Consider the following 111,187-nt stretch of genomic DNA (forward strand, 5'->3'; position numbering starts at 1 on the left):
CACGCTCCGCTCGTTCTGTTCGTCCAACCCGTGAAGATGTGAGTGCGCGCGAACCACAAAAAAAGCGGTGCCAAAAGCACCGCTTCAGAGAATGTTGGATTACTCCGCCGCCTGGAGATAAACTACTTTCGACTGCTCCCTCTGGACCTCGCGCAGAGTGCGGGCCATGTAGGTCAGCTGCTCGACGGCTTTGTCGAGATCGAGCTTTGTGCCGTCCTCGAGATCGTACGCCTCGCGCCCGCGATAGAGCCGGTTGACCTGGCTCTCCATCTCGGCGGCAGCCTCGCGGATGCGGTGAACGAGGTTGTCGGCGATGACATTGGCGTTGTCGTCGACAACGCAGAAACCGACGTCGCTTGCGCGGACCTTGGCCATGGGGTGATTCCTCTTCTTGTTCTTCGCTTTAGGCAACGGCCCGCTGCCCATGCTCCGCGTAGATGCCGAGCCGGCGAGCCAGGGAATGTTTCGTCACGGGTCCCACCCAGGGCAATGTCGCGAGAAAGCGCAGCCTGTCGGGACTTGCGTTGTACTCTTCGAACAGGCGCTCACGCTCGCGCCAGATCATGTCGATCGCCTCGGCCTTGGCCGGGTGGCGGAAGCCGACGCGAACCGTCGACCCGAAGTCAAGTGCGCGCATGCAGCGCTCGAACGTGCGACGGCCGATGCCGGGCGTCACGCTCGCATGGCAGATCGCTTCGATCACATGCTGGGCGAACTCGTCCGCCGTCTCGGGAGTCGTGGCCTCTGTGCCCGAGGCGTCTCCCTGAAAAGTATGGGCGCCGTAGCGCATGGTTTCTTCGAGGCCGAAGCTCGGCATGGTTCTCACCGTAGGGTCCAGGCGGCCTGAAGCAGCCGGACGAGCTTTGTCCCGGTCTTTCGGATCCGGCGCTGCGCCCGCCAGGGAAGGTCGGATTCTCGCGACGGATTCGGGCGTTCGGAACGGATACGCGGGTTCTTCAGAAACGGGCGCGCGCCCGATTGCGGACGGATGCGCCAAGAATCGTCCGGGCTCGGAAAACCTTGACCATTCAAAGGCTTGTCCGAGGAGCGCGGTTCGATAAAGATGGGGTTTTGATCTCGCGAATGCAAGGTTCGCGGGATCAGCGGGACTGGATTCGACATACGGCTGGTCTCTCTGGCGACCTTCGGCCAGGGCGAGATCTCGCAACGGGCCATCTTGAAGGTTCGCGCCAGTTCCGCGCCAGCCGCGACCCCATAGACCGAAGCCGCGCAGGAGAACGCCTCGGAGAACGGCTCGATAGCGCACCAGGTCTTTTCGGCCATGTGCAGCGGCCATGTCCACAGGCCGTCCTCGCGGCGCTGGCCTACGCTCTCGCGGTCGATGAAATAACCGGTTCGTTTGTGCTCCAGACCGCTCTCGACCACGAGCCATTCCTCGTTCTCGAAAATCGGTCTTTCCTCCGTCATGACGGTCATCGCAGGATCCTTTGCGGCGGTGAGGCGCGGCTGCCCTAATGGCGTCACATCCACGACGCATACACAGGATGCGAACAAACCAAGAACATACTCCCGATGGCCGCCATGTCAAGCAAAGTCGACATCGTGGGACTGTAATCTCGGAGTAACGGATACTATGTGGAGGGTCAGATGGCAGGATTGAAGAGATTGCTCTCGATCACGATCAAAAAGAGGCAAAGTCGTTGCGGCGAAATATCGCTGGCGATAACTGAAGCTCGACCATTCCAACGCAGCGGATTCGCCACCTCATGACCAGCCCGACACGTCTCGAAACAGACCAGCTCCGACGCCTGGAGGATATGCGCAAGACCTTCGACAAGCTGCGGGCGGAAAGGATCCGGGCCGAGGGCGAGGTGGAGCGTCTCACGCGCGAACTCGAGCAGGCGCGGGCCTTGGCCTTGTCGGAATTCGGCACCGACGACGAGGGGCAGCTCCAGGGACTGATCGAGGATGCGCAGGCGCGCAACGCCAAGCTCGCCGACGAGTTCGGCGCCGCCCTGCGCGAGGTCGAAGCGCGTCTCAAGCAGCTTGGAGACGAGCGTTGATCGGACCCGATATCGATCACGACGTCGCGCGGGCGCAAGCCTCCCTCGCGCGCCTGGAAGGGCGGCGCGATGCCCTGCGCGGTCGCCGCGAGGAGCTGACGCGGGAGATCGAGCTCGCCAAGGGGCGTCTTGCCGTTAAGGACGAGGTGGAGGCCTTCATCGAGGCCGTGCACGGCTCTGCAAGCCGCCGCAGCCTGTCCGCGTTCGAGACGCTGCTCACTGCCCTGGTCCAGGAGGTTCTGCCGGGCGAGAAGCCCGTGGCGCTCGATCTCTCGACCGAGCGCGGTCTCGCTTCGCTCGACATCTGCGTGCGCCGCGCCGACGGCACGCTCGAGGACGTGCTGGAGGACAATGGCGGCGCATTGACGAACGTGATCAGCATGGCGCTGCGGCTGATCGCGGTGGTCAAGGCGGATGTCGCCCGCTTCCTCGCTCTCGACGAAGCTGATTGCTGGATCGCGCCCGACCGCGTCTCGTCCTTCTACAGGGTGCTGGAGGACGGCGCCGCGCGTCTCGGCGTGCAGTGCCTCGCCGTTTCGCATCACGACCTGTCGCAGTTCTCAGGCTCGTTCCACATCGCCCGCATCGTCGGCGAGCCCGTTTCCGGAGTCGAGGTGCAGTCCACCGACACCCATGCTGCATGGAACGAAGCTCAGCCCGGGCTGCGGTTCATCCGGCTCGTCAACGTGCAGGCCTACGAGGACGCCACGCTTCATCTAGCCCCCGGCGTGAACGCGCTCATCGGCCCGAACAACCGCGGCAAGTCCACCTTCATCCGCGCCCTGCGCGCGGTGTTCTACGGTGAGGCCCGCGACAGTCTCGTGCGCGCGGGCACGAGGGCGGCGAGCGTCGAGATTGGCGTGGCGGGGCGCCGGATTCTGCGCTTCACGCGCCAGCCGCGCCGTTCGCCCGTCAACATCTGGTCCCTGCACGAGGCGGACGGTTCCCTCGTCGAGGAGCAGGGCATGCGCTACGAGACCGGCGGTCGCAATGTGCCGGACTGGGTTGCCGATCTCATCCGTATCCGCAAGGTGGAGGATCTCGACGTTCAGATCGCGCATCAGAAATTCCCCGTCTTTCTTCTTGGAGAGACGCCGTCCCGCCGCTCGGCCGTTCTCTCGATCGGCCAGGAGGCTGGCTATATCCGCGATATGCTCGTCATTCATCGCGAGCGTTGCCGGCGGGACACCGATCTCGTGCGCAATGGGGAGCGGGAGCTGATCGCGCTGGGCGAAACGCTCGATGGGATGAACGATCTCGATGCGCTCAAGGACAAGCTGTCGGCTGTCCGAAACCAGGCCGAGGACCTGAAGGTGGTCTCATTGCAGCTGCAGGGGCTGCGGCAGCGCGCGACGCAGCTCGCTGATCTCCATGGTCGTCTGGAGAAAGCGCGAGCGCGCGCCGACATCACGGCGACACTGCCTGAGGCTGAGCAGTTGATGAACCTTACGCGATCGGTGGAGCGCTCGCGCGAGCGTCGGCGGATCGCGGAGCGGGTCGTCGGGCTCAGTCATGATCTTGCTTTGAGCGAAGCCCGGATTGCGGCGCTGCGGGACTTGCCGGAGGATCTTCCAAGCCTTGAAAACACGGGCCCGGCGCAAAATATGCTGACGCGCATGGCGGATCTTCGGAACGCGTCCCGGATCGCGCAGAGCCGCATTGCGCAGGTCAGCGAGGGGCTCGCATCCCTGCAGACGGAAATGGCGCAGCTCATGGAGGAGACCGGCGGGCTCTGCCCCACTTGCGGTTCGCCGGTGAAGCCCGAGAACCTGCTGGACCATCACGCCCATTCCTCCCACTCTTCCACGCCGTCGGAGCGGCTGATCGCATGATCCTGTCCGGAGATCGTCTTCCCACCGTCACGTGCAACGGCGTCCTCGTGATCGGGGATCCGCATGTGGGCTCAAGGCGTCCAGGCCGGCGCAAGGATACCGTGTGGCCCCAGGCCGTGCTCGGCAAGCTGGAGCGCTGCGCGGCCATCGCCAACGAGCGGGGGCTCGCCGTCGTGATCCTGGGCGATCTGTTCGACCGGCCGGTCGAGACTGACGTGGCGCTCAAGAACCAGCTCATCCGCGTTCTGAAAGGCTTTGCTCATCGGCCCATCGTCAATGTGGGCAATCATGACATCCAGCATACGACGCTGACGGACAGCGACTCGCTCGCCTTGCTGGGACTGTGCGACGTGGTTGATGTGGTGGCCGCATCGGCGCCCGTGACCGAGTTCCAGGTCGATGCGCGCCGGATCGGTATCGGCATGACACCCTACGGCCAGCCGATCCCGACCGATGCGCGCGGTTCCTTCGCCGGCGTCGATCTTCGCGCATGGTTCACACATCACGACATCGCCTTCGACGGCGGCTATCCCGGAGCAGTGCCGCCCTTCGCGGTCGAGGGCTGCGACGTCCTGATCAACGGGCACATCCATAAGACGCAGAAATCCATCCTGGCCGGACGCACCCGCTGGATGAATCCCGGCACCATCACGCGCCAATCCGTCGATCTCGTGGATCACGTGCCGCGCGCCTGGATCCTGGACGGCAGCGGCGCCCTGGAGCCGCATGCCCTGCCGTATGAGAGCAATGTGTTCGACCTGACCGGGCGCGTCGTCAATGCGGCGGATGGAGCCGTCGTGGCGCGGGAGGTGGAAAGCGCCTTCGTGACGCTGCTGCAGGCGGAATCGGCCACGGAGCTGAAGCGAAGCGGCGACGGCGCGATCGTCCGCGACGAGATCGAGGCGAAGTTCTCCGCCGACGACACACCGGATGCCGTGCGGGCCATCGTGCGCTCGCTTCTCGGCGAAGCGGTGGAACGCCACGCGGCGCAATCTTAGAGCACTCCTCGGTGAAGTGGATCCGGTTCACCGTCAAAGATGCGGTCGAACGAAGAAGAGAGGTGGTTCCACGTCAGTGGAAACAGCTTCTAAAAGGCGAACGGGTCCGTGTAAGGCAGGCGACGCCTACGCACCTGCGTTTCCGGCAGGATCGGGCGGCTGATATCGACCGCGATCAGTCCCTCGCAGGCGAGTGCCAGGACGGCCGCGACACCGTCCTGCGTGTTCATGACGGCGCTGGCGCAATCCACCAGCCGCATCGCCCCGACCTCGTCGAGTTGATGCAGGACCCGCACCCGGTCGCCTGCCGTGACGGGCGTGCGTCTACAGGCCATGATGAGGCGCATGGTCGTGAAGCGCGGCTCGGCCCGGATGCTGGCAGCCGTTTCGATCACGAAAAGGCGGCCGTCCGACGAGGCGATGCCATGGATCGCGGCAGCCCGCAGCGGATGCTTCAGAAGGTCGTCATCGGTCACCACATCGACCAGATAGGCGGTGCCGTCCCGGACGATTTCGAAATCAGCCACGTGTTCGATGGTCTCGTCCCCGATGGCGAATTCCGCCGGATCTGCAGGCGCACGCAGGGATTCGACCTCGGCATCGAGCTCGCAGAGCGCCAGGTAATCGGCGATCAGGGCGTTGCGCGTGAGCGGCGTAGACGGGCGCTTCTGGGCTCGGCGGGTTCCCGAGCGGCGGGCAGGGCGCCTGTCCGAAAGGTCGAGGAGCGCTTGCGCGGACATCGGGGCCTCCAGCTTGGCTTTACATACGGATGGGCGATCCTGCCCATTGCTAAGATGAGAACATATACAGAACAATGTGGTGCGGGTCAAACTTCGCACGGTTCGCGAGGGCAGACGTTCTCCCAAGTTCCGACAAGCACCTTTTTGCGCGGGTTGGGACAAAATGGCACATGGATCAAGTGACTGTTAAATAAGGCATTATCGTTTGGCGGCGGGAGCGCGGAATTGGACCGAACAGCATAAATTTGCTATAGAACAAATACCGAACGCGCCTGCCGAACATGGCTGCGACAAGAGCGCGTCAGCGATTTGCGGGCTCCTGAGAACGTTAGGATCGAGGATGAATACGACAGACAAGAAAATTTCAGAGGTGCTTGCGAAATTCGGCGAGCCGATGGCCGGGAGCGTCTGGCGCGTCCAGGGAACCGCGGTCATCTATCACAAGACTCTGGAGCGCATTGCCGCCCAGGCGAGGATCGTCTTCGACGAGCCCAAGATCATTCGCGCCGAACGCGACGAGGCCGTCATCCAGGTGACAGGCCGCATGGGCGAGCGCGTCGAGTGGTCAATCGGCGAAGCGCTCATCGGGGTCAATTACCGGGTATCGGGCAAGCAGGCGGCGTATGTCTACGCCATGGCGGAGAAGCGCGCGAAGGATCGCGTGATCCTCAAGCTCATTGAGCTGCACGGCTATGTCTATTCCGAGGAAGAGGCCGACGAGTTCAAACAGGGCCGTCCGGGCTACGCCGATCCGCATGTGGAGATCGAGAAGACCGAGCCGCAGAAGGGCAAGGTCGAAGCGGCCGTTGCCGATGGCAAAATCGAGGACGATCTGAAGGCGAAGATCAAGAAGGCCAAGACCATCAATGCGGTCACGGACCTGATGCTCCACGCCGACACGCAGAAGACACTCGCCGATCTTCCCGAAGGCATCCGAGACGAGATCCGTGACTTCGCCAAGGCGCGCCTCGTCGAACTCGGCTGGCCGACCAAGAAGGCAGCCTAACTTTCGCTGCGATCATGGACGAGACAGTCGCAAGCTGCCTCGCCCATCTTAGTCTCATGGCGTCCCGGCGCTCGTGGTCCCGCTGATCGATGCCGAAATCATCCGCCCTTCCTGCTCCTGGGCAGGACGCCTTGTCCCTCTCCGAACATCTCGTCGGCTCCATCGAACGCGTGACGTTCCACAACGACGAGACCGGTTTCTGCGTGTTGCGCGTCAAGGCGCGCGGCCACCGGAAGCCTGTTGCCGTCGTCGGCCATGCGCCGTCGGTCGCCATCGGCGAAGTGGTCGAGGCCAGCGGCGAGTGGCTGCACGATCGCAACCACGGGGTTCAGTTCCGCGCCGCCGAACTGAAGACCACGGCTCCGACGACGGCGGAAGACCTGCAGCGGTTTCTGGGATCAGGCCTCCTGAAAGGCGTCGGCCCTGCCGTTGCGCAGCGGCTCATCGCCTCCTTCGGATCGCGCATCCTCGACGTCATCGAGAAGAAGCCGCACGAGCTGACGCGCGTGCACGGCATCGGCATGGCGAAAGCGCTCGGCATCGGCGAGGCCTGGGCGGAGCACCGTGCGTTGAAGGACATCGCGGCCTTCCTCAACGCCCATGGCATCGGCGGCTTCCTGCTCACGCGCATCTACCGCGCCTATGGCGTCGGGGCGATCGATATCATCTCGGCCAATCCGTATCGGCTGACCCTCGACATTCCCGGTTTCGAATTCGCCCTGGCCGACCAGGTTGCCATGCAGCTTGCCGTCGAGCCGACGGCTGGGATCCGGCTCCAGGCCGGTCTCGCCAACGTCCTGTCGGAAGCCGTGAAGGACGGACATTCCGGCCTGTCGGCCGACGACCTCCTGCGGCAGGGAGGCGCGTTGCTCGACGTGCCGTCGACTGAGCTTGAGCCGGTGCTCGATGCGCAATGTTCAGCGGGGGGGCTCATAGCCGATGAACTCGATGGCGATCGCCGCATCTTCCTCAAAAGCCTTTACGGCGCCGAGATTTTCATTGCTCAACGACTGAAGGAGATCGCGCAAGGCGTCCATCCCTGGCGCGGGCTCGACACCGCGCAGGTGATCGCCGAGGCGGAACTGGCTGCTGGCGTCTCCTACTCGGCGAGCCAGCGCGACGCGCTCATTGCCTCATGCCAAGCGAAGGTGCTTGTCGTCACCGGTGGTCCCGGCGTCGGCAAGACCACGCTCATTCGCAGCCTCACGCATCTCTGCGCGAAGCACGAGTTGCAGGTTGCCCTCTGCGCGCCGACCGGGCGCGCGGCGAAGCGGCTCGCCGAGAGCACGGGCTTCCCCGCCAAGACCGTGCACCGGCTTCTCGAAGCGTCCGAGGGTGGGTTCCGGCGTAACGCCAAAATGCCGCTAGATTGCAATCTCCTCGTCGTGGACGAGGCTTCCATGCTCGACATCCGGCTCATGGCGGCTCTCTTGCGCGCGTTGCCGGACGAGGCCTGCCTGCTCCTTGTCGGCGATGTGGACCAGCTTCCCTCCATCGGGCCCGGACAGGTCCTGTCCGACATTATCGCATCCGGCGCCGTTCCGGTCGTGCATCTGAAAGAGGTGTTCCGGCAGGAGCGGGAAAGCCGCATCATCACCGTGGCGCATGCCATCAATCGCGGCCTCTTGCCGGATCTCTCGCACCGGCCGGATTCGGATTTCTATTTCATCGAGGCCGACACGCCGACTGATGCCATGGCCAAAATGACGATCCTCATGCGTGACCGCATTCCAAGGAAGTTCGGCCTCGATCCCGTGCGCGACGTCCAAGTGCTGTGCCCGATGAATCGCGGGCGGCTCGGCACGCATATGCTGAACGGCGAGTTGCAGCAGATCTTCAATCCGCCGGGGCCCGACAGTGTGCATCGCGCCGGATGGGTCTACGGCCCCGGCGACAAGGTCATGCAGGTCAGGAACGACTACGAGCGCGACGTCTATAACGGAGAGGTCGGGATCGTGCGTGAGGTGAACCGGGAGCACGGCGAACTCTCGGTCGCGTTCGACGACAGACGCGTGGTCTATACGCTGAAGGAGCTCGACGAGCTGGCGCTCGCCTATGCGGTGACGATCCACAAGGCCCAAGGATCGGAATATCCGGCGGTGATCGTTCCCGTGGCATTGCAGCAGGCCTCCATGCTGCGGCGCAAGCTCCTCTATACCGGCGTGACGCGCGCCAGCCGCCTCGTCATCCTGGTGGGAAGCCGTGCGGCGCTCGCCCAGGCCGTCGCCCAGGAGGAGGAGCCACGCCTCTCCCGTCTGCGGAACTGGCTTAGTCTCTGATCTCTTTCCCTTGCAATGGCAGCCCTCTATAGTGACTGCCCGACATCTTTGTGGGATCGCGGACATGCATGTCGAGACCGGACAGATCAACCAGCAGGAACGGCGGGTCCGCACGGGCCTGCTCGCCGGGACTGTCCTGTGTCTGGTGGCATCCGGCGGGATCCTCTGGTGGCGCTATGGGGGCGCCGTCTTCAACGATCTGGTGCTGTCCACGCTCGCCTGGTGCTTCTGAGCCAATCCGGCGCGCGATGTCCGGGCGTGGCCATGGCTCGTCTTGTTCCAACGGAACGTTGCCGTCGCCAGCTCCCACAATCCCCTCCAGGCGGCAATGCTCACGAGGCCGTAGTAGAACGGGAGCAGCGGCAGCCACGGCCAAAGCCGCCAGAGCCCGCGCCGGTGCAGGGCGACCAAGGCTGGGATCATGATCGCCGCCGTGCCGGATAAGAAAAGCGTCAGGCTATAGAACCAGGCGACGTTGTCCCAGCGAGAGGTGTAAAGCCCGGTCGTTCCGAAGAACCATGAGGTCAGGAACAGCGCGGAAAAGAGCGGGTAAACCAAGGCTCTGAGCACGATGCCCCAAGTCAGGACGAGAGCGCCGCAAAACCGCCAGAAACCCAATTGCCGCAGCAGAACCCACGGCCTGCGCGAATGGGTTGTCGCTGTCTGGACAAAACCTTTCATCCACCGAGTCCGCTGCCGCATCCAGACACCCAGGGTGCCCGGCGCCTCTTCCAGGGTCGAGGAGGGAAGATCCCTGACGTCGTAGCCCAGACGCGCCAGACGAAGGCCGAGATCGGCATCCTCGGTGACGTTCCAGGCATCCCAGCCGTGAACCGCCTTCAGAACCGAGGTGCGGAAGTGGTTAGAGGTGCCGCCCAGAGGAATGGGACTTCCGATTTCAGCCAGTCCGGGATTGAACACGTCGAACAGGGCCGCGTACTCGATGGTGAAAAGCCGCGTGAGCCAGGAATCGTCCGTGTTATCGATGCTTAGCCGTGCCTGGAGGCAGGCGACTTGGGGCGGCAGGCTGGCGAACCGGGCCACGGCGAGTCGTAATTGGCTGGGATCCGGCACGTCCTCGGCGTCGTAGATGACCGTGAAACGGCCCCGCGCCAGGGGCAGGGCGACGTTGAGCGCTCTCGGCTTCGTGCGCGGTTGGCCCTCAGGTGCGACGACGATCTCCATGTTGCCCGGCAGGTCAATGTCCTGAAGGGCATCGAGCGTTTCCCGGTCGTCGGCTTCGAGCACGAGCTTGATGTCGAGCTTTGCCGCGGGATAGTCGAGGCGTGACAGGGCTCGGATGAGCGTGGCGGCCACCCGTTTCTCCCGGTAGAGCGCTGCGATGATCGTATAGACCGGCAGGGCGGCATCCTCAGCGCGGGGAGCCTCCGTGCTGGGCGCGACCGGATGGTCGAGCACCGAAGCCACGAGTCTCAGGACGGTCATGCCTAGAAACAGCGGCCCCAGGACAGCCCCCATGATCGCCAGGGTCGTCCCGGGAGCGTGGCCGATGCCGAACGCGGTGAGCGCCAGGACGATGAAGAGGGCAGCGATCTGCCCATAGCTGAGGCCGGTCGCCAGCTCGGGAGCCTGCCGGGCCAGATCCGAGGCGGCGCGATCGGCGATCTGCCGACCTTGTGCACGAAAGACCGCTTCCCTCAGGCGTGATGGCGAGGTGACGGCAAGCTCCCCGCTGCGGAGCCGGGTTCCCAGGAGACGAACGAGCCCTGTGCCGCGAGGGGCCGTTACGAAACCCGCCTGCAGGCCGGCCAACGGAGCGATGCCCGCCAGAAGGCTGTCGGGATAACGAGCCGATTGCGACAGGCGGGGGGAGACCAGAAAGGGCAGCCTAAGCTCGGCCGCGAGGGCGCGATAGAATTCGTCCTCGTCGACAAGGTCGTGCTTCAGCAGAAATTCATCCGCCGGGACCCCGGCGAAACGGGCGAGGATCGCGGCTTGGCGCAGGGTTTCCGGGGCGTGGCCATAATGGGCCAGGAAACCAATCTCGACCGGCAGCGCTGTTGACTGTGGGCTCGGCTCCGCTAGACCCTGCCTCATGAGCAGACGCTTTCACGGAGCGCTGTTGGTGGGTGCCGGGTTGCGTGCAAGAGATGATCGATTGATGCTTCGGGATATTGTTACATTGGTTGCGCGCTTCCTTGCCAAGATCAACCCCCTAAGGCTTTTCCAGGCTTTGGCGGTGCTCCTGCTGATGGCAGGCCAAGCCCAGGCCGAGGGCGTGACGATCCCGAACTTCTGGGATCCCAAGGCTTTGCTCGAGCGCCCCGACCTGCCGGCCACTCGCACGATCCGCTTCCTCGTGGACGACGATTTCCCGCCGCTGCACTTTCCGGGGCTCGACGGCAATCCGACCGGATTATCGGTCGAACTCGCCCGAGCCGCCTGCGAGCGGCTGAGCCTGACCTGCACCGTCCAGGTCCGCCGCTTCGACACCCTGCTCGACGCTTTGCGGGAGCGCCAGGGCGATGTGGTGGCCGCGGCCATTCCGATCACAACGGATCTGCGGAGCCGGTTTGCCGTCACGGCTCCCTACTTCAAGATCCCGGCGCGCTTCGCCGTGCGCAAGGACCGCAATCAGCCGGTGCCCGAAGCCAGGACGCTGCAGGGCAAAGCCATCGGGGTCGTCGGCGGCACGGCCCATGAAGCTTTCGCCAAGGCTTTTATGGCGGGCGGCAATCTCAAGCCGTTTCCAGACCAAGCCGCCGCGCAAGTTGCCCTCAAGGCCGGTGAAATCGATTACCTGTTCGCCGACGGGCTCGGCCTCGCCCTGTGGATCGGGGGAGAGGAGGCGGGCGGCTGCTGCGACTTTTCCGGCGGGCCTTACCTGGAGAGCCGCTTCTTCGGCGAGGGCATCGGCTTCATCACGCGGACCGAGGATGAATCCTTGCGCCGCGCCCTGGATTTCGCACTGCAGCAGCTCTGGAAGGAAGGAAAATACGCCGAGCTCTATCTGCGGTTCTTCCCCATCAGCCCGTTTTGACACCGGATCTGTTGAGACGGCGACGGGTTTACCGCATTGACCCTCGCTGCTCTCGTCCCTAGTGTGCCGCGCTTCTGGAAGCATTTCCTGCAAGCACTAGGCCCATGTCTCACCCTCTGACCCTTGACCCTGCCCTGATTGAAGCCGCCCAGACCGCCAATGCCTGGCCTTTCGAGGAGGCGCGCAAGCTCGTCGAGCGGCTCAAACGGACAGGGAAGAAGGAGGCTCTGTTCGAGACGGGCTACGGTCCCTCGGGACTGCCGCATATCGGCACCTTCGGTGAGGTGGCGCGCACCAGCATGGTGCGTCATGCCTTCCGGGTGCTGACCGGGGACAGCATCCCCACGCGCCTCGTCGCCTTCTCGGACGACATGGATGGTCTGCGCAAGGTGCCGGACAACGTCCCGAACAAGGAACTCGTCGCCTCTGCGCTGGGCAAGCCGCTGACCCAGGTGCCGGATCCGTTCGGCACCCATGAGAGCTTCGCGCATCACAACAACGCGCGCCTGCGCGAATTCCTCGATGCCTTCGGGTTCGATTACGAGTTCATGTCCGCGACCGAGTGCTACAAGGCCGGTCGCTTCGACAAGACCCTGCTCACGGTGCTCGAGCGCTACGATGCCGTGATGGCGATCATGCTCCCCTCGCTGCGCGAGGAGCGCCAGCAATCCTACTCGCCCTTCCTGCCCGTCCACCCCAAGACCGGCATCGTCATGCAGGTGCCGATCGACGAGCGCAAGCTGGATGCCGGCACTATCGTTTGGCGCGATCCCGATACGGGCGAGCGTTTCGAGACGCCGGTCACGGGCGGCCACGCCAAGCTGCAATGGAAGCCCGACTGGGCCATGCGCTGGGTGGCGCTCGGGGTCGATTACGAGATGGCCGGCAAGGACCTGATCGACAGCGTGAAGCTCTCGGGCGAGATCGCCAAAGCGCTCGGCGGCCTGCCGCCGGACGGGTTCAACTACGAACTCTTCCTGGACGAGAAGGGCCAGAAGATCTCCAAGTCGAAGGGCAACGGGCTCACCATCGACGAATGGCTGACCTATGGCACGCCGGACAGCCTGCGGCTGTTCATGTTCAACAAGCCGCGTGAGGCGAAGAAGCTCTATTTCGACGTGATTCCGCGGCAGGTGGACGATTACCTGACCTTCCTGGAGAAGTATCCGGCGCAGGATGCCAAGGCACGCCTGATGAACCCGGTCTGGCATCTCCATTCCGGCGAGCCGCCGGCTCCCGAGCTGGTCTCGTCGGGCGGCGGCAACCAGCCGGGCACGACGATTTCCTTCTCCATGCTGCTCAATCTGGTGGCCGTGGCGAACTCCGAGGATCCCAACGTCCTTTGGGGCTTCATCCGCCGCTATGCGCCGGGCGTGTCGCCCGAAACGCATCCGCGCCTCGACAGCCTCGTGAAGCGCGCCGTGCGCTACTTCGAGGATTTCGTGAAGCCGCAGAAGGCCTATCGCCTCGCCGATGAAGTCGAAGCCGCGTCGCTGAAGCGCCTGGAAGAGGTGCTCGGCTCCTTCGAGTCGGGCGAGCGGCCCGCGACGGCGGAAGCGATCCAGGAAGAGATCTACAATGTGGGTCGGGCCGAGCCGCGCTATCAGGACCTCAAGGCCAAGGGCGCCACGCCCGAGCGGCCGGGCGTGTCCATCGAGTGGTTCAACACGATCTATCAGGTGCTGCTGGGCGAGCCACGCGGTCCGCGCTTCGGCTCGTTCATCGCCCTCTACGGGGTGAAGGAGACGCGGGCGCTGATCCGAAAGGCGCTGAACGGAGACCTCGTGCGCGAGCACGAGGCGTTCCTGAAGGAGCGCGCGGCTTAAAACGGCGCCTATTGCCGCGCCCACATGATCCGGGCCGACCAGGAAACCTCCTCGGCCGGGATCACCTGATCCTCCTGGTCCTTGCTCAGGGACGCCATCTCCAGGGTCTTGGCCGAGCGGCGCTTGAGCTCCTTGGCCAGGATCCCTCCGGTGGTCGTGCACACGACGATCCGGTCGCCCTTGCGGGTGCTGGCCGTCGGCGAGACGATGAGGATGTCGCCGTCGCGATAGAGGGGGGCGAGGGCGTCGCCCGTGACCTCGAGGGCAAAAACCTTCTCCTGCCCGAAGTCGGGGAACTCGATCTCGTCCCAGCCCGGGCCCTCGTTGGGCATGCCTTCTTCATTGAAGACCTTGCCGGCGGCCGCATCCTCCATGCCGATCAACGGGATCATGGAGCGGCGCAAGGAGCCGGTGGGCTCGACGAGGCGGAGGAAATCCTCCAGGGTCGCCCCGGTGGCCTTCAGGATTTTCGAGATGGATTCCGTGGAAGGCCATCGCTCCCGGCCTTCGGGGCTCACGCGCTTCGACTTGTTGAAGCTGGTCGCGTCGAGACCGGCCTTGCGCGCCAGTCCTGATGCGGTCATGCCATGACGTGATGCCAATGCATCGATAGCAGCCCACACGCGCTCGTGAGATAGCATTGTACGAACCTTCGCTAAGAGCGAAATCTAATGAAAGCGAACCTACAATTAGGAATTAAATGTGACCGAAAAGTTAGCCGATTGGCAACAGACTATTGAGACAATATGTCTAATTTGGGTTGCTCCTGATGTGACGCGCGGATACTCAAGTCTTCATGCACATTATTTATAAAATTTGCCCTGCTTTGCTTTGGCATGAGGCGGAACGCATCGGCTCATTCGAAGGAGCACCCATCGATATCCAGGATGGGTACATCCATTTTTCAACGGAAAAACAGGTCCGCGAAACGGCTGAAAAGCATTTTGCGGGTCGGAAAGATCTGCTGCTGATCGCCGTCGATGGCGATTCGCTCGGCGATGCTCTTCGTTATGAGCCGTCCCGAGGCGGAGATCTATTCCCGCATCTTTACGCGCCACTGCCCTTGTCCGCCGTCCGATGGGTAAAACCGATGCCGCTCGGCGCGGACGGCCAGCACATTCTTCCGGATCTTTCCCGATGATCGGTAAGCTCTTTTCCTTCGCCAAACCCGCTCTTCACGCGCTCGATGCGGAGACGGCCCACCAGCTGACGATCCGTGGATTGTCGCTGATGCCGATTGCGCCCGCGCCTGTGGACGATCCAAGGCTCTCCGTCGACGTCTTCGGTCGGCATTTCCCCAATCCGGTCGGGCTCGCTGCGGGTTTCGACAAGCAATGCGAGGTTCCCGACCAGCTCCTCGGACTGGGCTTCGGCTTCGTCGAACTCGGCGGCGTCGTGCCGAAGCCCCAGGCCGGCAATCCGCGCCCACGGGTCTTTCGCCTGGCGCGCGACGAGGCCGTCATCAACCGGTTCGGCCTCAACAGCGAAGGGCTCGATGCCGCGCGCCGGCGGCTTGCCAGCCGTCGCGGACGCCCGGGCATCGTCGGGGTCAATATCGGGGCGAACAAGGATTCGACGGATCGCATCGCCGATTATGTTCTCTGCATCGAGCGTCTGTGCGGGTTGGCGGACTTCCTGACGATCAACGTATCCTCTCCCAACACGCCGGGATTGCGCGACCTGCAGGGCGAGGCATTCCTCGACGATCTCCTCGCCCGCAGCATGGAAGCGCGTGACAAGGCGGACCTGGGCAGCGGCAAGACGATCATCCTGTTGAAGATCGCGCCCGATATTTCGCTCGACACGCTCGATGCGATCGTCGCCACGGCGCTCAAGCGCGGAATCGACGGGCTGACCGTTTCCAACACTACCATTGCCCGGCCCGACAGCCTGAAGGAAAAGGCGCTTGCATCCGAAACGGGCGGCCTGTCCGGCAAGCCTCTCTTCGTGCCGTCTACGAAGCTCCTCGCTGAGACGTTCCTGCGCGTGGAGCGCAAGGTCCCGCTCATCGGTGTCGGCGGCGTCGATTCCGCCGAGGCCGCCTGGGCCAAGATCCGCGCCGGCGCGAGCCTGGTGCAGCTCTATTCGGCCATGGTCTACAAGGGCCCCGGCCTCATCGGCGACATCAAGCGCGGGCTGTTGCGGACCCTCGCAAGCGAGCGGACGACCCTGGCGCAAGCCTTGGGACGCGACGCTTCGGCGATTGCCCAGGGACGATTCTAGCCGTTCATTTCCTCAAGACAGGCTGGCGAAGGTCTTCTTCGCCAGTCGCGGATAGAGCATGAACTGGCCGAGGCCGCGTGCGCTCAGGAACGTGAGGAGCGCAATCCACAAGGCCGTGTTGCCGAGATCGCGGGCCACCAGAAGAATGGCTCCGTAAACGATGAAGGCGATCACCATCAGGTCGCGCATGGACCTTGTCCAGGTCGCTCCCGTGTAGATGCCGTCGAACGCGAAGGCGGCTGCTCCGAGGAACGGGGTCAGGGCGGCGAAGACCAGGTAATCCCGCGCATAGGCACGCACCTCCGGGTTCGTCGACACGAAATCGATGAACACGCCGCCGCCGATCAGGAAAAGGCTCGAGACGGCGAAGCCGAAGCCGATGCACCAGCCCAGGTTCAGGCGAATGGCGCGTCGGAAGCCGCGTTCGTCCCGGGCGCCGATGCACTGGCCGCAGAGGGTTTCGGCCGCGGTGGCGAAGCCGTCGAGGAAATAGCCGCCGACCAGGAACATGTTGTAGAGTACCGCATTCGCCGCGAGCGTGACGTCGCCCGAGCGGGCCCCGAGCGCGCTGAAGATCGAGAAGGCGAGGATCAGCGCCACGTTGCGGATCATGATGTCCCGGTTCATTGCGAGCGTCTGCAGCATCGCCGCCCGGTTCAGGACTTCAGGCCATGTGACCGCCAGCGGATTCGAGCCGAGGCGGCGCAGGACCACGATGCCGATGCCGACGCCCAGTACTTCGGCCAGGGCCGTGCCGATGGCTGCGCCCGCAATGCCGAGGCCGAAGCCGAGGACCAGCGCCATCGTGAACACGATGTTCGCCACATTGATCGCCACCTGCAGCAGAAGCCCGAGATCCGTCCGCCCGCGCCCCAGGGGGGAGCCGAGGATCACGTAGTTTGCCAGAGTGAAGGGGGCAGCCCAGATGCGGATGAAGAAATAGATCGAGAGCGCGTCCGTCACGGCCGGGCTCGCGCCCGCCATGGAGAAGGCCAGCGAGGCGATGGGCCATTGCAGCAGGATCAGCAGGAGGCCGGTCACCCCTGCCACCAGGAACGCCCGGGCGAGCGTCAGGTCGACCTCATGACGGTTTCCGGCCCCGGTCGCCTGCGCGGTCAGGCCGGCGGTCGCCATGCGCAGGGAGCCGAAGCTCCAGAACACGAAGTCGAAGATCACGGCGCCCAGGGCCACCGCTCCGAGAAGATGCGCCTCGCCGAGCCGTCCGATCACCGTCGCGTCGACGAGCCCAAGAAGGGGCGTCGTCACGTGCGATAGGGTCATCGGCAGCGCGAGGAGCAGGATGCGCCGATGGGAGATGTCCAGGCGCCGAGTGCTCGTTGATCCGTCCATGATCCGTCTCGAACGCCTCAGCGGCGACTGCCGAACAGCCGGGAGATAAGCCAGAGCGGCACGACGATGATCGCGCCGTACAGGATCCAGCGTCCGACCTCGAGAACCGTCTCAAAGCTGAGATTGAAAACGGAGGCGATCCAGTTGAACAGGCGCTCGATCAGTTCGAACGGCGTGATCTCGTAAAAGGCCAGGAAGGCGCCGACGAGGAGGGACAGGAAGATCAGCTTCACCAGCACCGAGCCGGGGGAGCCGCCGAGAAAGCGGTTCAGGTTGGACATGTCCTCATCTCGTCAGAAAGCTTTACTGGAAGAAAGCGTAATGGACCTGGGGCGTCGTGTGTGCTTCATCGCAAGGGCCGGCGACGAACGCAACCTAAACCGAGCTTCGCATGATCGATCCAGCCCTTTTCGACCCCTCCGCCATCAGCGACGAGATCCGCGCCCAGAACGCCGAGATCGTGGCGAAGCTCGCGGCCCTGCCGGACCCCATGTCCGTGCCTCCGGCCCTGGTGCGGGAGCGGCGTCGCCAGGGGCTCGGGCCGTTTCCCCTGATGCCGTTGAGCGGCAAGGCGAAAACGATTTCCATCGATGGCCCCGCCGGTCCCATCCCCTTGCGGATCATCGCGCCCGAGAACCCCCGTGGGGTCTATCTGCATATCCACGGCGGCGGCTGGACCTGGGGCACAGCGGACGAGCAGGACCCCTGGCTCGACCGGCTGGCGGATCGCTGCGGCCTCGCGGTGGTCTCGGTGGAGTACCGGCTCGCCCCAGAAAATCCCTATCCGGCCCCGCTCGACGACTGCGAGGCGGCGGCCCTCTGGGTGATCGGGGAGATGGAAAGCCGCTTCGGCACCTCGCGCCTGTTCATCGGCGGCGAGTCGGCGGGCGCCCATCTCTCGGCCGTCACGATCCTGCGTCTTCGCGACAAGCACGGGCTGAACCCCTTCCGGGGTGCCAATCTCTTCGCCGGCTGCTACGACCTGAACCTGACGCCGAGCGTGAGGAGTTGGGGACCTGAGCGGTTGATCCTCAACACCGGCGATGTCACGGCGATGGCCAACAACCTGTGCGGCTCCCATGCGGACCGGCGCAGCCCCGATGTCTCGCCGCTTTATGCCGACCTCAAGGGCCTCCCGCCGGCGCTGTTCTCCGTCGGCACGAAGGACATGCTCCTCGACGACACGCTCTTCATGGCGTCGCGCTGGGCGGCGGCCGGCAACACGACCGACCTCGCCGTCTGGCCCGGCGGCTGCCACGTGTTCATCCGCTTCGACAGCGCCCTGTCGGAGCAGGCGCTGTCGCGGATCGACGGGTTCATCGAAGGGCTTTAGAGCCTCGGACCCAAAAGTGGAATCCACTTTTGGGATTCATCCGATGCTCCAACTCTTTGTTGGCGCATCGAATGGACCGGAAAACCGGGGCCACTTTTCCGTCCGATGCGCTAGTCGGCCCCGGCCGGGGAGGGGCGCTGGGTCACGCCGATCTTCGACGCGGCAATGACGGCCTGCGTGCGGCTGTCGACGCCGAGCTTGTCGAGGATGGCCGAGACATGGGCCTTCACGGTGGCTTCCGAGACGCCGAGTTCGTAGGCGATCTGCTTGTTGAGCAGGCCTTCGGACAGCATGGTCAGGACGCGGACCTGCTGCGGGGTCAGGGTGCCGAGGCGGCGGACGAGATCGGCGGTTTCGGCATCTTCCGATGCGGAAAGGTCTACATCGGGCGGGGTCCAGGTGTCGCCCGCGAGCACCGCCTGGATGGCGCCGCCGATGCTATCGGTGTCGATGGATTTCGGGATGAAGCCGGAGGCGCCGAAATCCATGGCGCGGCGGATCACCGTCGGCTCTTCCGTTGCGGAAACGATCACGACCGGCAGTTCCGGATACTGGGCCCGAAGCGACATCAGGCCGGAAAATCCCTGCACACCCGGCATCGTCAGGTCGAGCAGGATCAGGTCGACATCCCTCTCCTGGGTCAGGGTCGTGTTCAGGTCATCCATGCCGCTCGCCTCGACCACCCTGGCCTGGGGCATCGTAGAGGCGACCGCCTGCCTCAACGCCCCGCGAAACAACGGATGGTCATCGGCGATGATGATCGTGGTGGTTTGACTCTGCACGTTCCGTCTTCTCCCACGAGAGCTTTCCTGAGCCTTAGCCGCATCCTTTGCAGGATGGCAAGGCGGCAAACGTTGATCCCGGCTATTCTAAGGCAATCTGCCAGGGCGTCATATGCAATCATGTGGATTAAGCCCCGATCAGGTGAAGTATAACGTCGCGGCGATGCGCCCTGTCCCGGTGCTCGGCAAGATAGATCCCCTGCCAAGTTCCTAAATTCATCCGACCTTCCGTAACGGGAATGCTCAAGGACACGCCCGAGAGCATGGTCCGGATATGGGCCGGCATGTCGTCCGGCCCCTCTGCCGTGTGGACATAGCCGGCGGTCCGGGGCGCCAGCCGGTCGAAGGCGGTCATCAGGTCGCGGCGGACATCCGGGTCGGCGTTCTCCTGGATCAGGAGCGAGGCCGAGGTGTGGCGGCAGAAGGCGGTCAACAGACCGGTCCGGATGCCGGTTCCGGCCACCCACTCGGCCACCGCGTCGGTGAGCTCGGTCAAGCCCTGGCCCCGGGTGTCGAGGCTCAGCCTGCCGCTGCTCTGCCGCCCGATCGCGCCTTCGGATACGGTTTCGATCCTCATCCCTTCCGCCTCGTCGCTGCCTTGTCCTGCAGGGGATAGACCTCCTCCTCGCCGCGCTCCAGGATCTTTTCCAGGGTCTCGATCCGGTCCGCTTCCGCGGCGGGTTTGTCCCACCGGATCCGGTTGATGCGGGGAAACCGCATGGCGACGCCGGATTTGTGCCGGGTCGAGCGCTGCAGCCCTTCGAAGGCCACCTCCAGTACGAGGCCCCGGTCCTTGCCGTATTCCACCTCCCGCACGGGGCCGAAGCGCTTGACCGTGTGGTTGCGGACATAGCGGTCGAGCTTCACCAGCTCCTCGTCGGTGAAGCCGTGATAGGCCTTGCCGACCGGCACCAGCTCCTCGCCGCTAGGGCCGTCGCGCCAGACGCCGAAGGTGTAGTCAGAATAGAAGGACGAGCGCTTTCCGTGCCCCCGCTGGCCGTACATCATCACGGCGTCGACGAGGTAGGGATCGCGCTTCCACTTGTACCAGTAGCCCTTCGGTCGGCCAGGAAGGTAGGGGCTGTTCGCCCGCTTCACCATGCAGCCCTCGATGGCGTCTGCGTCGGGGCCGGCCCCCAGGGAGGCCGGGTCGGCACGGGCGGCCGCGAGATCGTCCCAGGTCGAGAAGGGCACCATGGGCGAGAGGTCGATGCGCGGATCGTCGAGGCGGGCGACGAGCGCTTCCAGGCGCTTGCGCCGCTCGGCGAAGGGGAGGGCGCGCAGGTCTTCCTCGCCCTCGAACAGGATGTCGTAGACGCGTAAGTGAGCCGGAAACTCCGCGATGAGCTTGGGCGTCACGGCCTTCCGGTTCAGGCGCTGCTGGAGCACGTTGAAGCTCTGGACGCGACCCTCGCGCACGATCAGCAATTCGCCGTCGATGGCACCCTCGAAATCGAGCGCCTCCACGAGATCCGGAAAGGCCCGGGAGACGTCCTCGCCCGTGCGGGAATAGATCCGCTTCACCGGCCGCCCGTCGCTGCCGTGCCCGGCGGCCGCCTGGAGGCGGATGCCGTCCCATTTCCACTCGGCCAGGAACTCGGAGGCTTCGAGCTTCTCGAAATCTTCATCCTCGAGGGGATGCGAGAGCATGGACGGGCGGAACGGCGCAGGATTGCCGGATTCGGGCTTGGGTCCGCGCCCCTCGACCCAGGCGAAGAGATCCTCGTAAGGCGCCTCGAGGCCGTGCCAGACCAGCTCGACCTCGTCGGGCCCGATCTCTCCGAGCTGGGCGACCGCCGTCTTGGCGAGCCGCGCCGAGACGCCGACGCGCAGCTCCCTGGTGATGAGCTTGATCAGCGCCCAGCGCCCCGTTTCGTCCAAGGCGTCCATCCACTCGGCCACTTTGCCGGGCAGGTCGCTCTTGCCGGTCGTCGCGAGCGTCTCGATCACCTCGGTGAGACTCGGGACATGGGGCGGCGGGTTGTTGTGGCCGATAGCCGGAGCGCCCGATGCGGGAGCCACGCTCTCATGTCCGGGCGAGGGCCAGATCAGGGCCACGGTCTCGGCCAGGTCGCCCACATAATGATAGGACATGCGGAACAGCTCCGGATCGGTCCGCTCCTCGACGAGACCGCGGATCAGGCCGGGTTTGGCCTCCTTGAACATGAGCGCTCCGGTCATGGCCGCGAGGGCATAGCCGCGTTCCGGATCCGGTGTGTGGTGGAAGTAATCGGTCAGGAGCCGGAGCTTCGCGTTGCGGCGGGGCTCGTAGCCGAGGCGGTCGAGAAGGGCGGCGAAGCGGTTCATGCGGCGTCTCCCGCTTCAGTGGCGGCGGGAGCCTCCTCCGCCTCGCCCTCGTCGCCATAGCCTAGCATATGCAGCGGGCGCGCCCGGATGCCGTGGGTGGTGCACCAATGGACCAGGGCGTCCTCCTGCCCGTGCGTAACCCAGACCTCTCCGGCCCCGGTCTCGCGGATCGTGCGGCACAGATCGTCCCAGTCGGAATGATCCGAGATCACCAGCGGCAGCTCGACGCCCTTCTGCCGGGCGCGGGCCCGCACCCGCATCCAGCCGGAGGCGAAACAGGTGACCGGGTCGGGAAAGCGCCGGGACCACAGGTCCTGGATCGACGAGGGCGGGCAGATCACGATGGCGCCGGCGAGCTTCGACCGCTCGGAGGCCACGACCTTCGGAGTCTCGCCCAACGGGACCCCCTCCGATTTGTAGAATTCGGTCAGGCGCTCCATGGCGCCGTGGAGATGGATCGGCCTGTCGTAGCCTTCCTCGCGCAGCAGGGCCATGACCCGCTGCGCCTTGCCGAGCGCATAGGCGCCGACGATATGGGCGCGCTCGGGGAACAGGGCGACGGAATCCAGGAGCTTGCGCACTTCGGCCCGCGTGTCGGGATGGCGGAAGACCGGCAGGCCGAAGGTCGCCTCGGTGATGAAGACGTCGCAGGGCACGACCTCGTAAGGCAGGCAGGTCGGGTCCTCCGCGCGCTTGTAGTCGCCCGAGACCACGATCCGGGTGCCTCCGGCCTCGATGGTAATCTGGGCCGAGCCCAGCACATGGCCGGCGGGCGTGAAGCGCACGGTCACGTCGCCGATCCGCAGGCTCTCGCCCAAGGGCGCCTCCTGGGTCGAGCCCGCGAAATCCTCGCCGTAGCGCACTGCCATGATGAGCAGGGTCTCCCGGGTCGCCAGGACGGAATGGTGGCCCGACCGGGCATGATCGGAATGCCCATGGGTGATCAGCGCCCGTTTGACGGGGCGGACCGGATCGATGTGGAAATCGCCAAGGGGGCAGTAGAGCCCTTGCGGGGTCTGGGTGAGGATGTCGGTGGAACGCAGCGCCATGGATGAGAATATAGGGTTCGGCCCGTCGATATCAGGTTGAGGGATAATGCCGTGCTCCACGATGGGCTCCATCGTCCTTGCTGGATCGCCGTGCCGATATGAGTGCGTCGACACGGCGCGGCGCCGGAACCCCGAAGCAGTCATTCCCGCATCGGCGGTTCTTGGTCCCGGGTTCCGCTGCGCGGCCCCGGGAAAAGCCGACCATGACGGGCGGGTGCTGACCCCCTCAAATTCAAAGAGCCAGCACCTTTGGGCCCGCAGCTTGCGCTGCGAGCCTTTCGGGTTCGAGGGTGGCGCGTCGGGCAGCCCGGCTCGCTCTCTAGGGGTGAATGTGAGAGCCGAACTGCTCGTCACGCACGGTTCTTTTCAGGTGGACCAGCTGGGGAGCCCCCAAGGTCGACCTCCCGCGACCACAGGCGTGCGAGACCTGCGGCGGGACCGTGCCTGCTCTCACTCTTGCGACGCCTCGCGAGCGCGCCCCTCGTCAGAGCAGATCTAGGGCAACGATATAGCCAAGGTTATCCGCCCTGTCAAGAACAAAGTGAGAACATAACATCGCCTCGCACCCGGAGCCCTCCTCAGGATGAGGCCGGAGGGGGTGTTGGCACGGCAGGACGGGGATGGCCGCAACACGTGCGGCCATGACGATGAAGGTGTCATCCTCACGTTGGTTGCCGCAGGGGAAGGGGATCCGCGCTCCAGCGCCGAGCGATGGATTGCCTCCCTCTCCGCTGTACGTCCATCCGGGAATGACACCGCGGGCGCGCCATTGACAGCTTTTCCGCTCTCCCGCATCCAAAGGCCATGTCACCGACCTCCACCGTCCGTTCCTCCGGCGATTTTCTGGCCGACCGCCGCTATGAATATGCCCGTGGGGCGTTCGACGAGCGCGACTTCGAGGCCGCTGCCGATCTCGCCCAGCAGGTGCTCGAACTGGCGCCGGGCTTCGCGGCCGCCCATGCGATGCTGGGGCGCTCGCTCGCCGAACTCGGCACGCGGGAGGAGGCGGTGGACGCCCTGCGGCGGGCCCTTTCCCTGGACCCTGAGGACGCGTTGGGCGTGCGGCTCGACCTCGCCAGGCTAGGCGCGCTGACGCCCGATGAGGCGATCACCGGGGGCTACGTGCGGGCCCTCTTCGACGATTACGCACCGAAATTCGACCGGCATCTGACCCGAAGCCTCGCCTATCGAGGCCCGGCACTGATCGCCGACGCCCTGCGCCGGGCCTGTTCCAGGCAGATCCGCGATTTCCGCTTCGGGCCGACGCTCGATCTCGGCTGCGGCACCGGGCTGATGGCGCAGGAGCTCGCCGGTCTTTGCAGCGGGATCGAGGGCGTCGATCTCTCGCCGCGCATGCTGGAGAAGGCTGAAAGGACGAAGCTCTACGTTGCCCTGCACGAAGGCGAGCTCGTCGCGTTCCTGAGCGGACGCGGGGTAGGCGAAGCGGACCTCGTCGTGGCGGCCGACGTGTTCGTCTACATGGCGTCGCTCGACGCGGTTTTTCGCGAGGCGCATCGTGTGTTGAAGCCCGAGGGCTTCTTCGCCTTCACCGTTCAGGCCCATGAGGGTGAGGGCTATATCCTGGGTGACGACGCGCGATACGCTCACGGCGAACCTTACCTGCGCCAGCTCGCCGACAGCGTAGGGTTCACGCCCGTCGTCTTCGAACGCGTCTCGACGCGGGAGGATCGCGGCGTGCCGGTTCCCGGGTTTCTCTTGGTGTTGCAGCGGTCGACCGCCGACCGTTTTTGACGTCATGCCGGGGCTGTCCCAGCCATGACGAGGAGGGTGTCCTCCCCGGCGCACGGAGTGTGGGAAGGGGATCCATGACGTTGCGCCTGATCGTGGATTCCCTTCCCCTCCGCTGCGCTTTGGCCGGGAATGACACCGAAGGCGCATTTCCAGTCGAGATTAACGGCACAAGGCCGGTGATGACGCTAGAAGGGGCATTTGCCCATCAGCCGGCATGCGGCCACGTTCGTTCGTAAGGGGCGCCTATTGCGCCGGTGTCGAGGGGTGCGGGGCGCTCTCGTAGCAGCCCATCACCGATTGGTCGAAATCGATCACCGAGCCGGTCATCATGCCGGATTCCGAACTGCACAGGAACGCCACGGCGCGGGCCACCTCCGTGGGTTCGAGCAGGCGCCCGAAGGGCTGTTCCTTCATGGCCTTCTCCAGCCATCCGTCCTGGGCGCCGTGATAAAGCCGAATGATCCTGTCCTCGCCCGGCGTGTTCATCCAGCCGATGTTCAGGGCGTTCACGCGGATGCGCCACGGCATGAGGCTGAAGGCGGCGTTCTTGGTGAGGGTGGCGAGCGCGCCCTTCGAGCCGCTATAGGCGGTGATGAAGGGCTGGCCTCCATGAGCCGACATGGACAGGATGTTGACCATGGCGCCCTCGATCTTCTCGCGGCGCATGATCTTGGCGGCCTCCTGCATCAGGAAGAAGGGCGCGCGCACATTGACCGCGAACATGCGGTCGAACAGCTCGGGGCTGGTGTCGAAGATCGTGCCGCGGTCGGTGATGCCGGCCGCGTTCACCAGCGCGTCGACGCGCCCGAACACGCTGTCCGCCCGTGCCGTGACCTGACGCGCCTCGTCGACGCTCTCAAGATCGGCCTGCACGAATTCCGTGTGGCACCCTTGCCCCGAGATCTCCCGCGCGACGGCGTGTCCGCGCTCCGCGTTGCGGCCGCAGATCACGAGCCCCTTGGCGCCGCGCTCGGCGAAGGTGCGGGCGATGGCCTCGCCGAGCCCTTGGGTTCCTCCCGTAACGACGGCGACGGCATTCTGGAATTGGAAATCGTCGGGCATGGCATTGACCTTTTCATCTCGTTGTTGGCGTTGAGCCGAGCTGAAATGATCTTACACAGGATGGCAAGCGGACATTGGCGGCGTTCACACCCGTTTGCACCATGATGAATGCGATTTCGTTTCTTCCGATAGGGAATTCTCTGGCGAAAGGCCCGATGGACCTTATGTTCAGGATCCATGTCTCAAGCGTCCCTTCTCCCGAAAACCTTCCGTGACTGGTTCAAGAGCCGAGGCTGGGCGCCGCGCGAGCACCAGCTCGACCTGCTCGCCAAGGCCCGGCAGGGGCGCTCCGTCCTGCTCGTGGCGCCGACGGGCGCCGGAAAGACCCTCGCCGGGTTCCTGCCGAGCCTGGTGGAGCTGGCCGAGCGAGGGCCGGGACGAGGCACGACCCAGGACAGGCGAGGGCTCCACACCCTCTACATCTCCCCCCTGAAGGCGCTTGCCACCGACATCGCCCGCAATCTCGAAACGCCCGTGCAGGAGATGGGGCTCCCCATCCGCATCGAGACGCGAACGGGCGACACCCCCTCCCACAAGCGCGCCCGGCAGATCGAGCGCCCGCCGGACATCCTGCTGACCACGCCCGAGCAGCTGGCGCTCCTGCTCGCCCATGCGGAGGCGCGGGAGTTCTTCCAAAATCTGCGCCGCGTGGTGCTGGACGAGCTGCATTCCCTCGTCACCTCGAAGCGCGGCGACCTGCTCTCGCTCGGGCTGGCGCGGCTCCTGGCCATCGCCCCGGAGGTGACGGCCGTGGGCTTGTCCGCGACGGTGCGCGAACCGGACGATCTGCGGCGCTATCTGGTGCCTCAGCATTCCACCTCCCCCTCGAGGGGGGAGGTCGCACCGCAGGTGCGGGAGGGGGTGGGAGGCGCGAGCTTTAAAAGCGAAGTGCTGCCACCCCACCCCAGCCTACAGGCTGACCCTCCCCCTCAAGGGAAGGGTGAAGAAGCGCTCGCCGATCTCGTCGTCGTCCAGGGCGGCGCGCAGCCGGACATCCGCATGCTCGAACTCGACGAGCGCCTGCCGCTCGCCGGCCACACGGCCTCGCTGTCGATGCCGGCGATCTACGATCTGATCCGCGCGCACAAGACCACGCTCGTCTTCGTCAACACGCGCCTGCAGGCGGAATACACGTTCCAGGAACTCTGGAAGCTCAACGACGACAACCTCGCCATCGCGCTCCATCACGGTTCGCTCGACGTGTCGCAGCGCCGGCGCGTGGAGGAGGCGATGGCGGCGGGAAAATTGAAGGCGGTCGTGTGCACCGCGACGCTCGATCTCGGCATCGACTGGGGCGACGTGGATCTCGTGGTGAATGTGGGCGCGCCGAAGGGCGCCTCGCGCATCATGCAGCGCATCGGCCGCTCGAACCACCGCATGGACGAGCCGTCGGAAGCCTATCTCGTACCGGCGAACCGCTTCGAGATCCTCGAATGCCGCGCGGCGCTCGACGCGGTGCACGAGGCGGCGCAGGATACGCCGGATGCGCGCACCGGCGCGCTCGACGTGCTCTGCCAGCACATCCTCGGCATGGCCTGCGCCGAGCCGTTCAGGCTCGACGAACTCTACGAGGAAGTGCGGTCCGCCGCACCCTACGCGGGTTTGACCTGGGAGGATTTCGAGGCCTGCGTGGCCTTCGTCGCGACGGGAGGTTACGCCCTTCGTGCATACGAACGCTTCGCCAAGATCGTGAAGGGCAAGGACGATCTCTGGCGCGTGCGCGACGCGAAGGTCGCGCAGCAATACCGGCTGAATGTCGGCACCATCGTCGAGTCCAGCATGATCAAGGTGCGGCTCGGCAGGAGCGCGCGCTCGCGTCCCGGCACGGTCCTGCCGCGCGGACGCATCCTTGGCGAGATCGAGGAGTATTTCGCCGAGACGCTCACGCCGGGCGACACGTTCCTGTTCGCCGGCGAGGTGCTGCGCTTCGAGGGCATCTCCGAGGACGAGGTGCTGGTGACGCGGGCGGGTTCGGGCACCGATCCGATGATCCCGTCCTACGAGGGCGGCAAGTTCCCGCTCTCGACCTTTCTCGCCGCGCGGGTGCGGGCGATCCTGGCCGATCCGTTCGAATGGGACCGCCTGCCGCCGCAGATGACCGAGTGGCTCCTGCAGCAGCGCCGCCGCTCCATCGTGCCCGGACCGCGCGACCTCCTGGTCGAGACCTTTCCGCGCGGCAACCGCTACTACATGACCTGCTTTCCCTTCGAGGGCCGGCTCGCGCACCAGACGCTCGGCATGCTGCTCACCCGTCGCCTGGAACGGGCGAAGCTCAAACCGCTCGGCTTCGTGGCCAATGATTACGGGATCGCGGTCTATGCCTCGGGCGACATCGCGGCCCGCGCCGGGCGCGACCCGGCCTTCATGGACGACCTCTTCTCCGAGGACATGCTCGGCGACGACCTGGAGGACTGGCTCGCCGAATCGGCCCTCATGAAGCGCACCTTCCGCCAATGCGCGGTGATCGCGGGCTTGATCGAGCGTCGCTTTCCGGGGGAGAAGAAGACCGGCCGGCAGGTCACCATCTCGACGGATCTCGTCTACGACGTGCTGCGCAAGCACGAGCCCGACCACGTGCTTCTGCGTGCCGCGCGGGCGGATGCGGCAACGGGACTCCTCGACGTGCGGCGCCTCGGCATGATGTTAGAGCGCATCCGGGGGCGAATCATCCACAAGCCGCTCGACCGGGTTTCTCCTTTGAGCGTGTCCGTCATGCTGGAGATCGGCCGCGAGCGCGTCTATAGCGACAACGCGGACGAAATTCTGGCCGAGGCGGAAGCGGCGCTTCTCGACGAGGCTTTGGCGTGACGGCATTGCTTAAGAACAAACAGACAACGCACGAGATCGAGCTGTCCGGGCAGCTGGCGCTCCTCGACCTGACCGGCGCGATGGCGCTGCCCGCGCACGATGCGCTGCTCGTGGCCGATCTCCATTTCGAGAAGGGCTCGTCCTTCGCCCGGCGCGGCATGATGCTGCCGCCCTACGACACCCGCGAGACGCTGGCCGCTCTCTCCGATGCGGTGTTCCGCTTCGATCCGAAGACCGTCATCGCCCTCGGCGACAGCTTCCACGACATCGGCGGACCGGATCGGCTCGGCGAGGAGGAGCGTTCCGCCTTGGCCGAGGCGCAGAAGGGGCGCGAGTGGATCTGGGTCACGGGCAATCACGACCGCATCCTGCCCGACAGCATCGGCGGGCAGGTGGTCGAGGAGATGGCGCTCGGCTCGCTCACCCTGCGCCACGAGCCGGCGGCGGGCGAGCAGGCGGAAATCGCCGGCCATCTGCATCCCGTCGGCAAGGTGGTGATGCGCGGCCGCGCCACCCGGCGGCGCTGCTTCCTCACGGACGGTCAGCGCTGCGTCATGCCGGCGCTCGGCGCCTATGCGGGCGGCTTGAACGCCTGCGACGCCGCCTTCAAGCCGCTCTTCCCGAAAGGCTTCACCGCGCATCTCATCGGCACCGAACGGATCTTCGCGATTGCCCGGGCGATGCTCTGCCGGGATTGAGCGACGCAAGCCCTCTTGCTGTTGCAGTGGTCACCCGGTCTTCTTCACCACGGGCGCCTCGGAGAAACGGGCCTGCCTCGGCGCGAGCTCGTGGCCCTGCGGCTCGGTGAGAAGGCTGTAAAGCTCCGGCCGTCGGCCGCGAATCCAGCGCCGGCCTGTGGCGAGCGGCAGGAGGCCGAGGTCGAGATCGGCCACGACAAGGGCATCCTGCGCTTTCCAGGTCTCGTTGATGATGCGGCCGTAGCAATCGATGATCATGGCGTTGCCGGTGCGCACCTCGCCGTCGTCCTCGCCGACGCCGTTGGCGAACAGCAGGAAATAGCCGTTGTCGTGGGCACGGGCGGGCAGCCAGCGCAGCAGCCATTCGCGCCCTTTTGGCCCACGGAACTCGGCTTCGATGGCTTCGGGATCGTTGTGGCGGTTCTCCCAGAGGGCAGGGTCGATGAGGCCCATCGCCTGGGGACTGCGGGAATGGCAGCCGCCGGTCTGGTGCGGCGCCATGACGATGTCGGCGCCGAGAAGGGCGGTGGCGCGGGCGTTCTCCACGAGGTTGTTGTCCCAGCAGATGAGCACGCCGACCTTCACGCCGAAAGGAGTGTCGAAGACCGTGTAGCTGTCGCCGCTGGCGATGTCGTCACTCTCGAAGGCGTGAAGCTTGCGGTGGCGGTGAACCTGTCCGTCGGGCAGGCAGACCACATAGGTGTTGAACAGGCGCCCGTCGTCTCCGCGCTCGATCAGTCCGACGCCGATGACCATGTCATGGCGCTTCGAGAGTTCGAGGATGGCCTGCGTGGATGGACCGGACGGCACGGGTTCCGCAAGCTGCTCCAGCCGCTCGCGTCCCAGATTGCGAACGTGCCAGTAGCCGGTGAGGCACATCTCCGGGAAAGCCAGGATCTTGACCTGCGCCTCGGCGGCTTCCCGGGCGAAGCGCTCCACCACCGACATGTTGTAGCCCTTGTCATCCGCCTTGTGATGGAACTGAACCGTTCCACACCGGAGCATCATGGTGCACCCCTTGTTCCTGCCGTCGACAGGATTGCCTGCCTGTCCTGCGTCGTAAAGGGGGATGCGCGCCTATTCAGTCCCGCCGGAAGATCGTGCTGGCGAGCCAGCCGAAGAAGAGCGCGATGGCGGCCGTGGTCAGGCCGTAGGCGAGCGACCAGTCGCGGGCGATGACGCCGACCTGCTCCTCGAAGCCGGTCTTGACCAATTCGAAATGGGTCTGCGTGCGGGCCAGGATCACGGTGTCGGCGAAGAGCGTCACGTCGACGTCGTAATTGCCGGGCGGCGCCGTCGCCGGCAGCGCGATGGCCGCGCGAAAGATCTCGGGCGTCAGGAACGTCACGCCGCGCTCGTCCTCCAGATAGAGGCCTTCCTCCGCCTTGAGCCGGTACAGCGCATCCCGGAACGGCTGGTCAGCGCCCCCCCGCGCGAGGGTGAAATCGCCGGAATTGATGACGGCGCCCAGGCCGATCTTCTGGCGCTGGCGCAACTGGTCGCTCGTGATCTCCGTGATAGGCCGGGAGCTGAGCACGTTCAGGTAGGACGGCGCCGTCGGGAATTTCTGCTGATCCTGGTTGATCCAGACGGGACCGAGCCGCTCCTTTTCGCGCACGGTGAGGAACTGGCGCGGGCCGCGCACGGTCACGACGATGTCGTAGCCCGTGGCGCGGGCGATGGTTTGCGCGTCCCGCTCGATGGCGCCGAACACGGCAATCTGCGTACCCGTATAATTCGAGTTGATCAGGACCCGATGGTTCGACAGCGAGGTGATCAGGGTTTCCGCGCGGGCGCAGGCCATCGTGGCGAGAAGGATCAGGAGGGCGCCGGCGAGCCTCACGTGCGCACCTCCTGCACCGTGATGGAGAACGGCTCCTCCGGCTTCATCACCAGTTCGAGGCCGAAGCGCAGGCCCACCGCCAGCAGCAGGATGGCGAGCAGGAAGCGGAACAGCTCCGCCCGCAGGTGGCGGCCCATGCGCGCGCCGAACTGCGCGCCGAACACGCCGCCGACGATGAGCAGGATCGCCAGGACCATGTCGACGGCCTGGTTCGTCACCGCATGGAGAATGAGGGCGACCAGGGTCGTGCAGACGATCTGGAACTGGGAGGTGCCCACGACCACGTTGGTCGGCACCCGGAAGACGTAGAGCAGGGCCGGCACCACGATGAAGCCGCCGCCGATGCCGAGCAGCGCGCCGGCAAAGCCGATGAACAGCGACAGCCCGACGATCGGGATGATGCTCACATAGAGCTTGGACCGGTAGAAGCGCATGCGCAGGGGCCAGCCGAGATAGGGTGCATGCTCGCCGGCCCTGCGCCGCGGGCGCACAGCGCCGCCCTTCCGGCGGCTCCAGAACTCCCGGATGCTCTCCTTGAGCATCAGGCTGCCCACGATGGTGAACAGCGTCACGTAGGAGACGACGATGACGAGGTCGAGCTGGCCGGCCCGCCGCGCCGCCGCGAAGAACCACACGCCCAGGGCCGAGCCGACGAAGCCGCCCGCGACCAGGATGGCGCCGAGCTTATGGTCGAGGGCGTTGCGGCGCAGCGCGCCGAGCACGCTCGTGGTGGAGGAGGCAACGATCTGGGCCGATTGCGTCGCCACCGCGACGGCCGGAGGGATGCCGAGGAAGATCAGGAGCGGCGTCATCAGAAAGCCGCCGCCGATGCCGAAAAGGCCCGAAATGAAACCGACCGCCGCACCCATCCCCAGAATGAGAAGAACGCTCACAGGCATCTCGGCGATCGGCAAATAGATTTGCACCCCGGTTCCCCCAATGGCCGGTGCAGCCATGTCGTTGTTACAGCATCATGCAGGCGATGTAACGGTCATGTTCTGAACGGAAGATGACAAAGCCCGCGTGCCGTCAACTCCGGTTGCCAGGAGTTCGATCCAGAACGGCGGTCTGGCCCTGGGCCGCGCCCGGCGGCTTGTTCGCGACAGGGTCGGCGGTCCGCGGGCGCCAGAGTTCGAGAGCGGCCTTGGCGGCCTTGATCTCGGCCTGGCTCATGAACACGGCGATCTCCTCGCGCTTCTGCCCGGCTTCCGGGTCGCCCTGGTCTGCGGCAAGGGAGAACCACCGATAGGCCTTGGAGCGATCGGGCCTTGCCCCGATGCCGCGGGCGAGCAGGACGCCCAGGTTGTACTGGCTGTCCCGCAGGCCGTATTCCGCAGCCTCCGCGTACCAGCGCAGAGCGGCGGCATAGTCCGGCTTGCCGTTCTTGCCCGAGGCGAGGACAGTGGCGAGGTTGTGCATGGCGCGGATGTTGCCGCCCAGGGCCGCACGCTCGTACCAGAAGGCGGCCTGCTTGAGATCGAGCGGAACGCCTTCGCCCTTTTCATGCATCATGGCGAGCCGTTCCTGGGCAGGGGGCAGGCCCGCTTGGGCAACGCGCTCGAAGAGACGGGCTGCGGCTTTCGCGTCCCTTGCCATGCCGCGGCCTTCCGCGGCCCGCGACGCGAGCTCATAAAGCGCCGCCGCATCGCCGGACAAGGCCGCGTGCTGCAGCGCTGCGGGCGTATCGGCGGGGATGCCGTCGATGGTCGCGGGATCGACCAGGAATTGCCCGGCCGGCACGGGGTCGGAGGGGATGGAGCCCGTGGCGAGGCTGGACGACTGGAAAAGATTCGTCTCTTCGGCTGCCGGGGGATTGCCCGCCTCGTCGGCTCGCATTGCCGGTGCTGGCTGCGCCGGCGCCTGCACGCTCGCCGGCACCAGCGACAGGTCCTGCAGGTTTTGGGTGACGGACAGGATCTGGTAGGTGCCTGCGGCCAGGATCAGGAAGGCGAGCCCGAAGAGAAGCGGACGTCGCCGGTTGTCGAGGCTCCGGCGCAGGCGCTCGAAGAAGGATCCGGGAGGAGGCAGGAAATCGTCGGATTCCGGCTCTTCCGTGTCGGCGAATTTCGCCTCCCAGGATGACGCCCTTGCGGCGGGCTGCAGTTCCGGTGCCGTGTTCTGCACGGCCCGTCGCGCCGCGGCGATGAAGTCGGCGCGCACGGTTCCGAGATCGGGTTCGGGAGCAACGTCCGGAGCCTGCGCCATGGACGGTTCCCGGGAGATTTTGTCCAGGGGCGCCGGAGCGGTTTCTTCGATCTGAGTCAGGGTGGCGGCATGGAGCCTGCGCACGGCCGCTTCCAGGCGGTCCGCGGGCTGCAACGGTTCGACACCCAGGCTCGGCGACGATCCGACCGCGCCGGCAATGGAGATCGCGGTCTCGTTCGGCAGGCGGGAGACGAGCGCCTCCAGCGCATCGTGAACGGCGCGCAGGGTTTCCTGCGTCTTCCTGTCGGAGCGGTTGTGCAGCGCCTTCAGCTCGACGAAGCCATGCTTGAGCACATCGAGATCGCCGGTCGCCGGCAGGGAAGGGCGGATGTCGTTCAGCACCGTCCGGGCGGCACGCTCGGCAATGCCGACCGCTTCGTCCTGAAGGCTCCTGAGATGCCCGGTCGCTTCGGTCAGGACCGTGTGCAGAGCCTCCCCGGGCACCTGCTCGAAGCGCTCGGTCAGGGTTCTGATCTGACGCTCGAGGTTATCGAGGCCCGCAGGGTGAGGCGGCGTCCGCTCGAGCTTCTCGTCGATGGAGCGGAGCATCTGCGCCATGCCGGTGGCATCAGGCTGCCGGGCGAGTTCGCGCAGTTCCTGCTCGATGCGGTCGAAGCGCCGCATCAGAGGCTCATGAGAGGCCGTCTCCCGTTCGGCAACGGCGTCGATCCGCGAGGTCAGCCGCTCGATGGTCCCGGTGAGTGTCTCGCTGCCGCCGACGCGGCTCTCCGACAGGTTCGCCATCCGCTCGGTCAGAAGCGCGAGTTGCGCGCTGATCGGGGCGAGATCGGTCGAGACGGGATCCGGTCGGCGCACGAGCGCGTCGATACGCCGGCTCAAGGTCTCCAGCTGCTCGGGAACCTTGCTCGTCTCCTGCGCGGTGGCGGTGACGTAGAGGGCCGAGCAGACATCGTCGAGGGACGTCTTGAGGGCGGTGAAATCGCTTTTGCTCACCTGGTGGAGGCGAAGTTCCGAAAGCTGGCGGCTGATCGTCCCGATGTCGTCCGAGAGCCGGGCGATCTGCTGCGGTTCGGCCCGATGCGCCAGATCCTGGCGCATGTCGACGATCTGGCCGCTCAGGAAATCGACGACGGAGCGGTCGACGCCCGTGGAAGCCAACGCGTCGATCTTGCCCTTGATTTGGTCGATCTCGCGGCCGATGCGCCGGTGCAGGCCGTCGCTGACGTCTTCCGAAAGGGACTGGACCTGCTCGTAGAGCACGGTGATCGAGCTGGCGAGGGTCCGCAGATCCTTCGTGGTCGGCCCTTGTTCGAGCTCCTTGCCGATGGAGCCGAGGGCTGCACCGAGAGCCGCGATCTCGTCGCGGGTCGCCAGGCTTTCGATGCCTGCGCGCAATCCGTCGATCTCGGTCCTGATGCCCTCGACGGCGGGGGCCCAGAAAGAATGGGGCTGCTCGAGATGTGCCGTGAGGCGGGACATGTCCGCCCGCAGGCCGGTCAGCGTCTCGGACACGGGAGCGAGCGCCTTGAGCGCTTCCTCCATGGGGAATTCGATGCGGGCCGGCGAGGCCCGTTCCGCGGTCACCTTGCGTTCGACCGAGTCGAGGCGGTTCTTCAACGAGGCCAGAGCCTGGGACAGCACGGCGGCGATCCGGTCCTGCTGGTCCGCAGAGCCGCGGGTCGCCTCATTCAGGCGGATCTCGGCCTGCTCGATCCAATGGGCCATGGACTCGAGAGCAATCGCGGTTTGCGCAGCCTGGTCCTTGGCCTGGCGCTCGCCCTCCTGGGCCACGGCAGCCATCAGGGATTCATAATCCTGCCTGGATGGGGATCGGGGCGAAGGAGACACCCGGGGGATCACGCTGTCGAGATCGCTCCCGGCTCTCCGAGGTGAGGAGACCGGCTTGCCCTGTGCCCCTTCGAGGACGGAGGCGGTCCATTCGTCAAGGCTCATGCCGGCCCGGCGGGCCGCGGCGGCAATCAGCTCGCGGGCGTTGAGGTCCAGGTCGCTCGGTCTCGAGAAGACGGGTCGTCTCATGATGGGACTCGCGGGGGGTACTCGTGAACTGGTGTGGCTGGCCTGGCCCCGTGCCGGTGCTCGCCTGGCGGGCCAAGCGCCCGAAAGAGGCGAATCACGCCGCTTCCAAACCCTTTGCCCGACGTCGCAACTTTTGTCCGTCGTAGTAAAAAACTCGTTAAGGATAGGGAGTTAGCGGCAACGATATCCGCTGCTGGGCGGGTGCCGTTAGGTCATGTGCGAGGAGGGGCGCCCTTTGCCTCTGCGGAACAGCCTTGATGCAATACTCTTGCAAGATAACGAAAATGTGTTCTATTATTTCGTTACGAAAGGATACGTGCTGGGCCACAGATCCTCTGACAATAACAATCGATGGGGCGTTCCATGAATCAGTTTCTAATCACTCCGAATGTCGACGAGACCGGAGAGGGTACGAAATCCTACACGATCGGCGATCTCGCGCGCGAGTTCGGAGTGACCCTCCGGACCCTGCGCTTCTATGAGGACCGCGGTCTCCTGTCCCCGCGCCGGGACGGGACGGCGCGCATCTACGACGCCCGCGATCGCGAGCGTCTTTCCGTTATCCTCAAGGGCAAGCAGCTCGGCTTCACGCTCACCGAGATCCGCGCCATGGTGGCCGAGGAGCGGTCGGGCGCCGGGGCGGCCATGAACCTCAAGCTCTCGCTCGATCAGATCGAAAGCCAGATTCAGCATCTCGAACAGCAGAAGAAGGAGATCGAGGAGGCCTTGGCCGAGCTCCAGGCGCGCCGCGCCGGCCTCGCCGCCGCCGCCTGAGCGGCCAGCGCTCTCTGCAAAACTCGAACCTTCTAGAACGCCCACTCGGGAGCATGGCCTTTGCCTGCTGACGGGTGGGCGTTGCCGTTTGTCAGGGGGAGCCTGCGCCGCCCTCGCCAGGGAGGATGATGCCCACCCCGTCCTCGCCAGCCATCCTGCTTCTGTGAGGCGCAGCGCTTTTCCGGTCGAGATCACCGGGATGGTGATGACCTGAAAGGGAGCGGGCAGGGCATTGCCAGCGTTCCACTGACGAGCGGCGCCTCTCGACTGACCGGAGCGGCGGCCTGGCGGAAAACCGCCTTTGTCGCTTCCACCAAAGATATTCGACCCTACCTCTTTCCAAAACGGCGATATAGTTTATATGTGAACTATATCTTTGGCCGGTGCGGATCCCTGCGGATTCTCGGCACCGGAATCCGATCTGGGAGAGTCCGAATGCCGGTCTACAAGGCCCCCGTCGAAGACGTCACATTCCTTCTGAACGACGTGTTCCCGATTGAGCGGTACAACAATCTGCCCGGTTTCGCCGATGCGACGCCCGACATGGTCGAGACGATCCTCTCTGAGGGTGCCAAGCTGTGCGAGGAGGAGTTCGCGCCCCTGAACCTGTCCGGCGACCAGGAGGGCTGCACCCGCAATCCGGATGGCTCGGTGACGACGCCGAAGGGCTTCAAGGCGGCCTACGATGCCTATGCGGCGGGCGGTTGGATGGGGCTCGCGGCGCCGGAGGAATACGGCGGGCAGGGACTTCCCTCCGTCCTGAACACCATCATGCAGGAATTCGTCTCCTCGGCGAACCTCGCGCTCGGCATGTATCCGGGCCTGACCCAGGGAGCCATCGCGGCGCTCCTCGTGCACGGGACCGAGGAGCAGAAGCAGACCTATCTGCCGAAGATGGTGGAAGGCGCCTGGACCGGCACCATGAACCTCACCGAGCCCCATTGCGGCACGGACCTCGGCCTTCTCAAGACGAAGGCGGTGCCGAACGGCGACGGCTCCTACGCGATCTCCGGCACCAAGATCTTCATCTCGGCCGGCGAGCACGACATGGCTGAGAACATCGTCCATCTGGTGCTCGCCCGCATCGAAGGGGCGCCGGCCGGCACCAAGGGCATCTCGCTCTTCGTCGTGCCGAAGGTCCTCGTGAATGAGGACGGATCCCTCGGCGATCGCAACGGCGTCTCCTGCGGCTCCCTCGAGCACAAGATGGGCATCCACGGCAACGCCACATGCGTGATGAACTACGACGGCGCGAAGGGCTGGCTCGTCGGCGAGGCGAACCGCGGTCTCAACGCGATGTTCGTCATGATGAACGAGGCGCGGCTCGCGGTCGGCGTCCAGGGATTGTCGCAGTCCGAGGTCGCGTATCAGAACGCCGTGACCTATGCGAAGGACCGCCTCCAGGGCCGTTCGCTCACGGGTGCGAAGTTCCCCGACAAGCCGGCCGATCCGATCATCGTGCATCCGGATGTGCGCCGCACGCTTCTCTCGATCAAGGCCTTCAACGAGGCGGCGCGCGCGCTCGTCGTCTGGACGGGCCTCAACAGCGATATCGCGCATCGCTCGTCCGACGATGCGCAGCGCCAGACCGCCGAAGACTACATGGGCCTGATGACGCCTGTGGTGAAAGGCGTTCTGACGGATCTCGGCTTCGACAATGCGGTCAAGGCGCAGCAGATGTTCGGCGGCCACGGCTATATCGAGGAATGGGGCATGTCGCAGTTCGTGCGCGATGCCCGCATCGCCATGATCTACGAGGGCGCCAACGGCATTCAGGCCATGGACCTCGTCGGCCGCAAGCTCGGCAAGGACGGCGGACGGGCCGTCATGAACTTCTTCAACGAGGTCGGCGCCTTCTGTCAGGAGAATGCCGGCGACGAGACCATGAAGGCCTACATCGCTCCCCTGCAGCAGGGTCTCGGCCACCTGCAGCAGGCGACCATGTGGTTCATGCAGAACGCCATGGCGAAGCCCGACAACGCGGGTGCTGGCGCCACAGACTACATGCACCTCTTCGGCCTCGTGGCCCTGGGCTACATGTGGGCCAGGATCGCGAAGGCCGCACAGACGAAGAAGGCTCAGGGCAACGGCGTCGCGGCCAAGATGGATGCGAAACTGCTTACGGGCCGCTTCTTCATGGAGCGCATGATGCCTGAGACCGGGATGCGCCTCGCGCGCATTTCCGCCGGTGCGGACACCACCATGGCGCTGCCGATGGAAGCCTTCTAACCGACAAGTGTCATCCCGGCCGGAGCGTGAGCGAAGAGCCGGGATCGCATGACGAGTATAGTGCCTCATTCTGATAACGATCCCGGGTCGCGCTTCGCTTGCCCGGGATGACGCTCAAATAAAGCTGGGAGACCGCCATGGCTGAAGCCTATATCTACGACGCTGTTCGCACGCCGCGCGGGCGCGGCAAGCCGGATGGGTCATTGCACGAGGTTCCGGCGGTCGATCTCGCCGTGACGGCGCTCGATGCGATCCGCAAGCGCAACGATCTCGATCCCATGCTGGTGGAGGACGTGGTGCTCGGCTGCGTCGACCCGGTCGGCGAGGCCGGCGGCGACATTGCGCGCGCGGCGGCCCTAAAGGCAGGTTTCGGCAAGGAAGTGCCGGGCGTGCAGATCAACCGCTTCTGCGCCTCGGGCCTGGATGCGGTGAATTTCGCCGCCGCGCAGATCATGTCCGGCATGAAGGACATCGCCATCGGCGGCGGCGTCGAATCCATGAGCCGCATCGGCATGGGAGCATCGGGCGGCGCATGGCCGGTCGATCCCGGCATCGCCATTCCCACCTATTTTCTTCCGCAGGGCATCTCGGCCGATCTGATCGCCACGAAATACGGTTTCTCGCGCGATGACGTGGATGCCTATGCGGTCGAGTCGCAGAAGCGCGCCGCGAAGGCCTGGGACGAGGGGCGCTTCACGAAATCCGTCGTGCCCGTGAAGGATGTCAACGGCATCACGATCCTGTCCAGGGACGAGCACATGCGGCCGCAGACCGACATGCAGTCGCTCGGGCAGCTGAAAGCCGCCTTCGTGCAGATGGGCGAGATGGGAGGTTTCGACGCGGTGGCCATCGCGGCCCATCCGGACGTGGAATTCGTCAACCACGTGCATCACGCCGGCAATTCGTCTGGCATCGTGGACGGCGCCGCTGCCGTTCTCGTCGGCAGCAAGGAGGGCGGCGCGAAGGCAGGCCTGAAGCCGCGCGCGCGCCTCAAAGGCTTCGCCTCCATCGGCTCGGACCTCGCGCTCATGCTCACCGGCCCCATCGACGTGTCGGAACTCGCTTTGCGCAAGGCCGGCATGACGAAGGACGATATCGACCTCTTCGAGATCAACGAGGCGTTCTCCTCCGTGGTGCTGCGCTACATGCAGGCCATGGATCTCGATCCGGCCAAGGTCAACGTGAACGGTGGCGCCATCGCGATGGGCCATCCGCTCGGCGCCACCGGCGCCATGATTCTCGGGACGGTACTCGACGAACTGGAACGCACGAACAAGCAGACGGCCCTGATCACGCTGTGCGTCGCCGCCGGCATGGGCACGGCTGCGATCATCGAGCGGGTTTGAGACAGCGGGAAGGGGAGAAGCATCATGACGAATTTCACCAATTTCCGCTTCGAGATCGATTCCGACGGCATCGCGCTTGCGACCTGGGACATGCCCGGTCGCTCCATGAACGTGATCACGCCCGAAGTGATGGGAGAGCTGGAGCGGATCATCGAGACGGTCGCCGGCGATGAGGCGATCAAGGGCTGCGTCATCACCTCCGGCAAGGAGGCATTCTCGGGCGGCGCCGATCTCACCATGCTCCAGGGACTCGGCGCCGAATACGGACGCCTCGCGAAGGAGAAGGGCGAAGAGACCGCCATGCAGTTCTTCTTCGAGGAATCGCGCAAGCTCTCGCTGCTTTATCGCCGTCTCGAAACGAGCGGCAAGCCTTTCGCCGCCGCCATCCACGGCGTGTGTCTCGGCGGTGCCTTCGAGCTGGCGCTTGCCTGTCACTTCCGTGTTCTGTCTGACGTGGATGCTACCCGGGTGGGCCTGCCCGAGGTGAAGGTCGGGCTATTCCCCGGCGCCGGGGGCACGCAGCGCGTGGCGCGCCTCATGCAGACGGGCGATGCCCTGCAGATGCTGTTCAAAGGCGAGCAGCTCCGCCCGCTCATGGCGCGCAACATGGGTCTCGTCCATGCGGTCGCCCCGCGCGACCAGATCGTGCAGGCGGCGAAGGACTGGATCAAGCAAGGCGGTTCCGCCGTCGCAGCCTGGGACCAGAAGGGCTACAAGCTGCCTTCCAACAAGGTCTATTCTGCGGCCGGCATGCAGATCTGGCCGCCGGCGAACGCCATCTACCGCCGCGAGACGCAGGACAATTACCCGGCAATCCGCGCAATCCTCGAATCCGTCTACCAGGGACTGCAGCTGCCGATGGATCTCGCCCTGAAGGTGGAATCGCGGTGGTTCGCCAAGATCCTGCGCTCGAAGGAGGCGGCGGCGATGATCCGCACGCTCTTCATCTCCATGCAGGATCTCAACAAGGGCGCCCGCCGTCCCAAGGACGTGCCGCCGACGAGCCTGAAGAAGGTGGGCGTGGTCGGCGCGGGCTTCATGGGCGCGAGCGTCGCCTATGTCACGGCCCATGCGGGTCTCGAGGTCGTGCTCATCGACCGCGACATGGAGGCCGCCGAGAAGGGCAAGGCCCATTCGCACAAGCTCATGTCGGACCAGATCATGAAGGGGCGCGCCAAGACGGCGGATCGCGATGCGCTGTTGTCCCGCATCACGCCATCGGCCGATTACGGCGATCTCGCCGATTGCGATCTCGTCATCGAGGCCGTGTTCGAGGACCCCAAGGTCAAGGCCGAGGTGATCGGGAAGGTGGAGGCCGCGATCCGGCCCGATTGCATCTTCGCGTCCAACACCTCGACCCTGCCGATCTCGGGTCTCGCCAGGCAATCGAAGAAGCCCGAGCAGTTCATCGGCATCCATTTCTTCTCGCCCGTCGAGAAGATGATGCTGGTCGAGATCATCATGGGCAAGGAAACCGGCGACACGGCACTTGCCACCGCGCTCGACTATGTGCGCCTGATCAAGAAGACGCCGATCGTCGTCAACGACTCGCGCGGCTTCTTCGCCAATCGCTGCGTGCTCGCCTATATCCTCGAGGGCCATCTCATGTTCACCGAGGGGCTGCCCGCGGCCATGATCGAGCAGGCTGGCAAGCAGGCCGGCATGCCGGTCGGCCCGCTCTCGCTCAACGACGAGGTCGGAGTCGATCTCGGCCTCAAGATCCTGCGCGCCACCAAGGCCCAGCTGGGCGAAGCGTCCATCGTGCCGCAGCAGGAGCAGCTGCTCGCGACCCTCGTGGAGAAGGAAGGACGCCTCGGCCGCAAGAACCGCAAAGGCTTCTACGATTATCCCGAGGGTGGGCAGAAGCGCCTCTGGCCTAACCTGAAGGACCTTCAGGCGAAACACGTGGAGGCTGAGCTGGTCGACATGCAGGAGCTGAAGCAGCGCCTGCTCGTCACGCAGGCCCTGGAGGCCGCGCGCACCTTCGAGGAGGGCGTGATCACCGATCCGCGCGAGGCGGATGTGGGCTCCATCCTCGGCTTCGGCTTCGCTCCCTATACGGGCGGCGCGCTCTCCTACATCGACTTCATGGGAGCAAAGGCCTTCGTTGAATTGTGCCGGAGCCTGCAGGCGAAGCACGGCGACCGTTTCGCGCCGCCGAAGATCCTGCTCGACATGGCAGCCTCCGGCGACACGTTCTACGGTCGCGCCGGGGCGAGGAAGGCGGCTTAAACGTCTCCTGCTCCACGTCATCACCGGCCTTGGCCGGTGATCCCGATTGATTGAGGCGGCAACGCTTCTCCAATCGGGATGGCCGGGACAAGCCCGGCCATGACGTGAAGCGTGCCATCGCGAAAGCTTGACCGATGCTTCGTCGCGTCACATGACTCGGAGGAAGCGACCGGGAGGAGCCTATCCATGAAATCGCACTTTGCCATGATGGCGGGCTACAATGCTTGGTGCAACGAGCGCGTCTATGACGTCGCTGCGCAGCTCTCGGACGCCGATTATCGCGCGGACCGTGGGGCCTTCTTCAAATCGGTCCACGGCACCCTGAACCATCTCCTCGCCACCGACCGGATCTGGATGAAGCGTTTCACCGGCCAGGGCGAGGCGCCGAACCGGCTCGATGCGATCCTGTTCGAGAATCTGGGAGACCTTCGGGACGCGCGCCGGAGGGAAGACGAGCGGATCGCCGCCTATATCGACGGCCTGTCCGACGACGATCTCGCAGGCCGCATCCGCTACAAGACGATCACGAACCCGGCGGAGATCGAACAGCCGCTCGCACCGGCCCTGATCCATCTTTTCAATCATCAGACGCACCATCGCGGGCAGGTGCATTGCCTGTTGACGGGCTTCGATCTTGATGCGCCCGCCCTCGATCTCATCCTGTTTCAGCGCCAGACCGGGATAGGCCTCGCATGAACCTGTGGCTGCGCGTCCTTCACCTGATCGTCACCTCGTTCTTCCGGCCGAGGCTCGATCCGGTGCGGGACGTGTCGCGCCTGACGTACCGGGTCTGGCCGCATGACCTCGACACCTCGCTCCACATGAACAATGGGCGCTACTGGTCGCTCATGGATCTCGGCCGCTCCGACATCATGATCCGGTCAGGCCTGTGGCGGCCCATCCTCAGGCACGGCTGGGTGCCGGTGGTGGGCGCGGGGCAGATCCGGTTCCGGCGGGAGCTCAGGCCCTTCCGGCCCTTCACCCTCGAAACCCGCATCCTCACCTGGTCCGACAGCCATGTGGTGATGGAGCATCGGCTGGTTTCGACCGCCCGGGACGGTAGCCCCATCCTCAACGCCATCGCCCTTGTCCGGGCCGGGATCTACGACCGCCGCGAGAGGAGCTTCGTCCCCATGAGCCGCCTGCTCGCAGAGGTCGGCATCCAGGAGAGGGCGCCCGCGGCGTCGCCCGAGGTCGAGGCTTTCCTCGTGGCCGAAGAAGCGTTGAAGAGCGCCGCCTGATGGTCCAAGGTGGGGCACCCGTTTCAGCTACCGGCGAACCGAACCCATGCCCCGCACCATCGATTACTACTTCTCCCTCGTGAGTCCCTGGGCCTATATCGGCCATGCGCCCTTCATGGAGGTCGCGCAGAAGCATGGGGTCGAGGTCAATTTCAAGCCCGTCTTCCTTGGGCGTGTCTTCTCGGAAACCGGCGGCCTGCCGCTCGCCCAGCGCCATCCGGCGCGGCAGCGCTACCGGATCGTGGAACTGCAGCGCTGGCGCGAGAAGCGCGGCCTGACCTTCAACATCAATCCGAAGCATTGGCCCTTCGACGTGAACCTCGCCGACCGCTTCGTCATCGCGATAACGGCCTCCGGCCGCAGCCCGGATGCTTTCCTGCGCCGGGCCTTCGCGGCCATTTGGGAGGAGGAGCGTGACCTGGGTGATCCGCTCGTCCTGTCCGAGCTGGCCGAGCAGGCGGGGCTCGACTCGTCGGCTCTCATGGACGTGGTGACCGGCAGCACCACGGAGGCGATCTATGCCCTCAACCTCGAGAACGCCGTCGCGGGCGACGTCTTCGGCTCCCCGGCCTATGTGCTCGACGGCGAGGTGTTCTGGGGGCAGGACCGGCTCGAACTGCTCGACGATGCGCTGAGCTCCGGACGCGCGCCCTATACGCCGAACGCCTGACGGCCCCATGCGGACCATCGGACTCATCGGCGGCATGAGCTGGGAAAGCTCGGCCGAATATTACCGCATCATCAATCAGGAGGTGAACCGGCGGCTCGGCGGCGTGCGCTCGGCGCAATGCCTGATGTATTCGGTCGATTTCGAGGACATCAAGCGCCTGCAGCACGAGGGCGATTGGGACAGCCTCGCAGAGGCGATGAGGAAGGCCGCCCTGCGCCTGGAGCGCGGCGGGGCGGACTTCATCGTCCTGTGCACCAACACCATGCACCGGGTCGCCGATGCGATTTCATCGGCCGTGAACCTTCCGCTGCTTCACATCGCGGATCCCACGGCCGACAGGATCAGGGCTGCCGGATTCCATCGGATCGGCCTTCTCGGCACGGCCTTCACCATGGAGCAGGATTTCTACAAGGGCCGCCTGCTCGAGCGCCACGGGCTCGACGTGATCGTGCCGGACGAAGCGGACCGGCGGATCGTGCACGAGATCATCTACAAGGAACTCGTGCTCGGGATCGTCAGTCCGGAATCGCGCCAAGCCTACCGGGAGATCATCGCGCGCCTGGTCGAACGCGGCGCGCAAGCGGTCATTCTCGGCTGCACAGAAATTATGCTGCTGGTCTCGCCCGAGGACAGCGCCGTGCCCCTGTTCGACACCACGACGATCCACGCGGTCGCGGCGGTAGATGAGGCGCTGAAGTCGGATTGAAGCGCTCCGCTGTCATCCCCGGCGGTCCGCAGGACCGGGAAGGGGATCCACGATCAAGCGCCGAGCGATGGATTCCCTTCCCCTCCGCTGCGCTCCGGCCGGGAATGACACCGTCCCACGTCACCACCTTGCCGGATCGAACCCGGGGAGGTGATGACATGCGGTGGTGACTTACTCCGCCGCCGCCCGCGTTGCGCGCCACTGCGTCAGCAAGGCCCGCAAGGCCGCCGGTTTCAGCGGCTTGTTGAGCACGTGGATGTTCATTGCCGCGGCGGCGTCGCGCACGACCGGCGTGCGGTCGGCGGTCACGAGAACGGCCGGGGTATCGACCTGGGTTTTCCAGCGCAGGGCCTTGATGAGTTCGAGCCCGTCCGTGTCGTCCAGATGATAATCGGCGATGATGACTTCGGGCAGGGCCCTATGCGTCCTCAGGGCCTGATGGGCGGTCTCGAGATCGGACGCCGTCCAGGTGTCGCAGCCCCAGCCTGAGAGAAGCAGGCGCATGCCTTCGAGGATGGCGGGCTCGTTGTCGATGACGAGCACACGCAGGCCCGACAACACCGTCGCGGCCGGCTTCGGCGCCTCCGGCGCAGCCACCGTGGCCGGGAGAGCCGCCACCACCGGCACCTCGACCCGGAACACGGAGCCGCGGCCCACGTCCGAGTTCAACGTGATCGGATGCTTGAGCACGCGACCGATGCGCTCGACGATCGAGAGACCGAGGCCCAGGCCCCGCGCGGCCTTCATGCCCTGGTCCAGGCGCTGGAACTCGCGGAACACGATGCGCTGCTTCGAGGGCGGAATGCCGAGGCCCGTATCCCATACCTCCAGCACGAGATGGCCGCCGCGCCGGCGGCCGCCGACGAGCACGCGGCCCGACGGTGTGTATTTGATCGCGTTGGAGATCAGGTTCTGCAGCAGGCGGCGCATGAGGCGGCGGTCGGAGCGCACGGTCAGCGACGACGGCACGAAGGCGAGCTTCAGGCCCTTGTTGCGGGCGACGGGCTCGAACTCGCGCTGCAGCTGACGGAACAGTTCGTCGATGCGGAAGCTCGACCATTGCGGCTTCATGGCGCCCGTATCGAGGCGCGAGATGTCGAGGATCGCGGTCAGGATTTCCTCGACCGCATCGAGCGAGGCGTCGATGTTCTCCGCCAGCGTTCCGTCGCCGGCTTCGCGATCCCGCTCCACGAGGGAAACCGCGTAGAGGCGCGCCGCATTGAGCGGCTGGAGGATGTCGTGCGAGGCGGCTGCGAGGAAGCGCGTCTTGGAAATGTTCGCCTCATCGGCCTCGGCCTTCGCGCTTCGCAGGGCTTCGTTGAGGCGCGTCAATTCCTCGGTTCGCTCGCGGACCCGCTGTTCCAGCGTCTCGTTCGCGCGGCGGCTCGCCTCTTCCGCCAGAACGGTTTCAGTCACGTCCGTGTAGGTGGTCACGTGCCCCCCGTCGGGCAGCAGGTTCGAGCGGATCTCGATGACCTTGCCGGAGGGATAGAGCTTGAGGCGCACCGGTTCCACGTCGTGGCGGAAGGAGTGCAGGCGAGCCTCGACGAGCTCGTCGATCCTGCCGGGCCCATACGAACCGCGCGAGGCGTTGTAGTGAACGATGCGCTCCATGCTGATGCCCACGTGAACGAAGTTGGGCGGCATGTCGTAGAGATCGATGAAGGCCTGGTTCCAGGCCAGCAGGCGCAGGTCGCTGTCGAGAACGGTGATGCCCTGCTTGGCATAGTTCAACGCATGCTGGAGAAGGTCGCGGCTGTGCTGGATGGCTGCGGAGGCGTCGTCGAGCAGCTTCAGCGCTGCTTCCGTGGACACGGTGCGGCGGCGCAGCAGCAGAGACAGCGCGAGCCGCGACGATGCCGTACCGATGGCGGAGGCCAACAGGTGTTCCGCATAGCGCAGAAGATGGACATCGGCTTCGGCGCGGGGTTCCAGGTTCTGTCCTCGGCTATGGGTGAAGCCTTCGAAGGAGCGGGTCGTGCGCTCCTCTCCGAGGTACCGGGCGACGGTGGTGCGCAGCTCGCCGACGGTCACGCTGGCACGGAACAGGCGGAAGCTCGGTGCCGCAGAGGCGGCGGCCTCGCCCAGGAAGACATTGGCCTGGATCTGCTCCATCGCAGTCACCGGCCGCCAGAGTGAGAAGCCGATATAGCAGAGGATGTTGAGCGTCAGGCTCCAGACGACGCCGTGGGTGAGCTGCGGCAGGTCGACACCGAACAGCGATGTCGGCTTGAGAGCCGTGATGCCGAAGGGACCCGTGACGACGACATCGGACCAGAACACGCCGTCCCAGACGAGGCTCGGGAGGAGGAGCGTATAGGCCCAGGTGAGGAAGCCGACCACAAGCCCGATGCTGGCGCCGAGCGCCGTGCCGCGGGACCAGATGAGCCCCCCGATGAAGGCAGGCGCGACCTGGGCGATGGCCGCGAAGGACAAGAGACCGATGGCGGCAAGCGCTGCCTCTCCGGAGGCCCGGTAATAGGCATAGCCGAGGAGGATGACCAGGACGATGGAGATGCGCCTGACGCCGATCACGAAATTGCCGGGATCGACGCCGGAGAAGGCGCGCCGCCGCAGCACGATCGGCATGACGAGATGGTTCGAGATCATCACCGCCACGGCGACGGAATCGACGATGACCATCGCGGTGGCCGCCGAGAAGCCGCCGAGAAAGGCGAGAACGGCGATGACGCCTGCCTTGTCCGAGAGCGGCAGGGCGAGCAGGGTCATGTCGCGATCGACCGCGCCTTCGGGAAACGACGCAAGGCCCGCAAGAGCGATCGGGAGCACAAATAGGTTGATGAGCACCAGATAGAGCGGAAACAGCCAGGCGGCACGCTTCAGGTCTGCGATATCGTGGTTCTCGACCACCGTCACATGGAACTGGCGTGGCAGCAGAAGCGCCGCGCATGTGGAGAGAAGGATGAGCGTGACGTAGCTGCCGAACCCCGAGGTCCGGCTCATCAGGTCCGCGGTGGTGCCCTGTTCATGGAGCCGCTGCACGATGGCATCGTAGCCGTCGAACATCACGAAGGTGATGTAGCCGCCGACCACCAGGAAGGCGACGAGCTTCACCACCGACTCGATGGAGATCGCCAGCAGGAGTCCGTTCTGGTGCTCGGTCGCATCCGTATGGCGGGTGCCGAACGCGACGGCGAAGCCGGCCAGGACGAGGGCGACCACGAGGGCGAGATCGCCGATGAAGGGGGGCTTCGTCAGGAAGGTTTCGTTGGCCGCCGTCAGGAAGACGTCGAGAGAGGACGAGACGGCTTTCAGCTGCAGGGCGATGTAGGGAATGGACCCGACAAGCGCGATCAGGCTGACGAGGGCCGCGACCCGCTCGCTCTTGCCGTAACGGGCCGCGACGAAATCGGCGATGGACGAGATGTTCTGCGTCTTCGCCACACGCACGACCCGGGCGACCAGGGGATAGCCCAGGCCGATCACGAGGATCGGACCGATATAGATCGCCAGGAAGTCGAAACCGGAATGGCTCGCAAGGCCCACCGATCCGAAGAAGGTCCAGGACGTGCAATAGACCGCGAGAGCAAGGGCCGCGATGGTGGAACGGGCAGGGCCCTGGATGACGCGCCTCCCGCCATTGTCGCCCCAATGGGCCACGGTGAACAGAAAGCAGAGATAAACCAGCGCGGACAGTACGACGGCCCAGGTGGCGACCATAGGCTCAACCCTCGAAAGCAAACACGCAACAGCTTTAGCGGGTTAAGAGGATGAAAGCCATGGCAGGGGCGTCACAGGTCCCGGTCCCATTCCGGCTTCTCTCCGAACCGCCTGGCCAGGAATGCCACGAAGGCACGGACCTTGGCCGGAGCCTGCCGGCCCGAGGGCAGGATGGCATGAATGGCGGGCTCGTAGGTCGGATAGGCGGTCAGGACGGGAATGAGGCTGCCGTCGCGCAGGCTGTCGCCGACGATGAAGGTGGGCTGGTAGATCAGCCCCTGGCCCGCAATGGCCGCGGCCAAGAGGGCATCGCCGTTATTGGCCCGCAGATTGCCCTGGATCGGCACCGCGATGTCGCCGTCGAGGCCGAAGGCCCAGCGGCTCGCCCCGATGGCGCTGGGCAGGGTATAGCCGAGGCAATTGTGCCGGGCGAGATCATCCAGGGTTTGCGGAACCCCGTGGTCCTTCAGATAGGCCGGAGAGGCGCACACGATGGTGCGGCAGGCGGCGAGGCGCCGTGCCACCAGGCTCGAATCCTTCAGGCGCCCGATCCGGATCGCAAGATCCCAACCTTCCTCGATGAGATCGACATAGCGGTCCGCGAGCCCCAGGTCGAATGAGACGGCGGGGTAAAGACGGCTGAACTCCGTAAGAGCCGGAACGACCTGCCGGAAGCCGAAGGTGAGGGGGACGTTGAGCCGCAGCGTCCCCCGCGGCTCGATGCGGTCGAGGCTGGCGGAGGCCTCCGCCTCCTCGATCTCGGCGAGGATGCGCTCGCAGGCGGCGAGGTAGGCGCGGCCCTCTTCGGTCAGCACCAGCTTTCGGGTGGACCGGTGCAGCAGCTTGACCCCGAGCCGGTCCTCAAGCGCCGCCACATGCTTGGTCACCATGGTCTGCGACAGGTGGAGCGCCCGAGCCGCCGCCGAGAAGCTGCCGAGCGTGGCGACACGGACGAAGACCTGCATGCCGGTGACGCGGTCGAGCATGGGATAGCCTCACTCTCCGGGTGTGAAGTGATATTCTAGAAGCAGAATTATCACATCGATAGTTTGAGATCATATGAAAAGCTCATTTCAGGAGATTCTTATGATCGATACCCGTACCGCTCCCTACGCCGCCCTGATCCTGCGCATCACGCTCGGCATCGTGTTCCTCGCCCATGCGGGCCTGAAGGTCTTCGTGTTCACGCCGGCCGGCGCGGCCCAGTTCTTCGGAAGCCTCGGCCTGCCTCCGGCCCTGGCCTATCTGACCATCGCGGCTGAAACGGTCGGCGGCATCGCTCTCATCCTCGGCTTCTACACCCGCTGGGTCTCGCTGGCCCTGATCCCGATCCTGCTCGGCGCCATCGCGTTCGTCCACGGCCCGGCAGGGTTCTTCTTCAACAACCCGAATGGCGGCTGGGAATATCTGGCGTTCTGGATCGCGGCCCTCGTGGCGCAGGCGCTCCTGGGCGACGGCGCTCTTGCGGCGCGGGCCGGATCGGCCAAGACTGCTCCCACGTTCTCCCCGCGCTCAGCCTGAGGCAGACCCATGGTCAAACCCATTCCCCAGGAATCCGCCGGAGTACCGGCGGCCCGTCCCATCGATCCCGGCGTCAGGATCGGGCATGTCCACCTGAAGGTGGCCGATCTCGACCGCGCGCTCGCCTTCTATTGCGGCGTGCTCGGCTTCGAGCTGATCCAGCGCTACGGGACCCAGGCCGCCTTCGTGTCGGCGGGCGGCTACCACCACCACATCGGCCTGAACACCTGGGAGAGCAAGGGCGGCTCCCCGCCGCCTCCCGGCACGACGGGTCTCTACCATGTGGCGATTCTCTACCCGACGCGGGCAGCGCTGGCGGATGCGCTCTACCGGCTGGCGGAGGCCGGCATCCCTCTCCAGGGCGCGAGCGACCATGGAGTGAGCGAGGCGCTTTACCTGAGCGATCCCGACGGCAACGGCATCGAGCTCTATGTCGACCGGCCGGAGGACCAGTGGCCCAGAACCGCCAATGGCGAACTCGCCATGGTCACGCAGCGCCTCGACCTGCAGGATCTGCTGGCGGCCCGCGAGGCTTGACGAAATTCCCAGTTCGGGCAGCTTTAGCTTAGGGTCAAGCAAAGGGGTCCGGTCATGTGGAATGAGTTCAAGCAATTCGCCCTGCGCGGCAACGTGGTCGATCTCGCCATCGGCATCATCATCGGTGCCGCCTTCGGCCGGATCGTGGATTCCCTCGTCGGGGACATCTTCATGCCCATCATCGGGGCCGTCACCGGCGGCCTCGATTTCTCGAACTACTTCACAGCCCTGTCCGGCAACGTCACGGCCGGATCCCTCGACGAAGCCAAGAAGCAGGGCGCCGTGCTCGGCTGGGGCAATTTCATCACGGTCGCCATCAACTTCGCCATCATCGCCTGGATCCTCTTCCTCCTGGTCAAGGGCATGAATCGCCTGCGCCGCACGGAGGATGCGAAGACCGGCACGGCCGAGAAGCCGGCGGAAATCCCGGCCGATGTGAAGCTGCTGACGGAGATCCGCGATCTTCTGAAGACGGGCCGCACGATCTGACATCCATCACGGGTTTCGATCGGACACTTCGTCTTTTGTCATGAGACCTATTCCGGACTTGCCTTGAGATTGCGAACGGGCCATGCCTGTTTGCGTCTTTCCGAGGAAGCCCCCATGAATGTGTCCGTGCCGGTTCCGTCCGTTCTCAACCTGCGCCCGGAGGCGGAGCAGGCGCCGACGAGCGGCATCGTCGACGTGTTCACCTACGGCCGACTGAAGCCGGGCATCATCCCGCTCTGGGTCGGGGAGGGCGATCTGCCGACGCCGTCCTTCATCTGCGAGGCCGCAGCCCAGTCGCTCCTGAAGGGTGAGACCTTCTATACCTATCAGCGCGGCATACCGGAGCTCCGTCAGGCCATCGCCGGCTACCACGAGAGGGTCTACGGCAAGGCCTTCGATCCGGAACGCTTCTTCGTGACCTCCGGCGGCATGCCCGCGATGCAGATCGCCTTCCGCATGCTGGCCGGGAACGGCGACGAGGTCCTGGTCCCCACGCCGGCCTGGCCGAACTTCGCCGGCGCCATCACCGTTGCCGGCGCGCGTCCCGTCGCCGTGCCGATGACGATCGATGCCAAGGGCTGGCATCTCGATTTCGAGCGGCTCGAGAAGGCGGTCACGCCGCGCACCCGCGTGCTCGTCATCAACTCGCCGTCCAATCCCACCGGATGGGTCGCGACCCACGCGGACCTGCGCGCCGTGCTGGACCTCGCCCGGCGGCACGGATTGTGGATCGTGGCCGACGAGATTTACGGGCGCTTCGTCCATGATCCGGCACTGACGGTCGATGGACGCACGCCGTCCTTCCGGGACGTGATGGAGCCGGAGGACAAGATCGTCTTCATCCAGACCTTCTCGAAGAACTGGGCCATGACCGGCTGGCGCCTCGGCTGGCTGGAGGCCCCGCCCTCTCTGGGGCAGGTGATCGAGAACCTCGTGCAGTACCAGAGTTCCGGCACGCCGGTCTTCATCCAACGCGCGGGCGTGGCGGCCATCGAGCAGGGCGAGGAATTCCTGGCCGACCAGATCGCCAAGGCCCGTCACGGCCGCGAGGTGGTCGGGCGTCTTGCGGAAACCGGCCTCGTGGAACTGCCGCCGCCGAGCGGCGCCTTCTACGCGTTCCTTAAGATCAAGGGCGCGACGAACTCGAAGGACATCGCCTTCCGGCTCATCGACGAGGCGAATGTCGGCCTCGCGCCGGGCTCCGCCTTCGGAGAGATCGGCGAGGGGTATCTGCGTCTTTGCTACCTGCGCAAGCCCGAGGACGTGGAGGAGGCGGTCCGCCGCATCAGCGAAGCCCTGCCCAGGCTCGTGGCCTGAGGCAAGGGCCTACGGAGGCGGGATCACGCCCTTCTTGAGGATGAAGCAGCCGTAGAAGCGGCGCTCGCCGGTCGCCACGATGGCATAGGCCTTCTTGGCGCGCTCGTAGAACGCGAAGCGTTCGACTGATCCCATCGGCCAGGTGTCGCGCCCGGCGTCGCGGCGCGCAACCGCATCGATCTCTGCTTGAACCTCCTGCTGAATGGCCGGGAGCTCGTCAGGATTGTCGACGACCTCCATGCGCTCCGCCGGATGCTCGACGAAGCTGTCGAGGGGCATCAGCGAGAGGACCGCCCGGATGGCGCGCGGCGAGCCGATATTGTCCATGCGGATCACCCGGCCATAGGCGGTCTGGCGCGCGATGGAATCGGCAGGGAAATTGGCATCGCAGATCACGATATCGTCGCCGTGCCCCATGGATTGGAGCACATACAAAAGATCCGCGTTGAGCGCCGGGTCGATTCCGTGCAGCACCGTTTCCTCCCTGATCCCGCTTGAATGCGCGCAATCTCAGCAGGCTTTCGCGAACTCCGCAACGCCTCACCGGGGCACGGGCAGACCTTGGCCGCATGGCATCCGCGCATCCTCGGCATTTGACCTTGAAAGCAAGGACGTCCATTCAGCGAAGTCGTGATGCGTCTGATCCTTGCCCATCTCATACAGATCCTGGTTGCCGGTCTCGGCGGGCTCGTCTTCTACTGGCTCGGCGTTCCGGCCGCATGGCTGTCCGGTTCCGCCATCGCGGCAACGCTCTGGGGCCTGACCGGCTGGGCTCTGCCCCTGCCGCGGGCGCTGGCCGATGCCGCCATGCTCACTTCGGGCGCCGCCATGGGCGCGGCGGTGACGCCCGCCGCCATCGAGGCGATGGGCCGGTATCCGGGCAGTCTCATCCTTCTGGTCTTCGGCGTCATGGCCATCTCGGCAGCATCGAGCGCCTGGCTCGTGCGCATCTCCGGCTGGCGCAAGGCCGATGCGGTGCTGGCCTCCGTCCCAGGCGCGCTGTCCACGGTTCTTGCCGTGGCGGCTGACCGGAAGGCCGAGGTCGCCGCCATCGCCATCGTGCAGAACTTCCGGCTTTTCGTGCTGATCGCCCTGCTGCCGAGCCTCGTCGTCATGACCGGCGGAGAGGGCAACGCGGGCGCATTGGTCGGAGCCGGACTTCCTGTCGAGAGCCCGGGAGGCATGGCCTTCATCCTGCTCGGTGGGCTTGTCCTGGGGACGGTGTTCAAGAAGCTGAAGGTGGCAGCGCCGATTCTGCTCGGCGCCACCATCGTCAGTTCCGTGAGCCACGGCACCGAGTTCGTGACCGGCGTCATCCCTCCGGCGATCGCCACGGGCGGCCTCGTGCTGATCGGGCTCTTCATCGCCGACCGGTTCCGCAATCTCCAGCGCTCGACTCTTCGAAGAGCGCTCGTCTCCGCGCTCGGCTCCTTCACGGTCGGCATGGTGGTGGCGGCGCTCTTCGCCAGCGTGGCCGCCTGGCTCGCCGGCGTCAGCTTCGCCAACGGCCTCGTGGCCTTCGCACCGGGCGGGCTTGAAGCCATGACCGTGCTGGCCCTGATCCTCGGCCTCGACCCGCTTTATGTGGGCATCCACCATCTCGTCCGATTCCTGGGGATCGGACTCGTCCTGCCATTCCTCATCGGCTGGCTACAGAGAAGCCGGCCGGAGGCGGCGGAATAAGCCTTAAGGCTTCTCGCTCCGCAGCCGCTCTACCGCCTCCATGCGCGGCTTGGCCGTGTCCCACAGGCGCTTGGTGACCGCCGCCACGAGTGCTTCGGTCAGCAGGAGAAGGCCGGCCGAGGAGTCCCAGTTCGACGGCGCCACGATATGGGCCGGCAGGACGTGGCGGGCGACGCGGGCGATGGGCGACAGCCAGGGGTCGGTCAGGAGCACGACCGTCGCGCCCTGTTTCGCCGCCGCCTCGCAGAGGGCCGTCACGTCCTCCTGGTAGCGACGGATGTCGAAGGCGACGATCACGTCCTTCCTGCCGATCTCGATCATCCGGTCGCGCCAAAGCACCGGCTGGCCTTCGATGAAGTCCACATGGCTGCGCACGATACGGAAATGGCTTTCGGCGTAGCGCGCGAGCGCTCCGGTAAAGCGTCCGCCCGTGAAATGGATCCGCCGGTGAGGATCGCCGAGCAGGGCAACGACCGCATCGAACTCCGTCGGGGCGATGTTCTCCACCGTCGCGCGCAGGTTCCCGATCACCGCTTCGGCAAAGGACGCCAGGGCAGGGGCGCCGTGGCTCTTGTCGGAGGGGCTCGCCTTGGCCAGCGGCGAGAGCAGCTGGGCTTCCAGTTCCTCGCGGAGATGCTTCTGGAAATCCGGGAAGCCGCTGAAGCCGAGGCGGCTTACGAAACGTAATACTGACGGAGCAGAAATCCCCGCCCGCGAGGCGAACTCGGCCACCGTGTCCAGGCCCGCGAAGGGATAATGGCTGAGCAGCAGATGGGCTGCCTTCTTCTCGCTGGGCGTGAAGCCGTCCATGTCGAGGCGGATGCGTTCGGCCAGGCTCGCCGGAGCCGCAGCCGGAAGGGCGTTGTCAGTTTTCATGTTGGAATGTTTCGTCTCCCCACCTTGACGGTTGTTTAAAGCTGTATCAAAAATTTCATAGAATAAAAATCGTCAAGAAACGTACTAGGCGTTCAAACGAGGGTGATCACCTGCATTCCGCAGGGACGGGAGGGCCGCATGGCGCATGCGAGTCGGACGGCATTCGGTCAGGAAACCGCCGCACAGGCGGTGGAACCGGTTGCCGCCGTCGAGAACCCGGATGGGCGCTCGCCGGTCCTGCTCATCTGCGAGCATGCCTCCAACCATCTGCCGGACCGCTATGGCACCCTGGGGCTGAGGCCCGCCGAACTGGATAGCCACATCGCCTGGGACCCGGGAGCGCTCGGTGTGGCGATGGAGCTCTCGCGTCTGCTCGACGCCCCGCTGATCCATGCCACCGTTTCGCGCCTCGTCCTCGACCTCAACCGCGCACCGTCCGCTCCGGACTCGATCTGTACGCTCAGTGAGCGGACCACGATCCCCGGCAATCTCGATCTCGACGAGACGGAGCGGGCGACCCGTGTGCGCGAGGTCTACGATGCGTTTCACGGTGCGGTCGATGTCCTCGCGGATGCCCGCAGGGTGGCAGGGCAACTGGCCGCCATCGTCTCCATCCACTCTTTCACGCCGGTCTACCGGGATGTTCCGCGTCCCTGGCATGTCGGCCTGATCTTCGATCGCGACGAGCGCTATGCGCGCAGCGTCGAGGCCGGATTGAGGCAGGATCCGGCGCTCGTCGTCGGCATGAACGAACCCTATTCACCGGCGGACCGGGTGTTCCACACTCTCGAGCGCCACGCCGAGAGGCGTGGCCTTCCTCCGCTGATGATCGAGATCCGCAACGACCTGATTCGCACACAAGACGAACAGGCGTCGTGGGCTCGCCGTCTCGCGCCGCTTTTGAGGGAGGGGGCACGGACGCTCTGATGACGGGCATGGCGCGTGACGTGCCGTGACCCGAAAGGCAGATCTTCTTGGAGGAAGAACGCGATGTCAGTCGGACAAGGAAGTACAGGAGTGCATGCCCCGCCGGCCGGAGCACAGGGCGCTGCCGGCATCACCTATACCACGGTGGATGAAAGCTACTTCGAGGCGCGGCGCCTGAAGCGCCATGCCCGTGTCTGGTCGCTCTGGGCGCTCGGCGTCGGGGCGGTGATCTCGGGCCATTATTCCGGATGGAACCTGGGCCTCACCAACGGCTTCGGCGCGATGTTCTTCGCAACCATCATCATCGCCGTCATGTATTTGGGCCTCACCTTTTCGCTCGCCGAGATGTCGCCGGCCCTTCCGCATACGGGCGGCGCCTACTCGTTCGCGCGCACCTCCATGGGGCCCTGGGCGGGCTACATCACGGGGATCGCGGAGAACATCGAGTTCGTGCTCACCCCGGCCGTGATCGTGTTCTTCATCAGCTCGTACCTGTCGGCGATCTTCGATACGTCACCTGCGTTCCAGCCGGTCTACTGGGTTCTGTGCTACGCCTTGTTCGTCGGCCTGAACATCATCGGCGTCGAGCTCTCGTTCAAGGTTACCGTCGGCGTGACTCTGGCGGCGCTCGCGGTGCTCGCCTTCTTCTACGCGGCGGTGCTGTTCTCCGGCCAGTTCGATTTCTCGCGCTGGGCGCTGAACATCGGGCCGGACGGAGCGGAACTGCCGAACGGCAACGGCCCGTTCCTGCCCATGGGCGTGGGCAGCATCCTGGCGTCGCTGCCCTTCGCCGTCTGGCTGTTTCTCGCCATCGAGCAGCTCCCGCTCGCGGCCGAGGAATCGCATGATCCACAGAACGATATGCCCAAGGGCATCATCGCCGGTATCCTGACCCTGATCGCCTCCGCGTTCCTTGTGCTCTTCCTGAACACGAGCATCGCTCCCGGCGCCGCAGGCCTGGGCAAGTCCGGCGAGCCGCTGCTCGACGGATTCCGCACCTTGTTCGGCACGGACATCGCCAAGATCCTGGCGGCGGTTGCCGTGATCGGACTGATCGCATCGTTCCACACCATCATCTTCGCCTTCGGGCGGCAGATCTACTCGCTGTCGCGGGCGGGATACTTCCCGAGCTTCCTGTCGGTCACGCACGGCGAACGAAAGACGCCGCACGTGGCGCTGATCGCGGGCGCGGTACTCGGCCTCCTGGTGATGCTGATCATCTGGTTCGCCCGTGGCGCCGAGGCGGGCGCGACCGTCATCGGCGGTACGCTGCTCAACATGGCGGTCGCCGGTGCGATGCTGGCCTACTTCATGCAGGGCATGTCCTACATCGTCCTGAAGACGAAGTTCCCGGGTCTGCACCGACCTTATCGGAGCCCCTTCGGCATCGCCGGGGCCGTAACCTGCATGGTCATCGCGGCGGTGACGCTCTACTTCCAGCTCATCGACTCGGTCTTCCAGACGGCCGTGATCGGCGTGGCCATCTACTATGCCGTGATGATGGCCTATTTCCTGATCATCGGGCGCCACAAACTCATTCTCTCCCCCGAGGAGGAGTTCGCCCTCACCAAGGGCGAGGCGGAATACAAGACGTACTAGCGCATCGTGCGGAAACCGGACCCGGTTTTCCGCAAGAACGATGCGCCGCTTAAGGGATTGAGCATCGGATCAATCCCAGAAGTGCAAGTCCACTTTTGGGTCCGATGCTCAAACGCTTCCAAGGGAGCGCGCCTGACGCGCTCCCTCCCATTCTGCTGAAGGTGTTTCGTATGGACGCTCCCAAGATCAAGAATGCCGCCGAGGCTGCCGAGTATGTGCGAAGCCGCGATCTCCCCTTCGTGAAGGTCGGTGTGGTCGATGTCGACGGTATCATGCGCGGCAAGTATATGGCCCGCGACAAGTTCGAATCCGCTCTCGAGAAGGGCTTCGGCTTCTGCGACGTGGTTCTGGGTTGGGATTCCAACGATCAGCTCTACGATAACACGAAGCTCACCGGCTGGCACACGGCCTATCCGGACGCATCCGTGCGGATCCTGCCGGAGACGATGAGGCTCATTCCCTTCGAGAACGACCTGCCGTTCTTCCTTGCCGAGTTCGACGGCTACGCCGAGGCTGCCTGTCCGCGCGGCGTGCTGCGCCGCGTGCTGAAGAAGGCGGAGGATATGGGTTTCGCTGTCTCCGCCGCCGCCGAGTTCGAGTTCTTCCTGTTCGAGGAAACCCCGCATTCCGTGCGCGAGAAGAACTATCGTGGTTTGAAGAACATCACGCCGGGCTTCTTCGGCTATTCGGTGCTGCGCTCAGGCGTTCACGCGGATTTCTATCACGAGCTTCTCGACCTCGCGAACAGGATGGATTTCGAGATCGAGGGGCTCCATACCGAGACCGGGCCCGGTGTTCTGGAAGCCGCAATCCGCGTGGATGACGCGTTGAAGGCCGCCGACAAGGCAGCCCTGTTCAAGACCTACACCAAGATCCTCGCGCAGCGGCGCGGATGGATGGCGACCTTTATGGCGAAATGGTCGCGCGATTGGCCCGGCCAGTCCGGTCATCTGCACGCCTCCCTGCGCGATCTTCGCACCGGCAAGGGCGCATTCTACGATGCGGTCGGCAAGCATTCGATGTCGGAGACCATGCGCTGGTTCGTGGGCGGTCAGCAGAAGCTGATGCCCGAGATCCTCGCCATGGTGGCCTGCACGGTGAACAGCTACACGCGGCTCATCCCCGGATTCTGGGCTCCGACCGACTCGGCCTGGGGCGTGGAGAATCGCACGACGGCCCTGCGGGTCATTCCCGGCTCCGAGAAGTCGCAGCGCGTGGAGTACCGGGTCGCCGCCGCCGACATCAATCCTTACATCGCTCTCGCGGCTGCCATCGGCTCCGGCCTGTGGGGAATCGAGAACCGGATCGATCCGGGCGATCCTGTCGAGGGCAATGCCTACGCGGTGGAGCATCCGAAGGAGCGGGCCCTGCCGCGCTCTCTGGGAGAGGCCGCCGAGCGCCTGAAGGGCTCCCAGGCCGCCCGCCAGCTCTTCGGCGATACCTTCGTGGATCATTACGCGGCAACGCGCGAATGGGAGGAGAGGGAGGCCCGCAAGGCCATCACGGATTGGCAGCTCGCCCGTTACTTCGAGATCATCTAAAAGATTCATCCAGAACAAGCACAGGAGAAGACCATAGTCCTCGCGGGCGATGGTCTTTCGGACATCACACCATGGCTGACACCGATATCGTCTGCGTTTCTCCCATCGACGGGCGCGAGCTCGTCCGCCGTCCCATCATGTCCGAGGCCGCCATCGACGCGGCGATCGCGGCCGCCCGCGATGCGCAGAAGGCATGGCGTCACGTGCCGCTGCCTGAGCGCGTCGCCATGGTCGGCGCCTTTCTTGATGCACTGCTCGCCATGAACCAGGAGGTGGTGCCCGAGATCGCCCAGATGATGGGCCGTCCCGTACGCTACGGCGGCGAGTTTCGCGGCGTGGAAGAGCGCGCGCGTCACATGATCTCGATCGCGGAGAAGAGTCTGCTGCCCATCCCGGCCGATGACGAGAAGCCGGGCTTCCGCCGCATGATCAAGCGCGAGCCCGTGGGGCTCGTTCTCGTCATCGCGCCCTGGAATTATCCCTATCTCACGGCGATCAACACCATCGTGCCGGCGCTCATGGCCGGCAATGCGGTCCTGCTGAAGCACGCATCCCAGACGGTGCTGGCTGGCGAGCGCTTCCAGATGGCGATGGACCGCGCCGGCATGCCGAAGGGCCTGTTCCAGAACCTGCACCTGAGCCACGACCAGACGAGTCGGATCCTGGGCGGCGGCCTCGTCGACCATTGCAACTTCACCGGTTCCGTCGGCGGCGGCCGCGCCATCGAGCGTGCGGCGGCCGGCACCTTCACGTCCCTCGGACTCGAACTCGGCGGCAAGGATCCGGCCTATGTGCGCGAGGATGCGAACATCGATCACGCCATCGAGAACCTCGTCGATGGCGCGTTCTTCAATTCCGGCCAGTGCTGCTGCGGCATCGAGCGCATCTATGTGCACGAGAAACACTATGACCGCTTCGTGGATGGCGCTGTCGATCTCGTGAACCGATATGTGCTCGGCAGCCCGCTGGAGGAGGCGACCACGCTCGGCCCGATGGCTCACAAGCGCTTCGCCGATCTCGTGCGCGGGCAGAATGCGGAGGCCGTGGCGAAAGGTGCGAAGGCGCATATCGACGCGAAGACGTTCCCGGCCGATATGGGCAACACCGCCTATCTCGCGCCCCAGGTGCTGACCGATGTCGATCATTCCATGAGCGTGATGCGCGATGAGAGCTTCGGCCCGACCGTCGGCATCATGAAGGTGAAGAGCGACGAGGAGGCGATCCGGCTCATGAACGATTCGCCCTACGGTCTCTCCGCAGCCATCTGGACCTCCGATGTCGATGCTGCCGAAGTGATCGGCGAGAAGCTCGAGACTGGCACCGTCTTCATGAACCGCTGCGACTACCTCGATCCCGCGCTCGCCTGGACCGGCGTGAAGGATACGGGCCGCGGTGCGAGCCTGTCGCGGCTGGCCTACGAGTCGCTCACCCGTCCGAAATCCTACCACCTCCGTCAGATCTGATTGAAAGCACCATGACCACGTCTCCCCGCTCCAACTGGAACTACCCGACAGCCGTGCGTTTCGGCGCAGGCCGCATCGCGGAACTGGCCGAGGCCTGCAAGGCCGTCGGCATGTCCGCGCCGCTCATCGTCACGGATCCCTTCCTGGCGGCGCAGCCCATGACGAAGGCCGCGCTCGATCAGCTGACGGGCGCCGGTCTCAGGGCCGCGATCTTCTCGGAGATCAAGCCGAACCCGGTCGAGACCAATGTCTACAAGGGCCTCGAGGTCCTGCGCTCCGGCCAGCATGACGGCGTCGTTGCCTTCGGCGGCGGCTCGGCGCTCGATGCGGGCAAGGTCATCGCCTTCATGGCGGGCCAGACGCAGCCCATGTGGGATTTCGAGGATATCGGCGATTGGTGGACCCGGGCGGACCCGAAGGGCATCCTGCCGATCGTTGCCGTTCCGACCACGGCGGGCACGGGCTCGGAAGTAGGACGCGCCGGCGTCATCACGCAGGAAGCGACGCACACCAAGAAGGTGATCTTCCATCCGCTGATGATGCCGAAGATCGTGATCTGCGATCCGGAGCTGACGGTGGGCATGCCGCCCCACATCACGGCCGGCACGGGCCTCGACGCGCTCGCGCATTGCATCGAGGCCTATTGCGCCCCGGGCTACCACCCGATGGCGGACGGCATCGCTGTCGAGGGCATCCGTCTCGTGAAGCAATACCTGCCGCGCGCCTATAAGGACGGCCGGGACATCGAGGCGCGCGCGCAGATGATGTCGGCCGCCGCCATGGGAGCGACCGCGTTCCAGAAGGGCCTGGGCGCGATCCATGCGCTCTCGCACCCGACCGGCGCCCTCTACGACACGCATCACGGCCTGACCAACGCGGTCTTCATGCCCTACGTGCTGGTCTACAACCGCAAGGCGATTGAGGAGAGGATCGAGCGGCTCGCCGCCTATATCGGCTTGCAACCGTCGTTCCAGGCGTTCCTCGATTGGGTGCTGCAGCTGCGCAAGGATCTCGGCGTGCCGCACACGCTCGAAGGCCTGAAGGTCGATGCGGCTCGCTTCGACGAGATGTCCGAGATGGCGCCGAACGATCCCACGGCCGGCGGCAATCCGGTTCCGATCACCAAGGAGAGTTCACGCAAGCTCTTCGAGGATGCGCTGGCCGGGCGTCTCTGAGCGTCGCGCTATGTAAAAAAGGCACCGCTGCTTGCCACAGCGATGCCTCCTGATTTGCTCGGACCGATCTTGGTTAGGCCGCAGCCTTCATGGGCGTCTTGCGCTCGGCGCGCAGCGATCTGAGAGTTTCCGTCCAGCGGAAGAGCTCGTCGAGCATTGCCGATGCCGAGGTCTTGTAGATCTCGGGCGCATTGAGAGTGCCGTTCTCGTCCAGATTCTGGAACACCATGGGCATGGGAACTCCTTCCGGAATCGGCATCATCTTCAAGGTCGTGACGATCTGCTTGGCGACCTGGACCGAGCGTAGGCCGCCCGAGATGCCGCCATAGCTGACAAATCCGGCCGGGGCATAGTTCCACTCGCGGGACAGATAATTGAGCGCGTTCACGAGAGCCGGAGGCGGAGCGTAGTTGTACTCCGGCGTCACGAACACGAAAGCGTCAGCGGAGCCGACGCTCGCGGCCCAGGCCTTGGTATGGGCATGATGATAGTTCTGCTTCATCGGGTGCTCAGGCTCATCGAAGACCGGCAGGTTGAACGACGCCAGGTCGACCAGAACCGGCTCGAACTTGCCATGCTCTGCGGTATAATCGCTGAACCACTGGGCGACGCTCGGACCGATCCGGCCGGGACGGGTGCTGCCGATGATGATGTGAAGCTTGGGCTTCATGACATGTCCTTGGTTTGCGTTCGGAAGTCGGGACCCTTAAGTTCCCTTTCGTAACCAAGGCTCATTAGGTAACTTCCCTAGCGTCATGCAAGGAGGCACTTTCATGTCACCCAGTCACATCCATGTGCCCGCAGATTGCAGGACCGTGACCGAGATCCTGTCGCGCGTCGGCGACAAGTGGAGTGTCCAGGTCGTTGTGCAGCTTGGTGGAGGTCCTAAGAGATTCAATGAGTTACGCCGGATCGTCGGCGGGATTTCGCAGCGGATGCTCACCCTGACCCTGCGCGGATTGGAGCGGGACGGGCTCGTGACGCGCACCGTTTACCCGACGATTCCGCCCCGGGTGGATTACCAGCTCACAGGGCTGGGTTGCTCCCTGCTCAAGACTGTCCGGGGCCTGGGCGATTGGGCGATCGCGAACCGGGACGAGATCCTAGCCGCCCGGCGCCGCTTCGATGCGGAGAGCGGTGACGATCATGGGGCCGGACAGAAACAGTCCAATGCCGCCTGAGCGGTCAGTCCCATTCTTTAGGATTTGGCATTCCGCTCCAACCACGTGACGGCAAAGGCGCAGATGGGAGCTGCTTCGACCAGGATCGAGGAGGCCTGACCGATGCGTCCTTGCGCGCCTCGGCCCGTGGCGAGGAAGTCCCGCACGATGGTGGCGAAGTAATCCTCGGCAAGGCCTTCCACGATGGGCACGGAAGTGTCGAACTCCTCCACCATGCGCCATGCGACGCCGTGAGGCGCGGCGAAGGGCACCTCATAGCGGCGGATGCGCTTGCCGGAGATGGAGGCCAGGTGTTCGGCGTGGTGGAGAAGGGTCATGGTATCGAGCGGCGCACCGACCATCAGGACCTTGCCGCCGGCTTCGATGAGCTTTGCCAAGGGCGAGCCTTCACCATAACCGTAATCGAGAGGGTGATCCGCCGTCAGCCATTCGGCACGGGCGCCGATGGCGGCCATAGAGGCTGCCGGGTTGCCGCTGCGCCGGGCACCGGGCGTGGTGCGGATGAACTCGGCCAGCACTCCGTTGTCGCGAATGGCCCGCGAGGCGGCGGGGTCATAGGGTGGGATGTGGTCGCGCCATTCCGGCGGAACCTGCCCGGATGAACCCAGCAGCTCGTCATAAACCGCATCCCAATCCGTATAGCTCATGATCGTGCCCGCAGGGCCGACCACGTCGAGGAGGGCGCCGATCAGGGCATCGGGACCGTTGAGCAGCCGTCCGACGCGCCTCATGGCGGCATGCACCATCACGGTGTCCCCCTGGGCGACGCCAAGACCGATGATGTCCTGCTTCAGGGAGGCACGGGTGTGAAACAAGGGAGACGGACCAGGCATGCCTTCAGGGTCGTAGGGTCCGGCAAAGGTGTCAACAGGCGGCCCTGTGCTCCAGGATCTCCCACAGGGCCCGGTCATGGAAGGTCACGATGGCCCCATCGGCGCCGATCTCCCGCATCTCGTCGGCGGACAGGCCTGTCAGAACGCCGAAGGAGAAGAGGCCAGCCGCCTTGGCGGCCCTCATGCCCGACGGGGAATCCTCGAAGGCGACGGCCTCCTCGGCCTGAATGCCGAGCCGCTCCAGGGCGGTGAGGTAGGGCAGGGGATCGGGTTTGCCGCGCTCGACCTGATCTATGGTGATCTTGATCTCGAAACGGTCGGTGATGCCCAGAATGTCCAGGACATGGGTTGCGTTCAGAAGCGGGGCATTCGTGACCAGGGCAATCTTGACGCCGTGGTTGTCTGCCCAGTCGAGCAGCTCGATCAAGCCTTCGAGCGGCTTGAGTTCGCGCGCGAGGCGACGGAAGGCAGCCTCCTTGCGGTCGGCATAGGTTTCGTGCTCTTCGACCGGTAGGTGAGGCAGAAGGGACGCGAAGATCGACTCGTTCGTGTGACCGATGATCGAGGTGCGATAGAGTTCGTCATCGATGACAACGCCCTCGGGGCCGAGGACTTCCGCGAAGGCCTTGAGATGGACGGGATCGCTATGCACCAATGTGCCGTCCATATCGAAGATCAGGGCTTTGAGCATGGGAACGTCTCTCAAGAATGTCTGGTCTCGTGATGCAGGAATAGAACGTTCGGCCCCGGAAGGCACCCCGTTGGAATTGCGGCCCAGCTCTATAGATATTCGAGGACCCGTGAAACCGTATAAAGCGTGATTCCACCGATGGTTCGCATCCTTTTCCGCTTCATCGACGAGATGGTCCGATGCGGGTGATCGACAGATTCCGGCTCCTCTATGAGGGCGACACGCCGGAGGCGCATCAGTTCCGCTACGGTCTACTAGTATTCGATGCGGCCACGATCCTCTTCATTATTCTGACGTCGTTCCTGCCCCGCTCTCCCGCCTTCGAGTGGATGGACGTGATCATTGGCCTGATCGTCCTGGCCGATTTCTCGGCCCGCCTCGCCATCAGCCGGACGCCCTGGCGGGACCTAGCCCATCCGACGACGTTGGCGGACGTTGCGGCAATCGTGTCCTTCCTCGCTCCGGTCGTCGGGGAGGGCATCGGGTTCCTGCGGATCCTGCGCACGCTCCGCCTGCTGAGAACCTATCAGCTGCTCGCCCGCCTGCGGTCCGACAGCATCTTCTTCCGGCGTAATGAGGACTTAATCATCGCGGCCGTCAATCTCGGCGTCTTCATCTTCATCATGACCGGCTTCGTCTACGAGACGCAGCGCTGGACGAACACGAAAATCGGCAACTACATCGATGCGCTGTATTTCACCATCGCGGCGCTGACCACCACCGGCTTCGGCGACATCACGCTGACGGGGACGCTGGGGCACCTGATCTCCGTGGTCATCATGATCTGCGGCGTCACGCTTTTCCTGCGCCTCGTGCAGGTCCTGCTGCGTCCCGACAAGGTGCGCTTTCCGTGTCCCGTCTGCGCCTTGCAGCGGCACGACAGGGATGCCGTTCACTGCAAGGCCTGCGGCACGATCCTCAACATTCCGGACGAAGGGGCCGTCTGAGCGCCTTATGCGTTCGGAACGATGGCGACGCCGCGCTGCTCGGCGAATGAAATAGATACCGGAGTGCCCGGAGCAATCGGTTCCTTGCGGCCGTATTGAACCACGAACAGCTCTCCGATGGCGCTATCCACCTCGTACTCCACCTGGGTGCCGAGATAGGAGGCTTTCCGTACCGTTCCGGCCAGCGCGCCGGGCGCGGCTGCATTCTCGTCGAGGAAAATGGCATCGGGCCGCACGGCGAGCTTGACGGTGCCGTGGCCGGCATTCCTGTGCGGGAGCAGGAGGCTCACATTGCCGATCTTCACCTGGGCCGTCGGCCCGGACACGCTCACGAGATCGCCGGAGATGATGTTGGCGTCGCCGATGAAATCGGCCACGAACAGGTCCGCCGGCTCCTCGTAGAGTTCGCGCGGTGTACCGGTCTGGGCAATGCGGGCATTCGACATCACGATGATGTGGTCGGAGACGGCGAGCGCCTCCTCCTGATCGTGCGTCACGTAGGCCACGGTGAGGTTGAGGCTCTGCTGGAGCTCGCGGATGTCCTCCCGCACGCGGCGGCGCAGCTTCGCGTCGAGATTCGACAGGGGCTCGTCGAACAGGAGAACCTGCGGTTCCAGCACGAGAGCGCGGGCCACGGCCACGCGCTGCTGCTGCCCGCCGGAAAGCTCGGACGGCGCGCGCTTCTCCAGTCCCTTGAGGCCGATCAGGGACAGCTTTTCCATGGCCATCTCGTAGGCGTCCTTCTTCGACGCGCCCTGCACGGATGGTCCATAGGCGACGTTCTCCAGCACCGACATGTGCGGGAAGAGGGCGTAGGACTGGAACACCATGCTCACATCGCGATCCGCGGCGGAGAGGTTCGTCACGTCGCGTCCGCCGATCAGGATCTGGCCCTCGCTCGCCATTTCGAGCCCTGCGATCATGCGCAAGGTCGTGGTCTTGCCGCAGCCGGACGGGCCGAGGAGGGTCACGAGCTGGCCGGGCTCGATGGTGAAGGAGACGTCGTCCACGGCCGTGACGTTGCCATAGCGCTTCGTCACGTTGCGGAACTGAACCGAAGCCGCCTGCTTCTTGGATGCCCCGGGCCGGGACAGGGAATGGACGGAGGACATCTTATTCATGGGACAGCCTGCACGGCAACGGGGGAGGGGGCGGCGCTCGCGCTGCGGCGCCCGAGGCGCCGCTCGCCGACGGCCAGCTGGATCACCGCGATGGCAACCAGCATGACGAGGATGAGCACGGTGGAATAGGCAATCGCAAGGCCGAACTCGCCCGCCTCGACGCGGCCGACGATGTAGGTCGTCGCCATGTTGTACTCGGCGGTGACCAGGAAGATCACGGCGCTCACGGCGGTCATGGCGCGGACGAAGGAATAGACCAGAGAGGCGACAATGGCCGGCCGCAGCAGCGGCAGCACCACGCGGCGCATGGTGGTCGACGAGCGGGCTCCCAGGGTCAACGAGGCCTCGTCGAGGCTCTTGTCGATCTGGCTTAAGGTGGCGATGCCTGAGCGCACGCCGACCGGCATGTTGCGGAACACGAAGCACATCACGAGGATGAAGCCCGTCCCGGTAATCTCGATGGGCGGCACGTTGAAGGCCAGGATATAGGACACGCCGACGACCGTCCCGGGAATCGCGAAGCTCAGGAGCGTGCCGAACTCGAAGGCACGCTGCCCGGAGAAACGCTGACGGGTGAGGAGATAAGCGGTGAGCAGGCCGATGGCGGCCGTCAGCGGTGCCGAGAGCGCGGCCACTTTCACGGTGGCGAAGAAGGAGTTCCAGGCGGAGCCCGAGAAGTAGAAGCCCCAATCGGCGCGCTCTACCCGGAAGGCGGTGAGGAAGTGCTCGAAAGTCGGCGTGTAGTCGCGGCCCATGGAGCGCACGAAGGCGCCGACCACGATGATCGCATAGACGGCGACGGTGAAGACCGCCCACGGGATGGCCGTGAGGTAGGAGGCGAGCGCCACGCGCCGCGGAAGCGGCAGAGGAATGCCGGCGTCGCCCTTGCCTGTCACGGTCGTGTAGACCTTCTTGCCGAGCCAAGCGTGCTGGAGCCAGAATGCGCCGAGCGTGAACGCGAGCAGGATGATGGACAGAACGGCCGCGCGGCCCTGGTCCTGTTGCGCGCCGACGACGGCGAAGAAGATCTTGGTGGAGAGCACTTCATAATTGCCGCCGAGCACCAGCGGGTTGCCGAAATCGGCGAGGCTTTCCACGAAACCGAGAAGGAAGGCGTTGGCGAGGCCCGGGCGCATGAGCGGCAGCGTCACGGTCCAGAAGGTCGTCCAGCTCTTTGCTCGCAAGGTCTGCGAGGCTTCCTCGAGCGTCGGGCTGATGCCCTGCACCACGCCGATGAGGACGAGGAACGCGATCGGCGTGAAGGCGAGGAGCTGTGCGATGAAAACGCCGGGGAGCCCATAGATCCAGCGCGAGCGCGGTACGCCGAACCATTCCCACAGCACGGCGGAGAGGGCCCCCGAACGGCCGAAGAGCAGGATCAGGGCCAGGCCGATCACGAAAGGCGGCGTGATGATGGGCAGAACGCTCATCAGGCGCAGGAGCTTCTTGAACCGAAAATCGGTGCGCGTTGCGATCAACGCGAAGGCAAGCCCGAGAGCCGTGGTGCCGACGCCTACGAGCAGCCCGAGAAACAGCGTGTTCCAGGCCACGCCGCAGCGCAGGTCGCTCGTCACGCAGTCCAGACCCCAGATCGAGCGATCCAGGAACTTCGCGACGAATTCGTAAGGGGCGAAATTGCCGTCGTTGTCGGCAAAGGCGCTCGCAAGAATGGTCGTCACCGGGAAGAAGACGAAGACGATGATCAGGGCGATGACGACGCCGATGGACGACGTGACGAACGCATCGCCCCGGCACCAGCCATGGGCCGCAAGTCCATGGCACAGGATGATGAGGAAGGCGGTCGCCGTCAGGGCGGCGCCGTAGCCCATGCCGGCCTGGCTGGGACCCGGTTCGCCGAAGAGATTCCTGAGGATGTCCACCGTCCATCCGTTGAGGCCGATAGAGAAGCCCTGGAGGACGATGAGGGCAAGGCCGAGAACCCCCGAGGCGATGAGCCAGTTGCCCTTGGCTTCCGCCGATGGACGGATCACCGGAATCAGGGCCAGGCACAAGGGTGCCAGAACCGGCAGGAGCCACCACGCACCCTTGAGACCATGGATCAGAGCCGAGCCGCTGACGAAATAATCGGCCAGATTGTGGACGGCATTACGGTCGAAGCCGTACCAGGGCAGGAGGGCAAAGCCGACCCAGCCCAGAACGATCCAGCCAAGGGTTGCCCGTGACATCTTCTGTTCTCGCTTCGAGGCCGGTGTGTTTGCCCGGCCCTCATATGATCAGGATATCGATGCGCGACGGCGAGGCGGAGAGCCTCCTCGCCGTCGGTTGTCTTGCGCCAGACTATTTCGGCAGGTTCTTCACCTCGTTGTCCCACTTGGACAGGAGGCGCTTGCGCTCGGCCGAGGAGCCGTACTTCGCGAAGTCGAAATTGATCAGCTTGATGTCGTTGAGCTTGGGAGCCTGCGGCGGAATCGGCGTGTTCTTGTTCGACGGCACCTGATAGGACTTGGCTTCCGCGCCGAGCTTCTGCGCATCGGCGGTGAGCGCCCAATCGTAGAATTTCTTGGCGTTGTCCAGGTTCTTGGCACCCTTGATGATCGACATGGAGCCGATCTCGTAGCCCGTGCCCTCGCAGGGAGCGACCACCTTCACGGGCGCCTTGTCGACGACCATCGTGACGATATCGTGCATGAAGGCGATGCCGGCGGTCGTCTCTCCGAGCGCCATGGCCTTGGCCGGGGCGGCGCCCGACTTGGTGTATTGGTTGACGTTCTTGTGCAGGGCCTTCAGGTACTCGAAACCTTTGTCCTCGCCCATGATCTGCACGATGGTGGCGAGAAGCGTGTAGGCGGTGCCGGAGGAGTTGGGGTCCGCGACCTGCACTTCGTCCTTCAGCTCGGGCTTCAGGAGATCCGCCCAGCATTTCGGCTCGCCGATCTTCTTCGATTGGGCGAGCTCGGTGTTGTAGCCGAAGCCGAGCGCTCCGGAATAGATGCCGACAGTACGGCCCTTGGACTGCTCCCACTGGCGCACGGCCCAGTCCTGAAGCTCACCCATCTTCGGCGACTTGTACTCGTCGGTGATGCCCTCTTCGGCCGCCTGCATGTGCGGGTCGCCCGTGCCGCCCCACCAGATGTCGGCGCGCGGGTTGGCGGCTTCCGCCTTGACCTGGGCATAGACTTCGCCCGCGCTCTTGCGGGTCATGGAAACCTTGATGCCCGTCTCGCGCTCGAAGGCGGTCGTCATGGCGCGGCACCATTCTTCCTGCACGCCGCAATACATGACCAGCGCACCCTGCGCCTGGGCCGCGCCTGCCGACATGAAGGACAGGGCCGTCATGGTGCCTGCCAGCATGGTTGCCGCAGCGAGATTTTTCTTCACAGTCATACTTTCCTCCCAAGATGTCATTCTTGTTATTGGTTGGTCGGCTAAGCTCTCCCCAATGGGACGGCGGGTCAAGTGCCTAGCCTGTGCACCAAATGTGAATCTTTAGAATAAGATGCCTCTCATGGCTCCTTGGCGATTCCCGTTGCCTGGATGAGTGAATCCGCCAGTTCCGGTGTGCAGGCCAGAACGGGGTTGCCCTTCCTGAGACCATCCTTGGCCAGGAAGTTGTTGGTCCAGCCGCCCGCTTCCTCGATGATCAGGAGCCCGGCCAGGGCATCCCAGGAATTGATGTGGAGCTCGCAATAGGCATCGATGCGACCGTCCGCGACATAAGCCAGGCCGAGCGTTCCCGATCCGGCCCGGCGAACGTTGGCGCCGGCCCTCTTCAGTTTGTCGACGACGGCCACATAAGGCTCCGGCGGCAGGCGGGACGACCAGCCTGCCTCAACGGTAGCCTGATTCATCTGGGCCAGCCCGCTCACCCGGATCGCCTCCCCATTGAGAATGGCGCCGCGCCCGCGTTGGGCCGTGTAAAGCTCCGCATGCATCACGTCATAAATGACGCCGATCTCGACCCGGCCTTCCCGCGCGAAGGCGATGGAAATGGCGAAGTGCGGGATCCCGCGGGCGAAATTCGCCGTGCCGTCGATGGGGTCCACCACCCAGACGTCGCGCTCGAAGGAGCCGCCGCCTTCCTCGCCGAAGAAGGAATCGCCGGGAAACAACTCGCTCAGGCGATTGCGGATCAACTCCTCGACCTCCGCATCGGTCGCCGTCAGGAAGTCCTGCGGACCCTTGAAATCGGGTCGCTGCGAGCGCGGCCGTTCCAGGAAGCGCTTGCGCGCGAGCACGCCCGCCTCGCGGGCAATGGCGCAGGCTGCGGCAAACCTCATGTCCAGGCTGTCTGTCGTCATCGCGTGGGGGCGTCCTTCTGGATCAAATGCGGGATGTCCATTGTTATGAAGCGGTCATGGATCCTTGAGAGAATGGAGAATCGTTCGGGCCAAAGGCCGATGGCGGTCCCGACTCTTTCAAATTGATCCTTTCTTAGCCGGCTCAAATCATCTACGTTACAAACTATCTCGTTAGGAATTCTACTCTCGTCGAATGTCTCAGATACCAAAAGAAGAACTCAGCCAGGTTGCGGCACTCCCTTTCCGGATCAAGGACGGCAAGGTCGAGGTGCTTCTCGTCACGTCACGCGAGACCAAGCGCTGGCTCATTCCGAAGGGTTGGCCGATGAAGGGGAAGAAGCCTCACAAGGCGGCCGCGCAGGAGGCCGAGGAGGAAGCCGGCGTCAAGGGCGAGATCCGGAACAAGCCTCTTGGCTCCTACGATTACTGGAAGCGCCGCGCCGCCCATTTCGATCTGTGCCGTGTCAACGTCTATCCGCTCGAGGTCTCGAAGCAGCTCAAGACGTGGCGCGAGAAGGGACAGCGCCAGGCGCGATGGTTTGAAGTCGAGGAGGCCGCCCATCAGGTCCTGGAGCCCGCCCTGGCCGAACTCATCCGGAGTTTGCCGGAACATGTGCAGCCCCTCGCAGCGGAGTAGCGGCAGATTTTGCCGCCCGGCAGGGAACGCAAAGCCCTCCAAGAAGTCTTTCCACTGACGAATGCGGTCAAGCGGCGGAGCTTGGCCATCTGCGGCATGTGAGGAGATTTCAATGAAGGCGCTTGTTTGGCACGGCACCACCGATATCCGTTGCGATTCTGTCCCCGACCCGCAGATCGAGCATCCCCGCGACGCGATCATCAAGGTGACGAGCTGCGCCATTTGCGGCTCCGATCTCCATCTCTACGACCATTTCATGCCGGGCATGAAGTCCGGAGACATCATGGGCCACGAGACCATGGGCGAGGTCGTCGAGGTCGGCTCCGAGACCAAAGGCAAGCTGAAGGTCGGCGACCGGGTGGTGATCCCCTTCACGATCATCTGCGGCGCGTGCGACCAGTGCAAGCGCGGCAATTTCTCGGTCTGCGAGCGGACCAACCGCAACGGCCACATCGCCGCCAAGGCCTTCGGCCACACGACGGCGGGTCTCTTCGGCTACACGCACCTGACTGGCGGCTATCCCGGCGGGCAGGCCGAGTACCTGCGGGTGCCCTTCGCCGACACCACCCACATCAAGGTGCCGAACGGCATTCCGGACGAGAAGCTCCTCTTCCTCAGCGATATCTTCCCCACGGGATGGCAGGCGGCCGTCCAGTGCGACATCCAGCCGACCGACACGGTCGCGATCTGGGGCGCGGGGCCGGTGGGCCAGATGGCGATCCGCAGCGCCATTCTCCTCGGCGCCAAGCAGGTGATCGTCATCGACCGGGTTCCCGAGCGTCTCGCCATGGCGGAGGCAGGCGGCGCCACCACGATCAATTTCGACGAGGAGAGCGTGATCGAGCGCCTCAACGAACTCACCAACGGCAAGGGGCCCGAGAAATGCATCGATGCGGTCGGCATGGAGGCGCATGCCGCCGGCACCGTGGATGCCATGTATGACCGGGTGAAGCAGGCAACCATGATGGAGACGGATCGTCCGCACGTGCTGCGCGAGATGGCCTATGTCTGCCGTCCCGCCGGCACGCTGTCGGTCCCGGGCGTCTATGGCGGCTTGCTCGATAAGATTCCCTTCGGAGCCATCATGAACAAGGGCCTGACCATCCGCACGGGCCAGACCCATGTAAACCGCTGGACCGACGATCTCCTGCGCCGCATCGAAGAAGGCCAGATCGATCCCTCCTTCGTCATCACCCATACCGTGTCCCTCGACGAGGGCCCGGACATGTACAAGGTCTTCCGCGACAAGCAGGACGGCTGCATCAAGGTCGTCATCAAGCCCTGATAGGTGAGATCATGCGCTACGAAACCGAAAGAACGCGCCGCCGTGGTCACGCCGACACGGCAACCGACACCCTGGCCCGCGGGCTCGGGCTGTTCTCGATCGCACTCGGCATTGCCGAGATCGCCGCGCCTCGCGCTTTGGCGCGCGCGCTCGGCATGAAAGGCCAGGAGGGGCTGATTGCCGGCTATGGCGTCCGCGAGATCGCCACCGGCATCGGCATTCTCGCCTCGAAGGATCCGACGCCATGGATCTGGGGTCGCGTCGCAGGCGACGGGCTCGACCTCGCGACGCTGGCGACGGCCCTCGAAGGCAACAACCCGAAGAAGGGCAATGTCGGCATCGCCATGGCGGCCGTGGCCGGCGTGACGGCGCTCGATGTCTATTGCGCCCAGACCCTGAGCCGCGAAACTCCGCATCCGCTGCCGCCGCTGCAGGATTACTCGGACCGCACCGGCTATCCGCGCGGTCTCGAACGGAGCCACGGCGCTGCCAGCGATTTCGAGGTGCCGCGGGACTTCCGCACGCCCGAGGCGCTGCGGCCCTACACGCAACCGGAAACACCTCGACATCCACAGCCGTCCATGTAACTTCGCGGCATGGCAAAGCCGCAGGTTTTTACGATCGGATACGAGGGAGCGGACGTGGACCGCTTCCTCACCACCTTGAAGGATGCGGGCATAGGCACCCTCGCGGATGTGCGGGCCGTCGCACTCTCGCGCAAGCGGGGCTTCTCCAAGTCCGCCCTGCGCGATGCCTTGGAAAACCAGGGCATCGGCTATCAGCATTTCATCAAACTCGGTACGCCGAAGGAAGGGCGCCAGGCGGCTCGCGCCGGGGACGGTGACCTGATGCGCCGGATCTACTGCAATGAGGTTCTGGCGACCGAGCCTGCCCAGGAAGCTTTTCGGGAGTTGGAGGCGCTGGCCCAGGCCCAGCCGATCTGCCTCCTCTGCTTCGAGCGCGACCCTGCCAATTGCCATCGCCGGGTTCTGGCGCAGCGTCTCGCCGAGAAAGGCTTCGAAACGGTGGATCTGACCGTTCTCTGAGGCTACACAAGATAGGGCAGGGGGCAGTCATGCAGGCAATCGTCACGGCCGTGAGCCGCAGCTCCAGTCACAGCTTCAGCAAACCCAACCGGGACGTCATCCGGCTTCTCGCCGGTCTCGGCGTCGAAGGCGATGCGCATCTCGGTACGACCGTCAAGCATCGCTCGCGGGTGGCCAAGGACCCGGGCCAGCCGAACCTGCGGCAGGTTCACGTGATCCATGCCGAGCTCCACGATGAGCTGCGCGAGGCCGGTTTCGACGTTTCCGCCGGCGACATGGGTGAGAACGTCACCACGCGCGGCATCGACCTGCTGGGCCTGCCGACGGGCACGCGAATCCGCATCGGCCCAAGCGCCGTGATCGAGGTGACGGGGCTGCGCAATCCTTGCGTCCAGATCGATCGTTTCCAGAAGGGCCTCATGAAGGCCGTGCTCGGCAAGGACGAGCACGGAAACCTCATCCGCAAGTCCGGCATCATGGCGATTGTCCTGGAAGGCGGAGAGGTGAGGCCGGGCGACGCCGTTCAGGTCGAATTGCCGCCCACACCGCATCGGCCGCTCGAGGTCGTCTGAAGGCTTCGATTGCGCTGAAACAAAACCGCGGTTGCCAAGTTGAACGAACTGCACTACGTTTGTGCATAGGTTTAATTTCTAGAGAGGGAGGACTGCATGGCTTCTATCCGCTTGCTGAACGCTCCTCCCGCGTCCAAACTTTAGGTTGGACCGTGCGGGGCTCCAAGGCCCGGCAAACCTTATCAAGCCTTCACAATTTATGATCTTCGAGCGATCTCGGGCGCCATAAGCGGGCGTTCCGTCTGTCGCTCCTTGAAAATACGGGGAGAGGTGCGCGCTCGGAGCGCCGCCTGTTCGCTTCCATGAAACAGCAGAAGAAGAGCGGGGACGCCACCCGCGATGTCCTGAGATTCACGTTCCGGCACTGGCGCGAAGAACCGCGCTATGTGGCGCTGATCGTCGTAACCATGATGGTTTCGACCCTGGCCGATGTGTTCATGCCCGTCTTCGCAGGACGGCTTGTCGATGCCATCTCCATGGGCGGCAACGACCGTGACGCCGCCCTTCATGCGGCGCTGGTCGCGTTCGCCTTTATGACGGGCCTCGGCCTGCTCATGATCGTCATGCGGCATCTGGCGTTCTACGGCATCGTGGAGCTGACGCTGCGCGTGATGGGACGCGTGGCGCAGGATGCGTTCGCACGCGTGCAGCGTTTCTCGACCGACTGGCACGCCAATTCCTTCGCCGGTTCCACGGTGCGCAAGATCACGCGCGGCATGTGGGCGCTCGACCTGATGCACGACACGCTTCTCCTGGCGCTGCTGCCCTCGCTCACGGTGCTCGCCGGCTCGATGATCGTGCTGGGCCTGCGCTGGCCGGTGATGGGCGTCGTCATCGGGGTAAGCGCTCTTTCCTACATCGTCATGACGGGCTTCCTGGCGACGCGCTACGTCGCGCCCGCCGCGCGGCTGGCGAATGCCTGGGATACGCGCGTCGGCGGCACCCTGGCCGATGCCTTGAGCTGCAATCCCGTCGTGAAGGCCTTCGGGGCCGAAATCCGCGAGGACCAGCGCCTCACCTGGGTTCTGCGCAAGTGGCAGAGCCGCACGAGCCGTCTCTGGCAGCGCGGCACCAACAGCGGCACGGTGCAGTTCATCGCGCTGCTCGGCATCCGCGCGGCCATCATCGGCACGGCGATCTGGCTGTGGTGGAACAACCGTGCGACGCCGGGCGATCTTGCCTATGTGCTCACGACCTATTTCGTGATCCATGGCTACCTGCGCGACGTGGGCATGCACATCAACAACTTACGCCGTTCCGTGAACGACATGGAGGAACTCGTCGAGATCCACCGGGAGCGTGTCGGCGTTCCGGACCGCCCCGATGCGAAGCCCATCCGCATCTCGCGCGGCGAGGTCGCGTTCGATCGCGTCACGTTCCACTATGCGGGACACGATACGCCGCTCTACCGGGACCTGTCGGTGACGATCCGGGCGGGCGAGCGCGTCGGCCTTGTCGGCCCGTCGGGTTCGGGCAAGACGACCCTCGTCAAGCTCATCCAGCGCCTCTACGACGTGACGGGCGGAAAGATCCTGATCGACGGTCAGAACATCGCGCAAAGCGAGCAGGCGTCCCTGCGCGCACAGATCGCCATCGTGCAGCAGGAGCCGATCCTGTTCCATCGCACGCTGGCCGAGAACATCGCCTATGGGCGGCCCGGTGCCTCCATGGCGGAGATCGAGCGCGCGGCGCGGCTCGCCAACGCGCACGACTTCATCGTGAACCTGCCCAAGGGGTATTCGACCCTCGTGGGTGAGCGCGGCGTGAAGCTTTCGGGTGGCGAGCGTCAGCGGGTTGCCATCGCGCGCGCCTTCCTGGCCGACGCTCCGATCCTGATCCTGGACGAGGCGACCTCCGCGCTCGACTCGGAATCGGAGGTTCTGATCCAGCAGGCGATGGAGCGGCTCATGGTGGGGCGTACCTCCATCGTGATCGCGCACCGTCTGTCCACCGTGCGCGCCCTCGATCGCATCCTCGTCTTCGACAGGGGACGGATGGTGGAGGAGGGCGATCATCTCACGCTCTATCGCAAGGGAGGCCTCTACCGCCGCCTTTGCGACCATCAGGGGCTGGATCTCGCCAAGGCGCCCCGGTCCGACATGGCCGCCGAGTAGGGCATCTGGACAAGACCCTTTGGGAAACTTAAGGAAAATCCCATGTTCGAAGTCAAAGACATCCCTCTCTCCGCCAACAAGCGGGACTTCTACGCCTCGCTTGCCCAGCAGCTCACCGGACTTCTGGAGGGCGAGCCGGATGCGATCGCGAATGCGGCCAACATGTCGGCCCTGATCTACCAGTTCCTGCCGGATCTGAACTGGGCCGGGTTCTATTTCATGCGTGGACCAGAACTCGTTCTCGGTCCCTTCCAGGGCAAGACGGCCTGCGTGCGCATCGCGGTCGGGCGCGGCGTGTGCGGCACGGCCGTGGAGCGCAAGGAATCCATCGTGGTGCCGGACGTCCATGCATTCCCTGGCCACATCGCCTGCGACAGCGCCTCCCGGTCCGAACTTGTCGTGCCTCTCGTCAAGGATGGCCGCGTCCTCGGCGTGCTTGATCTCGACAGCCCCAGCCCGAACAGGTTCGACGAGGAGGATCGCGAAGGCTGCGAGACGCTCGTGCAGATCTATCTCGCGGCTTCCGAACTGTCGCATTAACGGACAGCCATGCAGCCCGCCTATATCGAAACCTATTACAGCCGCAACGCCACGACGGAACGCTATGCGCCGGCGGTGGGACACACCGAGGCGGATGTCTGTATCGTCGGCGGCGGACTCGCAGGTCTGACGGCGGCATTGAAGTTGGCGCGCATCGGGCGCAAGGTCGTGCTGCTCGAAGCGCAGCGCGTGGCCTGGGGAGCATCGGGCCGCAACGGCGGCTTTGTCTCCGCCGGCTATGCCACGGGCGTCGTCGCCATCGAACGCCGGGTTGGGCCCGATCAGGCGCGGGAGCTGTTCCGCCTCTCCATGGAGGGGGTGGAGATCGTCCGCAACACGATCGATGGGCTCGGAATTCGCGATGCTCATCCGGTCCCCGGCATTGCGAAGGCGCTGCGCTACGATTCTCGCGGAGCTCTCAAACTGGCAAGCGAACGTCAGCAGCGCGAATTCGGACTGCGACTTCGCTACTTGCCCCGGGATGAGGTGAGGGAGCTTTTCGTCTCTCCCAAGTATCACGAGGCGGTCCTCGACGAAGGTGCCTTCCACTTCCATCCATTGAATTACGCACGTGCGCTGGCCCGCGAGGCGTCACGGCTGGGCGCCGCGATTCATGAGCACTCGCCGGTGGTGACCGCAGATCTCGACGGCGCTCGCAAGATCGTCCGCACGAACAGTGCCGAGATCACGGCCGAGCACGTCGTGTTCACAACGGGCGGCTATACCGGCGGCGTGCTGCCTGCGCTGAAGCGCGCCTTCCTGCCGATTGCCACCTACGTTCTGCTGACCGAACAGGCACCGGACTTGGTGCAGGGCGCCATCCGGACCCGGGCGGCCATTCTCGATGATCGCCGGGCAGGAGATTATTACCGGCTCGTCGATGGCGGAAGCCGCATCCTCTGGGGCGGGCGCATCACGACGCGCACGACCGATCCGCGCGACATTGCGGCTCTCCTCCGGCGCGAGATGGTGACGACCTATCCGCAGCTGTCGGATTTGCAGGTGGAGATCGCCTGGTCGGGCCTCATGGCTTACGCCAGGCACCTGATGCCGCAGATCGGCCAGTGGAAGCCGGGTGTCTGGTACTGCACGGCCTTCGGCGGCCACGGCATGAACACCACCGCGATCGGCGGTACGGTCATTGCGGAAGGCATTACGGGCGAAAGCGACCGCTATCGTCTCTTTGCGCCCTTCGATTTGGCATGGAATGGCGGCATCTTCGGTCGCGCCGCGGTTCAGCTTACCTACTGGAGTTATCAGGCCGCTGATGCGGTCAAGGAATTTCGCGCTCGCTGAAAAAACCTGAAATCGATACTCAATTACATTTTCGCGGCGGATGCGACGACCCAAAGACAGCTGACGCTGAACGCGAGGGCGATCACGTTCATGAGATAGGCCAAGGCATCATTGGCCGGGTGGCGTTTTTCCGTTTCTTCCATCGCGCTTCCTTTCAAGTCGGAAGGTCTTGCGCTTTGGATAATGCCTAAGCTCGCGTGCTGTCCAGATGGTTAACACATAATTTTCGGTCAGCCGCCGATCAGGCCGTGGATGGTGCCGAGGCGCCGGCTCTCACAGGAGCAGTCGTTGCCATTGGAAAGAGGCTCCGCGATCCAGCACACGCCCTTCGGCGTCACGCAGGTGGCGCCCTGGCTGGTTCCCGCCCGGGTGCGCTCGTAGGCGCGCAGCCGATGCTCACGGAAATAGGTGCGCTCGTTCGTGTGAAAGGGGGCCGCGAGATCCGTCTCGGGCAGAGGCCTCTCGCTGTCGGCCGCGATGGCAACAGCCGGAACGACCGATCCGACAAACAGGGCGAGGCAGGCGGCGACGGATGCTTTCACTCACGGCTCCCAAAGTCTAATCTGTTCAGCGGGCGATGCGGTCTCTCCTCGCATCTTTGCGTATCGGAACGCAACCCGGCTCCACGGCGGGGCCGGTCACAAAAACCTGATTACAGATAGAAGTCACCCTTCGACAGGGAAGAGAGGCCCGCGATCTTGACTTTGAAGTCGACGATCGTGTCGCCGTTCACGTCGGCCGATAGGATTCCATCGGCAAAGCGCAGCTCCCCGGCCTTGCCGTGGAATGCCGACTTTCCGATGAAGGTGAAGGCCTGATTGCCCGCGACCTTCGTGTTGGCATCGATGCTGCGCAGATCGATGTGATCCGATCCGCGCCGGAAATCCTGAATCGTATCGAACGACGATCCGCGGGAATCGCTCAGGGCCTGAAAGACGAACGCATCCGCCCCGCCGCCACCGATGAGCACATCCTTGCCGCCCTGGCCATAAAGCTTGTCGCTCCCTGCGCCACCCTCAAGCCTGTCATTGCCGCTTCCACCGAACAGCGCGTCGTTGCCATTCAAGCCGTAAAGCTTGTCATTGCCGCCATTGCCCCGAAGCGCGTTGCCGGCCGCATTGCCTTTGATCACATCGGCCGCGGTGCCGCCGGATGCGTTTTCGATAAGGGAAGCCGTGTTGCCTTGATAGAGAAGGGCGTTGGCGATGCTGCCGACGGCGAGCTTGGAGCCGTCCCAGTTCAACTTGGCTCGCTGCTCCTGAGACGTGATCGTCCAGGCCCCCGGTTGCAGGTCGATCGTGAGAGATGTGGTGTAGGCGGTGAAGCTGTAGGTATCGACGCCGCCGCCATCCCAGACGGTCAGCAGGATCTGATTGCCGCCGGGAGCGCCCTGGCCGACACCGTTGATGAACATCTCGCCGGTCGTCGGACTCCAGGTATAGGTCGTGTTGCCGCTGTTGGTCGTGTAGTTCGCGCCGTAGATGTGCTGGATGGCCGCGATGTCGTACATCATGAGCGACTGGGCGTAACCCCAGGTCTCGTTGGCATAGCCCGTACTGACTGAGGCGCCCTCATAGGAGCGGTAGCTCATCACGGTATATTCCATGCTGTCCCGATCGACCGGCATGCCGTTCTCATGGGAGTGCTCAAGCCCAAGGGCATGGCCGATCTCATGCACGATGGTGAAATAGGCGTAGTTGCCCTTCATCGGGCGCGCATAGCTGAGGCTTGAATTGTTGACCCAGACGTCGCCGCCGGTCGCGTTCGTGCTCGGAAAGTAGGCCCATGCCGTATTGGGCAGATCCGATTGCGCAAAACGGAGATCGGCCGACGGGCCGCTCGTTCCGCCCAATTCCAGGAATGTCAGGTTGCTGACGGCGGAGTAGAGGTTCAGCGCCGTGCGTGCGATGGCCTGCTGCGTCCCGTTGAACGCGCCGAATCCCTTCGCCGCCTCACCGTCTCCGTAGGATGAGCCATACGAAGCGGCTGCAGTAGGAAAGCTGTAGGTCAGATTGCTCGGCACCCATCTGACGTTGCCTAGAACGGCGTCGATATAGGCGTTTCCCGTGGAGGAGTATGTCTCGACAGCAGGCATGGTTCTTCAATCGAATAGAGATGTTGATACGGCGAAGGTTCGTGCGAGCTGTCGCCTGCAAACGGCAGGCAGCTTTGCGATCAGAGAGTAAAATTCACCGCTTTCGAAAAGCTTAAGCTTACGAATTTATCGAGCTATCCATTTTAGTGTTATAATAGAACGATAAACTTTAATGGATCCGGTGTTCGGTAGGCGCTTTTACTTGAATTGAACTCGTGAGCTCTCGCGCCGGAGCCTCTAAACGATTTGTGATAGGACTAAAAGGGGATCTATCGGGGAATTCAGCCTGCCCGACAACATGCCGCATGAGGGCGTCCCGTGTGCTCCGCGCGTGAGCATTGGATCGCGTCGCGGCTTTGCGCTCCAGCATCGAACGCTAAATCAATGTCGAATTTCGTGCTCTAGCGGAACGTGAGGAAAAGCGGATTCGGTTTTCGCCGGCGTGACCCTCTGGGTCCGCACCGAACGATGCACCAGCCAAAAGAAGGAGCATCGGATTCGATCCCGAAAAGGGTCCGACGCGTATTAGGACGGGTGGCGCTCGCCTCGCTTCGGAGGCGAGAGCGGGAGGTCCTGCTTGAAATGAAGCTGCGGCTTGAGAGCCGGGGTTGCACCTGCGGCCCCTTTCCCATTCGCCCTTTTTCCGCGTGATACGATCTTTCCGCGGGATGCGATGGCTTCCTGGGCCAGAAGGCGAATGTCTTCGAGGCGCCATTCCTCGCTCAGCCACGTTCTGCCGATTACCTTCAGGATTTTCTCGAGCGTCGCATACGGATCCGCGATCTCGGGCGCGCTGGCCATGTTCTTCATGAGGTCCCCCATATGCCGGAGGTTTTCCCCCGGTCATTTTGACCGGAATGCCTGCCCCGAGAGGCAGATGTTCCATAGGCACAAGTATTGCAAAGCTGCAGCCTGAAGGAAACTGCACTTTCGGACAGGTTTTGGATGCAAAGAAGGTTGCGTCCGAGCATTGCCGGGACGCTGCCCGAAGCGGGATTCGAACCGCTATGTGTCGGGCGTTTGGCTGGTGCTGCCAGAGAGGATCGAACTCTCGACCTCTCCCTTACCAAGGGAGTGCTCTACCACTGAGCTACGGCAGCGCGCCAACGGGGAGGGCCGCTTACTGCCACAGGGCAGCCCTCCTTGCAAGCTTGAAAATGATCTTTATTCGGCGGCCTGGATTTTTGGCTCGAGCGGGAGCCGAAGCGCCGTCCAGACTTCCACGAGAGCGGCCGCCAGGGCGTCGATATGGGCGTTCGAGTGGAACGGCCCCGGCGTGATGCGCAGCCGCTCGGTGCCGCGCGGCACGGTCGGGTAGTTGATCGGCTGGATGTAGATGCCGTGCTTGTCCAGAAGCCGGTCGGAGGCCGCCTTGCAGGCCTCCGCGTCGCCCACCATCACCGGCACGATATGCGTGACGGTGTCGAGGACGGGCAGGCCGACGCCGCTCAGGACCGCCTTCGTGCGGGCCACTTGGCGCTGCTGCTGCTGGCGTTCGGCGGACGATGCCTTGAGGTGCCGGATCGAGGCCGTGGCCGCCGCGGCGACCGCCGGGGGCAGGGCGGTGGTGAAGATGAAGCCCGGTGCGAAGCTGCGGATCGCATCCATCACGGCCTTCGTGCCGGTCAGATACCCGCCCATGACGCCGAAAGCCTTGCCCAAGGTACCCTCGATCACGTCGATCCGGTGCATGGCGCCTTCGCGCTCGGCGATGCCGGCGCCGCGCGGGCCGTACATGCCGACCGCATGGACCTCGTCGATATAGGTCATGGCACCGTAGCGCTCGGCGAGGTCGCAGATGGCATGGATCGGGGAGATGTCGCCGTCCATGGAATAGACGCTCTCGAACACGATCAGCTTGGGCCGGTCGCCCGCCGCCCGGAGCAGCTCTTCCAGGTGGTCGAGGTCGTTGTGGCGGAAGATCGCCTTGTCGCAGCCCGACTGGCGCACGCCCTCGATCATCGAATTGTGGTTGAGCGCGTCCGAAAGGATCAGGCAGTTCGGGATCAGCTTGGCGAGCGTGGAGATGCCGGTCTGGTTCGAGACATAGCCCGAGGTGAAGACGAGGGCCGCCTCCTTGCCGTGCAGGTCGGCGAGTTCGGCCTCGAGCGCCACGATGGGGTTGCTGTTGCCGGAGATGTTGCGGGTGCCGCCGGCGCCGGTTCCCAACCGCCAGGCAGCCTCGACCATGGCGCGGGTCACGTCCCGGTTCTGGCCCATGCCGAGATAGTCGTTTGAGCACCAGACGGTGATGGGGCGGGGGCCTTCCGGCGCGTGCCAGATCGCCTGGGGATAACGGCCGGCCAGCCGCTCGATATCGGCAAAAACGCGATAGCGCCGCTCGGCCTGAAGGCGATCGAGGGCTGACGTGAAGAAGTTCTGATAATCCATCATCTCACCGGGTGGGCAATGCAATGCCCGGGGATCCTGGACCCATTATGCCAGATCGCATTGATCCGGGTCAAAGTCCTGAACCGTGATATTGCGGTTGAGAGCCGCTTGCGAAGTCTCTATTTGATAAAGGCGACGATGGGTCGCGTGAACCATGACTGACGTGAAATCGCAAGAGAAAGCTGACCGGCTGAAGGCGGCCTTGAAAGAGAATCTTAAGCGTCGCAAGGCTCAAGCTCGGGGGCGACAGGCCGTGAAGGCGCCCGGAAACGAAACCGGGAGCTTGAGCGTTACGAACGAGCGCGACAAGCCGTCCGACTAGCCGGATAGGCTCAAGGCGCGCATAGCGCATGGTTCGCTAAAAATATTGCAAGGGGAATTCGATGGATCGCATTCGCATCCGGGGCGGCGCGCCTCTCAACGGCTTGATTCCGATTTCAGGTGCCAAGAATGCGGCCCTGCCTCTCATGATCGCCAGCCTCCTGACGGAGGAGACCCTGGAGCTCGGCAACGTGCCGCGCCTCGCGGACATCTCCTCCCTCCTGCGGATCATGAGCAATTTCGGCGTCGATCACTCGATCGCCGGCCGCCGGCCCGGCCAGTCCTCGGAGACGGGGCAGACCATCCGCCTGACGGGAAAGAACATTATCGACACCACGGCCCCGTACGAGCTTGTCTCGACCATGCGGGCGAGCTTCTGGGTCATCGCTCCCCTGGTGGCCCGGTTCGGCCATGCCAAGGTGTCCATGCCCGGCGGCTGCGCCATCGGCACCCGGCCGGTCGACCTGCTCATCATGGCGCTCGCCAAGCTCGGCGCCGCCATCGAGATCGAGGCCGGTTATGTGGTGGCGACGGCCCCGAAGGGCCTGATCGGTTCCGAGATCGATTTCCCGAAAGTGACGGTGGGCGGCACCCACGTAGCCCTGATGGCCGCGACGCTGGCCCAGGGAACCACCGTGATTCGCAACGCCGCCCGCGAGCCCGAGGTGGTGGATCTGGCCGAATGCCTTATCAAGATGGGCGCCAGGATTCAGGGAGCCGGCACCTCGGAGATCGTGGTGGAAGGCGTGACCAGCCTCGGCGGGGCCTCACATGACGTCATGCCGGACCGGATCGAGACCGGCACCTATGCCATGGCGGTCGCCATGACGGGCGGCGATATCGTTCTGGACAATACCCGGCCCGATTATCTCCAGGCTGCTCTGGACGTTCTTGGACAGGCGGGGGCCGAAGTGTCCTCGACCCATGGGGGCATCCGGATCCGGCGCAACGGCAATGGCATCCAGCCGGTCGACGTGACCACCGATCCGTTCCCGGGCTTCCCGACCGACCTGCAGGCCCAGTTCATGGCTCTCATGACCCGGGCGAACGGGACCTCCCGCATCCGCGAGACGATCTTCGAGAACCGCTTCATGCACGTGCAGGAGCTCGCCCGCCTCGGCGCGCAGATCCGCCTCGATGGGGACAGCGCCTATGTGGATGGCGTGGCCGGGCTCAAGGGAGCGCCCGTCATGGCGACCGATCTGCGGGCCTCCGTGTCCCTGGTCATCGCGGGCCTCGTGGCCGAAGGTGAAACCACCATCAACCGGGTCTATCACCTGGATCGCGGCTTCGAGGCCCTCGAAGCCAAGCTCGCCCGTTGCGGCGCTCAGATCGAGCGCCTGAGGGGCTAGGACGATCGGGCCGGCATCAATGCCGGCCCTTTTCTTTTCGGGGCCATGAAGAAGAAGCCGCCGGGACAGGTTGCGCCGGGGCAGGGGGCTCTCTACCTAAACCTTAAAGTTCAACAATAGGTTGGTGGCCCATGGACCTCCTGAGACTTGTCGCTTTCGATCCGGAAGATCTTGCCGTCATCTCCGCTCATCTGCAGGATTCCCTGCTGCGGGTGGGTGACATTGCCTATCTGCCGAAGGAACGGCGTTTCGCCATTCAGACGCGCCGCTACGACTGGGAGGCGGATACGCCCCGGCGCCGGTTGACCTGCATGCATTTCGAGAACGTCACGGGCGTGCGTGTCCGCGGCATCGACCAAGCCAACAAGGATGCGGTTCTTAACCTTCTCGCCATTGCCTTCGAGGAGACCAATGCCCCATCGGGCACTGCCACCTTGATCTTTGCCGACGGGGGAGCCATCCAGGTGGACCTGGAGTGCATCGAAATGCAGATGAAAGACACCGGCCCGGTCTGGGCCGCCGAAAGCCGCCCCTCGCACGAGGAACAGCTTCAGCCGGCGGGGCGCCCGTAATGGCGCAGAGGCTCGATGCGCGGGAGCCGTCCTTCCCGCTGGCTTTCGCCGCTCTCCTCTCGGCCAAGCGAGAGGTGTCGGAGGATGTGGATCAGGCCGTCCGGGCGATCATCGAGGATGTGGTGGCGCGGGGCGACGAGGCCCTGATCGACTTCACCTATCGCTTCGATGGGCTGGCGCTCCAGCCCGAGACCCTGCGCATCTCGGATGCCGAGATCGACGCGGCCGAGGCCCAATGCCCCAAGGAGGCGCTGGAAGCCCTGGCTCTGGCCAAGGAGCGCATCGAGACTTATCACCGGGCCCAGCGCCCGCAGGATTCCATGTCCACGGACCCGCTCGGCGTCACGCTGGGCTGGCGCTGGACCGCGATCGAATCCGTCGGCCTCTATGTGCCCGGAGGTCGTGCCAGTTACCCGTCCTCCGTCCTGATGAACGCCGTGCCGGCGAAGGTGGCGGGTGTTCCGCGCATCGCCATGGTGGTGCCGACTCCCAAGGGCGAGACGAACCCGCTCGTCCTGGCGGCCGCGCGCCTGGCCGGCGTCGACGAGGTCTTCCGCATCGGCGGCGCACAGGCGGTGGCGGCGCTCGCATACGGAACCGGGTCGGTGCGGCCGGTCGCCAAGATCGTCGGGCCCGGCAACGCCTATGTGGCTGCCGCCAAGCGCCGTGTCTTCGGACAGGTCGGCATCGACATGATCGCCGGTCCCTCCGAGGTGCTGATCCTGGCGGACCAGCATGGCAATCCCGATTGGATCGCCGCGGATCTTCTGGCCCAGGCCGAGCACGATCCGGCCTCGCAGTCGATCCTTGTAACGGACTCCCCCGCTCTCGCAGATGCGGTGGAGAAGGCCGTCGAGCGCCAACTCGAAACCTTGCCCAAGGCGGAGATCGCCCGTGCGAGCTGGCGCGATTACGGAGCCATCATCCTGATCGACCGGCTCGAGAACGCCATCCCCCTCGTGGACCGGCTTGCCCCCGAGCATCTCGAAATCGAGACGGAGAATGCCGAGGAACTCGCGGCCAAAGTCCGCAATGCGGGCTCGATCTTCCTCGGCAGCCACACGCCGGAAGCCATCGGCGACTATGTCGGCGGGCCGAACCACGTGCTGCCCACCGCCCGGTCCGCCCGCTTCTCCTCGGGCCTCGGCGTACTTGACTTCATGAAGCGAACCTCGATCCTGAAATGCGACGCGGACGCGCTGCGTGCGCTCGGCCCCGCGGCGATCACGCTCGGGCGTTCGGAGGGGCTGGAGGGGCATGCGCGGTCGGTCGCGATCCGCCTGAACCTTTAACGGTAGGGAAGGGCGGATGGTGAGCGAAGCGAAGGCGCGGAGCCGGCTGGTCGCCGTCACGCTCGACGAGGCCTCCATCGGTCGCGGCAATCCCGATCAGGAGCACGAACGGGCCATCGCCATCTACGACATCCTCGAGGCAAACCATTTCGGTCTGCCGAATTACGAAGGCGGTCCCTACGCCCTGCGCATCTCGCTGATCGAGAAGAAGCTATGCTTCGAGGTCACGGCACAGGATGGCGCGCATCTCGTCTCGCATCACTTGTCTTTGACGCCGTTCCGCAAAGCGATCCGCGACTACGAGCTGATCTGCGACAGCTATTATCAGGCCATCCGTTCCGCCTCGCCGGCGCAGATCGAAGCCATCGACATGGGACGGCGCGGATTGCACAACGAGGCGGCCGAACTCCTGATGAAGCGCCTGGACGGCAAGCTGATCCTCGACTTCGATACAGCGCGCCGCATTTTCACATTGATCTTCGCGCTTCACTGGAAGGGCTGACGCTTGGACGAGCCCCGCTCGAAACGGATCCATTCGGTTCTGTTCGTCTGCGCCATGAATGCGGTGCGTTCCGTCATGGCCGAAGCCATCGCGCGGCATTACTTCGGCCAGTCGATCTATGTGCAGTCCGCCGGTGTTCGCAAAAGCGACGCGGACGGTTTCACCGCGTCGATCCTGTCCGAGATCGGCATCGACGCCTCCAAGCACAAGCCGCGCACGCTGCAGGAACTGGAGGAATGGGAGGGGCTGAATTTCGACCTCATCATCTCCCTCTCGCCGGAGGCCCATCACGCGGCGCTCGAACTGACGCGGACCATCGCGGCCGAAGTGGAATACTGGCCGACGCCCGATCCGACCATCACGCAGGGTTCGCGCGAGCAGGTGCTCGACGCCTATCGCAACATTCGCGACGGATTGATGTACCGCATCCGCCTGCGGCTCAAGCAGGGCTCAGCCAAAAGCCCTGATGACCGCGAGGGTGCCTAGGCCCGCGAGAAGGCCGACGATGTCGATCCGCGTCACGACCATCGCCACGATAGCCGCCGCAAGGGCCATCATCGCAGGCGGGCCGTTGTCGATCACCACCGGCAGGATCGTCGCCAGGATGATGGAGCCTGGCAGGGCGCGCAGCCCCCGCTCGATGCGCGGCGTGAGCCGCACCCGGCTCATCACGACGACGCCAGCGATGCGGCACAGGAACGTCACCAGGGCCATGGCGCCGATGGCGAGTATGGAGCCCCATGGGCCCGCGATGATCGTCTCGGCGGAGTTCATTCGATCAGCATTCCGGCCACGACGCCGGCCAGGGCTCCGGCGATGATGAAGACATAGCCGGGCAAGAGGGCGTGGACCACGAGAGAGACGAGACCCGCCACGAGCCAGGGCAGGGCGGGCTTCGCGCCTTTCCACAAGGGCACCAGCATGACGCCGAAGAAGATCGGCATCACGAGATCGAGGCCGAAGCGCCTCGGCTCCGGCACCAGGGCCCCCGCGTAGAATCCGCTGAGCGTTGCGAGCAGCCAGACCAGCCAGAGGATGATCCCGCATCCCAGAAGCACGCCGACGTCGCGGCCGCCTTCGCTGTGGTAGCGGGTGCCGACCAGCCAGCCGGCCTCCGTGATGAGAAACAGGTTGAGAGCCGTGCGGGCGAGCGGCTCATCCTTAAGCCAGGGCTGAAGGGTCGCCCCTAAGAGGATCATGCGCGCGTTCACGACGGCCGTGACGGTCATGATCGTAAGGATGGTCGAAGGCGTCCAGGCCTGCTGCCAGATTTCGAGCCCGACCATCTGGGAGGCTCCGGCATAGACGAAGGCGGAAAGGCCCAGCGTCTCGCCGAGCGACAATCCCTTCTGGGCCGCCGCCGTGCCGAAGGCCACGGCGAACATGATGAAGCCGGGAAAGGCGGGCAGCGCCGCACGGGCGCCGTAACGCAGGCCTGCAGTGGAAAAATGAGGGCGGAGACCGAAAGACATGAGCGTCACGCTCTCTGCCTTTCCGCATCCCCGCCGTCAATTGGAGATTGAACGAAGATCTATCGGGATCAGCCGACGGCGCCGTTCACCAGCGGATAGACCTCGAGGAACCCTTCATAGATCATCTTGAGCGACACATAGAGGATGATCGCCAAGCCGACATAGGCGATCCAGCGGTAGCGCTGGAGCAGGCGGGCGATATACGAGGCTGCGATGCCCATGAGGGCAATCGAGAGGAGCAGGCCGAAAGCGAGGATGTAGGGATGCTCGCGCGCCGCACCGGCCACGGCAAGGACGTTGTCGAGGGACATGGACACGTCGGCGATGACGATCTGCCAGGCTGCCTGAGCGAAGGTCTTGCGGGGTGCCTTGCCGGCGATAGTGCCGTCCTTGTCGAGATCCGCGTCCTCAAGGGCTTCCTCGGCGGCCTGTTCTTCCTCATGGCTCGTGCGCAGCTCGCGCCACATCTTCCAGCAGACCCAGAGCAGCAGGATGCCGCCGGCGAGGAGCAGGCCTACGATCTGTAGAAGCTGGGTCGTGACCAGCGCGAATGCGATGCGCAGGACGGTGGCGGCGAGGACGCCGAGGAGAATTGCCTTGTTGCGCTGTTCCTTGGGAAGACCAGCGGCCGCCAGGCCGATGACGATGGCGTTATCGCCGGCGAGCGCCAGGTCGATGCCGATCACCATCAGGAAGGCGACGACCTCGGGTCCGAAAAACTGCGAGAGATCAAACATGCAGTGCCTCATATGTCGGTTGAGGGGCAGCGCATGCGAAACGCTCAAAAAGACGCATCTGTCGCCGGCCTGGTCCGAAATCCCTCGGACCGGAAGCCGAAATGCAGGCAAAACCGTCTTTTTGAACGAACCCAGGCCGCCCTGGTTTTCATCCAGTCCGACATCGCCGCTCCTTTTGTAAGGAGCGACCAGAGGGGCCCGGCCTGGCTACAAGGTTCCATCTAGACAAGACGGGGCTCGGGATCAAGTCACCTGCCGCAGGGATCAGGTGACTGTCCTATAGTTTAATAGACGTTTTCCCTAAGGATTGTTCATTCAAGCAGGTCTTGTTGAGAAGCATTCTCTGCGGGACAACGTAAGCTTGATCCAGAGTGCGGCCTCAGGCCATATCGGTCGCAATAACCTTGGGCGCGAGAGCGCCTGCCGGGAGGTCGTCCATGTCTGTTCTTCACGAAGGCTCCGAGCCTCCACGCCATCGCGGGCCGGTGCGCGCGCCGCAAAGCCTCGCGGGTGGCCTTCTCCTGGTCGCCCTTGCGGCGCTCGCGCTTTTCCTGACGCGGGATCTCGACCAGGGAACGCTCAATTCCATGGGGCCGGCGATGCTGCCGCGCTGGCTCGCCGTCGGCGTCGGCCTCTCGGGCCTGGCCCTGCTCGCGGCGGCCTTCCTCAAGGACGGCGATCTCCTGGAGCGCTGGAGCCTGCGCGGGCCGGTCTTCGTCATCGGCGCCATCGTGGCCTTCGCCCTGACCATCCGCGGCTATTCCTTCGGAGCGTTTGCCATTCCCGGCCTCGGCCTGCTGGTCGCCGGCCCGCTCGCCATCATCCTGGGCGGGTTCGCCACGCCCGAGGCTCGGCTACGGGAACTCGTCATCCTGGGCTTGAGCCTCACCCCCTTCTGCATGGTGCTGTTCGGCGACCTGCTCAACCTGCCGATTCCGGTCTTCCCGCAGGCCCTGACGAGCCTCTTTCCTGCCGACTGGTCGCAGAAGGCGGTGCTGCGCGCCTGCGCGGCCCTCATGACGGCGGGCGCCATCGTGGTCTACCTCGCCACGCGCAACCGACATTCGGGCCCCGTGGACGTGGCCGACCACAGCGGGAGGATCTGATGGGTGATTTCTTTTCCAACCTGAGCCTCGGCTTCGGCGTCGCGCTCAGCCTCCAGAATCTGGGCCTTGCCTTCCTCGGCTGCCTTGTGGGCACCCTCATCGGCGTGCTGCCGGGCGTCGGACCCATCGCCACCATCGCCATGCTGCTGCCGATCACCTTCGGGCTCGATCCCACCGGCGCGCTCATCATGCTGGCCGGCATCTATTACGGCGCCCAGTACGGCGGCTCGACCACGGCCATCCTCGTCAATATCCCCGGCGAGGCCACCTCCGTGGTGACCGCCCTCGACGGCCACGAGATGGCCAAGCAGGGCCGCGCCGGCGTGGCGCTCGGCATCGCGGCCATCGGGTCGTTCTTCGCCGGCACGGTGGCGACGCTGGTCATCGCGGCACTCGGCGCGCCGCTCACGGGCCTCGCCCTGGTCTTCGGCCCGACCGAGTACTTCTCGCTCATGGTCATGGGCCTGGTCTTCGCCGTCGTGCTGGCGCGCGGCTCGATTCTGAAGGCCATCGCCATGATCCTGGTCGGCGTGCTGCTGTCCACGGTCGGCACGGACCTGGAGACCGGCGAGGAGCGCATGACTTTCGGACTGCCGTTCCTGTCCGACGGCATCGACTTCGCGGTGCTCGCCATGGGCATCTTCGGCATCGCCGAGATCATGCGCAATCTCGATCACACCGAGCATCGCGACGTGGTGCGCCAGGCCATCGGCCGGCTGCTGCCGAACCGGGACGACTTCCGGCAATCTTACAAGCCGGTGCTGCGTGGTACCATTCTCGGCGCCATTCTCGGCATCCTGCCCGGCAACGGCGCGGTGCTGGGACCCTTCGCCTCCTATACGCTGGAGAAGAAGATCGCCAAGGATCCACGCCGCTTCGGACGCGGCGCCATCGAGGGCGTGGCGGGTCCGGAGAGGGCCCACAAAGCCGGCGCGCAGACCTCGTTCATACCGCTTTTGACGCTCGGCATCCCGCCGAACGCCGTGATGGCCCTGATGGTCGGCGCCATGACGATCCACGGCATCATCCCCGGTCCGCAGGTGATGACCAAGAACCCGACCCTGTTCTGGGGCATGATCGCCTCCATGTGGGTGGGCAACCTGATGCTGCTCGTCATCAACCTACCGATGGTGGGGATGTGGGTGCGGCTTCTGAAGGTGCCCTACCGGCTGATGTTCCCGGCGATCCTGATGTTCTGCGCCATCGGCATCTACTCGATCAACTCGCTGCCGACCGACGTGATGTTCATCGGACTGTTCGGGTTCGTGGGCTACGTGCTGATCAAGTTCGGGTTCGAGCCGGCCCCGATGCTGCTCGGCTTCGTGCTCGGCAAGCTGATGGAGGAGAACTTAAGGCGTGCGCTCATCATCTCGCGCGGGTCGCTGGAAACCTTCATCAATCATCCGATCAGCGCGGGCCTGCTCGCCGTCGCGGCCGTCCTGCTCGTGATCGCCCTCCTGCCGTCCATCCGGAAGGGACGGGACGAGGTGTTCACGGAATAACTTGCCTTCGACCCCGCCTTGTCCATGTAAGGCCATAACCTAAACCAGGGAGGAAGAACGATGAAGAAAGTTGCACTGGCCCTTGCCGCCGTCGCCGGCTTGGCCGCAACGGGCGCCCAGGCCCAAGGCTATCCCACCCGGCCGATCACCATGATCGTGCCCTTCGCGGCCGGCGGCCCGACGGACGTGATCGCCCGCATCGTGGGCGACCACATGAGCCGCACCCTCGGCCAGCAGATCGTGATCGAGAACGTGGCGGGCGCCGGCGGCACGACGGGCATCACCCGCGCGGCCCAGTCCCAACCGGACGGCTACACCATCATGATGGGTCATATGGGCACCCACGGCGCTGCCCCGGCCCTGTACCCGAACCTGAAATACGACCCGACCAAGGACTTCGCCCCTATCGGCGTGGCGGCCGGCACCCCGATCGTCATCGTGGCCAAGAAGGACTTCCCGGCCAACGACCTGAAGGGCTTCCTCGAATACCTGAAGACCAACAGCGACAAGGTGAACATGGCCCATGCGGGCGTGGGCTCCGTCTCGCATTCGACGGGCATCTTCTTCAACTCCGTGGTCAAGGTGAAGCCGACTATGGTCGCCTATCGCGGCACGGGCCCGGCCCTGAACGACCTGATGGCCAACACGGTCGACTTCATGACCGACCAGATCGTCAACGTGGCCCCGCAGATCCAGGGCAACAACATCAAGGCTTTCGCCATCGCGACGCCCGAGCGTTCCCCTGTGCTGCCGAGCGTGCCGACGACCAAGGAAGCCGGCCTCGAAGGCTACGAGGTCAGCGCCTGGAACGCGGTCTTCGCTCCCAAGGGCACCCCGCCGGACGTGGTCAAGAAGCTCAACGATGCGCTCGTGAAGTCTCTGGACGACGAGAACACCAAGAAGCGCCTTCTCGACCTCGGCGGCGTGCTGCCGAGCGCCACGGAGCGGACCCCCGAGGGCCTGCAGAAGCTCGTCGAGAGCGAAGTGGCCCGCTGGACCCCGGTCCTCAAAGCCGCCGGCGCCACGGCCGAGTAAGCTTTTCCAAGCTTGAGCATTGGAGACGGCGGGCTCAGGAGCCCGCCGTTCTCATTTCGGGTTTTGAAATCTCGAACAGGACTTGAAATTGCCCGCCCGGGCGATTACACCCTGCCTCACGTGCAGCCGTAGCTCAGTTGGTTAGAGCACCAGATTGTGGATCTGGGGGTCCCCCGTTCGAGCCGGGGCGGCTGTACCACTTCAAAATCAAGGCTTAGGCTTCGAAGGTTCGAAGGTCTGCTTGTCGGACGTTCGGTCTTGTCGGTGCATAACGGCACCGGGCGCTCGTCTCTCGGAAAACCGGCTCAATTGCAAGCGTGAGGGTCCATGCCTTGGATCCGCTGTTTTCCATCGCGACCGCAATCCAAAGCTTGGCACAAGGTACCTTCGCATCCCTGAAGGCATGCTGTCGTCTCACCAAAAGTCGGGGCTATCCCCTTCACGCGAATTGACTTAGGACCGTGGCGAGCGGGAGACCTCGCAAGGCCTGCCCTCCATGGAACGGGCGAGGCCAGAGGGTGAGATGGGAACAGGACCAGTGTCTTCCGAGGCACAACGGGCGCGGATCGGGGTTTTTTATGCCCTGGCGGCTTTCTTCATGTGGGGCTTGGCCGTTCCGCTTCACTTCAAGCTGGTTTCGGCGGTGCCGGCTCTTCAGATCCTCGCGCACCGGATCGTCTGGGCCAGCGTGTTCGCCCTTGGCCTGATCCTTGCGGGCCGGCAATGGCGCAAGCTCGTCGAGGCGCTGACCTCCGGCCGTAGGCTACTGCTACTTTGCCTCTCGGCCGGCCTCATCGCCATCAACTGGCTCATCTACATCTGGGCTGTCAACTCGGGGCACCTCGTCCAGACGAGCCTCGGCTATTTCATCAACCCGCTGCTGAACGTCGTGCTCGGCGTCCTCTTCCTGCGGGAGCGGCTGAACCCGGCGCAGGTCGCCGCCTGCGTGATTGCCGCACTCGGCGTGCTGGTGCTCGCCATCTCATCGGGCGAGATGCCCTGGGTCGCCCTGGCGCTCGCCTCCAGCTTCGGCTTTTACGGCCTCGTCCGGAAGATCGTGCCGGTCGCTCCGCTCATCGGCTTCTGCGTCGAGTCGCTTCTGCTCACTCCGCTGGCCCTAGGCTATCTCGCGTTCGTGGTCGCGAATGGCCAGTCCGTGGCCTTCCGGGGCGACCTACGCCTGGATGCGCTTCTCGTCCTGACCGGGCTCAGCACCGCGCTGCCGCTCATCTGGTTCGCGGCCGCCGCTCAGCGACTGAAGCTCTCCACCATCGGTCTCCTGCAATATCTCGCCCCGTCCGGCCAGCTCGCCCTCGGCGTCCTCGTCTACGAGGAAGCCTTCGGATGGATCGACGGCCTGGCGTTCAGCCTGATCTGGATCGCCCTGGGGGTTTATACCGCCAGCGCCCTGCGGTCGCCGTCCCCGGCTCGAAAGCCCGTGGAGGCCGGTTAGAAAGCCCGCAGAAGGGCCACTTCTTCACACAGACGCCCTGGAGAGAGGTTTCTCCAGGGCGCGGGTCCGCCAGTGATGAGGCGTCAGCTCATTTGAGCATGGACGCGACATTGTCCTTCGTCACGCGGTCGATGCCCGCATAAACGATGTCCTGGACCTTCTCGCCCTTCTTGAGCTGGAGAAGGATGTCCATGGCCTTCTCGCCCATCTCGTAAGGCCGCTGGCCGACGAGGGCATTGGCATAGCCGTCACGCAGCAATTCAAGCTGCACCTTCAAGGTATCGGCCACCACAAGGCTGAACTTGCCCTGGTCCATGGCTTCCTTGTTCTTGTTCACGAAGCTCTTGTAGGCCTCGGGAACGAACATCGGCCAGCCGCCGACCGGCACGATGGCGGCGAGATCCGGGTTGGCCGTCTTGAGGTCCTGCATCTGCTGGACGGCGAGCGCGAGGTCGTCGTTGCAATAGGTGGGCGAGCCGGAGACTTCCGTCCACTTGGAGCCTTTCAGCGCATCGCGAACGCCCTCGACACGCTCTTTCAGGTTGGCCGCGGCCGGGCCGCCGGACACCATGGCGTATTTTCCGCCGTCCGGACGCAGCTTCAGGAGCTCCTCGCCGAGGGCGCGGCCCATGGCGCGGTTGTCGGTGCCCACATGCGCTTGCCGGGCGGAGTTCGGAGCATCGGCATCGAACGTGATCACCGGGATGCCCGCATCGCGCGCGGCCTTGATCACGCGCACGGCCGCCGCAGCATCGGAGACCGAGATGGCGATGCCGTCGACCTTCTGGCTGATCAGATCCTGAATGATCTGGACCTGGCTCGCCGGTTCATGCTCGACCGGGCCCTTGTAGATGCATTCGACATTCCCGAGTTCTTTCGCGCGCTTCATGCATCCGTCGCGGGAGAGGTCGAAATAGGGATTGTTCATCGCCTTCGGCACGATGGCGAACTTGTAGGTCTGCTGCGCCATGGCCGGAGCGGTGAGCGCCGCGGCAGCGACCGCGGCAAGGATAAGGCGTTTCATCATGTCTTCCTCCTGGTTGGTTCTCAGCCCCTTTGATGGGATCTCATGACCGGCGTCTGCCGTCCGGCTTCTTGTGTCCGCATTGGAGGCAGGCGGTGCTGGCCTCCGACAACGGTGTTCAGGACGTCATGCGCAGGGTCCGCAGGCGATCGACGAGGACAGCCAGGATGATGATCCCGCCCACGAGGACGATCTGCCAATAGGCGTTGATGCCCGCGAGAACGAGGCCGTTGCGGATGACTTCGATGAGCAGGGCGCCGATGACCGCGCCTGCCGGCCCGCCGATGCCGCCGCTGAGGTTCGCGCCGCCGATCACCGCCGCGGCGATGATCGTCAGCTCGTAGCCCGTCGCGAGATTGGCCGGTGCGGATCCGAGCCATCCCACCATCAGGATGCCGGCGAAGCCGGCCGACAGAGAGGACAGCACGTAGACGGCGATCTTGACCCGCTCGACCGCCACGCCCGTCAGCGCCGCGGCCTTCTCGTTGCCGCCGAGCGCGAAGACGTGCCGCCCGAAAGCCGTGTGGTGAAGCACGATGCCGATGATCACTGCGAGAACGAGCAGGTAAATGACGGCCACCGGCACGCCGGCGATGTTGCCGTCGGTGATGTCGTAGAAGAGGTTCACGTCCGGTCCGGTCGGCGCCTGTCCACGTCCTTCTGTGACCGCATAGGCAAGGCCGCGGACGATCGACAGCATGCCGAGCGTCGTCACGAAGGGCGAGAGGCCGATACGGGCGATGAGCAGGCCGTTCGCCAGTCCGATCAGGAGCGCGACGCCGAGGCCCGCGCCGAGCGAGACGATCATGCCCGCGAGTGGAATGTTGTCGAGTGCCGTGCCGCTCAACGCCTGCATGACAATGGCGCAGGTGATGGCCGACAGGGCCATGGTCGAGCCGACGGAGAGATCGATGCCGCCGGTGACGATCACGAGCGTGACGCCCAAGGTCACGATCCCGACGAAGGAGAAGTTCTTCGCCACGTTGGCGAGGTTTCCCGGGCTCAGGAAAGCTGAACTCAGGAACGACATCACGACCATGATGACGATCAGCGCGGCCGCCACATAAGCCGTCTGGCTCGCGAAGAAGCCGCGTCGCCACCACCGGGCTCGGCCCACATTCGAGAAATCGGTCGTGTCGGAACTGGTTGCCGGAGATAGCTCGCTCATCACGCCGCTTCCTTGGCGCCCGTAATCAGCGCGGTGACTTCCTCGGGGCTCGACTGATCGATGGGCTTATCCGCGACCTTGGTCCCGCGTCGCATCACGACCACCCGCTCGCAGACGGAGAAGACGTCCGGCATGCGGTGCGAGATCAGGATCACGGCGATGCCCGCATCCTTCAGGCGACGGATGAGATCGAGGACCTCGGCGACCTGTCGGACGGAGATGGCGGCCGTCGGCTCGTCCATGAGAATGAGCTTGGCCTTGGCGAGCCGCGTGCGGGCAATCGCGACCGCCTGCCGCTGGCCGCCCGACATGGCGCGGACGACATCGTCGGGGCGTGTCTCGGATTTGAGTTCGCGGAAGAGGGCCGCGGTCCGCTGGTTCATGGCGGCATGATCGAGGAACGAGAAAGGTCCGACCTTGCGCCGTAATTCTCGCCCGAGAAACACGTTGGCGGCAGCCGTCAGGTTGTCGGCGAGGGCGAGGTCCTGGTAGACGACCTCGATGCCGACGGAGCGCGCATCGACCGGTCGCGTGAAATGGACCTCTTGATCCTCGAACAGCACTTTGCCGTGCGAGGGCGGAAAGTTGCCGGCGATGATCTTCACCAGGGTCGACTTGCCGGCGCCGTTGTCGCCCATCAGGCCGACGACCTCGCCGGGTTTGATCGTGAGGTTGACGTGAGACAGGGCCCGGATGGCACCGAATTCCTTCCCGACGTCTTGCAGGACGAGGAGTGACAAGACCGTTCCTCCCTTTATGCCAGGCTCTCGCCTGTGCGGCGTCTTTGCGCCATGGTTGATCTAAGCACGGGACCGCAGGCAATGTCATCTGCACCTTCGGGGGAAGAGACGTGCGCAGAACGGACACTCTTCATCCTCTGCGTCATGCGGATTCCTTGCTTCCGTCGAGCTTGTAGAAGCGTGCGGCATTCCGGCCGAAGACCGCATCGTGATGATCGGGTGGAACGAACGCCCGACACATGGCGAGCCAGTCCTCGTAGCTGCCGCCAAGCCTCAGGACTGGCCAGTCGCTGCCCCAGATCAGGCGCTCGGGGCCGAACAATTCGAGCAGAGCATTGGCATAGGGTCTGATCGCCTCCGCATCGCGGCGTTCGCCTGCCTCTGTCAGAAGGCCCGACAGTTTGCAGGATACGTTCGCAAGAGCGGCCAACTCCGCCAAGGCTTCGCGCCATGTAGCGATCTCACCCGCCGCAATGCGTGGCTTCGCGCCATGATCGATAACGATGGGCAGATCAGGGTAGCGCCCGGCGAAGGCCGTCAGGGCTCTCAGGTGCTGCGGCATCACGAGAGCGTCGAAGCGCAGATCCGCTTCCTTCATGGCCGTGACGGAGGCATCGAGACGCGGGTCGTCGATCCAGTCGACATCCGGAATGTCCTGCAGCATGGGCCGCAGGCTCTTCAGCTTCGGATGTGCCGCGAGCCGGGCAACATGGCTCGCCGCATCGGGCGCCTTGAGATCGACCCAGCCGACCACGCCGAGAATGAACGGATGCCGATCTGCCAGATCCAGCAGGAAGTCGGTATCGTCCATCGTGGGGAGCGACTGCACGAGGATCGTGCCGCCGATGCCGCATGCCTTCAGAATGGGTTCCAGGTCCTGCGGCATGAAATCGCGATGAATGCCAACCAGATCCGGCGGCGGCCATTGACCTTGTCGGTTGCGCATCAGCCAGAAGTGCTGGTGGGCATCGATCCGCATGGAGCTTATTCGCTTTCACGCGGGAGAGGGGCGGCTTCGTCCAACAATCCGGCCTCTCTCAGCGCCGTCCAGAGTTCGTCGGGAATGGATTTCTCGAACCACGCCACGTTGGTGTGAAGCTGCTCGGCGTCGCGGGCTCCGGTCACGCAGGAGACGACGGCCGGATGGGCCAGGGGGAAGCGGAAGGCCGCAGCCGGGAGCGGGACATCGAATGCGTCGCACACCGCCTTCAGGGCATGTACGCGCCGCACGACATCCGGCGGAGCATCCGCGTAGTCGAACTTGTTGCTGCCGGCGAGGATGCCGGAATTGAACGGACCGGCGATGACGATCCCGGTTCCTACACGTGCGCATTCTTCAAGCAAGGGAAGGCTCATCTGCTCCAGCAGCGTGTAGCGGCCCGCGAGCATGACGACGTCGAGATCCGCTTCCCCCATGGCATCATGAACCACCTCGGCCTCGTTGACCCCAAGCCCGATGGCCGTGACATGCCCGCTGCCGCGCAGTTCCCGGAGAGCCCGGAACCCGCCGCCGGCGGTCAGCTGGCGCCAGTAATGCTCATGCCGGTCGCCATGGGTGTAGCGGCCGATGTCGTGAATGTAGAGGATGTCGATCTTGAGGATTCCGAGGCGTTGCCGGCTGTCCTCGAACGACTTCAGGATCGCATCGTAGGTGTAGTCGTAGACGGGGCGGAACGGGAGAGGATGCACCCAACCGTTTTCTTCGGCGCTGACGGTCCCGTCTGGCACCATCAGGCGCCCGGCCTTCGTGCTGAGGACATAGCTGTCCCGCTCGCGGTCGCACAACAGGGCGCCGAGGCGACGCTCGGATCTCGTGTAGCCGTAGTAGGGTGCGGTATCGAAATAACGGATGCCATGAGCCCACGCCGCCTCGGTCGTGGCCTCTGCTTCCGCAAAGCTCGTGGGGCTGAAGAGCCCTCCCATCGGCGCGCTGCCGAGCCCGAGCATCGTAAGGGACAGCTCTTTGCGGGGGAGAGTGCGGCGGTCGGAGATTCTCATGACGCGCCCTTGATCGCCGCGCGAAACAGAGCCTCGGGCCGTTCCGGCATGCCGGTGCAATGGTGGAGATGGGCCGACACGCCGCGCATGCTTCCTCCCTCTGCAGCTTGTTGTCTGAACTTGGCCCCGTTCTCCGCAGGGCTTTTGCGCTTGAATTGGTCAGGCCAATCTAGGAACAATAGGAATATGGCCAGCGATGACGATCGGTCAAGTTTAAAGGATCGACCAAGAAATAGGGGTCGTTCCGCGTTGTCAGGCACCGGAGCGGGATCTATGGTCAGGCCAATTGCAGGTTCCGGTCCATGTCCATTCCTCTCAAGCCAACCGAGCCCCGGCGCCTCTATCAGCAAGTGGCCGATCAGATCCGCGGCCTCATCCACGGCGGCCAGTTCCAGCCTGGGACGCGTCTTCCCGCCGAGCGCGACCTCGCGCAGCAACTGGGCGTTTCGCGCCCATCACTCCGGGAGGCCCTCATCGCCCTGGAGATCGATGGCAGCGTCGAAATCCGGTCTGGGTCCGGCGTCTATGTCTGCGCCCCGGTCGAGCGTGCCGCCGGCACGACGCATGCGATGGGCGAGAGTCCTTCCGAGCTCATGCAGGCGCGTTCCGCCATCGAAGGGACGGTTGCTGCCCTTGCCTGTGCCCGCATAACGCCTGAAGGGCTCGCCTCCCTTCAGGCGTCGATCCAGGGAATGCGAGCCGACATCGCGCTTGGGCGCGATCCGCTTGAGCAAGATCGCCAATTCCACCTCGCTATTGCGAGCCTGTCGGGCAATTCGGTGCTCATGCGCATCGTGCGCGAGCTGTTCGACGAGCGTCACAGTCCGATCTCCGCCCAGCTCAGAATCCGGTTCGACAGCCGCGAGGGCTGGCACACGGCACTTCTCGAGCATGAAGCCATTTATGCAGCTCTCGAGTGTGCCGATCCGCTGCTGGCGCAGGCTGCAATGCGGATGCATCTCGATGCGTCGAAGCGGCGGTGGCTCGGGGAGTGAGGCATGGGGCCGAAGTCGCTCATACTCCAGGTGATGGCGTAAGGACGTCGACGCCTACGCAAAGAAAAGGCCGGGATGCGATCCCGGCCTTGGAAGTTCAAATCATACGCTGTGAGCAATGCTTTCACAGAGTGTGATTGGAATCGCAATTCAATGACAATGAAATCCGATGCGTCAGTTCCGCGTGGTTCTCGCCCCATAAGTGCAAATCAACGTTTGGGCTTGATGCTCTAGAACCTGTACCGTCCGCGTCTTGAAAAGATCTCCCGTCCTGGCGTTGTCGATGATGGAAACGTTGGTGAAAGAGAGCTTTGGTTCTCCCAAAAGAGAGGCCAAAACGCATCATGCCGCCCGTCGATGTCAGCACGGTCCTGAGCGGCCCATGAACCTGTCGGACTGGAAAGCCCGATCGGTGGAAGTCGTCCCATTTATGTCGCGCAGCTTGGCGCGACAGAATAATTCAATGCCATTTCATCTGCCCCGAATTCAGCGAGCCTCTTTGCTGAGCTCTTTGAGTAAAACTATCCAGTTATGTGGAGAGGTTGCCAGAAAGATGGCGGGAAGGAAACGCAGTATACTTACACAAGGAGCCAAGTGTTGAAATTAAGCCCTCGGAACCTTTCGGATATCAAAGGTTAATCCTTGATAACCATTGGTGATGTTCTGCTGGCTGAATAAGGCAACATCGTGGCGCCCTGAGAAAAAGCTCATGCAAAGCTCAGAGTTCTATCTTTGCATAAGACATTATAGTCTTTAGAGGATTATAAACCCGTGACGTTGTTCGGAGAGCCAAGTTGAAGGCGGAGCGGAGGTGTCGGAATCACCTCTACGCGGTACGCAAAGCTGCTCTATCGCTCACGGGCCGAGGAACCGGGGCCATTTATGCCGAATGCAGAGAAGGCGTGGCGATGTGCGATTGATCCTCCAGGATCATTGCGGCTCCTCTTTCGGCGATCATCAGGGTCGGCGAATTCGTGTTCCCGCTCGTGATCGTCGGCATCACGGATGCATCGACGACGCGCAGACCCTCGACGCCGCGCACGCGCAGGCGCGAGTCCGTGACGGCCATCGGATCGCTGTCGATCCCCATCTTGGCCGTTCCGACGGGGTGGAAGATCGTGGTTCCGATCTCCCGTGCTCCATTCAGGAGTTCCTCGTCCGTCGTCAGTTGAGCGCCGGGCCTGTATTCCTCCGGGCGGTACTTCTGGAGGGCAGGCATCGAAACGATGCGCCGGACGAGGCGCAGGGAATCCACCGCCACGCCCTGGTCTTCCGATGTCGACAGATAGTTCGGGCGAATAAAGGGCGCGTCGTCCGGCGCGCCGCTGCGGATTCTGACACTGCCCCGGCTGGTCGGACGCAGGTTGCAGACGCTCGCCGTGAAGGCCGGGAAGGGGTGCGGATCTTCTCCGAACCTGTCGAGGGACAGGGGCTGGATGTGAAACTGGAGGTTCGGCGTGGCATATTCGGGCGACGATCGTGTGAAGGCTCCCAGCTGCGAGGGAGCCATCGTTAGCGGGCCTCGACGAAACAGCACGTATTCCAGTCCCATATGGGCCTTCTTGAGAAGCGACCGGTAATCCTCGTTGAGCGTTCGCACTCCATGTACTTTGTAGATCGGGCGCAGCTGCAGATGATCCTGCAGGTTCTCCCCGACGCCCGGCAGATGGTGGCGCGTCTCGATCCCGTGCTGCTGGAGATACGCGCCGTCCCCGATGCCTGACAATTGCAGGAGCTTCGGAGACGCGATAGCGCCTGCGGACAGAACGACTTCCTTCCGGGCAAAGATGCGCTTCAGGGTGCCGTTCTGAAGGATTTCGACCCCGATGGCGCGCCTGCCTTCGAACAGGACACGCGTGGCATGGGCCTGGATCTCCACCTCGAGATTGGGGCGGGACAAGGCCGGCTTGAGAAAGCCGCGCGCCGAGGACCAGCGCCGCCCGCTCTTCTGGTTGACGTGAAAGTAAGAGATGCCCTCGTTGCTGCCGGTATTGAAATCGCTGACGCGAGGGATGCCGGCTTCGACGGCGGCTTCGATGAAGGTGTCGAGCAGGTCCCAGCGGGTCCGGGGCGCCTCGACGCGCCATTCACCGCCGATGCCGTGGTGCTCGCCGGCCCCGAGGTAGTGATCGAGGTGCTGGCGAAAGATCGGCTTCACATCGTCCCAGCCCCAGCCCGTCAGGCCCATCTGGCGCCAGTTGTCGTAATCCTCGCGCTGACCGCGCATGTAGATCATCGCATTGATGGCCGAGCAGCCGCCCAGGACCTTGCCACGCGGATAATTCAGGACGCGGCCGTTCAGGCCCGGCTCGGCCTCGGTCTTGAACATCCAGTCGGCCCGGGGATTGCCGATGGCGAAAAGATAGCCGACCGGGATGTGGAACCAGATCCAGTTGTCCTTGCCGCCGGCCTCGAGAATGCAGACGGAATTGCGGGGATCCTTGGACAGGCGGTTCGCCAGCACGCACCCGGCTGATCCCGCGCCGACGATCACGTAATCGAATGTATCGCTGCCTGACATGGTACGGCTCGATGCAATGAGCGGGCGCTCGGTCCACGAGCGCCGGCAGAGGTTGCGTCATTCGCCCCTTAGGAAGCGCTTTTGGACCTGCGTCTCATGAGTTCCAGGATCTCGCCCACGATGCCCCGGCGGAACAGGAGCACGCAGATCACGAAGATGATGCCGATCAGCACCGTCACGGGGAAGGCGGAGGCCGCCAGATAGTTCTGCAGGGCGATCACCAGACCGGCGCCCACGATGGGGCCGATCATGGTGCCGATGCCGCCGAGAAGGGTCATGAGAATGACCTCGCCGGACATCTGCCACTGCACGTCCGTGAGCGTCGCGAACTGGAACACGATGGCCTTCGTGCCGCCCGCCAGTCCCGCCAGCGCGGCCGACATCACGAAGGCGCCGAGCTTGTAGCGGTCGACCCGGTAGCCGAGGGAGACCGCCCGCCGCTCGTTCTCGCGGATCGCCTTGAGGATGTTGCCGAAGGGCGAGTTCACGATGCGCCAGATGGAGAAGAAGCCGAACAGGAAGATCGCCAGCGTGACGTAGTACATGGTCAGGGGCTGGTTGAGGTCGAGGACGCCGAGCAGATGGCCGCGCGGAACGCCCTGGATGCCGTCCTCGCCGTGGGTGAAGGGCACCTGCAGGCAGATGAAGGCGAACATCTGCGACAGGGCCAGCGTGATCATGGCGAAATAGATGCCCTGGCGGCGGATCGCCACGAAGCCGATCACAAGGCCCATGGCGGCGGCTCCCGCCACGCCCAGCAGGATCGCGGTCAGGGGCTCCCACCCCCACACCTTGGCCGCATGGGCGGTGAAATAGGCCGCTCCACCGAAGAAGGCCGCGTGGCCGAAGGAGAGGAGGCCCACATAGCCGATGAGCAGGTTGAACGCGCAGGCGAAGAGCGCGAAGCAGAGCACGCTCATCAGCATGACGGGGTAGAAGAAGAACGGTGCCGCCATCAGGGCCGCGATGGCGACCGCTCCGAGCACCATGGAGGATGTGCGGAGCCTGGGCTGTTCCGCGAGATATTGGGTTCCGACAGCCATGATATCACTCCTCCCGCCCGAAGAGACCTGCCGGCCTGACGAGCAGAACGATGGCCATGATCACGAAGATAACGACACTCGAGGCTTCCGGGTAGAAGACCTTCGTCAGCCCCTCGAGAACGCCGAGCACATAGCCGGTCACGATGGCGCCCAGGATCGACCCCATGCCGCCGACGACGACCACGGCGAACACGATGATGATGAGGTTCGATCCCATCAGCGGGCTCACCTGGTAGATCGGGGCCGCCAGCACGCCGGCCAGCCCGGCCAGCGCCGCGCCCAGGCCGTAGGTGAGGGTCAGGAGCAGGGGTACGTTCACGCCGAAGGCCTGGACGAGCGTGGCGTTTTCCGTCGCGGCGCGGAGATAGGCGCCAAGCCGCGTCTTCTCGATGAGAAGCCACGTGCCCAGGCAGATGACCAGGGATGCGATGACCACCCAGCCGCGATAGATCGGCATGAACATGAAGCCCAGATTGACGGCTCCCGTCAGCTGCGGGGGAGGGGAATAGGGCTGGCCCGCGGCGCCGAACCAGTAGCGGAAGGCACCTTCGAGGATGAGCGCAAGGCCGAACGTCAGCAGAAGGCCGTAGAGCGGATCCACACCGTAGAGCCGGCTCAGCATGGTCTTCTCGATCACGACCGCGATCGCGCCGACGATGAGAGGGGCCAGGATGAGTGCCGGCCAATAGCCGATCCCCAAATAGCTCAGGAGCAGGTAGGCGGCGAAGGCGCCGAGCATATATTGCGCGCCATGGGCGAAATTGATGACCCGGAGCAGGCCGAAGATCACCGCGAGACCCAGGCTCAGCATGGCATAGAAGGAGCCGTTGATCAGGCCGATGAGGATCTGGCCGTAGAGGGCCGGAGCGGGAATGCCGAAAATGGTGCTCATGATGCTCTACACCCCGAGAACTTCGTGGAGTTCGTCCATGCGCGCATCGAGCTCATGCCCGGGGAACGCGTTCACCATACGCCCGTCTTCCATGAGGTAGAAGCGGTCGGCCACCTTCTTCGCGAAGCGGAAGTTCTGCTCCACGAGCAGGATGGTCATGCCGCGCTTCTTCAAGGCGACCAGCACATCGCCGATGCGCTGGACGATGACGGGAGCCAGGCCCTCCGTCGGCTCGTCGAGAAGGATGATCCGCGCGCCCGTGCGCAGCACGCGGGCGATGGCGAGCATCTGCTGCTCGCCGCCCGACAGCTTCGTGCCCTGGCTCGATCGGCGCTCGTACAGGTTGGGGAAGAGGCCGTAGATCTCCTCCACGCTCATGCCGCCGTCCGAGACGGTCGGCGGCAGCATCAGGTTCTCGGAAACGTTCAGGCTCGCGAAGATCCCGCGCTCCTCGGGCACGTAGCCGAGGCCCGACTGAGCGACCTTGTGGAGAGGCAGGCCGAGAAGATCCTTGCCCCGCAGACGGATGACGCCCTCGCGACGGCGCAGGATGCCCATGATGGCGCGCAGGGTCGTGGTCTTGCCCGCGCCGTTGCGGCCGAGCAGGGTGACCGTCTCGCCCTCGCGGATGTCGAGATCGACCCCGTGAAGAACATGGCTTTCGCCGTACCAGGCATTGAGCCCGCGGACTTCGAGAAGAGGAGCGCTACTCATGCTCTGTTCCCATATAGGCTTCGCGCACGCGCGGGTCCTGGCTGACCGTGTCGTAGGATCCGTCGGAGAGGATTTCGCCGCGCGCCAGGACGGTGACCCGGTCGCAGAGGTCCGACACCACGTTCAGGTTATGCTCGACCATCAGGACCGTGCGGTTCTGCGCGATGCGCCGGATCAGGTCGGAGATGCGGCCGATGTCTTCATGGCCCATGCCGGCCATGGGCTCGTCGAGCAGCAGCATGGCGGGATCGAGGGCCAACGTCGTGGCGATCTCGAGGGCCCGCTTGCGCCCATAGGACAACTCGACGGCCGGCAGATGCGCATAGGGCCTGAGGCCCACCGCATCGATCAGCTCCATCGCGCGGTCGTTGAGGGCTGAAAGGGACGAGGAGGAGCGCCAGAACTGCGTCGCGAGGCCCGAGGGACGCTGCAGCGCCACGCGCACGTTGTCGAGCACGGTGAGGTGCGGGAACACGGCGGAAATCTGGAAGGAGCGCACGAGCCCGAGACGGGCCACCTCGGCGGGCTTCAAGCCCGTGATGTCCGAGCCCTTGAACGCGATCTGCCCGCGGGTCGGCGTGAGGAACTTCGTGAGCAGGTTGAAGACGGTCGTCTTGCCGGCGCCGTTGGGGCCGATCAACGCATGGATCGTGCCTTCATGGACGGACAGCGTCACGTCCTTCACGGCCAAGAAGCCGCGAAACTCCATGGTGAGACCGGTGGCGCTCAAGATTGGTTGCGTACTGACCATTGAATGGGCCGACACTCTCTTGCTGAGGATGCGACGGCTGGTTCGGGCGCGAGGCTCGAGCCAGCCGTTGTCGGATGATGTGGCGGGGCGGCTCACACCGTCCCGCGAAGGGGAGATTACTGCGTGAGCTGGCAGCCGCTCTCGGCCAGCGAAAGGTAAGCCTGGTCGCCCGGCACCTTGGCGAGCTGCTTGTACATGTCCCAGTCGCTCTTGCTCTCTTCCGGCTTCTTCACCTGGAAGAGATACATGTCGTAGACCATGCGGCCGTTGGGCAGCACCTTGCCGTTCTTGGCGAAGACGTCCTGGACGGGCATTTCGTGCAGGAGCTTGGCGACCGGTTCGGTCGCGTCCGTGCCGGCCTTCTCGACCGCCTTCAGGTACTGCATCACGGCCGAGTAGGTGCCCATGTGGATCATGTTGGGCATGCGGCCGGTCTTTTCCTGGAACTTCTTCGCGAAGGCGCGATTCTCGTCGCTCTGGTCCCAATACCAGCCCTCGGTCAGGGTGAGGCCCTGCGCGGCTTTCAGGCCGAGGCCCTTTACCTCGGCCAGGGTGAAGAGCAGCGCCGCCAGACGGGTGCCGCCCTGGGTGATGCCGAACTCCGCCGCCTGCTTGATGGCGTTCGCGGTATCGAGACCCGCATTGGCAAGGCCGATCACGTTGGCGCCGGAACTCTGGGCCTGCAGCAGGAAGGACGAGTAGTCGGTCGCCGCCAGCGGATGGCGGACGGAGCCGAGGACCTGGCCGCCCTTCGACTTCACGAATTTGGAGGTCTGCTCCTCGAGAGAATAGCCGAAGGCGTAGTCGGCCGTGAGGAAGAACCACTTGTTGCCGCCGTTCTCCACCAGCGCGCCGCCGGTGCCGACCGCAAGCGCGTGGGTGTCGTAGGCCCAGTGGAAGCCGAACGGCGTGCACTGCTTGCCCGTCAGGTCGCTGGTGGCGGCGCCCGTCGTGATGGTGATCTTCTTCTTGTCCTTGGACAGGCCCTGGACCGCGAGGGCGACGGACGAGGTGGTCAGCTCCATGATGGCATCGACCTTCTCGGTGTCGTACCATTGCCGGGCGATGCTGGCCGCGACGTCAGGCTTGTTCTGGTGGTCCGCGCTGACGATCTCGACGGGCACGCCGAGAACCTTGCCGCCGAAATCCTGCACGGCCATGCGGGCGGCCTCCACCGAGGATTTGCCGCCGAAATCCGCATAGACGCCGGATTGGTCGTTCAGGATGCCGATCTTGACCACGCCGTCGGAGGCCTGCTGCGCAAAGGCCGACTGCACCGTAACGGTGCAGCTGAGAGCGAACAGAATTTTGCTGAGAACTCGCATCGATTTCCTTCCCTTCGTGCCGAGACCGGTTGATCCGGCCATTGTTGGGGCCGTGGCGTCCTTGGGCGCCCGGCAATGGTCAGAAAGGTACCGCGACTCGTGCCTTGTGCAATGCGAGAAGGGGTCATCCTTAAGTCGCAGCTATCCTTCTGTTTCTGCCTCATTTTCAGGCACGGGCACCCCCATCGGCCATGGAGCTCTGCCGCGTGGCCCGTAACCCTGCTCCGCAGCTTCTGCGGTTCACAGAGACGGATCCAGCCCCTATATCTCGCTGAAGCTTCCCGTCCTTGCCCTTGTCGAGATTGGAGACGTCTCAGATGACCGTTCATGCAAAGCCTGTGGATCGCCGTGTCGTGGACCTGAAGGACCCGTCTTTGCTGGTGTCTCAGGCCTATGTGGCGGGGGCGTGGATCGATGCGCCGGACGGCCGGACCATCCCGGTCACCGACCCGTTCGACGGCGCCCTCATCTGCGACGTGCCCGATCTCGGCCCCGAGATGGCCCGGCGCGCCATCGATAAGGCTCATGAGGTCCAGAAGGACTGGGCCCGGCGCACCGCCAAGGAGCGCAGCGCCATCCTGCGTCGCTGGTACGACCTGATTGTCGAGAACGCCGACGACCTCGCCCTCATCCTCACCACCGAGCAGGGCAAGCCGCTGGCCGAAGCCAAGGCCGAGGTGATCTCGAACGCCGCCTATATCGAGTGGTTCGCCGAGGAAGCCAAGCGCATCGACGGCGACGTCATCCCCGGCACCTCGCCGTCCCAGCGCATCGTGGTGCTCAAGCAGCCGGTGGGCGTGTGCGCGGCGATCACGCCCTGGAACTTCCCCAACGGCATGATCACCCGGAAAGTGGGCCCGGCGCTCGCCGCCGGCTGCACCATGGTGCTCAAGCCCGCCGCCCAGACCCCGCTCTCGGCCCTGGCGCTCGCCGTCCTGGCCGAGCGGGCCGGCGTCCCCAAGGGCGCGTTCTCGGTCGTCACCGGCGAGGCCCGGCCCATCGGCGAGGAGTTCTGCCGCAACCCGAAGGTGGCCAAGATCACCTTCACCGGCTCGACCGGCGTGGGCCGCTGGCTGATGAAGGAGGCCGCCGACGGCATCAAGCGCCTGTCGCTGGAGCTCGGCGGCAATGCGCCGTTCATCGTGTTCGACGATGCCGATCTCGATGCGGCGGTCGAGGGCGCGATGGCCTCGAAGTTCCGCAATGCCGGCCAGACCTGCGTGTGCGCCAATCGGATCTACGTGCAGGCGGGCGTGGCCGAGGCCTTTGCCGAGAAGCTCGCCGCCAGGGCGAAGGGGCTCAAGCTCGGCCGGGGCACGGAAGCCGGCGTGACCATGGGGCCGCTGATCGACGAGCGCGCCGTGGCCAAGATGGAGGAGCATGTCCGGGACGTGCTGGATAAGGGCGGCCAGCTCTTGGTGGGCGGTAGGCGCTCGGATCTCGGCGGCACGTTCTTCGAGCCGACGGTGATGACCGGCGTGACGCAGGGCATGAAGGTGACGAAGGAGGAGACGTTTGCGCCGCTGGCGCCGATCATCACGTTCACGGACGAGGCGGAGGTGATCGCGATGGCGAACGACTCGGAGTTCGGGCTGGCGTCGTATTTCTACGCCCGGGACATGGCCCGGGTCTGGCGGGTGGCGGAGGCGCTGGAGAGCGGCATGGTGGGGGTGAACACGCCGGCGCTCGCCAACGAGATGGCGCCGTTCGGCGGGGTGAAGCAGTCGGGGCTCGGCCGCGAGGGCTCCAAATACGGCATCGAGGGCTTCCTCGAAATCAAGTACATCAACATCGCAGGTCTTTAAGAGACAGCAAAAGGCCCGACCGTTCGCAGCGGCCGGGCCTTTTCGATTTTATCGGCACGATGCCGGGCGCTTCTATGCGGCCAGCGTCATCGCTAGGGGCTGGTGATCGGACGCGGTGGTGGCCCCATCGACGCTGACATCGACGATCCGGCCGGCGAGATCCTCCGAGACGAAGATGTAATCGCGTGAATGCGGCCCCTGGGGCCATTGCACGTGATCCGCGACGCCGGTGGTCGGCGGATGTGGGATCGCCCCATGTCGCGCCGTCCAGGCATCGACGAAGGGCGGAACGTCCGACGGGAAGGGCTGCTGCATCTGCGCATACACCGGATCGTGCGGCTCGATGTTGAAGTCGCCGCAGACGATGGATCCGATGGCCGCCGGGAGGGTGCGGTAGGGCCCGTCCGTCGCATCTCGAAATGCGAGCCACGCCCGCTTCACCGCGTCCTCGTACAACTCCCGCAAACGCCCGACCTGAGCCTGCCGATGCTCGTGCGAATGATATTCGAGATGGCAGGTGGTGACGCGGATCGGTCCCGCATCCGTCGCGACGACCACCTCCAGGGCCTGCCGCTGCATGCTGCGCACCTCGGTGGCGGGCCAGGGCAGCATGTGGCTCGTCACCTGCAGCACGGGCAGGCGCGACAGGATCATGTTGCCGAAGACCTGCGGCCTGCCATTGCCGTCCCGCATCTCGACGGCGGGGCGGAAGATCGCCGCATAACCGGGCAGGAGCGACGCCAGCCGCGCGGGCTGATCTTCGTGGCCGTCATGCGGGGCGAAGCCGTGGGAGATTTCCTGGAAGCAGAATACGTCCGCGTCGCAGAACGAGCGCGCATCGTCGACGATGCGCGCAAGATCGACCTTTCCGTCGCAGCCCAGGCCCCATTGGATGTTCCAGGTGACGAGCTTCATGGGAGAAAGGCCTCTTATCCGCGTCTTGCATCCAGCAGCAGGCGGGCGAGTTCGGCGAAGCCGTCGCCCGAATGGCCCTTCGTGATATAGGCGGGCTTGCTCGCCAGGCGATGCGCGAAGGCCTCGATATTGGCGACGCCGACGCTCAAGGGAAAGGCCGCGAACATCGGCTCGTCGTTCGGCGAGTCGCCCGCATACACCACGGACTTCTTCGCCTCTTCCCAATCCACGCCGAACACGTCGGACAAAAGGGTCTTGGCCATGCTCAGCTTGTTGTAGTCGCCGAACCAGCCGTTCACATGGATGGAGCTGACCTTGGCCTGTGCGCCCGCGCGCTCGAAGATGGACACGATCCTGTCCACCTCCGACTCCGGCAGAGCGGGCACATCCTCGCAGAAGTCGATAGCGAGATCCGCCACGCGATAGGCCTGGTCGCTGGCGAGAGCCGAACCGGAGACGCTCGCGAGCACTTCCGCCTCGATGGCATCGAGCTTGGCGCGATTGCGCTTCAGTTCTTCCGGGCTCGCCCAGAAACGCTGCTGCATCGTCTTGCGCGCGCGGTCATAGCGGAAATAGAAGGCGCCGTTCTCTCCCACCACCGCATCCACCGGCCACATGCGGGCGATATGATCGCACCATCCGGCCGGCCTGCCCGTCACGGGAATAACGAGGAAGCCTGCCCGATGAAGCTCCTCCAACGCACCATAGGCCGAGGCTGTCAGCATGCCTTCCGACGTGATGGTGTCGTCGATATCGGTCAGCACCACACGGACGGAGCGTGCCGTTTCCAGCGGCATCTGTGAGAGGGGCGTCATGGTCATCCTTGAAGTCTTGGAAATGTAAGGCGGCTAATGGCCGGTCTTTAAGCACGATCCCGCGGCGAGGTCCAAGAGCTTTGATCAAGAACCGGGCCGCCTGTGTGCAATCCGCCGCTTCAGGCTTCACGCGCGGAATTTCTGACGTAAAGTGGCGCCATGCCAAACGATGCCGAAATCCTCATCGCGCTGTTCGATGCCGCCCTCAAGGCGGCGCTCCCGGACGGCCAGTTCGACGGTCGCCTGCCCCCTCGGCCCAAAGGGCGAACGATCGTCCTCGGCGCCGGAAAGGCCTCGGCCCGCATGGCGGCGGCCTTCGAGGCGGCCTGGGGTCGTGTGGGAGGAACCTGCGAAGGGCTCGTGGTCACCAGGTATGGACACGCCGTGCCCACGCGAAGCATCGAGATCGTGGAGGCCGCGCATCCTGTCCCGGACGAGGCCGGGCTGAAGGCCGCCGGGCGCATCCTGGCCTTGGCGCGCGAAGCGGGTCCCGACGATCTCGTCGTGTGCCTCATGTCCGGTGGCGCCTCGGCGCTCCTGTCGCTGCCGGCCGAGGGCGTGACCCTCGCCGACAAGCAGGATCTGAATCGGGCGCTGTTGAAGTCGGGCGCTCCCATCGGGGAGATGAACCTGGTGCGCAAGTCGCTCTCGGCGATCAAGGGCGGCAGGCTCGCGGCCGCCATCGGCGAGGCGCGGCTCGTCACCTACCTGATCTCGGACGTTCCGGGCGACGATCCCGGAAGCATCGGATCCGGCCCGACGATCCCCGAGCGCGTCGATCCCGATGTGGCTCTCGGGATCCTGCGCAAATACGGCATCGACGTGCCCGAACACGTCCTCCGGACCATCCGGGCCAATGCCGTCGCCGAGCCCGTGGCCGGCGGCGCGGTGCATATGCTGTCCACGCCCAAGATGGCGCTCGACGCGGCTGCCGAGAAAGCCCGTGAATTGGGACTGACGCCGCTTATCCTGGGCGATGCGCTCGAAGGCGAGGCGCGGGAGGTCG

General features: G+C 64.6%; 102 protein-coding genes and 2 tRNA genes (1 of these 104 cut by a window edge). 55 read left to right on the forward strand and 49 right to left on the reverse strand.

The genetic code is table 11. The annotated features are described in order from the left end of the window. Window positions 1-99 precede the first annotated feature (99 nt). From H0S73_RS07820 to H0S73_RS07830, 3 genes are read right to left on the reverse strand one after another with little or no spacing between them, the layout of a single operon-like run. The gene (locus tag H0S73_RS07820; RefSeq protein ID WP_181051617.1) at window positions 100-375 is read right to left on the reverse strand and encodes a hypothetical protein; all 276 of its coding nucleotides are present in this window, start codon (window positions 373-375) and stop codon (window positions 100-102) included. A 28-nt stretch (window positions 376-403) separates the two neighbouring features. Next, entirely contained in the window at window positions 404-817 is a 414-nt protein-coding gene (locus H0S73_RS07825) for a hypothetical protein (protein ID WP_181051618.1), read from the reverse strand. A gap of 5 nt (window positions 818-822) precedes the next feature. Continuing rightward, window positions 823-1,437 carry a hypothetical protein gene (locus H0S73_RS07830; RefSeq protein ID WP_181051619.1) on the reverse strand — a complete coding sequence of 205 codons (615 nt, stop codon included), beginning with the start codon at window positions 1,435-1,437 and terminating at the stop codon, window positions 823-825. 290 nt (window positions 1,438-1,727) lie between these two features. Between H0S73_RS07830 and H0S73_RS07835 the strand changes: the two genes are divergently transcribed. From H0S73_RS07835 to H0S73_RS07845, 3 genes are read left to right on the forward strand one after another with little or no spacing between them, the layout of a single operon-like run. Beyond that, window positions 1,728-2,024 (forward strand): hypothetical protein, encoded by a 297-nt coding sequence (locus tag H0S73_RS07835; protein ID WP_181051620.1) that lies wholly within the window; start codon window positions 1,728-1,730, stop codon window positions 2,022-2,024. Continuing rightward, window positions 2,021-3,856, forward strand: coding sequence for an ATP-binding protein (locus H0S73_RS07840; protein ID WP_181051621.1), 1,836 nt, complete (start codon window positions 2,021-2,023; stop codon window positions 3,854-3,856). The genes H0S73_RS07835 and H0S73_RS07840 overlap by 4 nt, the downstream gene beginning before the upstream one ends. Continuing rightward, window positions 3,853-4,854 carry a metallophosphoesterase gene (locus H0S73_RS07845; protein ID WP_181051622.1) on the forward strand — a complete coding sequence of 334 codons (1,002 nt, stop codon included), beginning with the start codon at window positions 3,853-3,855 and terminating at the stop codon, window positions 4,852-4,854. The genes H0S73_RS07840 and H0S73_RS07845 overlap by 4 nt, the downstream gene beginning before the upstream one ends. Before the next feature lie 89 nt (window positions 4,855-4,943). Here the strand turns inward: H0S73_RS07845 and H0S73_RS07850 are convergent, their stop codons facing one another. Continuing rightward, window positions 4,944-5,594, reverse strand: coding sequence for a hypothetical protein (locus tag H0S73_RS07850; protein ID WP_181051623.1), 651 nt, complete (start codon window positions 5,592-5,594; stop codon window positions 4,944-4,946). Window positions 5,595-5,934: 340 nt separating this feature from the next. Between H0S73_RS07850 and H0S73_RS07855 the strand changes: the two genes are divergently transcribed. The 3 genes from H0S73_RS07855 (at window position 5,935) to H0S73_RS07865 (ending at window position 9,111) form a co-directional block, all read left to right on the forward strand. Further along, window positions 5,935-6,600, forward strand: coding sequence for a trna delta -isopentenylpyrophosphate transferase (locus H0S73_RS07855; protein ID WP_181051624.1), 666 nt, complete (start codon window positions 5,935-5,937; stop codon window positions 6,598-6,600). Between the two features lie 131 nt (window positions 6,601-6,731). Then, complete coding sequence (gene recD2, locus H0S73_RS07860; RefSeq protein WP_343058271.1) at window positions 6,732-8,879, forward strand: SF1B family DNA helicase RecD2; 2,148 nt, start codon at window positions 6,732-6,734, stop codon at window positions 8,877-8,879. A 64-nt stretch (window positions 8,880-8,943) separates the two neighbouring features. Next, window positions 8,944-9,111, forward strand: coding sequence for a hypothetical protein (locus H0S73_RS07865; protein WP_181051626.1), 168 nt, complete (start codon window positions 8,944-8,946; stop codon window positions 9,109-9,111). Here H0S73_RS07865 and H0S73_RS07870 read toward each other — a convergent pair. Continuing rightward, complete coding sequence (locus H0S73_RS07870; protein WP_181051627.1) at window positions 9,054-10,937, reverse strand: glycosyltransferase; 1,884 nt, start codon at window positions 10,935-10,937, stop codon at window positions 9,054-9,056. The two genes, H0S73_RS07865 and H0S73_RS07870, sit on opposite strands and share 58 nt — an antisense overlap. A gap of 64 nt (window positions 10,938-11,001) precedes the next feature. Between H0S73_RS07870 and H0S73_RS07875 the strand changes: the two genes are divergently transcribed. Then, complete coding sequence (locus tag H0S73_RS07875; RefSeq protein WP_425488181.1) at window positions 11,002-11,880, forward strand: transporter substrate-binding domain-containing protein; 879 nt, start codon at window positions 11,002-11,004, stop codon at window positions 11,878-11,880. A gap of 104 nt (window positions 11,881-11,984) precedes the next feature. Further along, the gene (locus tag H0S73_RS07880) at window positions 11,985-13,706 is read left to right on the forward strand and encodes a lysine--tRNA ligase (protein WP_181051628.1); all 1,722 of its coding nucleotides are present in this window, start codon (window positions 11,985-11,987) and stop codon (window positions 13,704-13,706) included. 8 nt (window positions 13,707-13,714) lie between these two features. Here H0S73_RS07880 and H0S73_RS07885 read toward each other — a convergent pair whose 3' ends face one another. Then, on the reverse strand, window positions 13,715-14,347 hold the full coding sequence (locus H0S73_RS07885; protein WP_181051629.1) for a S24 family peptidase: 633 nt from the start codon (window positions 14,345-14,347) through the stop codon (window positions 13,715-13,717). Window positions 14,348-14,502: 155 nt separating this feature from the next. Here H0S73_RS07885 and H0S73_RS07890 point away from each other — a divergent pair, with 155 nt between their 5' ends. Further along, complete coding sequence (locus H0S73_RS07890) at window positions 14,503-14,847, forward strand: DUF952 domain-containing protein (RefSeq protein ID WP_181051630.1); 345 nt, start codon at window positions 14,503-14,505, stop codon at window positions 14,845-14,847. After that, window positions 14,844-15,929 (forward strand): quinone-dependent dihydroorotate dehydrogenase, encoded by a 1,086-nt coding sequence (locus H0S73_RS07895; protein ID WP_181051631.1) that lies wholly within the window; start codon window positions 14,844-14,846, stop codon window positions 15,927-15,929. Before H0S73_RS07890 ends, H0S73_RS07895 begins: the two co-directional genes overlap by 4 nt. 12 nt (window positions 15,930-15,941) lie before the next feature. On the opposite strand, the gene H0S73_RS07900 is transcribed toward H0S73_RS07895, so the two are convergent. Together H0S73_RS07900 and H0S73_RS07905 are read right to left on the reverse strand one after the other, a co-directional pair. Beyond that, window positions 15,942-17,279 (reverse strand): MATE family efflux transporter, encoded by a 1,338-nt coding sequence (locus tag H0S73_RS07900; RefSeq protein ID WP_181051632.1) that lies wholly within the window; start codon window positions 17,277-17,279, stop codon window positions 15,942-15,944. Window positions 17,280-17,296: 17 nt separating this feature from the next. Next, window positions 17,297-17,560: a DUF6460 domain-containing protein gene (locus H0S73_RS07905; RefSeq protein ID WP_181051633.1), complete on the reverse strand. Its 264-nt coding sequence runs from the start codon at window positions 17,558-17,560 to the stop codon at window positions 17,297-17,299. A 110-nt stretch (window positions 17,561-17,670) separates the two neighbouring features. Between H0S73_RS07905 and H0S73_RS07910 the strand changes: the two genes are divergently transcribed. Continuing rightward, the gene (locus H0S73_RS07910; RefSeq protein WP_181051634.1) at window positions 17,671-18,612 is read left to right on the forward strand and encodes an alpha/beta hydrolase; all 942 of its coding nucleotides are present in this window, start codon (window positions 17,671-17,673) and stop codon (window positions 18,610-18,612) included. Window positions 18,613-18,722: 110 nt separating this feature from the next. Here H0S73_RS07910 and H0S73_RS07915 read toward each other — a convergent pair whose 3' ends face one another. The 4 genes from H0S73_RS07915 to H0S73_RS07930 form a co-directional block, all read right to left on the reverse strand. After that, on the reverse strand, window positions 18,723-19,394 hold the full coding sequence (locus H0S73_RS07915; protein WP_009491399.1) for a response regulator: 672 nt from the start codon (window positions 19,392-19,394) through the stop codon (window positions 18,723-18,725). A gap of 127 nt (window positions 19,395-19,521) precedes the next feature. Beyond that, window positions 19,522-19,971, reverse strand: a complete 450-nt coding sequence (locus H0S73_RS07920) for a secondary thiamine-phosphate synthase enzyme YjbQ (protein ID WP_181051636.1) — start codon at window positions 19,969-19,971, stop codon at window positions 19,522-19,524. Beyond that, window positions 19,968-21,701, reverse strand: a complete 1,734-nt coding sequence (locus H0S73_RS07925) for a cisplatin damage response ATP-dependent DNA ligase (protein ID WP_181051637.1) — start codon at window positions 21,699-21,701, stop codon at window positions 19,968-19,970. The genes H0S73_RS07920 and H0S73_RS07925 overlap by 4 nt, the downstream gene beginning before the upstream one ends. Further along, window positions 21,698-22,750 carry a ligase-associated DNA damage response exonuclease gene (locus tag H0S73_RS07930; protein ID WP_181051638.1) on the reverse strand — a complete coding sequence of 351 codons (1,053 nt, stop codon included), beginning with the start codon at window positions 22,748-22,750 and terminating at the stop codon, window positions 21,698-21,700. The genes H0S73_RS07925 and H0S73_RS07930 overlap by 4 nt, the downstream gene beginning before the upstream one ends. An 804-nt stretch (window positions 22,751-23,554) precedes the next feature. On the opposite strand from H0S73_RS07930, the gene H0S73_RS07935 reads away from it, so the two are divergent. Beyond that, window positions 23,555-24,502, forward strand: coding sequence for a class I SAM-dependent DNA methyltransferase (locus H0S73_RS07935; RefSeq protein WP_181051639.1), 948 nt, complete (start codon window positions 23,555-23,557; stop codon window positions 24,500-24,502). A gap of 243 nt (window positions 24,503-24,745) precedes the next feature. Here H0S73_RS07935 and H0S73_RS07940 read toward each other — a convergent pair whose 3' ends face one another. After that, on the reverse strand, window positions 24,746-25,564 hold the full coding sequence (locus H0S73_RS07940) for an SDR family oxidoreductase (RefSeq protein ID WP_181051640.1): 819 nt from the start codon (window positions 25,562-25,564) through the stop codon (window positions 24,746-24,748). A 177-nt stretch (window positions 25,565-25,741) separates the two neighbouring features. Here H0S73_RS07940 and H0S73_RS07945 point away from each other — a divergent pair, with 177 nt between their 5' ends. Beyond that, on the forward strand, window positions 25,742-28,372 hold the full coding sequence (locus H0S73_RS07945) for a ligase-associated DNA damage response DEXH box helicase (protein WP_181051641.1): 2,631 nt from the start codon (window positions 25,742-25,744) through the stop codon (window positions 28,370-28,372). After that, complete coding sequence (gene pdeM, locus H0S73_RS07950; protein ID WP_181051642.1) at window positions 28,369-29,070, forward strand: ligase-associated DNA damage response endonuclease PdeM; 702 nt, start codon at window positions 28,369-28,371, stop codon at window positions 29,068-29,070. Before H0S73_RS07945 ends, pdeM begins: the two co-directional genes overlap by 4 nt. 30 nt (window positions 29,071-29,100) lie before the next feature. Here pdeM and H0S73_RS07955 read toward each other — a convergent pair whose 3' ends face one another. The 4 genes from H0S73_RS07955 to H0S73_RS07970 form a co-directional block, all read right to left on the reverse strand. Continuing rightward, window positions 29,101-30,078: a nitrilase family protein gene (locus H0S73_RS07955; protein WP_181051643.1), complete on the reverse strand. Its 978-nt coding sequence runs from the start codon at window positions 30,076-30,078 to the stop codon at window positions 29,101-29,103. A gap of 73 nt (window positions 30,079-30,151) precedes the next feature. Next, a complete protein-coding gene (locus tag H0S73_RS07960) occupies window positions 30,152-30,913 on the reverse strand; it encodes a TIGR02186 family protein (protein WP_181051644.1) in 762 nt (253 codons plus the stop codon). Then, window positions 30,910-31,839 (reverse strand): TSUP family transporter, encoded by a 930-nt coding sequence (locus H0S73_RS07965; protein WP_181051645.1) that lies wholly within the window; start codon window positions 31,837-31,839, stop codon window positions 30,910-30,912. Before H0S73_RS07965 ends, H0S73_RS07960 begins: the two co-directional genes overlap by 4 nt. A 103-nt stretch (window positions 31,840-31,942) precedes the next feature. Further along, the gene (locus tag H0S73_RS07970; RefSeq protein WP_181051646.1) at window positions 31,943-35,116 is read right to left on the reverse strand and encodes an SEL1-like repeat protein; all 3,174 of its coding nucleotides are present in this window, start codon (window positions 35,114-35,116) and stop codon (window positions 31,943-31,945) included. Between the two features lie 363 nt (window positions 35,117-35,479). On the opposite strand from H0S73_RS07970, the gene H0S73_RS07975 reads away from it, so the two are divergent. From H0S73_RS07975 to H0S73_RS08010, 8 genes are all read left to right on the forward strand, one after another. Continuing rightward, entirely contained in the window at window positions 35,480-35,890 is a 411-nt protein-coding gene (locus tag H0S73_RS07975; protein WP_181051647.1) for a MerR family transcriptional regulator, read from the forward strand. Between the two features lie 435 nt (window positions 35,891-36,325). Then, entirely contained in the window at window positions 36,326-38,119 is a 1,794-nt protein-coding gene (locus tag H0S73_RS07980; RefSeq protein WP_181051648.1) for an acyl-CoA dehydrogenase C-terminal domain-containing protein, read from the forward strand. Between the two features lie 137 nt (window positions 38,120-38,256). Next, window positions 38,257-39,465, forward strand: coding sequence for an acetyl-CoA C-acetyltransferase (locus H0S73_RS07985; RefSeq protein ID WP_181051649.1), 1,209 nt, complete (start codon window positions 38,257-38,259; stop codon window positions 39,463-39,465). 24 nt (window positions 39,466-39,489) lie between these two features. Further along, window positions 39,490-41,697, forward strand: a complete 2,208-nt coding sequence (locus H0S73_RS07990; RefSeq protein WP_181051650.1) for an FAD-dependent oxidoreductase — start codon at window positions 39,490-39,492, stop codon at window positions 41,695-41,697. A gap of 186 nt (window positions 41,698-41,883) precedes the next feature. Further along, window positions 41,884-42,393, forward strand: a complete 510-nt coding sequence (locus H0S73_RS07995; protein ID WP_181051651.1) for a DinB family protein — start codon at window positions 41,884-41,886, stop codon at window positions 42,391-42,393. Next, on the forward strand, window positions 42,390-42,938 hold the full coding sequence (locus H0S73_RS08000; RefSeq protein WP_181051652.1) for a thioesterase family protein: 549 nt from the start codon (window positions 42,390-42,392) through the stop codon (window positions 42,936-42,938). The genes H0S73_RS07995 and H0S73_RS08000 overlap by 4 nt, the downstream gene beginning before the upstream one ends. Window positions 42,939-42,984: 46 nt before the next feature. Continuing rightward, window positions 42,985-43,608, forward strand: a complete 624-nt coding sequence (locus H0S73_RS08005) for a 2-hydroxychromene-2-carboxylate isomerase (RefSeq protein ID WP_181051653.1) — start codon at window positions 42,985-42,987, stop codon at window positions 43,606-43,608. Window positions 43,609-43,615: 7 nt separating this feature from the next. Then, window positions 43,616-44,314, forward strand: coding sequence for an aspartate/glutamate racemase family protein (locus H0S73_RS08010; protein WP_181051654.1), 699 nt, complete (start codon window positions 43,616-43,618; stop codon window positions 44,312-44,314). 171 nt (window positions 44,315-44,485) lie between these two features. Here H0S73_RS08010 and H0S73_RS08015 read toward each other — a convergent pair whose 3' ends face one another. After that, a complete protein-coding gene (locus tag H0S73_RS08015; RefSeq protein WP_181051655.1) occupies window positions 44,486-47,995 on the reverse strand; it encodes a PAS domain-containing hybrid sensor histidine kinase/response regulator in 3,510 nt (1,169 codons plus the stop codon). 71 nt (window positions 47,996-48,066) lie between these two features. Further along, a complete protein-coding gene (locus H0S73_RS08020) occupies window positions 48,067-48,981 on the reverse strand; it encodes a LysR family transcriptional regulator (RefSeq protein WP_181051656.1) in 915 nt (304 codons plus the stop codon). Window positions 48,982-49,081: 100 nt separating this feature from the next. Here H0S73_RS08020 and H0S73_RS08025 point away from each other — a divergent pair, with 100 nt between their 5' ends. The 4 genes from H0S73_RS08025 (at window position 49,082) to H0S73_RS08040 (ending at window position 51,859) form a co-directional block, all read left to right on the forward strand. Continuing rightward, window positions 49,082-49,516, forward strand: a complete 435-nt coding sequence (locus tag H0S73_RS08025; RefSeq protein WP_181051657.1) for a DoxX family protein — start codon at window positions 49,082-49,084, stop codon at window positions 49,514-49,516. Between the two features lie 9 nt (window positions 49,517-49,525). Further along, on the forward strand, window positions 49,526-50,053 hold the full coding sequence (locus H0S73_RS08030; protein ID WP_181051658.1) for a VOC family protein: 528 nt from the start codon (window positions 49,526-49,528) through the stop codon (window positions 50,051-50,053). A 54-nt stretch (window positions 50,054-50,107) separates the two neighbouring features. Next, complete coding sequence (gene mscL / locus H0S73_RS08035) at window positions 50,108-50,542, forward strand: large conductance mechanosensitive channel protein MscL (protein ID WP_181051659.1); 435 nt, start codon at window positions 50,108-50,110, stop codon at window positions 50,540-50,542. 114 nt (window positions 50,543-50,656) lie between these two features. Then, window positions 50,657-51,859: a pyridoxal phosphate-dependent aminotransferase gene (locus tag H0S73_RS08040; RefSeq protein ID WP_181051660.1), complete on the forward strand. Its 1,203-nt coding sequence runs from the start codon at window positions 50,657-50,659 to the stop codon at window positions 51,857-51,859. A gap of 9 nt (window positions 51,860-51,868) precedes the next feature. Here the strand turns inward: H0S73_RS08040 and H0S73_RS08045 are convergent, their stop codons facing one another. Further along, a complete protein-coding gene (locus tag H0S73_RS08045; protein ID WP_181051661.1) occupies window positions 51,869-52,333 on the reverse strand; it encodes an RbsD/FucU domain-containing protein in 465 nt (154 codons plus the stop codon). Between the two features lie 159 nt (window positions 52,334-52,492). On the opposite strand from H0S73_RS08045, the gene H0S73_RS08050 reads away from it, so the two are divergent. After that, window positions 52,493-53,542 carry an AbrB family transcriptional regulator gene (locus H0S73_RS08050; protein WP_181051662.1) on the forward strand — a complete coding sequence of 350 codons (1,050 nt, stop codon included), beginning with the start codon at window positions 52,493-52,495 and terminating at the stop codon, window positions 53,540-53,542. A gap of 3 nt (window positions 53,543-53,545) precedes the next feature. On the opposite strand, the gene H0S73_RS08055 is transcribed toward H0S73_RS08050, so the two are convergent. Then, entirely contained in the window at window positions 53,546-54,418 is an 873-nt protein-coding gene (locus H0S73_RS08055) for a MurR/RpiR family transcriptional regulator (RefSeq protein WP_181051663.1), read from the reverse strand. Between the two features lie 138 nt (window positions 54,419-54,556). Between H0S73_RS08055 and H0S73_RS08060 the strand changes: the two genes are divergently transcribed. The 5 genes from H0S73_RS08060 to H0S73_RS08080 all read left to right on the forward strand — a co-directional run bounded on the left by H0S73_RS08060 (window position 54,557) and on the right by H0S73_RS08080 (window position 61,123). Beyond that, window positions 54,557-55,345: an N-formylglutamate amidohydrolase gene (locus H0S73_RS08060; RefSeq protein WP_181051664.1), complete on the forward strand. Its 789-nt coding sequence runs from the start codon at window positions 54,557-54,559 to the stop codon at window positions 55,343-55,345. 63 nt (window positions 55,346-55,408) lie between these two features. After that, the gene (locus tag H0S73_RS08065) at window positions 55,409-56,944 is read left to right on the forward strand and encodes an amino acid permease (RefSeq protein ID WP_181051665.1); all 1,536 of its coding nucleotides are present in this window, start codon (window positions 55,409-55,411) and stop codon (window positions 56,942-56,944) included. Window positions 56,945-57,114: 170 nt separating this feature from the next. Further along, the gene (locus H0S73_RS08070; RefSeq protein ID WP_181051666.1) at window positions 57,115-58,485 is read left to right on the forward strand and encodes a glutamine synthetase family protein; all 1,371 of its coding nucleotides are present in this window, start codon (window positions 57,115-57,117) and stop codon (window positions 58,483-58,485) included. A 71-nt stretch (window positions 58,486-58,556) separates the two neighbouring features. Next, window positions 58,557-59,948, forward strand: coding sequence for an aldehyde dehydrogenase family protein (locus H0S73_RS08075; protein ID WP_181051667.1), 1,392 nt, complete (start codon window positions 58,557-58,559; stop codon window positions 59,946-59,948). 11 nt (window positions 59,949-59,959) lie between these two features. Further along, a complete protein-coding gene (locus H0S73_RS08080) occupies window positions 59,960-61,123 on the forward strand; it encodes an iron-containing alcohol dehydrogenase (protein ID WP_181051668.1) in 1,164 nt (387 codons plus the stop codon). Between the two features lie 73 nt (window positions 61,124-61,196). On the opposite strand, the gene H0S73_RS08085 is transcribed toward H0S73_RS08080, so the two are convergent. Then, a complete protein-coding gene (locus H0S73_RS08085) occupies window positions 61,197-61,793 on the reverse strand; it encodes an NADPH-dependent FMN reductase (RefSeq protein WP_181051669.1) in 597 nt (198 codons plus the stop codon). A gap of 103 nt (window positions 61,794-61,896) precedes the next feature. On the opposite strand from H0S73_RS08085, the gene H0S73_RS08090 reads away from it, so the two are divergent. After that, window positions 61,897-62,304, forward strand: coding sequence for a winged helix-turn-helix transcriptional regulator (locus tag H0S73_RS08090; RefSeq protein ID WP_181051670.1), 408 nt, complete (start codon window positions 61,897-61,899; stop codon window positions 62,302-62,304). A 17-nt stretch (window positions 62,305-62,321) separates the two neighbouring features. Here H0S73_RS08090 and aac(3) read toward each other — a convergent pair whose 3' ends face one another. Continuing rightward, on the reverse strand, window positions 62,322-63,137 hold the full coding sequence (gene aac(3) / locus H0S73_RS08095; RefSeq protein WP_181051671.1) for an aminoglycoside 3-N-acetyltransferase: 816 nt from the start codon (window positions 63,135-63,137) through the stop codon (window positions 62,322-62,324). A gap of 31 nt (window positions 63,138-63,168) precedes the next feature. Next, window positions 63,169-63,828 (reverse strand): HAD family hydrolase, encoded by a 660-nt coding sequence (locus H0S73_RS08100; RefSeq protein WP_181051672.1) that lies wholly within the window; start codon window positions 63,826-63,828, stop codon window positions 63,169-63,171. A gap of 179 nt (window positions 63,829-64,007) precedes the next feature. On the opposite strand from H0S73_RS08100, the gene H0S73_RS08105 reads away from it, so the two are divergent. Next, window positions 64,008-64,775: a potassium channel family protein gene (locus H0S73_RS08105; protein ID WP_181051673.1), complete on the forward strand. Its 768-nt coding sequence runs from the start codon at window positions 64,008-64,010 to the stop codon at window positions 64,773-64,775. A gap of 5 nt (window positions 64,776-64,780) precedes the next feature. On the opposite strand, the gene H0S73_RS08110 is transcribed toward H0S73_RS08105, so the two are convergent. The 4 genes from H0S73_RS08110 to H0S73_RS08125 all read right to left on the reverse strand — a co-directional run bounded on the left by H0S73_RS08110 (window position 64,781) and on the right by H0S73_RS08125 (window position 70,155). After that, window positions 64,781-65,887, reverse strand: coding sequence for an ABC transporter ATP-binding protein (locus H0S73_RS08110; RefSeq protein WP_181054278.1), 1,107 nt, complete (start codon window positions 65,885-65,887; stop codon window positions 64,781-64,783). A gap of 5 nt (window positions 65,888-65,892) precedes the next feature. Beyond that, entirely contained in the window at window positions 65,893-68,082 is a 2,190-nt protein-coding gene (locus H0S73_RS08115) for an ABC transporter permease (protein WP_181051674.1), read from the reverse strand. Window positions 68,083-68,194: 112 nt separating this feature from the next. Further along, complete coding sequence (locus H0S73_RS08120) at window positions 68,195-69,241, reverse strand: ABC transporter substrate-binding protein (RefSeq protein WP_181051675.1); 1,047 nt, start codon at window positions 69,239-69,241, stop codon at window positions 68,195-68,197. 119 nt (window positions 69,242-69,360) lie between these two features. Beyond that, window positions 69,361-70,155 (reverse strand): inositol monophosphatase family protein, encoded by a 795-nt coding sequence (locus tag H0S73_RS08125; protein ID WP_181051676.1) that lies wholly within the window; start codon window positions 70,153-70,155, stop codon window positions 69,361-69,363. A 193-nt stretch (window positions 70,156-70,348) separates the two neighbouring features. Here H0S73_RS08125 and H0S73_RS08130 point away from each other — a divergent pair, with 193 nt between their 5' ends. The 8 genes from H0S73_RS08130 (at window position 70,349) to H0S73_RS08165 (ending at window position 77,645) form a co-directional block, all read left to right on the forward strand. Beyond that, entirely contained in the window at window positions 70,349-70,792 is a 444-nt protein-coding gene (locus tag H0S73_RS08130; protein ID WP_181051677.1) for an NUDIX hydrolase, read from the forward strand. Window positions 70,793-70,904: 112 nt separating this feature from the next. Continuing rightward, the gene (locus H0S73_RS08135; protein ID WP_181051678.1) at window positions 70,905-72,077 is read left to right on the forward strand and encodes a zinc-dependent alcohol dehydrogenase; all 1,173 of its coding nucleotides are present in this window, start codon (window positions 70,905-70,907) and stop codon (window positions 72,075-72,077) included. A gap of 11 nt (window positions 72,078-72,088) precedes the next feature. Continuing rightward, window positions 72,089-72,664 (forward strand): cyclase dehydrase, encoded by a 576-nt coding sequence (locus tag H0S73_RS08140; protein ID WP_181051679.1) that lies wholly within the window; start codon window positions 72,089-72,091, stop codon window positions 72,662-72,664. A 9-nt stretch (window positions 72,665-72,673) separates the two neighbouring features. Continuing rightward, window positions 72,674-73,123 carry a DUF488 domain-containing protein gene (locus H0S73_RS08145; protein ID WP_181051680.1) on the forward strand — a complete coding sequence of 150 codons (450 nt, stop codon included), beginning with the start codon at window positions 72,674-72,676 and terminating at the stop codon, window positions 73,121-73,123. 29 nt (window positions 73,124-73,152) lie between these two features. Next, a complete protein-coding gene (locus tag H0S73_RS08150; protein ID WP_181051681.1) occupies window positions 73,153-73,695 on the forward strand; it encodes an MOSC domain-containing protein in 543 nt (180 codons plus the stop codon). Between the two features lie 302 nt (window positions 73,696-73,997). Further along, entirely contained in the window at window positions 73,998-75,809 is a 1,812-nt protein-coding gene (locus H0S73_RS08155) for an ABC transporter ATP-binding protein (RefSeq protein WP_181051682.1), read from the forward strand. A gap of 42 nt (window positions 75,810-75,851) precedes the next feature. Continuing rightward, a complete protein-coding gene (locus H0S73_RS08160; protein ID WP_181051683.1) occupies window positions 75,852-76,349 on the forward strand; it encodes a GAF domain-containing protein in 498 nt (165 codons plus the stop codon). A 9-nt stretch (window positions 76,350-76,358) separates the two neighbouring features. Further along, window positions 76,359-77,645, forward strand: a complete 1,287-nt coding sequence (locus tag H0S73_RS08165; protein ID WP_181051684.1) for an NAD(P)/FAD-dependent oxidoreductase — start codon at window positions 76,359-76,361, stop codon at window positions 77,643-77,645. Between the two features lie 230 nt (window positions 77,646-77,875). On the opposite strand, the gene H0S73_RS08170 is transcribed toward H0S73_RS08165, so the two are convergent. From H0S73_RS08170 to hemA, 5 genes are all read right to left on the reverse strand, one after another. Further along, entirely contained in the window at window positions 77,876-78,187 is a 312-nt protein-coding gene (locus H0S73_RS08170; RefSeq protein WP_181051685.1) for a hypothetical protein, read from the reverse strand. A gap of 110 nt (window positions 78,188-78,297) precedes the next feature. Continuing rightward, a complete protein-coding gene (locus tag H0S73_RS26070; protein ID WP_181051686.1) occupies window positions 78,298-79,740 on the reverse strand; it encodes a M10 family metallopeptidase in 1,443 nt (480 codons plus the stop codon). Window positions 79,741-80,265: 525 nt separating this feature from the next. Further along, the gene (locus H0S73_RS08180) at window positions 80,266-80,550 is read right to left on the reverse strand and encodes a hypothetical protein (protein WP_181051687.1); all 285 of its coding nucleotides are present in this window, start codon (window positions 80,548-80,550) and stop codon (window positions 80,266-80,268) included. A 215-nt stretch (window positions 80,551-80,765) separates the two neighbouring features. Then, window positions 80,766-80,840: transfer RNA gene (locus H0S73_RS08185), tRNA-Thr, on the reverse strand. Window positions 80,841-80,904: 64 nt separating this feature from the next. Continuing rightward, the gene (gene hemA, locus H0S73_RS08190) at window positions 80,905-82,131 is read right to left on the reverse strand and encodes a 5-aminolevulinate synthase (protein ID WP_181051688.1); all 1,227 of its coding nucleotides are present in this window, start codon (window positions 82,129-82,131) and stop codon (window positions 80,905-80,907) included. Window positions 82,132-82,514: 383 nt separating this feature from the next. On the opposite strand from hemA, the gene murA reads away from it, so the two are divergent. The 5 genes from murA (at window position 82,515) to H0S73_RS08215 (ending at window position 86,656) form a co-directional block, all read left to right on the forward strand. Continuing rightward, window positions 82,515-83,804 carry a UDP-N-acetylglucosamine 1-carboxyvinyltransferase gene (gene murA / locus H0S73_RS08195; protein WP_181051689.1) on the forward strand — a complete coding sequence of 430 codons (1,290 nt, stop codon included), beginning with the start codon at window positions 82,515-82,517 and terminating at the stop codon, window positions 83,802-83,804. A 131-nt stretch (window positions 83,805-83,935) separates the two neighbouring features. Further along, window positions 83,936-84,376, forward strand: a complete 441-nt coding sequence (locus tag H0S73_RS08200; protein ID WP_181051690.1) for a DUF2948 family protein — start codon at window positions 83,936-83,938, stop codon at window positions 84,374-84,376. Further along, window positions 84,376-85,668 carry a histidinol dehydrogenase gene (hisD, locus tag H0S73_RS08205; RefSeq protein WP_181051691.1) on the forward strand — a complete coding sequence of 431 codons (1,293 nt, stop codon included), beginning with the start codon at window positions 84,376-84,378 and terminating at the stop codon, window positions 85,666-85,668. Before H0S73_RS08200 ends, hisD begins: the two co-directional genes overlap by 1 nt. A 16-nt stretch (window positions 85,669-85,684) precedes the next feature. Continuing rightward, window positions 85,685-86,170: a UPF0262 family protein gene (locus H0S73_RS08210; RefSeq protein ID WP_181051692.1), complete on the forward strand. Its 486-nt coding sequence runs from the start codon at window positions 85,685-85,687 to the stop codon at window positions 86,168-86,170. A gap of 3 nt (window positions 86,171-86,173) precedes the next feature. Further along, the gene (locus H0S73_RS08215) at window positions 86,174-86,656 is read left to right on the forward strand and encodes an arsenate-mycothiol transferase ArsC (RefSeq protein ID WP_181051693.1); all 483 of its coding nucleotides are present in this window, start codon (window positions 86,174-86,176) and stop codon (window positions 86,654-86,656) included. Here H0S73_RS08215 and H0S73_RS08220 read toward each other — a convergent pair. From H0S73_RS08220 to H0S73_RS08230, 3 genes are all read right to left on the reverse strand, one after another. Next, window positions 86,621-86,944, reverse strand: coding sequence for an AzlD family protein (locus tag H0S73_RS08220; RefSeq protein ID WP_181051694.1), 324 nt, complete (start codon window positions 86,942-86,944; stop codon window positions 86,621-86,623). The two genes, H0S73_RS08215 and H0S73_RS08220, sit on opposite strands and share 36 nt — an antisense overlap. Then, entirely contained in the window at window positions 86,941-87,642 is a 702-nt protein-coding gene (locus tag H0S73_RS08225; protein WP_181051695.1) for an AzlC family ABC transporter permease, read from the reverse strand. Before H0S73_RS08225 ends, H0S73_RS08220 begins: the two co-directional genes overlap by 4 nt. 68 nt (window positions 87,643-87,710) lie before the next feature. Further along, the gene (locus H0S73_RS08230) at window positions 87,711-88,379 is read right to left on the reverse strand and encodes a TerC family protein (RefSeq protein ID WP_181051696.1); all 669 of its coding nucleotides are present in this window, start codon (window positions 88,377-88,379) and stop codon (window positions 87,711-87,713) included. Between the two features lie 437 nt (window positions 88,380-88,816). Between H0S73_RS08230 and H0S73_RS08235 the strand changes: the two genes are divergently transcribed. The 5 genes from H0S73_RS08235 (at window position 88,817) to rarD (ending at window position 93,475) form a co-directional block, all read left to right on the forward strand. Continuing rightward, window positions 88,817-89,485, forward strand: a complete 669-nt coding sequence (locus H0S73_RS08235; protein ID WP_181051697.1) for a tripartite tricarboxylate transporter TctB family protein — start codon at window positions 88,817-88,819, stop codon at window positions 89,483-89,485. Beyond that, window positions 89,485-90,987 (forward strand): tripartite tricarboxylate transporter permease, encoded by a 1,503-nt coding sequence (locus H0S73_RS08240; protein ID WP_181051698.1) that lies wholly within the window; start codon window positions 89,485-89,487, stop codon window positions 90,985-90,987. Before H0S73_RS08235 ends, H0S73_RS08240 begins: the two co-directional genes overlap by 1 nt. A gap of 60 nt (window positions 90,988-91,047) precedes the next feature. Further along, the gene (locus tag H0S73_RS08245; RefSeq protein WP_181051699.1) at window positions 91,048-92,022 is read left to right on the forward strand and encodes a tripartite tricarboxylate transporter substrate-binding protein; all 975 of its coding nucleotides are present in this window, start codon (window positions 91,048-91,050) and stop codon (window positions 92,020-92,022) included. A gap of 122 nt (window positions 92,023-92,144) precedes the next feature. Further along, window positions 92,145-92,221 (forward strand) — tRNA-His (locus H0S73_RS08250). A gap of 324 nt (window positions 92,222-92,545) precedes the next feature. Then, window positions 92,546-93,475, forward strand: a complete 930-nt coding sequence (rarD, locus tag H0S73_RS08255; RefSeq protein ID WP_181051700.1) for an EamA family transporter RarD — start codon at window positions 92,546-92,548, stop codon at window positions 93,473-93,475. An 88-nt stretch (window positions 93,476-93,563) separates the two neighbouring features. Here rarD and H0S73_RS08260 read toward each other — a convergent pair whose 3' ends face one another. From H0S73_RS08260 to H0S73_RS08280, 5 genes are all read right to left on the reverse strand, one after another. After that, window positions 93,564-94,499, reverse strand: coding sequence for a sugar-binding protein (locus tag H0S73_RS08260; protein WP_181054279.1), 936 nt, complete (start codon window positions 94,497-94,499; stop codon window positions 93,564-93,566). 118 nt (window positions 94,500-94,617) lie between these two features. Continuing rightward, on the reverse strand, window positions 94,618-95,667 hold the full coding sequence (locus H0S73_RS08265) for an ABC transporter permease (RefSeq protein WP_181051701.1): 1,050 nt from the start codon (window positions 95,665-95,667) through the stop codon (window positions 94,618-94,620). Beyond that, entirely contained in the window at window positions 95,667-96,407 is a 741-nt protein-coding gene (locus H0S73_RS08270; protein WP_181051702.1) for an ATP-binding cassette domain-containing protein, read from the reverse strand. Before H0S73_RS08270 ends, H0S73_RS08265 begins: the two co-directional genes overlap by 1 nt. A gap of 142 nt (window positions 96,408-96,549) precedes the next feature. Beyond that, window positions 96,550-97,386, reverse strand: coding sequence for an amidohydrolase family protein (locus tag H0S73_RS08275; RefSeq protein ID WP_181051703.1), 837 nt, complete (start codon window positions 97,384-97,386; stop codon window positions 96,550-96,552). A gap of 5 nt (window positions 97,387-97,391) precedes the next feature. Then, window positions 97,392-98,405 (reverse strand): aldo/keto reductase, encoded by a 1,014-nt coding sequence (locus H0S73_RS08280; RefSeq protein WP_181051704.1) that lies wholly within the window; start codon window positions 98,403-98,405, stop codon window positions 97,392-97,394. Window positions 98,406-98,707: 302 nt separating this feature from the next. Between H0S73_RS08280 and H0S73_RS08285 the strand changes: the two genes are divergently transcribed. Further along, complete coding sequence (locus tag H0S73_RS08285) at window positions 98,708-99,400, forward strand: FadR/GntR family transcriptional regulator (protein WP_181051705.1); 693 nt, start codon at window positions 98,708-98,710, stop codon at window positions 99,398-99,400. 880 nt (window positions 99,401-100,280) lie between these two features. Here the strand turns inward: H0S73_RS08285 and H0S73_RS08290 are convergent. The 6 genes from H0S73_RS08290 to H0S73_RS08315 form a co-directional block, all read right to left on the reverse strand. After that, entirely contained in the window at window positions 100,281-101,921 is a 1,641-nt protein-coding gene (locus tag H0S73_RS08290) for a GMC family oxidoreductase (RefSeq protein WP_181051706.1), read from the reverse strand. Window positions 101,922-101,989: 68 nt separating this feature from the next. Beyond that, complete coding sequence (locus H0S73_RS08295) at window positions 101,990-102,910, reverse strand: branched-chain amino acid ABC transporter permease (RefSeq protein ID WP_246389243.1); 921 nt, start codon at window positions 102,908-102,910, stop codon at window positions 101,990-101,992. A 58-nt stretch (window positions 102,911-102,968) separates the two neighbouring features. Further along, a complete protein-coding gene (locus tag H0S73_RS08300; protein WP_181051708.1) occupies window positions 102,969-103,856 on the reverse strand; it encodes a branched-chain amino acid ABC transporter permease in 888 nt (295 codons plus the stop codon). Between the two features lie 6 nt (window positions 103,857-103,862). Next, window positions 103,863-104,570: an ABC transporter ATP-binding protein gene (locus H0S73_RS08305; protein WP_181051709.1), complete on the reverse strand. Its 708-nt coding sequence runs from the start codon at window positions 104,568-104,570 to the stop codon at window positions 103,863-103,865. Continuing rightward, on the reverse strand, window positions 104,563-105,321 hold the full coding sequence (locus tag H0S73_RS08310; RefSeq protein ID WP_181051710.1) for an ABC transporter ATP-binding protein: 759 nt from the start codon (window positions 105,319-105,321) through the stop codon (window positions 104,563-104,565). Before H0S73_RS08310 ends, H0S73_RS08305 begins: the two co-directional genes overlap by 8 nt. A gap of 116 nt (window positions 105,322-105,437) precedes the next feature. Then, complete coding sequence (locus H0S73_RS08315; protein WP_181051711.1) at window positions 105,438-106,646, reverse strand: ABC transporter substrate-binding protein; 1,209 nt, start codon at window positions 106,644-106,646, stop codon at window positions 105,438-105,440. A 317-nt stretch (window positions 106,647-106,963) separates the two neighbouring features. Here H0S73_RS08315 and H0S73_RS08320 point away from each other — a divergent pair, with 317 nt between their 5' ends. Next, the gene (locus H0S73_RS08320; protein WP_181051712.1) at window positions 106,964-108,451 is read left to right on the forward strand and encodes an NAD-dependent succinate-semialdehyde dehydrogenase; all 1,488 of its coding nucleotides are present in this window, start codon (window positions 106,964-106,966) and stop codon (window positions 108,449-108,451) included. A gap of 72 nt (window positions 108,452-108,523) precedes the next feature. On the opposite strand, the gene H0S73_RS08325 is transcribed toward H0S73_RS08320, so the two are convergent. Both H0S73_RS08325 and H0S73_RS08330 read right to left on the reverse strand, forming a co-directional pair. Continuing rightward, window positions 108,524-109,366 (reverse strand): endonuclease/exonuclease/phosphatase family protein, encoded by an 843-nt coding sequence (locus H0S73_RS08325; protein ID WP_181051713.1) that lies wholly within the window; start codon window positions 109,364-109,366, stop codon window positions 108,524-108,526. 14 nt (window positions 109,367-109,380) lie between these two features. Further along, window positions 109,381-110,181 carry an HAD-IIB family hydrolase gene (locus tag H0S73_RS08330; RefSeq protein ID WP_181051714.1) on the reverse strand — a complete coding sequence of 267 codons (801 nt, stop codon included), beginning with the start codon at window positions 110,179-110,181 and terminating at the stop codon, window positions 109,381-109,383. Between the two features lie 159 nt (window positions 110,182-110,340). On the opposite strand from H0S73_RS08330, the gene H0S73_RS08335 reads away from it, so the two are divergent. After that, window positions 110,341-111,187, forward strand: partial view of a glycerate kinase type-2 family protein gene (locus H0S73_RS08335; RefSeq protein ID WP_181051715.1) — the 5' portion only. The gene runs 407 nt beyond the window's last position; 847 of the gene's 1,254 nt are visible here — the first part of the coding sequence; its start codon is at window positions 110,341-110,343; the stop codon falls past the right edge of the window.

This window comes from Microvirga mediterraneensis (assembly GCF_013520865.1).
GTDB lineage: Bacteria > Pseudomonadota > Alphaproteobacteria > Rhizobiales > Beijerinckiaceae > Microvirga > Microvirga mediterraneensis.

What these genes read in the sequence shown, in the direction of transcription:
- H0S73_RS07820 (WP_181051617.1), bottom strand. Translation starts at nt 375, where the DNA reads ATGGCCAAGGTCCGCGCAAGCGACGTCGGTTTCTGCGTTGTCGACGAC.
- H0S73_RS07825 (WP_181051618.1), bottom strand. Translation starts at nt 817, where the DNA reads ATGCCGAGCTTCGGCCTCGAAGAAACCATGCGCTACGGCGCCCATACT.
- H0S73_RS07830 (WP_181051619.1), bottom strand. Translation starts at nt 1,437, where the DNA reads ATGACCGTCATGACGGAGGAAAGACCGATTTTCGAGAACGAGGAATGG.
- H0S73_RS07835 (WP_181051620.1), top strand. Translation starts at nt 1,728, where the DNA reads ATGACCAGCCCGACACGTCTCGAAACAGACCAGCTCCGACGCCTGGAG.
- H0S73_RS07845 (WP_181051622.1), top strand. Translation starts at nt 3,853, where the DNA reads ATGATCCTGTCCGGAGATCGTCTTCCCACCGTCACGTGCAACGGCGTC.
- H0S73_RS07850 (WP_181051623.1), bottom strand. Translation starts at nt 5,594, where the DNA reads ATGTCCGCGCAAGCGCTCCTCGACCTTTCGGACAGGCGCCCTGCCCGC.
- H0S73_RS07855 (WP_181051624.1), top strand. Translation starts at nt 5,935, where the DNA reads ATGAATACGACAGACAAGAAAATTTCAGAGGTGCTTGCGAAATTCGGC.
- H0S73_RS07865 (WP_181051626.1), top strand. Translation starts at nt 8,944, where the DNA reads ATGCATGTCGAGACCGGACAGATCAACCAGCAGGAACGGCGGGTCCGC.
- H0S73_RS07870 (WP_181051627.1), bottom strand. Translation starts at nt 10,937, where the DNA reads ATGAGGCAGGGTCTAGCGGAGCCGAGCCCACAGTCAACAGCGCTGCCG.
- H0S73_RS07875 (WP_425488181.1), top strand. Translation starts at nt 11,002, where the DNA reads ATGCTTCGGGATATTGTTACATTGGTTGCGCGCTTCCTTGCCAAGATC.
- H0S73_RS07880 (WP_181051628.1), top strand. Translation starts at nt 11,985, where the DNA reads ATGTCTCACCCTCTGACCCTTGACCCTGCCCTGATTGAAGCCGCCCAG.
- H0S73_RS07885 (WP_181051629.1), bottom strand. Translation starts at nt 14,347, where the DNA reads ATGCTATCTCACGAGCGCGTGTGGGCTGCTATCGATGCATTGGCATCA.
- H0S73_RS07890 (WP_181051630.1), top strand. Translation starts at nt 14,503, where the DNA reads ATGCACATTATTTATAAAATTTGCCCTGCTTTGCTTTGGCATGAGGCG.
- H0S73_RS07895 (WP_181051631.1), top strand. Translation starts at nt 14,844, where the DNA reads ATGATCGGTAAGCTCTTTTCCTTCGCCAAACCCGCTCTTCACGCGCTC.
- H0S73_RS07900 (WP_181051632.1), bottom strand. Translation starts at nt 17,279, where the DNA reads ATGGACGGATCAACGAGCACTCGGCGCCTGGACATCTCCCATCGGCGC.
- H0S73_RS07905 (WP_181051633.1), bottom strand. Translation starts at nt 17,560, where the DNA reads ATGTCCAACCTGAACCGCTTTCTCGGCGGCTCCCCCGGCTCGGTGCTG.
- H0S73_RS07910 (WP_181051634.1), top strand. Translation starts at nt 17,671, where the DNA reads ATGATCGATCCAGCCCTTTTCGACCCCTCCGCCATCAGCGACGAGATC.
- H0S73_RS07920 (WP_181051636.1), bottom strand. Translation starts at nt 19,971, where the DNA reads ATGAGGATCGAAACCGTATCCGAAGGCGCGATCGGGCGGCAGAGCAGC.
- H0S73_RS07925 (WP_181051637.1), bottom strand. Translation starts at nt 21,701, where the DNA reads ATGAACCGCTTCGCCGCCCTTCTCGACCGCCTCGGCTACGAGCCCCGC.
- H0S73_RS07930 (WP_181051638.1), bottom strand. Translation starts at nt 22,750, where the DNA reads ATGGCGCTGCGTTCCACCGACATCCTCACCCAGACCCCGCAAGGGCTC.
- H0S73_RS07935 (WP_181051639.1), top strand. Translation starts at nt 23,555, where the DNA reads ATGTCACCGACCTCCACCGTCCGTTCCTCCGGCGATTTTCTGGCCGAC.
- H0S73_RS07940 (WP_181051640.1), bottom strand. Translation starts at nt 25,564, where the DNA reads ATGCCCGACGATTTCCAATTCCAGAATGCCGTCGCCGTCGTTACGGGA.
- H0S73_RS07945 (WP_181051641.1), top strand. Translation starts at nt 25,742, where the DNA reads ATGTCTCAAGCGTCCCTTCTCCCGAAAACCTTCCGTGACTGGTTCAAG.
- H0S73_RS07955 (WP_181051643.1), bottom strand. Translation starts at nt 30,078, where the DNA reads ATGATGCTCCGGTGTGGAACGGTTCAGTTCCATCACAAGGCGGATGAC.
- H0S73_RS07970 (WP_181051646.1), bottom strand. Translation starts at nt 35,116, where the DNA reads ATGAGACGACCCGTCTTCTCGAGACCGAGCGACCTGGACCTCAACGCC.
- H0S73_RS07975 (WP_181051647.1), top strand. Translation starts at nt 35,480, where the DNA reads ATGAATCAGTTTCTAATCACTCCGAATGTCGACGAGACCGGAGAGGGT.
- H0S73_RS07980 (WP_181051648.1), top strand. Translation starts at nt 36,326, where the DNA reads ATGCCGGTCTACAAGGCCCCCGTCGAAGACGTCACATTCCTTCTGAAC.
- H0S73_RS07985 (WP_181051649.1), top strand. Translation starts at nt 38,257, where the DNA reads ATGGCTGAAGCCTATATCTACGACGCTGTTCGCACGCCGCGCGGGCGC.
- H0S73_RS07990 (WP_181051650.1), top strand. Translation starts at nt 39,490, where the DNA reads ATGACGAATTTCACCAATTTCCGCTTCGAGATCGATTCCGACGGCATC.
- H0S73_RS07995 (WP_181051651.1), top strand. Translation starts at nt 41,884, where the DNA reads ATGAAATCGCACTTTGCCATGATGGCGGGCTACAATGCTTGGTGCAAC.
- H0S73_RS08000 (WP_181051652.1), top strand. Translation starts at nt 42,390, where the DNA reads ATGAACCTGTGGCTGCGCGTCCTTCACCTGATCGTCACCTCGTTCTTC.
- H0S73_RS08005 (WP_181051653.1), top strand. Translation starts at nt 42,985, where the DNA reads ATGCCCCGCACCATCGATTACTACTTCTCCCTCGTGAGTCCCTGGGCC.
- H0S73_RS08010 (WP_181051654.1), top strand. Translation starts at nt 43,616, where the DNA reads ATGCGGACCATCGGACTCATCGGCGGCATGAGCTGGGAAAGCTCGGCC.
- H0S73_RS08015 (WP_181051655.1), bottom strand. Translation starts at nt 47,995, where the DNA reads ATGGTCGCCACCTGGGCCGTCGTACTGTCCGCGCTGGTTTATCTCTGC.
- H0S73_RS08020 (WP_181051656.1), bottom strand. Translation starts at nt 48,981, where the DNA reads ATGCTCGACCGCGTCACCGGCATGCAGGTCTTCGTCCGTGTCGCCACG.
- H0S73_RS08025 (WP_181051657.1), top strand. Translation starts at nt 49,082, where the DNA reads ATGATCGATACCCGTACCGCTCCCTACGCCGCCCTGATCCTGCGCATC.
- H0S73_RS08030 (WP_181051658.1), top strand. Translation starts at nt 49,526, where the DNA reads ATGGTCAAACCCATTCCCCAGGAATCCGCCGGAGTACCGGCGGCCCGT.
- mscL (WP_181051659.1), top strand. Translation starts at nt 50,108, where the DNA reads ATGTGGAATGAGTTCAAGCAATTCGCCCTGCGCGGCAACGTGGTCGAT.
- H0S73_RS08040 (WP_181051660.1), top strand. Translation starts at nt 50,657, where the DNA reads ATGAATGTGTCCGTGCCGGTTCCGTCCGTTCTCAACCTGCGCCCGGAG.
- H0S73_RS08050 (WP_181051662.1), top strand. Translation starts at nt 52,493, where the DNA reads ATGCGTCTGATCCTTGCCCATCTCATACAGATCCTGGTTGCCGGTCTC.
- H0S73_RS08055 (WP_181051663.1), bottom strand. Translation starts at nt 54,418, where the DNA reads ATGAAAACTGACAACGCCCTTCCGGCTGCGGCTCCGGCGAGCCTGGCC.
- H0S73_RS08060 (WP_181051664.1), top strand. Translation starts at nt 54,557, where the DNA reads ATGGCGCATGCGAGTCGGACGGCATTCGGTCAGGAAACCGCCGCACAG.
- H0S73_RS08065 (WP_181051665.1), top strand. Translation starts at nt 55,409, where the DNA reads ATGTCAGTCGGACAAGGAAGTACAGGAGTGCATGCCCCGCCGGCCGGA.
- H0S73_RS08070 (WP_181051666.1), top strand. Translation starts at nt 57,115, where the DNA reads ATGGACGCTCCCAAGATCAAGAATGCCGCCGAGGCTGCCGAGTATGTG.
- H0S73_RS08075 (WP_181051667.1), top strand. Translation starts at nt 58,557, where the DNA reads ATGGCTGACACCGATATCGTCTGCGTTTCTCCCATCGACGGGCGCGAG.
- H0S73_RS08080 (WP_181051668.1), top strand. Translation starts at nt 59,960, where the DNA reads ATGACCACGTCTCCCCGCTCCAACTGGAACTACCCGACAGCCGTGCGT.
- H0S73_RS08085 (WP_181051669.1), bottom strand. Translation starts at nt 61,793, where the DNA reads ATGAAGCCCAAGCTTCACATCATCATCGGCAGCACCCGTCCCGGCCGG.
- H0S73_RS08090 (WP_181051670.1), top strand. Translation starts at nt 61,897, where the DNA reads ATGTCACCCAGTCACATCCATGTGCCCGCAGATTGCAGGACCGTGACC.
- H0S73_RS08100 (WP_181051672.1), bottom strand. Translation starts at nt 63,828, where the DNA reads ATGCTCAAAGCCCTGATCTTCGATATGGACGGCACATTGGTGCATAGC.
- H0S73_RS08105 (WP_181051673.1), top strand. Translation starts at nt 64,008, where the DNA reads ATGCGGGTGATCGACAGATTCCGGCTCCTCTATGAGGGCGACACGCCG.
- H0S73_RS08110 (WP_181054278.1), bottom strand. Translation starts at nt 65,887, where the DNA reads ATGTCCTCCGTCCATTCCCTGTCCCGGCCCGGGGCATCCAAGAAGCAG.
- H0S73_RS08115 (WP_181051674.1), bottom strand. Translation starts at nt 68,082, where the DNA reads ATGTCACGGGCAACCCTTGGCTGGATCGTTCTGGGCTGGGTCGGCTTT.
- H0S73_RS08120 (WP_181051675.1), bottom strand. Translation starts at nt 69,241, where the DNA reads ATGACTGTGAAGAAAAATCTCGCTGCGGCAACCATGCTGGCAGGCACC.
- H0S73_RS08125 (WP_181051676.1), bottom strand. Translation starts at nt 70,155, where the DNA reads ATGACGACAGACAGCCTGGACATGAGGTTTGCCGCAGCCTGCGCCATT.
- H0S73_RS08130 (WP_181051677.1), top strand. Translation starts at nt 70,349, where the DNA reads ATGTCTCAGATACCAAAAGAAGAACTCAGCCAGGTTGCGGCACTCCCT.
- H0S73_RS08135 (WP_181051678.1), top strand. Translation starts at nt 70,905, where the DNA reads ATGAAGGCGCTTGTTTGGCACGGCACCACCGATATCCGTTGCGATTCT.
- H0S73_RS08140 (WP_181051679.1), top strand. Translation starts at nt 72,089, where the DNA reads ATGCGCTACGAAACCGAAAGAACGCGCCGCCGTGGTCACGCCGACACG.
- H0S73_RS08145 (WP_181051680.1), top strand. Translation starts at nt 72,674, where the DNA reads ATGGCAAAGCCGCAGGTTTTTACGATCGGATACGAGGGAGCGGACGTG.
- H0S73_RS08150 (WP_181051681.1), top strand. Translation starts at nt 73,153, where the DNA reads ATGCAGGCAATCGTCACGGCCGTGAGCCGCAGCTCCAGTCACAGCTTC.
- H0S73_RS08155 (WP_181051682.1), top strand. Translation starts at nt 73,998, where the DNA reads ATGAAACAGCAGAAGAAGAGCGGGGACGCCACCCGCGATGTCCTGAGA.
- H0S73_RS08160 (WP_181051683.1), top strand. Translation starts at nt 75,852, where the DNA reads ATGTTCGAAGTCAAAGACATCCCTCTCTCCGCCAACAAGCGGGACTTC.
- H0S73_RS08165 (WP_181051684.1), top strand. Translation starts at nt 76,359, where the DNA reads ATGCAGCCCGCCTATATCGAAACCTATTACAGCCGCAACGCCACGACG.
- H0S73_RS26070 (WP_181051686.1), bottom strand. Translation starts at nt 79,740, where the DNA reads ATGCCTGCTGTCGAGACATACTCCTCCACGGGAAACGCCTATATCGAC.
- H0S73_RS08180 (WP_181051687.1), bottom strand. Translation starts at nt 80,550, where the DNA reads ATGAAGAACATGGCCAGCGCGCCCGAGATCGCGGATCCGTATGCGACG.
- hemA (WP_181051688.1), bottom strand. Translation starts at nt 82,131, where the DNA reads ATGGATTATCAGAACTTCTTCACGTCAGCCCTCGATCGCCTTCAGGCC.
- murA (WP_181051689.1), top strand. Translation starts at nt 82,515, where the DNA reads ATGGATCGCATTCGCATCCGGGGCGGCGCGCCTCTCAACGGCTTGATT.
- H0S73_RS08200 (WP_181051690.1), top strand. Translation starts at nt 83,936, where the DNA reads ATGGACCTCCTGAGACTTGTCGCTTTCGATCCGGAAGATCTTGCCGTC.
- hisD (WP_181051691.1), top strand. Translation starts at nt 84,376, where the DNA reads ATGGCGCAGAGGCTCGATGCGCGGGAGCCGTCCTTCCCGCTGGCTTTC.
- H0S73_RS08210 (WP_181051692.1), top strand. Translation starts at nt 85,685, where the DNA reads ATGGTGAGCGAAGCGAAGGCGCGGAGCCGGCTGGTCGCCGTCACGCTC.
- H0S73_RS08220 (WP_181051694.1), bottom strand. Translation starts at nt 86,944, where the DNA reads ATGAACTCCGCCGAGACGATCATCGCGGGCCCATGGGGCTCCATACTC.
- H0S73_RS08225 (WP_181051695.1), bottom strand. Translation starts at nt 87,642, where the DNA reads ATGTCTTTCGGTCTCCGCCCTCATTTTTCCACTGCAGGCCTGCGTTAC.
- H0S73_RS08230 (WP_181051696.1), bottom strand. Translation starts at nt 88,379, where the DNA reads ATGTTTGATCTCTCGCAGTTTTTCGGACCCGAGGTCGTCGCCTTCCTG.
- H0S73_RS08235 (WP_181051697.1), top strand. Translation starts at nt 88,817, where the DNA reads ATGTCTGTTCTTCACGAAGGCTCCGAGCCTCCACGCCATCGCGGGCCG.
- H0S73_RS08240 (WP_181051698.1), top strand. Translation starts at nt 89,485, where the DNA reads ATGGGTGATTTCTTTTCCAACCTGAGCCTCGGCTTCGGCGTCGCGCTC.
- H0S73_RS08245 (WP_181051699.1), top strand. Translation starts at nt 91,048, where the DNA reads ATGAAGAAAGTTGCACTGGCCCTTGCCGCCGTCGCCGGCTTGGCCGCA.
- rarD (WP_181051700.1), top strand. Translation starts at nt 92,546, where the DNA reads ATGGGAACAGGACCAGTGTCTTCCGAGGCACAACGGGCGCGGATCGGG.
- H0S73_RS08260 (WP_181054279.1), bottom strand. Translation starts at nt 94,499, where the DNA reads ATGAAACGCCTTATCCTTGCCGCGGTCGCTGCCGCGGCGCTCACCGCT.
- H0S73_RS08265 (WP_181051701.1), bottom strand. Translation starts at nt 95,667, where the DNA reads ATGAGCGAGCTATCTCCGGCAACCAGTTCCGACACGACCGATTTCTCG.
- H0S73_RS08275 (WP_181051703.1), bottom strand. Translation starts at nt 97,386, where the DNA reads ATGCGGATCGATGCCCACCAGCACTTCTGGCTGATGCGCAACCGACAA.
- H0S73_RS08280 (WP_181051704.1), bottom strand. Translation starts at nt 98,405, where the DNA reads ATGAGAATCTCCGACCGCCGCACTCTCCCCCGCAAAGAGCTGTCCCTT.
- H0S73_RS08285 (WP_181051705.1), top strand. Translation starts at nt 98,708, where the DNA reads ATGTCCATTCCTCTCAAGCCAACCGAGCCCCGGCGCCTCTATCAGCAA.
- H0S73_RS08290 (WP_181051706.1), bottom strand. Translation starts at nt 101,921, where the DNA reads ATGTCAGGCAGCGATACATTCGATTACGTGATCGTCGGCGCGGGATCA.
- H0S73_RS08295 (WP_246389243.1), bottom strand. Translation starts at nt 102,910, where the DNA reads ATGGTGCTCGGAGCGGTCGCCATCGCGGCCCTGATGGCGGCACCGTTC.
- H0S73_RS08300 (WP_181051708.1), bottom strand. Translation starts at nt 103,856, where the DNA reads ATGAGCACCATTTTCGGCATTCCCGCTCCGGCCCTCTACGGCCAGATC.
- H0S73_RS08305 (WP_181051709.1), bottom strand. Translation starts at nt 104,570, where the DNA reads ATGAGTAGCGCTCCTCTTCTCGAAGTCCGCGGGCTCAATGCCTGGTAC.
- H0S73_RS08310 (WP_181051710.1), bottom strand. Translation starts at nt 105,321, where the DNA reads ATGGTCAGTACGCAACCAATCTTGAGCGCCACCGGTCTCACCATGGAG.
- H0S73_RS08315 (WP_181051711.1), bottom strand. Translation starts at nt 106,646, where the DNA reads ATGCGAGTTCTCAGCAAAATTCTGTTCGCTCTCAGCTGCACCGTTACG.
- H0S73_RS08320 (WP_181051712.1), top strand. Translation starts at nt 106,964, where the DNA reads ATGACCGTTCATGCAAAGCCTGTGGATCGCCGTGTCGTGGACCTGAAG.
- H0S73_RS08325 (WP_181051713.1), bottom strand. Translation starts at nt 109,366, where the DNA reads ATGAAGCTCGTCACCTGGAACATCCAATGGGGCCTGGGCTGCGACGGA.
- H0S73_RS08330 (WP_181051714.1), bottom strand. Translation starts at nt 110,181, where the DNA reads ATGACGCCCCTCTCACAGATGCCGCTGGAAACGGCACGCTCCGTCCGT.